The organism is Burkholderia sp. AW49-1 (assembly GCF_053427845.1).
This window is the reverse complement of sequence record NZ_JBSAXF010000006.1, coordinates 229918-332366: the sequence shown is the minus strand read 5'-3', so window position 1 is coordinate 332366 and position 102449 is coordinate 229918. Positions and strand designations below refer to the sequence as shown.

106 protein-coding genes and 6 pseudogenes (1 of these 112 running past the window's edge) are annotated in these 102449 nt (G+C 65.6%); 73 read left to right on the top strand and 39 right to left on the bottom strand.

The annotated features are described in order from the left end of the window. From ACV22W_RS13260 to ACV22W_RS13115, 30 genes and pseudogenes are all read left to right on the top strand, one after another. On the top strand, positions 1 to 351 hold a 351-nt coding region (locus tag ACV22W_RS13260), incomplete at its 5' end, for an HNH endonuclease (protein WP_448019712.1). A 166-nt stretch (positions 352 to 517) separates the two neighbouring features. After that, entirely contained in the window at positions 518 to 1003 is a 486-nt protein-coding gene (locus ACV22W_RS13255; RefSeq protein ID WP_448019711.1) for a phage terminase small subunit P27 family, read from the top strand. Between the two features lie 9 nt (positions 1004 to 1012). Beyond that, complete coding sequence (locus ACV22W_RS13250; RefSeq protein ID WP_448019709.1) at positions 1013 to 2725, top strand: terminase large subunit; 1713 nt, start codon at positions 1013 to 1015, stop codon at positions 2723 to 2725. Then, positions 2722 to 2907, top strand: coding sequence for a hypothetical protein (locus tag ACV22W_RS13245; protein ID WP_059461348.1), 186 nt, complete (start codon positions 2722 to 2724; stop codon positions 2905 to 2907). Before ACV22W_RS13250 ends, ACV22W_RS13245 begins: the two co-directional genes overlap by 4 nt. A 4-nt stretch (positions 2908 to 2911) precedes the next feature. Beyond that, a pseudogene (locus ACV22W_RS13240) lies at positions 2912 to 4171 on the top strand (phage portal protein). Next, on the top strand, positions 4168 to 5136 hold the full coding sequence (locus tag ACV22W_RS13235; protein ID WP_448019707.1) for a S49 family peptidase: 969 nt from the start codon (positions 4168 to 4170) through the stop codon (positions 5134 to 5136). Before ACV22W_RS13240 ends, ACV22W_RS13235 begins: the two are co-directional and overlap by 4 nt. 104 nt (positions 5137 to 5240) lie before the next feature. Continuing rightward, on the top strand, positions 5241 to 6548 hold the full coding sequence (locus ACV22W_RS13230; protein ID WP_448019706.1) for a phage major capsid protein: 1308 nt from the start codon (positions 5241 to 5243) through the stop codon (positions 6546 to 6548). Positions 6549 to 6607: 59 nt separating this feature from the next. Continuing rightward, positions 6608 to 6793, top strand: coding sequence for a hypothetical protein (locus ACV22W_RS13225; RefSeq protein WP_224019481.1), 186 nt, complete (start codon positions 6608 to 6610; stop codon positions 6791 to 6793). Positions 6794 to 6799: 6 nt separating this feature from the next. Then, complete coding sequence (locus ACV22W_RS13220) at positions 6800 to 7363, top strand: hypothetical protein (protein WP_448019705.1); 564 nt, start codon at positions 6800 to 6802, stop codon at positions 7361 to 7363. Then, entirely contained in the window at positions 7363 to 7698 is a 336-nt protein-coding gene (locus tag ACV22W_RS13215; RefSeq protein WP_448019704.1) for a phage head closure protein, read from the top strand. The genes ACV22W_RS13220 and ACV22W_RS13215 overlap by 1 nt, the downstream gene beginning before the upstream one ends. After that, a complete protein-coding gene (locus tag ACV22W_RS13210; protein ID WP_448019702.1) occupies positions 7688 to 8158 on the top strand; it encodes a hypothetical protein in 471 nt (156 codons plus the stop codon). The genes ACV22W_RS13215 and ACV22W_RS13210 overlap by 11 nt, the downstream gene beginning before the upstream one ends. Positions 8159 to 8165: 7 nt before the next feature. Further along, the gene (locus tag ACV22W_RS13205; protein WP_448019701.1) at positions 8166 to 8756 is read left to right on the top strand and encodes a phage tail terminator protein; all 591 of its coding nucleotides are present in this window, start codon (positions 8166 to 8168) and stop codon (positions 8754 to 8756) included. Beyond that, complete coding sequence (locus ACV22W_RS13200) at positions 8753 to 9010, top strand: DUF2635 domain-containing protein (protein ID WP_448019700.1); 258 nt, start codon at positions 8753 to 8755, stop codon at positions 9008 to 9010. The genes ACV22W_RS13205 and ACV22W_RS13200 overlap by 4 nt, the downstream gene beginning before the upstream one ends. Further along, positions 9007 to 10503 (top strand): phage tail sheath subtilisin-like domain-containing protein, encoded by a 1497-nt coding sequence (locus tag ACV22W_RS13195; RefSeq protein ID WP_448019698.1) that lies wholly within the window; start codon positions 9007 to 9009, stop codon positions 10501 to 10503. Before ACV22W_RS13200 ends, ACV22W_RS13195 begins: the two co-directional genes overlap by 4 nt. A 69-nt stretch (positions 10504 to 10572) precedes the next feature. Continuing rightward, complete coding sequence (locus ACV22W_RS13190) at positions 10573 to 10920, top strand: phage tail tube protein (protein WP_059474076.1); 348 nt, start codon at positions 10573 to 10575, stop codon at positions 10918 to 10920. After that, complete coding sequence (locus ACV22W_RS13185; RefSeq protein WP_448019697.1) at positions 10917 to 11207, top strand: phage tail assembly protein; 291 nt, start codon at positions 10917 to 10919, stop codon at positions 11205 to 11207. Before ACV22W_RS13190 ends, ACV22W_RS13185 begins: the two co-directional genes overlap by 4 nt. 133 nt (positions 11208 to 11340) lie before the next feature. Next, positions 11341 to 13278 (top strand): phage tail tape measure protein, encoded by a 1938-nt coding sequence (locus ACV22W_RS13180; RefSeq protein ID WP_448019695.1) that lies wholly within the window; start codon positions 11341 to 11343, stop codon positions 13276 to 13278. Beyond that, positions 13244 to 14524 (top strand): DNA circularization protein, encoded by a 1281-nt coding sequence (locus ACV22W_RS13175; RefSeq protein WP_448019694.1) that lies wholly within the window; start codon positions 13244 to 13246, stop codon positions 14522 to 14524. Before ACV22W_RS13180 ends, ACV22W_RS13175 begins: the two co-directional genes overlap by 35 nt. Further along, a complete protein-coding gene (locus ACV22W_RS13170) occupies positions 14525 to 15640 on the top strand; it encodes a phage baseplate assembly protein (RefSeq protein WP_448019693.1) in 1116 nt (371 codons plus the stop codon). After that, entirely contained in the window at positions 15637 to 16215 is a 579-nt protein-coding gene (locus ACV22W_RS13165; RefSeq protein ID WP_448019692.1) for a phage baseplate assembly protein V, read from the top strand. The genes ACV22W_RS13170 and ACV22W_RS13165 overlap by 4 nt, the downstream gene beginning before the upstream one ends. Continuing rightward, a complete protein-coding gene (locus tag ACV22W_RS13160; protein WP_448019691.1) occupies positions 16212 to 16640 on the top strand; it encodes a phage GP46 family protein in 429 nt (142 codons plus the stop codon). Before ACV22W_RS13165 ends, ACV22W_RS13160 begins: the two co-directional genes overlap by 4 nt. Beyond that, entirely contained in the window at positions 16612 to 17445 is an 834-nt protein-coding gene (locus ACV22W_RS13155) for a baseplate J/gp47 family protein (RefSeq protein WP_448019690.1), read from the top strand. The genes ACV22W_RS13160 and ACV22W_RS13155 overlap by 29 nt, the downstream gene beginning before the upstream one ends. Continuing rightward, positions 17399 to 17656: a hypothetical protein gene (locus ACV22W_RS13150; RefSeq protein ID WP_448019726.1), complete on the top strand. Its 258-nt coding sequence runs from the start codon at positions 17399 to 17401 to the stop codon at positions 17654 to 17656. Before ACV22W_RS13155 ends, ACV22W_RS13150 begins: the two co-directional genes overlap by 47 nt. After that, complete coding sequence (locus ACV22W_RS13145; protein WP_448019688.1) at positions 17647 to 18246, top strand: YmfQ family protein; 600 nt, start codon at positions 17647 to 17649, stop codon at positions 18244 to 18246. The genes ACV22W_RS13150 and ACV22W_RS13145 overlap by 10 nt, the downstream gene beginning before the upstream one ends. A 2-nt stretch (positions 18247 to 18248) precedes the next feature. Further along, a complete protein-coding gene (locus ACV22W_RS13140) occupies positions 18249 to 19274 on the top strand; it encodes a hypothetical protein (protein ID WP_448019687.1) in 1026 nt (341 codons plus the stop codon). A gap of 9 nt (positions 19275 to 19283) precedes the next feature. Further along, positions 19284 to 19718, top strand: coding sequence for an XkdW family protein (locus tag ACV22W_RS13135; protein WP_448019686.1), 435 nt, complete (start codon positions 19284 to 19286; stop codon positions 19716 to 19718). A gap of 103 nt (positions 19719 to 19821) precedes the next feature. Beyond that, entirely contained in the window at positions 19822 to 20106 is a 285-nt protein-coding gene (locus tag ACV22W_RS13130) for a holin (RefSeq protein WP_448019685.1), read from the top strand. 2 nt (positions 20107 to 20108) lie between these two features. Continuing rightward, a pseudogene (locus ACV22W_RS13125) lies at positions 20109 to 20533 on the top strand (glycoside hydrolase). Further along, positions 20530 to 21024 carry a DUF2514 family protein gene (locus tag ACV22W_RS13120; RefSeq protein ID WP_448019683.1) on the top strand — a complete coding sequence of 165 codons (495 nt, stop codon included), beginning with the start codon at positions 20530 to 20532 and terminating at the stop codon, positions 21022 to 21024. The pseudogene ACV22W_RS13125 and the gene ACV22W_RS13120 overlap by 4 nt, the downstream one beginning before the upstream one ends. 162 nt (positions 21025 to 21186) lie before the next feature. Then, positions 21187 to 22003: pseudogene (locus tag ACV22W_RS13115) on the top strand (IS3 family transposase); the annotation flags it as partial. 137 nt (positions 22004 to 22140) lie between these two features. Here ACV22W_RS13115 and ACV22W_RS13110 read toward each other — a convergent pair. Beyond that, entirely contained in the window at positions 22141 to 22653 is a 513-nt protein-coding gene (locus ACV22W_RS13110; RefSeq protein WP_448019682.1) for a hypothetical protein, read from the bottom strand. Further along, positions 22650 to 25139 (bottom strand): DUF6531 domain-containing protein, encoded by a 2490-nt coding sequence (locus ACV22W_RS13105; protein WP_448019681.1) that lies wholly within the window; start codon positions 25137 to 25139, stop codon positions 22650 to 22652. Before ACV22W_RS13105 ends, ACV22W_RS13110 begins: the two co-directional genes overlap by 4 nt. Positions 25140 to 25348: 209 nt before the next feature. On the opposite strand from ACV22W_RS13105, the pseudogene ACV22W_RS13100 reads away from it, so the two are divergent. After that, positions 25349 to 25625 (top strand): annotated as a pseudogene (locus ACV22W_RS13100) (transposase); the annotation flags it as partial. Between the two features lie 61 nt (positions 25626 to 25686). Beyond that, the gene (locus ACV22W_RS13095) at positions 25687 to 26103 is read left to right on the top strand and encodes a hypothetical protein (protein WP_448019679.1); all 417 of its coding nucleotides are present in this window, start codon (positions 25687 to 25689) and stop codon (positions 26101 to 26103) included. 307 nt (positions 26104 to 26410) lie between these two features. On the opposite strand, the gene ACV22W_RS13090 is transcribed toward ACV22W_RS13095, so the two are convergent. Then, a complete protein-coding gene (locus ACV22W_RS13090) occupies positions 26411 to 27196 on the bottom strand; it encodes a hypothetical protein (RefSeq protein ID WP_420483877.1) in 786 nt (261 codons plus the stop codon). 156 nt (positions 27197 to 27352) lie between these two features. On the opposite strand from ACV22W_RS13090, the pseudogene ACV22W_RS13085 reads away from it, so the two are divergent. Beyond that, positions 27353 to 27484: pseudogene (locus ACV22W_RS13085) on the top strand (PD-(D/E)XK nuclease domain-containing protein); the annotation flags it as partial. Between the two features lie 438 nt (positions 27485 to 27922). On the opposite strand, the gene ACV22W_RS13080 reads toward ACV22W_RS13085, so the two are convergent. Further along, positions 27923 to 28378 carry a hypothetical protein gene (locus ACV22W_RS13080; RefSeq protein WP_448019677.1) on the bottom strand — a complete coding sequence of 152 codons (456 nt, stop codon included), beginning with the start codon at positions 28376 to 28378 and terminating at the stop codon, positions 27923 to 27925. An 81-nt stretch (positions 28379 to 28459) separates the two neighbouring features. On the opposite strand from ACV22W_RS13080, the gene ACV22W_RS13075 reads away from it, so the two are divergent. The 3 genes from ACV22W_RS13075 (at position 28460) to ACV22W_RS13065 (ending at position 30501) form a co-directional block, all read left to right on the top strand. Continuing rightward, positions 28460 to 29140, top strand: a complete 681-nt coding sequence (locus ACV22W_RS13075; RefSeq protein ID WP_448019675.1) for an SOS response-associated peptidase family protein — start codon at positions 28460 to 28462, stop codon at positions 29138 to 29140. Between the two features lie 66 nt (positions 29141 to 29206). Beyond that, on the top strand, positions 29207 to 29659 hold the full coding sequence (locus tag ACV22W_RS13070) for a hypothetical protein (RefSeq protein ID WP_448019673.1): 453 nt from the start codon (positions 29207 to 29209) through the stop codon (positions 29657 to 29659). A 272-nt stretch (positions 29660 to 29931) separates the two neighbouring features. After that, entirely contained in the window at positions 29932 to 30501 is a 570-nt protein-coding gene (locus tag ACV22W_RS13065; RefSeq protein ID WP_448019671.1) for a GNAT family N-acetyltransferase, read from the top strand. On the opposite strand, the gene ACV22W_RS13060 is transcribed toward ACV22W_RS13065, so the two are convergent. The 4 genes from ACV22W_RS13060 to ACV22W_RS13045 form a co-directional block, all read right to left on the bottom strand. Beyond that, positions 30491 to 30853 carry a glyoxalase gene (locus tag ACV22W_RS13060; RefSeq protein WP_448019669.1) on the bottom strand — a complete coding sequence of 121 codons (363 nt, stop codon included), beginning with the start codon at positions 30851 to 30853 and terminating at the stop codon, positions 30491 to 30493. The genes ACV22W_RS13065 and ACV22W_RS13060 overlap by 11 nt on opposite strands. 284 nt (positions 30854 to 31137) lie before the next feature. Next, positions 31138 to 31971 carry a hypothetical protein gene (locus ACV22W_RS13055; RefSeq protein ID WP_448019668.1) on the bottom strand — a complete coding sequence of 278 codons (834 nt, stop codon included), beginning with the start codon at positions 31969 to 31971 and terminating at the stop codon, positions 31138 to 31140. A 52-nt stretch (positions 31972 to 32023) separates the two neighbouring features. Next, on the bottom strand, positions 32024 to 32632 hold the full coding sequence (locus ACV22W_RS13050; RefSeq protein WP_448019666.1) for an acyl-homoserine-lactone synthase: 609 nt from the start codon (positions 32630 to 32632) through the stop codon (positions 32024 to 32026). Between the two features lie 208 nt (positions 32633 to 32840). Continuing rightward, positions 32841 to 33284 carry a DUF4902 domain-containing protein gene (locus ACV22W_RS13045; RefSeq protein WP_448019664.1) on the bottom strand — a complete coding sequence of 148 codons (444 nt, stop codon included), beginning with the start codon at positions 33282 to 33284 and terminating at the stop codon, positions 32841 to 32843. 73 nt (positions 33285 to 33357) lie between these two features. On the opposite strand from ACV22W_RS13045, the gene ACV22W_RS13040 reads away from it, so the two are divergent. Then, positions 33358 to 34077 (top strand): autoinducer binding domain-containing protein, encoded by a 720-nt coding sequence (locus ACV22W_RS13040; RefSeq protein ID WP_448019663.1) that lies wholly within the window; start codon positions 33358 to 33360, stop codon positions 34075 to 34077. A 46-nt stretch (positions 34078 to 34123) separates the two neighbouring features. On the opposite strand, the gene ACV22W_RS13035 is transcribed toward ACV22W_RS13040, so the two are convergent. From ACV22W_RS13035 to ACV22W_RS13015, 5 genes are all read right to left on the bottom strand, one after another. Next, positions 34124 to 34831: an MgtC/SapB family protein gene (locus ACV22W_RS13035; RefSeq protein ID WP_059526501.1), complete on the bottom strand. Its 708-nt coding sequence runs from the start codon at positions 34829 to 34831 to the stop codon at positions 34124 to 34126. Positions 34832 to 35162: 331 nt separating this feature from the next. After that, positions 35163 to 36710: a TolC family protein gene (locus tag ACV22W_RS13030; RefSeq protein WP_448019661.1), complete on the bottom strand. Its 1548-nt coding sequence runs from the start codon at positions 36708 to 36710 to the stop codon at positions 35163 to 35165. After that, positions 36697 to 38757, bottom strand: a complete 2061-nt coding sequence (locus ACV22W_RS13025; RefSeq protein WP_448019659.1) for an FUSC family protein — start codon at positions 38755 to 38757, stop codon at positions 36697 to 36699. The genes ACV22W_RS13030 and ACV22W_RS13025 overlap by 14 nt, the downstream gene beginning before the upstream one ends. Beyond that, positions 38738 to 39787 (bottom strand): multidrug transporter subunit MdtN, encoded by a 1050-nt coding sequence (gene mdtN / locus ACV22W_RS13020; RefSeq protein WP_448019657.1) that lies wholly within the window; start codon positions 39785 to 39787, stop codon positions 38738 to 38740. Before mdtN ends, ACV22W_RS13025 begins: the two co-directional genes overlap by 20 nt. Continuing rightward, positions 39784 to 40074, bottom strand: a complete 291-nt coding sequence (locus ACV22W_RS13015; protein ID WP_059698283.1) for a hypothetical protein — start codon at positions 40072 to 40074, stop codon at positions 39784 to 39786. The genes mdtN and ACV22W_RS13015 overlap by 4 nt, the downstream gene beginning before the upstream one ends. A gap of 501 nt (positions 40075 to 40575) precedes the next feature. Between ACV22W_RS13015 and ACV22W_RS13010 the strand changes: the two genes are divergently transcribed. After that, positions 40576 to 41724, top strand: coding sequence for a metallophosphoesterase (locus ACV22W_RS13010; RefSeq protein ID WP_448019656.1), 1149 nt, complete (start codon positions 40576 to 40578; stop codon positions 41722 to 41724). Positions 41725 to 41730: 6 nt separating this feature from the next. On the opposite strand, the gene ACV22W_RS13005 is transcribed toward ACV22W_RS13010, so the two are convergent. Beyond that, positions 41731 to 42315 (bottom strand): malonic semialdehyde reductase, encoded by a 585-nt coding sequence (locus ACV22W_RS13005; protein WP_448019655.1) that lies wholly within the window; start codon positions 42313 to 42315, stop codon positions 41731 to 41733. Next, positions 42312 to 42494 (bottom strand): hypothetical protein, encoded by a 183-nt coding sequence (locus tag ACV22W_RS13000; protein ID WP_448019654.1) that lies wholly within the window; start codon positions 42492 to 42494, stop codon positions 42312 to 42314. The genes ACV22W_RS13005 and ACV22W_RS13000 overlap by 4 nt, the downstream gene beginning before the upstream one ends. Before the next feature lie 74 nt (positions 42495 to 42568). Here ACV22W_RS13000 and ACV22W_RS12995 point away from each other — a divergent pair, with 74 nt between their 5' ends. The 3 genes from ACV22W_RS12995 (at position 42569) to ACV22W_RS12985 (ending at position 45037) form a co-directional block, all read left to right on the top strand. Then, on the top strand, positions 42569 to 43162 hold the full coding sequence (locus ACV22W_RS12995) for an alpha-ketoglutarate-dependent dioxygenase AlkB family protein (protein WP_448019652.1): 594 nt from the start codon (positions 42569 to 42571) through the stop codon (positions 43160 to 43162). Between the two features lie 330 nt (positions 43163 to 43492). Beyond that, the gene (locus ACV22W_RS12990; protein ID WP_448019650.1) at positions 43493 to 43699 is read left to right on the top strand and encodes a hypothetical protein; all 207 of its coding nucleotides are present in this window, start codon (positions 43493 to 43495) and stop codon (positions 43697 to 43699) included. A 393-nt stretch (positions 43700 to 44092) separates the two neighbouring features. Further along, positions 44093 to 45037, top strand: a complete 945-nt coding sequence (locus tag ACV22W_RS12985; RefSeq protein ID WP_059526468.1) for an IclR family transcriptional regulator — start codon at positions 44093 to 44095, stop codon at positions 45035 to 45037. Between the two features lie 103 nt (positions 45038 to 45140). On the opposite strand, the gene ACV22W_RS12980 is transcribed toward ACV22W_RS12985, so the two are convergent. After that, positions 45141 to 46220, bottom strand: coding sequence for a porin (locus ACV22W_RS12980; RefSeq protein ID WP_448019648.1), 1080 nt, complete (start codon positions 46218 to 46220; stop codon positions 45141 to 45143). A gap of 449 nt (positions 46221 to 46669) precedes the next feature. Between ACV22W_RS12980 and ACV22W_RS12975 the strand changes: the two genes are divergently transcribed. From ACV22W_RS12975 to ACV22W_RS12890, 18 genes are all read left to right on the top strand, one after another. After that, positions 46670 to 46987, top strand: a complete 318-nt coding sequence (locus ACV22W_RS12975; RefSeq protein ID WP_006758060.1) for a non-heme iron oxygenase ferredoxin subunit — start codon at positions 46670 to 46672, stop codon at positions 46985 to 46987. 1 nt (position 46988) lies between these two features. Continuing rightward, positions 46989 to 47300, top strand: a complete 312-nt coding sequence (locus tag ACV22W_RS12970; protein ID WP_059526461.1) for a recombinase-like helix-turn-helix domain-containing protein — start codon at positions 46989 to 46991, stop codon at positions 47298 to 47300. A gap of 54 nt (positions 47301 to 47354) precedes the next feature. Next, positions 47355 to 48425, top strand: coding sequence for an aromatic ring-hydroxylating dioxygenase subunit alpha (locus tag ACV22W_RS12965; protein WP_448019646.1), 1071 nt, complete (start codon positions 47355 to 47357; stop codon positions 48423 to 48425). Next, entirely contained in the window at positions 48418 to 49188 is a 771-nt protein-coding gene (locus ACV22W_RS12960; RefSeq protein WP_448019645.1) for an SDR family oxidoreductase, read from the top strand. The genes ACV22W_RS12965 and ACV22W_RS12960 overlap by 8 nt, the downstream gene beginning before the upstream one ends. A 34-nt stretch (positions 49189 to 49222) precedes the next feature. Then, positions 49223 to 49750 carry a cupin domain-containing protein gene (locus ACV22W_RS12955; protein WP_059526452.1) on the top strand — a complete coding sequence of 176 codons (528 nt, stop codon included), beginning with the start codon at positions 49223 to 49225 and terminating at the stop codon, positions 49748 to 49750. Positions 49751 to 49768: 18 nt separating this feature from the next. Beyond that, entirely contained in the window at positions 49769 to 50665 is an 897-nt protein-coding gene (locus ACV22W_RS12950) for an alpha/beta fold hydrolase (protein ID WP_448019643.1), read from the top strand. Next, the gene (locus tag ACV22W_RS12945) at positions 50662 to 51519 is read left to right on the top strand and encodes an IclR family transcriptional regulator (RefSeq protein ID WP_448019641.1); all 858 of its coding nucleotides are present in this window, start codon (positions 50662 to 50664) and stop codon (positions 51517 to 51519) included. Before ACV22W_RS12950 ends, ACV22W_RS12945 begins: the two co-directional genes overlap by 4 nt. Continuing rightward, positions 51516 to 52313, top strand: coding sequence for an SDR family oxidoreductase (locus ACV22W_RS12940; RefSeq protein ID WP_448019639.1), 798 nt, complete (start codon positions 51516 to 51518; stop codon positions 52311 to 52313). Before ACV22W_RS12945 ends, ACV22W_RS12940 begins: the two co-directional genes overlap by 4 nt. After that, a complete protein-coding gene (locus tag ACV22W_RS12935; RefSeq protein WP_448019638.1) occupies positions 52306 to 53976 on the top strand; it encodes a thiamine pyrophosphate-binding protein in 1671 nt (556 codons plus the stop codon). The genes ACV22W_RS12940 and ACV22W_RS12935 overlap by 8 nt, the downstream gene beginning before the upstream one ends. Then, positions 53969 to 54796, top strand: a complete 828-nt coding sequence (locus ACV22W_RS12930) for an aspartate dehydrogenase (RefSeq protein ID WP_059526438.1) — start codon at positions 53969 to 53971, stop codon at positions 54794 to 54796. Before ACV22W_RS12935 ends, ACV22W_RS12930 begins: the two co-directional genes overlap by 8 nt. Positions 54797 to 54885: 89 nt before the next feature. Further along, complete coding sequence (locus ACV22W_RS12925) at positions 54886 to 56376, top strand: aldehyde dehydrogenase (RefSeq protein WP_124488176.1); 1491 nt, start codon at positions 54886 to 54888, stop codon at positions 56374 to 56376. A gap of 18 nt (positions 56377 to 56394) precedes the next feature. After that, positions 56395 to 57357 carry a VOC family protein gene (locus tag ACV22W_RS12920; protein ID WP_059698302.1) on the top strand — a complete coding sequence of 321 codons (963 nt, stop codon included), beginning with the start codon at positions 56395 to 56397 and terminating at the stop codon, positions 57355 to 57357. Further along, positions 57354 to 58598, top strand: a complete 1245-nt coding sequence (locus ACV22W_RS12915) for an NAD(P)/FAD-dependent oxidoreductase (RefSeq protein WP_448019635.1) — start codon at positions 57354 to 57356, stop codon at positions 58596 to 58598. Before ACV22W_RS12920 ends, ACV22W_RS12915 begins: the two co-directional genes overlap by 4 nt. Before the next feature lie 28 nt (positions 58599 to 58626). Beyond that, positions 58627 to 60027 (top strand): MFS transporter, encoded by a 1401-nt coding sequence (locus ACV22W_RS12910; RefSeq protein ID WP_448019633.1) that lies wholly within the window; start codon positions 58627 to 58629, stop codon positions 60025 to 60027. A gap of 207 nt (positions 60028 to 60234) precedes the next feature. Continuing rightward, positions 60235 to 60462, top strand: coding sequence for a DUF3079 domain-containing protein (locus ACV22W_RS12905; RefSeq protein WP_448019631.1), 228 nt, complete (start codon positions 60235 to 60237; stop codon positions 60460 to 60462). Positions 60463 to 60655: 193 nt separating this feature from the next. Continuing rightward, complete coding sequence (gene hcp / locus ACV22W_RS12900) at positions 60656 to 62323, top strand: hydroxylamine reductase (RefSeq protein WP_448019630.1); 1668 nt, start codon at positions 60656 to 60658, stop codon at positions 62321 to 62323. A gap of 13 nt (positions 62324 to 62336) precedes the next feature. Further along, positions 62337 to 63359, top strand: a complete 1023-nt coding sequence (locus tag ACV22W_RS12895; RefSeq protein WP_448019628.1) for a 2Fe-2S iron-sulfur cluster-binding protein — start codon at positions 62337 to 62339, stop codon at positions 63357 to 63359. Between the two features lie 119 nt (positions 63360 to 63478). Beyond that, positions 63479 to 63880, top strand: a complete 402-nt coding sequence (locus ACV22W_RS12890; RefSeq protein WP_448019627.1) for a PPC domain-containing DNA-binding protein — start codon at positions 63479 to 63481, stop codon at positions 63878 to 63880. A gap of 36 nt (positions 63881 to 63916) precedes the next feature. Here the strand turns inward: ACV22W_RS12890 and ACV22W_RS12885 are convergent, their stop codons facing one another. The 3 genes from ACV22W_RS12885 to ACV22W_RS12875 all read right to left on the bottom strand — a co-directional run bounded on the left by ACV22W_RS12885 (position 63917) and on the right by ACV22W_RS12875 (position 66760). Further along, positions 63917 to 65203: an NRAMP family divalent metal transporter gene (locus tag ACV22W_RS12885; RefSeq protein WP_448019626.1), complete on the bottom strand. Its 1287-nt coding sequence runs from the start codon at positions 65201 to 65203 to the stop codon at positions 63917 to 63919. 403 nt (positions 65204 to 65606) lie between these two features. Next, on the bottom strand, positions 65607 to 65855 hold the full coding sequence (locus ACV22W_RS12880) for an adhesin (protein ID WP_448019624.1): 249 nt from the start codon (positions 65853 to 65855) through the stop codon (positions 65607 to 65609). A 470-nt stretch (positions 65856 to 66325) separates the two neighbouring features. Continuing rightward, entirely contained in the window at positions 66326 to 66760 is a 435-nt protein-coding gene (locus ACV22W_RS12875) for a universal stress protein (RefSeq protein WP_448019622.1), read from the bottom strand. Positions 66761 to 67167: 407 nt separating this feature from the next. Between ACV22W_RS12875 and ACV22W_RS12870 the strand changes: the two genes are divergently transcribed. The 6 genes from ACV22W_RS12870 to ACV22W_RS12845 all read left to right on the top strand — a co-directional run bounded on the left by ACV22W_RS12870 (position 67168) and on the right by ACV22W_RS12845 (position 72043). Beyond that, complete coding sequence (locus ACV22W_RS12870; protein ID WP_448019621.1) at positions 67168 to 68652, top strand: amidase; 1485 nt, start codon at positions 67168 to 67170, stop codon at positions 68650 to 68652. Between the two features lie 246 nt (positions 68653 to 68898). Then, the gene (locus ACV22W_RS12865; protein WP_448019620.1) at positions 68899 to 69591 is read left to right on the top strand and encodes a hypothetical protein; all 693 of its coding nucleotides are present in this window, start codon (positions 68899 to 68901) and stop codon (positions 69589 to 69591) included. A 118-nt stretch (positions 69592 to 69709) separates the two neighbouring features. Beyond that, the gene (locus tag ACV22W_RS12860; protein WP_448019618.1) at positions 69710 to 70543 is read left to right on the top strand and encodes an arylamine N-acetyltransferase family protein; all 834 of its coding nucleotides are present in this window, start codon (positions 69710 to 69712) and stop codon (positions 70541 to 70543) included. A 100-nt stretch (positions 70544 to 70643) separates the two neighbouring features. Continuing rightward, the gene (locus tag ACV22W_RS12855; protein ID WP_448019616.1) at positions 70644 to 70820 is read left to right on the top strand and encodes a ribbon-helix-helix domain-containing protein; all 177 of its coding nucleotides are present in this window, start codon (positions 70644 to 70646) and stop codon (positions 70818 to 70820) included. Between the two features lies 1 nt (position 70821). After that, on the top strand, positions 70822 to 71172 hold the full coding sequence (locus tag ACV22W_RS12850; RefSeq protein WP_448019614.1) for a VOC family protein: 351 nt from the start codon (positions 70822 to 70824) through the stop codon (positions 71170 to 71172). 10 nt (positions 71173 to 71182) lie between these two features. Beyond that, positions 71183 to 72043 carry a class I SAM-dependent methyltransferase gene (locus ACV22W_RS12845; RefSeq protein ID WP_448019612.1) on the top strand — a complete coding sequence of 287 codons (861 nt, stop codon included), beginning with the start codon at positions 71183 to 71185 and terminating at the stop codon, positions 72041 to 72043. A gap of 25 nt (positions 72044 to 72068) precedes the next feature. Here the strand turns inward: ACV22W_RS12845 and ACV22W_RS12840 are convergent, their stop codons facing one another. The 5 genes from ACV22W_RS12840 to ACV22W_RS12820 form a co-directional block, all read right to left on the bottom strand. After that, positions 72069 to 76910: an NAD-glutamate dehydrogenase gene (locus ACV22W_RS12840; RefSeq protein ID WP_448019610.1), complete on the bottom strand. Its 4842-nt coding sequence runs from the start codon at positions 76908 to 76910 to the stop codon at positions 72069 to 72071. A gap of 43 nt (positions 76911 to 76953) precedes the next feature. Then, positions 76954 to 77277 (bottom strand): hypothetical protein, encoded by a 324-nt coding sequence (locus ACV22W_RS12835; RefSeq protein ID WP_448019608.1) that lies wholly within the window; start codon positions 77275 to 77277, stop codon positions 76954 to 76956. Positions 77278 to 77393: 116 nt separating this feature from the next. After that, complete coding sequence (locus ACV22W_RS12830) at positions 77394 to 77582, bottom strand: 4-oxalocrotonate tautomerase (protein WP_014898956.1); 189 nt, start codon at positions 77580 to 77582, stop codon at positions 77394 to 77396. A gap of 59 nt (positions 77583 to 77641) precedes the next feature. Further along, entirely contained in the window at positions 77642 to 78418 is a 777-nt protein-coding gene (locus ACV22W_RS12825; RefSeq protein ID WP_448019606.1) for a class II aldolase/adducin family protein, read from the bottom strand. Continuing rightward, positions 78393 to 79286, bottom strand: a complete 894-nt coding sequence (locus ACV22W_RS12820; protein ID WP_448019604.1) for an urea transporter — start codon at positions 79284 to 79286, stop codon at positions 78393 to 78395. The genes ACV22W_RS12825 and ACV22W_RS12820 overlap by 26 nt, the downstream gene beginning before the upstream one ends. 281 nt (positions 79287 to 79567) lie before the next feature. Between ACV22W_RS12820 and ACV22W_RS12815 the strand changes: the two genes are divergently transcribed. Then, positions 79568 to 80128, top strand: a complete 561-nt coding sequence (locus tag ACV22W_RS12815) for a putative glycolipid-binding domain-containing protein (RefSeq protein WP_448019603.1) — start codon at positions 79568 to 79570, stop codon at positions 80126 to 80128. Here the strand turns inward: ACV22W_RS12815 and ACV22W_RS12810 are convergent. From ACV22W_RS12810 to ACV22W_RS12790, 5 genes are all read right to left on the bottom strand, one after another. Beyond that, complete coding sequence (locus tag ACV22W_RS12810; protein WP_448019602.1) at positions 80083 to 80994, bottom strand: alpha/beta fold hydrolase; 912 nt, start codon at positions 80992 to 80994, stop codon at positions 80083 to 80085. The genes ACV22W_RS12815 and ACV22W_RS12810 overlap by 46 nt on opposite strands. A 4-nt stretch (positions 80995 to 80998) precedes the next feature. Then, positions 80999 to 81904: a metal-dependent hydrolase gene (locus ACV22W_RS12805; RefSeq protein WP_448019600.1), complete on the bottom strand. Its 906-nt coding sequence runs from the start codon at positions 81902 to 81904 to the stop codon at positions 80999 to 81001. Continuing rightward, positions 81901 to 82839 (bottom strand): SDR family NAD(P)-dependent oxidoreductase, encoded by a 939-nt coding sequence (locus ACV22W_RS12800; RefSeq protein ID WP_448019598.1) that lies wholly within the window; start codon positions 82837 to 82839, stop codon positions 81901 to 81903. The genes ACV22W_RS12805 and ACV22W_RS12800 overlap by 4 nt, the downstream gene beginning before the upstream one ends. A 21-nt stretch (positions 82840 to 82860) precedes the next feature. Further along, the gene (locus tag ACV22W_RS12795; RefSeq protein ID WP_448019597.1) at positions 82861 to 84420 is read right to left on the bottom strand and encodes a flavin-containing monooxygenase; all 1560 of its coding nucleotides are present in this window, start codon (positions 84418 to 84420) and stop codon (positions 82861 to 82863) included. A 243-nt stretch (positions 84421 to 84663) separates the two neighbouring features. Next, positions 84664 to 85338, bottom strand: a complete 675-nt coding sequence (locus tag ACV22W_RS12790) for a lysoplasmalogenase (protein WP_448019596.1) — start codon at positions 85336 to 85338, stop codon at positions 84664 to 84666. Between ACV22W_RS12790 and ACV22W_RS12785 the strand changes: the two genes are divergently transcribed. Both ACV22W_RS12785 and speB read left to right on the top strand, forming a co-directional pair. Then, a complete protein-coding gene (locus ACV22W_RS12785; protein ID WP_448019594.1) occupies positions 85328 to 85450 on the top strand; it encodes a hypothetical protein in 123 nt (40 codons plus the stop codon). The two genes, ACV22W_RS12790 and ACV22W_RS12785, sit on opposite strands and share 11 nt — an antisense overlap. Before the next feature lie 311 nt (positions 85451 to 85761). After that, positions 85762 to 86724, top strand: a complete 963-nt coding sequence (speB, locus tag ACV22W_RS12780; RefSeq protein WP_448019593.1) for an agmatinase — start codon at positions 85762 to 85764, stop codon at positions 86722 to 86724. Between the two features lie 252 nt (positions 86725 to 86976). Here speB and ACV22W_RS12775 read toward each other — a convergent pair whose 3' ends face one another. From ACV22W_RS12775 to ACV22W_RS12750, 6 genes and pseudogenes are all read right to left on the bottom strand, one after another. Continuing rightward, a complete protein-coding gene (locus ACV22W_RS12775) occupies positions 86977 to 87201 on the bottom strand; it encodes a hypothetical protein (protein WP_448019723.1) in 225 nt (74 codons plus the stop codon). 271 nt (positions 87202 to 87472) lie between these two features. Next, positions 87473 to 87676: a cold-shock protein gene (locus ACV22W_RS12770; protein WP_069749969.1), complete on the bottom strand. Its 204-nt coding sequence runs from the start codon at positions 87674 to 87676 to the stop codon at positions 87473 to 87475. A gap of 353 nt (positions 87677 to 88029) precedes the next feature. Further along, a pseudogene (locus tag ACV22W_RS12765) lies at positions 88030 to 89007 on the bottom strand (sulfonate ABC transporter substrate-binding protein); the annotation flags it as partial. A 123-nt stretch (positions 89008 to 89130) separates the two neighbouring features. Then, complete coding sequence (locus ACV22W_RS12760; protein WP_448019592.1) at positions 89131 to 89970, bottom strand: MerR family transcriptional regulator; 840 nt, start codon at positions 89968 to 89970, stop codon at positions 89131 to 89133. Positions 89971 to 89979: 9 nt separating this feature from the next. After that, positions 89980 to 90540 carry an N-acetyltransferase family protein gene (locus ACV22W_RS12755; protein WP_448019591.1) on the bottom strand — a complete coding sequence of 187 codons (561 nt, stop codon included), beginning with the start codon at positions 90538 to 90540 and terminating at the stop codon, positions 89980 to 89982. Positions 90541 to 90635: 95 nt separating this feature from the next. Next, the gene (locus ACV22W_RS12750; RefSeq protein WP_448019721.1) at positions 90636 to 91550 is read right to left on the bottom strand and encodes a LysR family transcriptional regulator; all 915 of its coding nucleotides are present in this window, start codon (positions 91548 to 91550) and stop codon (positions 90636 to 90638) included. A gap of 125 nt (positions 91551 to 91675) precedes the next feature. Here ACV22W_RS12750 and ACV22W_RS12745 point away from each other — a divergent pair, with 125 nt between their 5' ends. Further along, the gene (locus ACV22W_RS12745; RefSeq protein ID WP_448019590.1) at positions 91676 to 92674 is read left to right on the top strand and encodes a quinone oxidoreductase family protein; all 999 of its coding nucleotides are present in this window, start codon (positions 91676 to 91678) and stop codon (positions 92672 to 92674) included. 75 nt (positions 92675 to 92749) lie between these two features. Here ACV22W_RS12745 and ACV22W_RS12740 read toward each other — a convergent pair whose 3' ends face one another. Continuing rightward, positions 92750 to 94264 (bottom strand): MDR family MFS transporter, encoded by a 1515-nt coding sequence (locus tag ACV22W_RS12740; protein ID WP_448019588.1) that lies wholly within the window; start codon positions 94262 to 94264, stop codon positions 92750 to 92752. Between the two features lie 228 nt (positions 94265 to 94492). Between ACV22W_RS12740 and ACV22W_RS12735 the strand changes: the two genes are divergently transcribed. Next, positions 94493 to 96052, top strand: coding sequence for a methyl-accepting chemotaxis protein (locus ACV22W_RS12735; RefSeq protein WP_448019587.1), 1560 nt, complete (start codon positions 94493 to 94495; stop codon positions 96050 to 96052). Positions 96053 to 96108: 56 nt separating this feature from the next. Here ACV22W_RS12735 and ACV22W_RS12730 read toward each other — a convergent pair whose 3' ends face one another. Beyond that, positions 96109 to 97776 carry an ATP-binding domain-containing protein gene (locus ACV22W_RS12730; protein ID WP_448019586.1) on the bottom strand — a complete coding sequence of 556 codons (1668 nt, stop codon included), beginning with the start codon at positions 97774 to 97776 and terminating at the stop codon, positions 96109 to 96111. A gap of 120 nt (positions 97777 to 97896) precedes the next feature. Next, the gene (locus ACV22W_RS12725; protein ID WP_059464640.1) at positions 97897 to 98751 is read right to left on the bottom strand and encodes a helix-turn-helix domain-containing protein; all 855 of its coding nucleotides are present in this window, start codon (positions 98749 to 98751) and stop codon (positions 97897 to 97899) included. 532 nt (positions 98752 to 99283) lie between these two features. Between ACV22W_RS12725 and ACV22W_RS12720 the strand changes: the two genes are divergently transcribed. Continuing rightward, positions 99284 to 99493, top strand: coding sequence for a hypothetical protein (locus tag ACV22W_RS12720; protein WP_059464641.1), 210 nt, complete (start codon positions 99284 to 99286; stop codon positions 99491 to 99493). Positions 99494 to 99711: 218 nt separating this feature from the next. Here the strand turns inward: ACV22W_RS12720 and ACV22W_RS12715 are convergent, their stop codons facing one another. Further along, a complete protein-coding gene (locus ACV22W_RS12715) occupies positions 99712 to 100359 on the bottom strand; it encodes a hypothetical protein (protein ID WP_448019584.1) in 648 nt (215 codons plus the stop codon). Positions 100360 to 100598: 239 nt separating this feature from the next. On the opposite strand from ACV22W_RS12715, the gene ACV22W_RS12710 reads away from it, so the two are divergent. Both ACV22W_RS12710 and ACV22W_RS12705 read left to right on the top strand, forming a co-directional pair. Next, a complete protein-coding gene (locus ACV22W_RS12710) occupies positions 100599 to 101933 on the top strand; it encodes an NAD(P)/FAD-dependent oxidoreductase (RefSeq protein ID WP_448019582.1) in 1335 nt (444 codons plus the stop codon). A gap of 60 nt (positions 101934 to 101993) precedes the next feature. After that, on the top strand, positions 101994 to 102449 hold the 5' end (the start) of the coding sequence (locus ACV22W_RS12705) for a potassium channel family protein (protein WP_448019581.1). 639 nt of this gene lie beyond the right edge of the window; only the first 456 of its 1095 coding nucleotides appear in the window; the start codon lies at positions 101994 to 101996; the stop codon falls past the right edge of the window.

Below are 102449 nucleotides of genomic sequence, written 5' to 3'. Positions count from 1 at the left end.
GCCCGACCGATGAAGCCCTGCAAGCATCGGGGATGCGGTGCGCTTGTTGCGGATGGCAAGACGCACTGCGATCAGCATGCGCAGGAGGCTGTCAAATGGAGGCCAGATACCGTTCGCGGCAATCGCCATGCGCGGGGATACGGAAGCGCGTGGGAACGGATCAGAATGCGAATCCTGCGCCGTGACGCTGGCCTTTGTCAGCCCTGCCTGCAAGCCGAGCGAGTGACGCCGGCGACTGCTGTCGACCATGTTATCTCGAAGGCGCGAGGTGGGAGTGACCGTGACGAGAACCTGCAAGCAATCTGTCGTGACTGTCACGCTGCCAAGACGGCGCGCGAGCGCCTGCGGTGACGCGTGCACGGCCGCCTCGTAGCGAGGGCTCAGGGAGCGGCGGAGGCGGGGCGGGTCGAGGCTGACCGGGAGGGGGGGGTAAAAAAGTCTGGGAGGCATCGCCTCCGGGACCGCCCGCCTCGTCGAATCTTTACGCCCGCGAAATTAAAAATTCAGGAGTTGGCCAGTGGGAGGTATCGCGTCAGTGCCGGGGCGGGGCAGAAAACCCAAGCCGACCGCACGGAAAGTCGCTGCGAGAAATCCCGGCAAACGCGCGCTGAATAAGGACGAGCCGGATTTTGGCTTGGTCACGAACATCGAGCCGCCGGAGTGGATTGCCGGCGAGGCGCGTGACATGTGGGAGCGCGTTGTTCCGCTGCTTTGCGGGCAAAAAATCTTGCAAGTGACGGACCTGCACATTGTCGAAATCTTCTGTGCGGCCTACGGCAACTGGCGAACTGCTCAGGACGAGTTGACTCGCAACGGCCCTGTCGTCGACAGCTCACAAGGCAGTCCGATGAAGAATCCGGCCGCGACCGTTGTCAAGGAGGCCGCGGCTCAAATGGCGAGCTTCGGCGCAATGCTGGGGCTCGACCCGGCTAGTCGGCAGCGCCTGGTCGGCGCGAAGCCGAAAACACCAGATAACCCTTTCGCGAAGCTGCTCGGCAAATGATTGGAAGACATGGCGACAAATTTCCCGCGCGTAGAGCAGGGGCTCAAGTTCGCGCGAGAAGTCGTTCGTGGCAAGCGCTTCGCTTGCCGGTATGTGCAACTTGCTTGCAAGCGCCACCTTGACGACCTTGCGGCGAGCCGAAAGAAGGATTTCCGCTGGAAGTTCGATCCGGCAGCCGCTGAGCGAAAGCTCGAGTTCATTGAGCTGCTGCCGCACACGAAAGGCGAGTGGGCGTTTAAGGGGCAATTGGTAACTCTGGAGCCTTGGCAGAAGTTCGGCCTGATGGCGACCTTCGGCTGGGTCAATAGGCGCACCGGCAAGCGCCGGTTCCGCGAAAGCTACTGGGAGGTGCCGAGAAAGAACGGCAAATCGGTGATCGCCGCTGGTGTCGGTATTGGGATGTTCGTGCTTGATGACGAGTTTGGCGCGGAGGTTTATTCGGGCGCGACGTCGGAAAAGCAGGCATGGGAGGTTTTCCGCCCAGCGCAGCTGATGGTCAAGCGCTCGCCGATGCTCGTCGATTCGGCTGGAATCGAGGTCAATGCCTCGAACATGAACAAGCCGGCCGACGGTAGTCGATTCGAGCCGATCATCGGGAACCCTGGCGATGGTGCGTCGCCGTCCTGCGCGATCGTGGACGAGTATCACGAGCACGATAGCGCTGCACTGTACGAAACGATGCTGACTGGCATGGGGGCTCGTAGGCAGCCGCTGATGTTCATCATCACCACGGCCGGTGCAAACATCGAAGGCCCGTGCTTCGACAAGCGCCGACAGGTGATCGAAATGCTCGAAGGGACGGTTCCCGACGACGAGCTTTTCGGGTGGATCTGGACGATCGACGAAGGGGACGATTGGACCGATCCGTGCGTGCTAGCGAAGGCGAATCCGAATATCGGAATTTCGGTTTATCAGGAGTATCTGGAGAGCCAGCAGCAACGCGCGATCAAGTCGGCACGCTTCACGAATACGTTCAAGACGAAGCACTTGAACGTGTGGACATCGGCCAAGACAGGCTATTTCAACCTCGAAGACTGGAAGGCGTGCGAGGACCGATCACTGAAGCTGGAACAGTTCGAGGGGCAAGACAGCGTGCTCGCGCTCGATATGGCGCGCAAGCTCGACCTGAACAGCATGGCTCGGCTTTTCTGGCGCGACATCGACGGGAGGCGGCATTACTTCTGCGTTGCACCGAGATTCTGGGTGCCTGAGGACACTGTGCACAATACCGAGAACCGTCGTATGGCGGAGCGGTATCAGGCGTGGATCAATCAGGGATTTCTGCTCGAAACGGACGGCGCGGAAATTGACTATCGCGACATTCTCGAAGAGGCAAAGGACGCGAACCGGATCTGCCCGGTGCAATGCACTCCGCTGGACCCACACGGCGCGACGAACCTCTCGCATCAGCTTGAAGACGAAGGGCTGACGCCGGTCACGATCGTCCAGAACTACACGAACATGTCGGACCCGATGAAGGAGCTGGAGGCGGCCATTGCATCTGGCCGGTTTCATCATGACGGAAACCCGATCATGACGTGGTGTATCAGCAACGTCATCGGCAAGAACCTGCCGGGCAACGACGATGTGGTGCGCCCGATCAAGCAGGGAAACGACAACAAAATCGACGGCGCTGTTGCGCTGATTATGGCGATAGGTCGGGCCATGCTGGCCGACAGAGTCGATTCTGAGTCGATCTACGATCAAGGAGTGGGCGTTTGAATTCAATAGGCATTGCGGCCTGGGTGGCCGGCCTGCTCGGGTTCGCGTTGCTGGTGACGGGAGTGATGTTGATCAGTCTGCCGATCGGCCTGATTGTCGCGGGTGTCCTGCTTCTGCTGTGGGCGCTCTTGGCGGATATGGCAGCGGCTCGTGCGCAGCAAGTCAGGCAGCCGAAGGAGTAGACCAATGTTTTTCAGTAGGCAATTGCTATCCAACCCCGGTCAGACGCAGATGGGGTCCGGCGGCTGGCTGTCGGCGCTGCTCGGTAGCTCCCGATCGGACGCGGGGCAGGTCGTGACTCCGGCAAGCGCACTGGCACTGACGGTCTTGCAAAACTGCATAACGCTGCTTTCGGAGAGCATCGCGCAGTTGCCGATCGAGCTGTACGAGCGCGCTGGTGACGACCGGAAGCCGGCGACGGATCATCCTCTGTATTCGATCCTGAAGTACGAGCCAAACCCATGGCAGACGCCGTTTGAGTATCAGGAACAGTCGCAGGTTGCGGCCGGCCTGCGCGGCAACAGCTACAGCTTCATCGATCGCGATCAGGATGGGGTCATTCGCGGGCTGTATCCGCTGGATAACGAGGCTGTGACGGTCATGAAGGGCTCGGACCTCATGCCGGTCTATCGGGTCTACGGGGGCGAGCCGATGCCGAAGCGGCAGGTGCATCACGTTCGCTAGATGTCGATCAACGGCTACACGGGTTTGTCACCTGTCCTGCTGCATGCGAACGCGATTGGGCACGCGCAGGCGATCCAGCAGTATGCCGGCAAGTCGTTCATGAACGGCACCACGCTGTCGGGCGTGATTGAGCGGCCCAAGGACAGTCCAGCGCTTAAGGACCAGGCCAGCGTGGATCGAATCACGGACGGCTGGAACGCAAAATTCGGTGGGTCAGGCAACGCGAAGAAAGTCGCGTTGTTGCAGGAGGGCATGACGTTCAGACCGTTGTCGATGACAAACGTTGACGCAGCGTTGATTGATGCGCTGCGCCTCTCGGCGCTCGACATTGCTCGAATCTACAAGATCCCGGCTCACATGGTGAACGAGCTGGAGCGGGCCACGTTCAGCAACATCGAGCATCAATCGCTTCAGTTCGTCATCTATACGTTGTTGCCGTGGGTCAAGCGGCACGAACAGGCGAAGACGCGCGATCTGCTGCTGCCGTCGGAGCGTAAGCAGTACTTCATCGAGTACAACCTTTCGGGTCTTCTGCGAGGCGATCAAGCATCGCGCTATGCCGCTTATGCGGTCGGGCGTCAGTGGGGCTGGCTGTCGATCAACGACATTCGGCGGCTTGAGAATATGCCGCCGGTCAAGGGCGGCGACGTCTACCTGAGTCCGATGAACATGGTCGATGCATCCAAGCCGCAGCAGCTTCCAGTCGGCAAAACCGAGCCGACGAAAGCACAAATCGGCGAAATTGAGAGGATCCTATCGTGAGACCGCACCTCAGACTTGCAAGTCTGATTTTCAACCAGCCGCAGCTCGTCACGGACCCGATGATGTCGCTCGCGGTGCAGTGGGCGAACCAGGCGCTCAACCTGAATATCGTCAATCTGACCGTGAACGGTGTGCAGCCGAAGATCATGGAGGACGACGACTACGACAGCAGCGCGCAGATGGCCGCGGCGTCCGAGCGTCGTCGTACCCTGGTAGCAGATACAGGAATGGACATCATTCCTGTATCGGGAATCCTGGTGTCGCGCTCGGCGCACATGAATCCATGCGAGCCGATGACCAGCTACGAGGGTTTGCGTACTGCCGTGAATCAGGCGGTTGGGGATCCGGCCGTCGAACATATCGTTCTCGACATCGACAGCAACGGTGGCAGTGCGACCGGTGCGTTCGAGTTGGCTGACGACATTCGCGCTGCATCGCTGGTCAAGCCGATCACGGCGATCGTCAACTTCTCGGCCTTCTCGGGTGGCTATCTCATCGCTGCCGCGGCGTCGAAGGTGATCGTCAGCCGCACATCGGGTGTTGGGTCCATTGGCGTGATCGCCAACCATCTCGACGTCTCGCAGCGTGACGAACAGCAGGGAATCAAGGTGACGTCGGTGTTTGCCGGCGATCACAAGAACGACCTGACGCCGCATGAGCCGCTGAGCGACCAGTCGCTATCGTTCCTTACCAGCATGGTGCAAAACAGCTACAAGCAGTTTGTCGACGCGATCGCGAACTTCCGTGGCTTGAGCACGCAGGCGGTGAAGGACACGCAGGCGGGCATCTTTTTCGGGCAGCAAGGCGTCGACGCCGGGCTGGCCGACAGCATCGAGACGCCGCAGGCAGCGATCAACCGGATTGCTGCGGAAGTGCGCGCGTCGCGAGCGGAGCGCCAGAGCGTGAATGCCCGACGTAGTGTGTCGGCCCGTGCGGCGGCGATGAACATGCAATCCATGATGTAACCAGCCGCAAGAAATCGGATTTTTCACGATCAACATCAGAGCGCGTTCGCGTCTCAGTTGAGCACTGCCACCTTCGGGTGGCATTTTTTTTAGGAGAAGGGTAAGTGAACATCAACGAACTCCGCCGCGAACGCGCTGCCATCAACCAGCGTGTTCAGGCGCTGGCACAGATCGAGTTGGGCGGCACCGCCTTGTCGGTCGAGCAGCAGGCTGAATTCGAACAGCTCAGTTCGAAGTTCAACGATCTGACTGCGCAAATCGAGCGCGCAGAAGCCGCGGAGCGCATGGCCGCAGCCGCCGCAGTGCCGGTCGATCCGGCGCCGGCAGCAGTCACTGCGCCGGCTGCGGCGTCCGTGCCCGCGCAGCCGAAGGCTCCGGAAATCAAGGGCGCGAAGATGGCGCGCATGGTTCGCGCGCTCGCGGCAGCGCGCGGCGACGCGCAGCTCGCGTCGAAGATTGCAATCGAGCGCGGCTTCGGCGAGGACGTCGCCATGTCGCTGAACACCCTTTCGCCGGGTGCCGGCGGTGTCCTGGTGCCCGAGAACCTGTCGAGCGAGGTCATCGAACTGCTGCGCCCGAAGTCCGTTGTCCGGAAGCTCGGAGCTCGTACGCTGCCGCTCTCGAACGGAAACATTACCATCCCGCGCCTCAAGGGCGGCGCGATCGTCGGTTACATCGGCGCCGACACGGACATCCCGACGACTCAACAACAGTTCGACGATCTCAAACTCACGGCGAAGAAGATGGCCGCGCTGGTGCCGATCGCGAACGATCTGATCAAGTACGCCGGCGTGAATCCGAACGTCGATCAGATCGTCGTCGGCGACCTTACATCTGCGATCGGTGCACGCGAAGACAAGGCATTCATCCGCGACGATGGCACGGCGAACACCCCGAAGGGGCTGCGCTTCTGGGCGATTCCCGGCAACGTGATCACGGCGAGCGACGGCGCGACGCTGCAGAAGATCGAAACGGATCTCGGCAAAGCCATTCTCGCGCTCGAGAACGCAGACGCCAATCTGACGGAGCCGGGCTGGATCATGGCTCCGCGCACGTTTCGCTTCCTCGAAGGCTTGCGCGACGGGAATGGCAACAAGGTCTATCCGGAACTCGCCAACGGCATGCTCAAAGGGTACCCGGTCGGCAAGACGACGCAGGTGCCGATCAATCTCGGCGACGCCGGCAAGGAGTCGGAAATCTACTTCACCGACTTCGGCGACGTGTTCATCGGCGAGGAAGAAACGCTCGAAATCGACTACAGCAAGGAGGCGACCTACAAAGACGCCGACGGCAACATGATCAGCGCATTCCAGCGCGACCAGACGCTGATTCGCGTTATCGCGAAGAACGACTTCGGCCCGCGTCACGTCGAGTCGATTTCGGTGCTGGCCGGCGTGACCTGGGGCGCGTGAGCGAATCTGCAACCATGCGGGCCGCCAGATAGTGGGGGGGGCGCAATTTGGAGAAAAGCATGAAAGTGGTGAAGTTCAAGCGACATTACGCGCAGTACACGCCCGGTGACGTTGCAGGGTTCGAGGACGAGTACGCCGATCGGCTCATCGACGCAGGAATTGCACAGGCGCACGAACGCGAGCTGAAGGAGACGAAAGCGCCTGCGAAGGCTGAAGCGTCGAAGGCCGCCGCGGCCAAGGGGTAACACAAGATGGCCGCAGTTCTCGTCGAGTACCTAGGCGACGCGGAGCCGCTTACCTTCGAGGACGTCGCCTCGCAGTGCCGAATCGATGATGACGATGAGCGAGCGTTCATCGAACAAGTGGTGATTCCCGGTGCGCGTCAGGCAGCCGAGAGCAAGTCGGGCGCCGCTATCCGGAAGGCACGCTATGTCGAGCGGCTCGGATCCTTCCCAAAAGGCGAGATTCCACTGTCCGTAGGGCAGGTCTTCGCGATGGATGCGGTTGCGGTTCGTTCGATGTCCGGTGAGCGTTTGACGCTACGCGAAGCTGAATTCGAGCTAGTTCAACTCGGGCGCGAGACTATTCTTGTGCCGTTGAACGGTCATTGGCCGACAGTCGGCGCACCGACGCTCACTTATCGAGCCGGAATTGATCTCGAGCACTTTCCTTCGGTTCGCTCGTGGATGCTTCTTGCAGCGGCGTGGGCCTACGAAAACCGGGAGCTTTTCTCGTCGGGGCAATCGATCGTGGCAATGCCAAGCAGCTTTGCGGATGCCCTTCTCACTCCAATCACGGTTCCACCGAGGTTCTGATGCGCATTCCACGAATCGGAGAGCTTAATCGGCGGGTGCAGTTGCGTGAGCGCCGGGACTATCCCTATCGCGATGCCGAGCTCGAATCTGAATTTCAGCAGCAAAGGTCGCGCTGGGCGAAGATCGAGCCGGTCGGTGCGGCCGTATACAGCGGCAGCGTACAGATCGACGAAAAGATCACTCACCGGATGTACCTGAGATACGTCGATGGCGTCACGAGCGACTACGAGGTGGTGTATCGCGAGCAGGTATTTCGTGTGAAACGTGTCGGCGATCTGAACAGCGTGCGGCGCTTTACGGTGCTCGAAGTGGAGGAACTCCGACATGGTGGGTAACGCTGATATTGCGCTGCATATCGAAGGGTTTGAAGGCTTCGATCGGTTGATCGATTTCGACAAGCGCGAAGTTCGGAAAGGAATGCGCAAGGCCGGCCGCATCGTCGAGCGTCGTGCAAAGGCGCTTGTTGCGATTCGTGGCCGGTCGGCACCGGGGCGGTATCCGGCGCGCCAAACTGGACGGCTTCAGCGGTCGATCAAGACCAAGGTTTCGCGTTCGGGGTTCATGGTCAAGGTCATGCCGCAGAAGATCGCGGGCATGCGCGATTTCTATCCGGCATTCCTGTATTACGGCGCACGGCGTAAACGCGGCGTGCGCCGTGATCGCGGGTCGCGCGGCACGTCCAACTGGCGTATTGAGCCGCGCGGCAACTACATGGTCGACGCGAAGGACGACAGCGTGCGCGAGGTTCGTGCATTGCTCGTCGACGTGTACCGCCGCGCTCTTACGATCCGTTGAGGTTGCCATGAAGCTATCGCCGACGATCGCGCATGTGCGCGATTTCTGTCCGTTGTTCGAGCGTCGCGTGTCCGGTGGCATCGATTGGGCGGCATTGGAGGACAGCGCAAAGCTGGAAATGCCCGCTGCGTTCGTCGTGATGACCGGCGACGACCCGGAGCCCAACCAGTTGCAAAACGGGACGAGGCAGGACATTGCCGACGAGTTCGACGTCATCGTCGCGCTGAAGCAGGGGAACGAGCGCGGGCAGGCGGCGGCCGACGAGCTGCATGACGTACGCGCGGCGCTACTGCGCTCGCTCGTTGGCTGGACGCCCGACAAGCGATACGAACCGATCGAATACACGGGGTGCGATCTCGTATCGACCGACCGTTTTCGCGTTCTCTATCGGTTCGGTTTTTCGGCGATGTGGACCCTCGGTAGTGACGACGATCCCGAGACCTGGCACGAGGACATGCTGGATAAATTGCCTGCTTTGCAGGGCATCGACATTCACGTCGATGCCATCGACCCCATGGCAGACCCGAATCTGAAAAAGCCCGGCCCGGACGGCCGGATCGAAATGGAGCTCCGTGTTGAGCTGAAGGATGAACGATGACAAAAACGATGCGCGTGAAGCCCGCGGACGGGCGAATCGTTCGCGACCCGTCGCGCGGTGACGATCTGCCGGTCGACGGCCGCGATGTGCCGCGAAATGTTTACTGGCGCCGCTGCGTGCAGTCGGGCGATGTGGTTGAAATCGCGGAACCGGGCGATGTGGCTGCGAAGCCGGAGCCGGCCGCCGCCGAAGTTGCGGAGGCAGAGCCGGCCGGTACTGCTCAAGGCAAGGCAACCAAGGGGAGTAAGGGATGATCAGCTTCAACAATATTCCCGCGGATCTCGCGGTGCCGTTGTTCTATGCCGAAATCGACAACTCGGCGGCGGCAACGGGCGGTAGCACGCTGCGCCGTCTGATCATCGGGCAGGCGAACGACGATGCTGTTGTCGATGCGCCGGCGCTCACGTTGCTGTCGCGTACGAGCGATGCGATCGCACTGGCCGGTGAAGGGTCGATGCTCGCTGCGATGAGCGACATGTGGCGCCGCGGCGACCCGGTTGGCGAAGTGTGGGGGATCGCGGTCAAGGTCGCGGAAGGTGTGGCGGCAAAGAGCACGATCGAGCTGGTTGGCACGGCGACGGAGACCGGTCTGCTGTCGCTTTACGTCGCGGGCCGGCGCGTGCGCGTGACCGTCGCGAGCGGGGCGGTTGCGGCTGATGTCCTGCTGCAGCTCGTCGCTGCCGTGAACGGGACCGCCAACATGCCGGTGCGCGCAGCCATTGCGGGCGTCAAACTGGAACTGACGTGCAAGTGGAAGGGCGACACGAGCAATGACATCGCGGTCGAATTCAACCGCGGCGGCCTTGCTGCGAACGAGCGTTTGCCGGCGGGGCTGAATGCGACGGTGACGCCGATGACCGGCGGTGCGGGCTCGCCCGAACTGGCTGACGTCCTGGCGGTTGTGGGCGACGAGGAATTTGAATTCGTCTGCCAGCCGTGGACGGATCCGACGTCGCTGGATGCATTCGCCGAATGGATGAACGACGTATCGGGGCGCTGGGCGTGGTCGTCGATGTTGTACGGGCATGTCTACTCGGCGCGCCGCGGCACGCCGGGCCAACTGGTCGCCGCGGGCCGTGTGCGCAACGATCAGCACATGACGATCAACGGTTTCGAGCCCGATTCGCCACGCCCGTCGTGGGAGCAGGCCGCGGCGTTCGGTGCGCGGCAAGCGGTCTTCATTTCGGCCGATCCGGCACGGCCGACGCAAACCGGGCTGCTTGTCGGGATCAGCGCGGCTCGGCCGGGGAAGCGGTTCATCCTGAACGAGCGGCAGTCGTTGCTGACGAGCGGCATCGCAACGACGAACTCCGCGGATGGCTCGGTTCGAATCGAGCGCGCGGTGACGACGTACCAGCGGAACGCCTACGGGCAGTCGGACAACAGCTACCTCGATTCGGAGACGTTGCATACAACCGGGTACGTGATGCGGTTCCTGCGCCAGCGGATTACGAGCAAGTACGGTCGGCACAAGCTGGCGGTCGACGGGACCAGATTCGGGCCGGGCGCCGCGATCGTGACGCCGAAGATCATCCGCGCGGAGCTGATCGCCGCATACGACGAGCTGGAACTGGCCGGCATCGTCGAAAACGCCGACCTGTTCGCGCAATACCTGATCGTCGAGATCAACAAGACGAACCCGAACCGCATCGATGTGCTGTTCCCGCCGGACTACATCAACCAGCTGCGCATCTTCGGGCTGTTGAACCAGTTCCGGTTGCAGTACCCGGAAGCAGCGGCGGCCTGACGGCGTCGACGATAGTGCAAACCGAGCGGCCCGCCATCGTGCGGGCCGCTGTCATTTCAGGAGACCGATATGGGTCAGAAGGTCGCCGGAACCGCCTACGTGAAGGCGGATGGCGAGCAGTTTTCCGTGACGGGAGGCGTCGAGTGCCCGCTGTCGGACGTGAAGCGCGAGAGCATTTTGCCGGGCCTCTATAAAGAAGAGGATCGCGTGCCGTACGTGAAGGTCGACGCGGTGTTCGAGAAGAGCTTTCCGATCGCGAAAATCCAATCCGCGGACGACATGGTCGTGACCGTGGAATTCAAGAACGGTCGCGTGTACGTGCTGAGTGGCGCGTACGTCGTGGGCGAACCGGCGGCGACGGGCGATGACGGTAAGGCATCGCTGGAATTCAACGGTGTGAAAGGACGGTGGCAATGAAAATTCGACTCAGCAAGCCGGTCGACGCGCATGACGAGTCGTTGACTGAACTCGATCTGCGCGAACCGACGCCGGCCGATGTGCGGGCGATTAAGGCGCTGCCGTATGCGCTCGATCGCGAGGAAAACGTGCACGTACGCCCGGACATCGTCGCGCAGTACATCGCGCGCCTCGCGAGTATTCCGCCGTCGTCGGTCGATCAGATCGACTTGGTCGATTTCAACTCGATCTGCTGGACGGTCGCGGGTTTTTTCTTGACTCGGGCGTCTCAGACGCCGACGACCTGATCGGCGGCGTCTACGAGCTCGCTCATTTCTGGCGCGTCGATCCGGAGCTGGAAATGACGCGCCCGATTTCGATCATTCTCGAGCATTTTGAACAGGCGAACCGCATTAGTCGTGCGGTCCCGGAGACGTAAGCGTGGCGGACCAATTTCAACTCAAGGCGCTGATTACTGGCGTCGACAAGCTGTCACCGGCGCTGCAGGGTATTCGGAAGAATATCGCGGGCTTCCGTAAGGGGCTGAAGGCGGACGGGCTCGGCGAGATCGGTTTTAAGGACGTGGTGGCGGGCGTCGCTATCGCGGCGCCCATCATCGCGGCGACGAAGGCGGCGATCGACTTCGAATCGTCGATGGCGGACGTGAAGAAGGTTGTCAACTTCGACACACCGGAGCAGTTCAAGAAGATGACCGACGACGTGCTCGGGCTCTCGAAGCGTCTGCCGATGGCCGCGCGCGACATCGCAAAAATCACGGCGGCCGGCGGCCAGGCGGGCATCGACAAGAGCGAGCTCGCGCAGTTTTCCGAGGACGCGGTGAAGATGGGTGTCGCCTTTGACCAGACGGCCGAGGAATCCGGCGACATGATGGCGAAGTGGCGCACGGCGTTCAAGATGGGGCAGGGCGAGGTCGTCTCGCTGGCGGACAAGATTAACTATCTCGGAAACACCGGGCCGGCTAATGCCCGCCAGATTTCTTCGATCGTGACGCGCATCGGCCCGCTGGGTGCGGTGGCCGGCATGGCGAGCGGCCAGATTGCGGCGATGGGTGCGACGCTGGCCGGCGTTGGCGTGCAGGAGGAGGTCGCCGCGACCGGCATGCAGAACTTCATGCTGGCGCTGACGGCCGGCGGGAGTGCGTCGAAGAAACAGCAAGGCATCTTCAAGGCGTTGCGGATGGACGCCAAGGCGGTCGCGGCCGGCATGCAGCAGGATGCGCAGGGAACGATCGTGCGGGTACTGTCTGCGGTGAGCAAGGTTGACAAGGTCAAGCAAACCGCGGTGCTTGAGGGGTTGTTTGGTCGCGAGTCGATCAAGGCGATCGCCCCGATGCTGACGAACCTCGATTTGCTGAAAAAGAATTTCGAGAAGGTCGGCAATTCGACGCTGTATGCCGGCTCGATGCAGCAGGAATACGATGCGCGCGCGGCGACGACGGCGAACAATCTGCAGCTGATGTCGAATCGATTTACGGCGATCGGCATCGCTGTCGGCAACGTCGTATTGCCGCCGTTGAACGAATTTCTCGCTTTCATCGGCCCGATTGCCGACAGTGTCGCCGCGTTCGCGACTGCCAATCCGGAACTCGTCAAAGGGCTACTCGGTGCGGCTGCCGGTCTCATCGCATTGCGTGGCGCCGCTGCGATCGCGACTGTGGCAATGAAGGTTTTCACGATGGTGTCGAGCCTCACGCCGCTGGGGATTGCCGTGCGTGTGCTCGCGTTGGCGGCCGGGTTTCTGATCGCGAACTGGTCGAAGGTCAAACCGTTTTTCGAAAAGGTTTGGGCGGGAATCAAGGATGTGTTTTTCAGCTTCCCGCTCGTGCAGGTTATCGCGGAAAACTGGGGGCCGATTACCGAATTCATGTCGGCGCTCTGGGACGCAACGAAGATCGTGATCGGGGCCGCGTGGGAGGGCATCAAGGCGATGTTCTTCCACTTCACGCCGCTTGGCATCGTCATCAAAAACTGGGAGCCGATCGTCACGTGGTTTTCGCAGCTGTGGGACCGGGTGAAGCCCTATATCGAGCCGCTGATGAGCGGCGCCAAGTGGCTCGGTGGAAAGCTCGGTTTCGACGGCGGTAGCGCTTCAACGGGCGACGTGTTGCGCTCCGGCGCGGCGAGCTTGCGAAACTGGACGTTGGCGCAACAAACCGGAGTGTCGACGGGCACGGCGCGTCTAGCGAGCGGCGTGCTGGCGCAGCAGGGTGCGGCGAATGCACGGCTCCAGGGCGACCTGAAAATCCGGTTCGATGGCGCGCCTCCGGGGATGCGCGTCGAGCAGGCCCAGACGAATCAACCGGGCCTGTTCGTGACGCCGAGCGTTGGCTATCGGTCGCTCTCGGGCGTGCCGCAATGAGGTCATCATGAGTTGGCGAGAAAAGTTGCGGCCGGCGTCGTTCCGTGGTGTGCCGTTCAAGGTTTTCGACGACAAGACGCCGGTCGGGCGCCGCGTCGTTGTGCACGAATATCCGCGGCGGGACAGCAGTTATCCAGAGGACAACGGCAAGAAAACCCGGGAATACACGATGACGGCCTTCGTCATCGGTTCCGATTGTCTCGATCAGCGCGACAAGTTGCTCGACGCGCTCGAGCAGGAGGGAGCGGGTGAGTTGATTCATCCGTGGCTCGGCTCGCTGCGCGTGCAGGCTGGCGAGTGCGACATGACGCACGTGAAGGCGGATGGCGGGATGGTCCGCTTCACGCTGGTGTTTCACGACGCGCCGGACCTGAAGTATCCGACCGGTGCAGCAAATACAGGTAAGCAGGCACTCGGCAGCGCCGACGGGTTGCTCGATACCGCACTGAGCCGGTATCGCGATGCGGTTGCGTTGGTCGAGCTGGCACAGGTCACGGTCGATAGTCTCATGCAGCAGGGCGGATCGATTTTCGACGTGCTCTATCGATATGCGTCGCCGTTCACGGTGTTGTTCGGAAGCGTGCGGAGTTTCGTCGAAACGCTCGTCGAAATTCCGGGCTCGATCGCGGATCGATTCCGTTCAGCATCGGATCCGGCATTTGTCGCGCGCGTGGCCCCTGCCGGTTACGCGGATGCGATTTCCGGAGCGCTCGGCAAGGTGGGGGCGATCTCGATGCTTGACGAGATTCCGCCGCCGCGCGGGCGCGAGGCGAGCAAGTTGTTCGCCGCGACGGTCGACCTCGTGCAGGACGTGTTGCTGGTCGACGTCGTGCGCGACGCCGGCGCGTTACCGACGTACTCGCCGTCCACGTTGCCGGCCGGCGCGCCGGCGCTGGATGTGCAGATTGCAAATCCATTGCCCGCTGTCGATGTGCCGGTCGCGGATGATCTCCGCGACCTTGCAGAGACGGTTTCCGAATCCATGTGGCAGCAGGGAATGGCGGCGCCCCGCGAACATTTCCAGGCACTGACCACCAGCCGTGTGAAGGTCGCGCAGCATTTGGCGAAGGTTGCACGCGAAGGCGTCGGTCTGGTGACGCTAACCCCACCGGAGGCGGTGCCGGCACTCGTGCTCGCGTACCGCAAATACGGCGATGCGGCGCGCGGTGACGAGATTGTGATGCGCAACCGGGTTGCGCACCCAGGCTTCCTGCCGACCGTGCCCCTGAAGATTCTTTCTCGATAGATGGCTGACAACTCCAATATCGTCACGTTGACCGTCAACGGTCTTGATTTCGCCGGATGGACCGACGTGCGGATCTCGGCGGGCATCGAACGGCAAGCGCGCGATTTCGCACTCGCGATCACGTGGAAGTGGCCCGGCAGCGGTGATGTGCCGCGGCAGGTCAAACAGGGCGACCGATGCGAGGTGCGTATCGGGACCGATCTGGTACTGACCGGATACGTGTTCTCGACGCCGATCCGGTATGACGCCGCATCGCTTACGTGCGGTATCGGCGGCCGGTCGCTGACGGCCGATCTTGTCGACTGCGGTGCGGACAACAAGCCGTCGCAGTGGCGGGGGCAGCGCGTAGGCCGGATCGTCGAGGCGCTGGCCGCGCCGTACGGCGTGAAGGTCGTCGACGAGTCGGGGGATGCAGGAACGCTGGTCGATCACACGATCGAGCCCGGCGAAACGGTGTTCGATTCGATCGATCGGCTGTTGCAGTTGTCGCGGTTGCTGTCGACCGACGACGAGCAAGGGCGCCTGGTCATTGCCGAGCTGGGGAGCACCGGCAAGGCGTCTGACAAGCTTGAGCTCGGCGTCAATATCAAAGGCGGTGATGCGCCGCTTGATTTTTCGCAGGTGTTCTCCGAGTACGTGTGCAAGGGGCAGCGCAGCGGGACCGATGAGGCGTTCGGCGTCGCCGTCAGCGAGATCGAGGCGCGCGTGGCGGATCCTCGTATCGCGCGGCATCGAACGATGGTGATGCGTGAGGCCGGTCAGATGACGGCTGATCTTGCGCGGCAACGCGTCGAGTGGGAGAGCGAGAACCGGATCAGCAAGGCGCTGATGACGACCTACAAGGTGCAGGGTTGGCGACAGTCGAACGGCCAAATCTGGCGACACAACCAGATAGTCCGTGTCGTCGATTCGATCGTCGGCTTCGATCGCGACATGTTGATCGTGGAAATCGAATATTCGCAAAGCAACGCCGAAGGGATGCTCACGAAGCTGACGGTCGCTCCGCCGGACGGCTTTGCGGCCGAACCGTTGACGAAGAGAAAGAAGGTCAAGGGCAAGAAGAAAGGCAAGGATAACTTCGAATTTCTGTTGCCGGCCGATTGGGAGAAGCAATGAACAAACTGGGTGCGTGGCTAGTTCGCGGGGTCGTGTCGCTCGTGAATTCGGCCTCGAAGATGCAGACGTTGCAGACGCGATTGATGGCGGGCGGGGTGAAGGATGGGGTCGAGCATTTCGAGCCGTACGGGTTCACGTCGCATCCGATGGACGGCGCCGAGGCGATTGTTGGTTTTCTCGGCGGCGACTCGTCGCACGGCGTTGCATTGGTCGTGGCCGATCGCCGATTTCGGCCGCTGAATCTGAAGCCTGGGGAGGTTGCGATTTTCACCAACGAAGGTGACAGCCTGATTCTGCGCAATGGCCGTATCGCCGAGCTGACAACGGACACGTTCCGCGTAAACGCGTCCGAAAAAATCGAGCTCAATTCGCCGATCGTCGAAGCATCGGAGGAGGTTGTCGCAAAGGGACGTCTGACCGCGCAATCTGGCATGGCCGTGCGCGCGGGCGAGGGCGGTGGCGAGGCGGCGACGTTCGACGCACCCATTCGCACACCGGACGTCATCGTCGACGGCAAGAGCACGGCGCGGCACCGTCACACGGAGACCGGCGGCATTACGGAAGAAATGCAATGAGCGACGCACGAGATGCGATGTTGCGGCGCGCGGTCGAGATCAGCCTATTCACGTGGCGACGTGCGGAGCCCGGCGATCCGCTCGACGACGATGAGCGAATGGGATGGTGGGGCGATAGCTTCCCGGATGTTGCCGGCGACCGAACTGGCTCGCGTCTATGGCTGTTGCGCCGACAGGTGTTGACCGCGGAAGTGCTGCGCCGTGCCGAAGAGTACTGCCGCGAAGCCCTGCAGTGGATGGTCGACGACGAAATCGTGACAGCGGTCAGCGTGAGTGTAAGGCGAGCGGCTGGTGTTGGGCGTGCTGCAACCGACCGAGCAATCGGGGAGATTGTCCTGTCCGACGATCGCGACGGGCCGTTCACCATCAACTACGACGACATGTGGAGAATTTTCGATGACGTTTCCGTTGCCGACGCTGCCTGAGCTGATTGAGCGGGTGGGCGGCGATCTGACATCCGCCTCGGATGGAGCGCTCCGGCGCTCGGATCAGCGCGCGCTCGTACGGGTCCATTCGGGCGCCAGCCATGAAATGCATGGCTATCTCGGATGGACGGCACGGCAGATTCTGCCGGACGAGTGCGACGAGGAAATGCTGTTGCGCCACGCTCGGCTGCGGCTCGCGGTGCCGCGCAAAGACGCGGCGGCCGCGGCTGGCTTTGTATCTGCCAGCGGGGCCGAAGGGAAAACCATCGACGCGGGCGCCCTGCTACAGGCTGACGACCAGCGACGCTACGTGGTTGTCGAGACTGCGACGATTCGAGTCGGAGGCGCGAAGATGCAGGTGCGAGCCGTCGATGCGGGGGTTGCGGGCAACATTGGTGCCGGCGTGCGGCTGCGGTTTATTTCGCCAGTCGTGGGCGTATCGGACACGGTCGCGGTGCTGGATCCCGGAATTTCGGGCGGCACGGATCAGGAATCGATTGAGCGATTGCGGCAACGGGTCATTCGATCCTACCGCCTCGTGCCTGACGGGGGGAACGGAGACGATTACGTGACATGGGCGCTCGAGGTGCCCGGCGTTACGCGCGCGTGGTGCCGACCGCACTACATGGGGCTCGGTACGGTCGGCGTCTTTTTCATGCGCGACGACGATCTCAACTCCGTTCCGGATGAGCAAGCGTGTGCAACTGTGAAGGCGTATATCGAGCGGCAGCGGCCGGTGACTGCGGAGTTGTACGTACTTGCGCCAAAGCCGCGCGATCGATTTCGATATTCGGCTTTCGCCTGACGATGAGGCAACGCGCACGGCCGTCGTGGAAAACCTGTCCGATTTGCTGGAACGGGAGGGGGCGCTCGGCGTGACCGTACTTGAATCGCATCTCAGACACGCGATCAGCGGCGCGCGGGGCGAACGCGATCACAAGCTGCTGCAGCCCGTCGACGACGTCGCACTGCAGCCTAACGAGCTCCCGGTGATGGGGGCCGTGAAATGGCAGTGAAAGACGAGGCGGACTATCTGCAGATGCTGCGCGCGTTACTGCCGCCCGGTCCGGCATGGAGCGACGAGCTCGCTCCGCAGGTGCACCGCGTGCTCGCCGGCCTGGCTCCGGAATTTCTGCGCATCGATGCCCGTACGCGTGCGTTGCTCGACGAGATGGACGCCGCGTCGGTGCGCGAGCTTGTGCCGGATTGGGAGCGCGTCTGTGCGCTGCCGGACGAATGCCTTGGACCGGCGCAGTCCTTCGAAGAGCGACAGCGCGAAGTGCGCAACCGATTGCTGGGCGTTGGTGGTCAACGCATCGCGTATTTCGAATCGCTCGCACGTGAGAACGGCTATCCGGACGCCAGGATCGAGGAGCACCGCGCGCCGCGGTTTGGGCGGTCGCGATTCGGTGTTGCTCGCTTCGGTACGTGGGCGCAGCAGTACATCTGGACGATGCACATGGGGCGACGGCGCAGCGACGGTCGCCGCTGGGGCGCGACAGTTTGGGGCGAGCGGTTCGGACGCAATCCGAATAGCGGCATCGAGTGCTACATCCGACGTCATGCACCCGCGCATACGTTGGTGATTTTTGACTACGAGGTATAGGGATGGATTATCCAAAAAGCGTGCCGGGCGTCGGCCTGGTGGATGGGAAGTTCGTCGACGAGGATCCCGGCGCAGGGCAGGTCGGCTCGTTGATTCCGTCAAAGTGGGGGAACGACCTGACGGACGAAGTGCTCAACGTCCTGCGGGAGGCGGGCATCAATCCCGACGAGGCGACGACGACCCAATTACGCGATGCCGTGCTCGCGATCGCCCAGCGTTCCGTGTCTGGTTCCATCGCGAGTCAAGCGGAGGCCGAGGCGGGCAAGGACAACACGAAGCTGATGACGCCGCTGCGCGTCGCACAGGCCACGGCGAAGAAGCAGGATGCGTTGGGCTATACCCCGGTTCAACAGGGGACAGGGATCGGACAAGGTTCGAACATCGTAAAGCTCGGCTGGGCGAAGGATGGCAGTGGTGTGCTTGTCACTGTCGACAATACCGACTTTGGTGCCATCGCACTCGCTAAGCAAGTAGTCGGATATGCGACGCAGCAGTGGGTGCAGGGATACGCCGTAAACATTGCCGCCCCGCGGATGCAGGACCGACCGGTGGTTGGACGGGACGGATGGCAGGCGGATTTTGCGCTTCAGAATCGGAGGCCGGGACAAAACTCGACGACGTACTTCCGGGCGCGCGATGGCGGTGGGCTTGAGATTATTAACAACGCGTACAGCGCCGTTCCGTGGAACGTCAGCGACGGTGGTGAAACGTGGCAGTCAGGCAACCTGCATGTCGGCAACGCGGTGTTTCAGACCGATGGCAACGTGCTGTTGGCGTTCCGTAACGCATGGTTGAGCGACGTCCTGGCCGACCTCTATAACCGCGATAACGGGAAGGCCAATGCTGGCGCGCGCGTGCAGTGGGATTCAGGCCTTGCCGAATTTGACTATGTTGGTTCCGTGAGCAGCAATATTCACGGTCAAATCGATTTGCCTGCCCCGTGGGTGGTGACAGGGCTCCGCGTTGCTGCGAGTACTAGTTCGATCACGGCGATTTGGCAGCGCGGTGTTGTCTTACGTAACCAATAAGGACCTCAAATGGATTTCAGTAAGTACACGCATGATCACATGGTGCTTGCCCTGAAGCGCATGTATCCCGACCTCGTGCCGGGTAAAGACTACCGCGCAGCTCAACCGGTAGAGCGGAACGGAGGGCAAAGCGGTCCTCCGTTTATCGCGCATTGGGCGAGTGAATTGGTGCCGCAGCCCGAGGATGCGGACGTGCATGCGTACTTCGAAGCTAACGAAGAGTCGATCCGCGCAGAATATATCCGGCTCTTCCGAGACATGGCGCTGCGCGGTAGTGACGGTAAGACCGTGGTCCCTCCCGATGCCCCGGCTTCGGTCAAGGTCCAGGCCGATGCATGGACGAAGTACCGCGAAGCGCTGCGGAAGATCCCCGAGCAAACGGGATTTCCGTTTGAGATTGAGTGGCCCCAATCTCCGGACGAAGAATTTGCTCCCTCTAGTTGAGGTTGCCGGCCCAGCGTGGCCGGCAGTTTGGAATCACGGTCAAGTATGGCCGGACAGAAATCACTGCCGCCTTTTGGGCGGCTTTTTCGTTTACGGGGATTCGATGCAAGACCACGAAAAGACCATTTTGGAGCTGATCATCATGGGCGGGTTGATTGGTATCGCGAAGGTGTTGGTAGGTGGTGAACAGCTGACATTTCGCCTGGTAGCGGGCCGCGCGATGTTGGGCTCTGCAACTTCGATGGTGGCGGGAATCGCGCTGTTGCAGATTCCGGATCTGCCGCCGATCGCGCTGCTCGGTCTTGGCAGCGCGATCGGCATCATCGGGTCGCAGTACCTCGAGGTGCTGTTGCGTCGGAACGCAAAGCGACTGTTCGGGGAGAAGTGACGATGGCGCGAATCACTGTTACCGCTGCCGGCGGGCGAAATCGCGTCGCGTTTCTCGACATGATTGCCGTGAGCGAGATTGGCTCCGATCTGCTGAAGAAGTCGGACGACGGCTACAACGTCCTTGTCGGCTCGACGCCGTCGCGCCCGCTGCTGTTCTCCGGCTATGCAGCGCATCCGAACGTCCTCAACCGGCAGATCCGGGTGCCATCGACGGCTGCGGGCCGATATCAGATCCTGACGCGCTGCAGCAGCTGCGCGAACACGGCGCACTGCCGTTGATCGACGCCGGCCGGTTCCGGGAGGCGGTGGCGAAGGTGTCGAACGTATGGGCAAGTCTGCCAGGTGCCGGCTATGGCCAGCACGAAAACAGGATCGAACATTTGCAGGCCGCGTACAGAGCGGCAGGCGGGGAGGTGGTCGCATGACGTGGATCGACCCGCGCATCTGGCTGCTCGTCATTGCCGGTGTCATTGCCGGCTCGGCGTGCGGGTATCTCAAGGGGCACCGTGATGCGGACCAGTCCGCCAAGGTCGCCGATCAGGCTAAGCAGATCGATGACTTGCGGGCTGAACGTGATGAATACAGCCGCCGCCTGGTGGCACAACAGGGGATCGCAATCGATGCTGCGAAAGAACGTGATCAGGCACGTGCTGATGCTGCTGTTGCCGGCGGTGTTGCTGACGGGCTGCGCCGCCAAGTCGCCGCGCTCGTTGCCGACGCTCGACGTGCCGGCGCTGCGGCCGGACGCCCGGCAACCGGCGACGCCCTCGATCTGCTTGCCGACCTGTTCGGCCGGGCTGACGAGCACGCGGGAGAGTTGGCGAAGATCGCTGACGAGCGAGGCATCGCCGGCCAGCAGTGTGAGCGTAGTTACGACGCGTTGATCACCAACGCATCAACCAATCTGTCGCAGTAACGCGGCAATCGAGGCCGTGCGGTCTCGAGAGAAACAGGGCGACCGGGGGAATGTTGGAGCATTCGCCCGGTCGCCTTTCCACTGTGCGTGCCAGTGAATCAGCCAAGGCTGACCCTGCCTCGATTCCACGAACAGCAAGAAGTTTGATAACTTTTTGCCTGTATGGAGAAGAACATGGCAGAGCACGTGGTACCCAGACGGCAGTATACGAAGGAGTTCAAGGTCGAGGTGGTGCGGCTCGCTGAGAGCGTCGGTCAGCATGAAGCCGCTCGCAGGCTGGGCGTGCCGGTGGCGACGCTGGGGAACTGGTGCCGTGATCAGCGCGATGGCAGTGCGCAGGTCGCAGGGGCGCCGGCGTCGAGTGCACCGAGCTCAAGTCGTCGTCCGGTTAGCACCTAGAGGCCGAGAACAGCCGTCTGTGTAAGGAACTGGCCAGCGCAAAGCTGGATATCGAAATTCTTCGAAAGGCGACGGCGTACTTCGCGAAGGGGGCGCGGCGAGGTACGCCTGGATTGACGCACATCGCGACCAGTACAGCGTAAGTCGGCTTTGCCGGGTTCTGGGTGTGTCGCGCAGCGGCTATTGCCAGTGGCGCGGCAGGGAGCCAAGTCGGCGGGCACTGGCCAATGCCATGTTGGACGCTGAGGTCGCCGCCATTCATCGTGCCAGCCGCGGCAGCTATGGCCGTCCTCGAATCGTGCGGCAGTTGCGTGCTCAGGGCCGGCCGGTGAGCGCCGAGCGCGTGCGTCGCAGCCTGCAACGCTAGGGGCTACGTCCGGTCTACAAGCGCCCGTATCGGGTGACGACGGATTCGACGCATCGCTTGCCGGTGGCGCCGAATCTGTTGGATCGGCGTTTCGACGGCTGGCGGCCCAATCAAGCCTGGGTAAGCGACATCACGTTCGTGAGGACCGGCGAGGGTTGGTTATATCTGGCGGCGATCCTGGATTTGGCGAGCGCATCGCTCCTCGCCTCGTCAACTGTTGTATCCACTTCGATGGACGAACCATGAAACACCTCCTGGATTAAGGTGTTGCGACGACCGGTTGAGTCCACCCTGCATGCCCGCCAGTATTTGCGTGGAAAGTTGCCAACCAATCGCTCTCCTTTGCGTCTTTATAGCTCGATGCGGAAGCCCAGTGGCGGTTCGATAAAAAACGGATAGAAAAGCTTTGCACATTCCATAATATCCGGCGGTCCGTAAAGAACGCCAATATCCCATGACCTGTCTCCGAACATGACCCAGTCTCCCGGCAACGGCAACACGGCATATTGCTGCGAATTGACTCCAAGTGCGTCGGCTGGACTGTCTCCCGGATCTTCCCACATAAACCAGAGGAACTCATCGTCAGTATTGTGTGCTCGATGGATGAAGCCCGGGTACTTCCCAAAATGAAAATGAAAGTAACCAAACGGATCTGGCTTCAATACCAATGTTGCGAAGTCCTTCGTCCCTTTCAACGCTAGCAAGTGCCGAATCAACTCAAAGAACTTTTGAGACTGAAGGTCACTCGAATCAAAAAAAAGCAAATCAGTAAGTGGCTTGCTGCGAAGCAATTCCACCTCTTCGATCGCTCGCTGCCACAGCAGCATGAACTCGTTCCGCTCGCGTATGAAATCGATCTTCATGGTTTGGGAAGCCGTATCTTAAGTGTGTAGCCGGGTGCTCCAGCCGGATAAAAATCAGCGGTAGGCATGCCAGCGTTCGATTTATTTCGGACGACGTATCGTGCTCCATTTTTTGTAAAGATGTCCGCTTTCCCATCCTTGGATAGCGTATGCGCCCATCCATTATTGCGCAAGTTGGCCTCAAACTCGGCTCTCGGTACGTCTGTTTCGATATTCCTGGTGCTTCGACCTATCGTCTTGTTAGTATATTCCGACGTAATCCGTCCTGGCGGAATCCCGTCGACCTCCGTCTCGGCAGCGGGCTTGCACATCTGCTTGACGCGTTCCCAAGCTTGCGCTGCCTTCCTCGCACCCTGCCCGATGCCGTGTTTGAGGGCTGGATTTTTAATGAGCTTCCATACAAAAGCAATGCCTCGCGCGGCTCCACCCAAGCCTGCCGAGAAATGGCAGTCGTTGCAGACAGTCGACGCAAGGAACGAAGGGCCGCCAGAAAGTGCGCGAGCACGCAGGACGATAGCCAGCGGTCCAACCGGCGAATCGCCATAGTTGTAGTTATCGATCCATTGGTTGATCTCTTCATCGCTGATTGGAATAGCCGGTCCGTCGCTCAGGTCGGTAGCGCTACCATTCGTGGCAACGGTTCCGGTACGTGAGGTGACCCGACCGTCGGGCGAAAAACCGAATGCCACCTTGAATAGGCGTCGCACGCCGCCATTTTCCGAACTCGCGAATTCCTTGAACTTGAAAGCGCTGATTCGCCCACGCAGGTCGTACTCGATATCAAATTCACCCGACGGGTTGCGACCATGCACAACCCGGTGTGCAGCGTCGCGCATCATCATCTTCGTGTTGTACAGCGTCTTTCCGTGTTGGGTGATGCCATAGACGTTCCCGGTGTAGTCACGGATGACTCCCCACTGTCCGGTCCATTTCCCGTCCGATGTCTGTAGAACGTACGAAATCCGGTTCATCGAGTCGTACGTCATCCCGTAAGCCATCGTCGCAAGGCCATCAGCCTTCAGGGCGGCGAATCCACTGGCCCCAGTCGGATCACTGGTCGGCATCTCGCTGATGCCTGTAGCGTTTCCGGCAAAGTCGTAGACGAAAGACTGAATCAGATTCGGCGAAGCAATCATCGATGGGCGCAGGCTCGTCGCATCGGCATAGCGAATCGTGGATACTGATGTACCTGAGCGGTTCTTGATAATCGATTTGACAGGACGTCCGGCGGCGTCATAGCTGTATTCTGACGTTCCACCACTTGCGTCGGTATCCTTTACAAGTTTGCCGGATACGTCCCATGCACTGATGGCATTACCTTCGGTCGACATGCTGGCCGTAGGGCGCAGCATGCCACCAATTGACGATATGTTTATCGTGGTGGTCCGCTTGCTGCCGGCGACTACCGTGGAACCTGCGTTGTAGGTAAACTGCACATTGCGCGTTGCATCGGGGTGGCTGGCTGTGGTCGCGCGGCCTTTCTCGTCATATGTCCATGTTGCGATGCGCGTGCCGACTTCGTTGACTTCTCCGGTCAGGGCGTTCGGGAAGCGCGAATCTTCGTAAGCATACCGATACACGCTGCCATCCGGCCACGTGACGGAAATGAGATTGTTATTGGTGTCGTAGCCGTACCGGGTTACATGCCCCAGGGGATCGGTCTGGCTCGACAGGCGCCGCTGGTCGTCGTAGTCGAGGCGGAGCGTAACATCCATGCTCTCCATCGTGCCTACGGCATGCTGGCTGATTGTTGACAGCAACCCTGATGCATCGTAGGCCAGAGTGCGGGTAATCCGTGTTTTCGTCTCCTCGGAGAGCAGGACACCTCGCACCGAATACGATTCGACGGTTTCCGTCTGAAGGTCCGTTAGTGCCCAGCCAGACGCGTTCTGCGAGAGCGCCAATCCAGTAAAACCGGGCGTGCGCCACGAGCCTGCCGACCAGTTAAATGTGACAGGCTCACCATTCTCACGGTATGCCACGACCTTTGGCGCACTGCCGTCGTTCGCATTCGCTAGTTCAAGGTGACGTTGCCAGCTATGGAACCAGCCTGCCCCCATCGGGCCACCATTTTTCGCGATTCGTTTCGAGTTATACGTGCGCGTAAAGAGCATCGGCAAATCGTCACCGCTGACGAAGTCAGCCACCGTCAGCGTGACCGCACCGCTACCGGGATACACCGGGTCGGCAACCGGACAACTTAAATCGGGTTCCGGAGAATCAAGATCAGGTTTCGCGGAACTGGCACACCATGCGTCAATCGACTCGATGTCATTGAGGCATGCGTAGTCGCCCATTCCACCCGGAGCAGTGCTGACTACATCAAGACGGCATGTTGGCGTCCCCGGCGTAGCACTGGAGCGCGCATAGAGCGCCCAACAGCCGCCGTCTGCGTTTGCATCAAAGGCGGCCAAAAATAACGAAAATGCCCCCAAAATACGAACCATACAAGTCGCAAGACCATGCGACGAGCGGTTTTTTTTCATAATTTGCTCTGTTGGAATGTATTGTTATAAAACTACAGCGTTTGAAGATTGTATTCGACCAATTGATTGGTGCAATTTGACAAGTCAGAAAGTTCGATTGGCCAGTGATTTTCTCAGCGTTTGGCGGTACCGTTCACAGTCGCAAGTGGACCGGCCAGCCTTTCGTAGACATCTTCGAGCCATAATTTATGGCAACCGAGGAGGTCAGGATGAGCGGCAAGCGGTACACGGATGAGTTCAAGATCGAGGCAGTCAAACATGTAACCGAACGGGGTCATTCGGTGGTAGGGGTGGCCTAGCGTTTGGGCATCACGACCCACAGCCTTTACGCATGGAAGCTGAAGTTTGGCAGGCCCGACGTCGTGCGGCAGGCGGAGCTGGATCAGAGCGCCGAGGTTCGGCGACTGAAGGCCGAGCTCAAGCGCATGACCGAGGAACGCGACATTCTAAAAAAGCCGTCGCGTACTTTGCAAAGGGATAACGGCACTGGCGATGGGAATTAGCCGAGATTACGTGTTGAGAGCGCTACTAGCTATCGAATTATGCTATGAATAATGTTCAACAGTCCCCCGACTTCGATGTCGATAAATTCGTTTATTTGTTGTACGCCTGCTATCCGGGAAATTACGATGATTTTTCGATACCCGAGGTATGTCTAAAGCAATGCATGGGCTCACAAGGAGAGGTGTTGCCAGAGAGGTTCGATGCGATCGCCATTAAGCTTGCCTGTGGATACCACTACGGCCAACTCTCATACGGGTTTTGTGACGGGGCCGTAAATCTTCTAGCTGGACGGCTATATTCTGACGTACTGGTTGATCGCGATACTTGGCCCCATCTGTTCTGGGAGATCTATTTGGCCTTCGACGCGGGCGAATATTATCGATCGGGCGAACGTAACATAGACCCGGCTGAAAAATACACGAGGCCGCTAATTGCAGAAATCGTCTCCAATAGAACCTGAGTGGTTTGTGTGAATTAAACGTGAACGTCCGATGTTCAGGGAGCCACCGACGCTCGAACGACAGCAAGATGCTGCTGGCGACTGGCACTTCATGGTCGATCGCGGCCGGCCACCGCCCTGCAACGCGCGACCGGCGCAGATCGACCCTGAGTCGTCATTTGCGGTGCCGGTTGCCGAGGGCCGCTTTCTGCCGCGCATCGGCATCGTTCACTCGGCATCCGCAGGTGGGATCGGAAATCAGCAAATACCCCCGCTGATGCAAACCTTCGGCCTGGGGAGCCGACACAGTCCGATCAAGCGTTTGCGTTCAGCAGGGCACGCGGGCGTTCACTCCTGGGGTGGACCACGTGCACCAGCGCTGAACCTCTTGTGGCTGTGGCTGCTGCTGCGTCGCATACGGTCGGCCAGTCATCGGGTTAAAGGCGTCACCCTCTGAGGAACGTGCGGACCCCATTGCTCGAGACGCACTTAGTGCCTGGCCGACCTCGACTTGCTGCGTGATGAGATCCTTTTTCTGGGCATCCTCAACCTTTTTGGTCATGGCAACCAGCCGCGCAAACTTCGGATCGCTCGCTTCCTGCAGGGGCGGCAGCGGCGGCGCAACGGGCATGAACACCAGCGGGCCGGTGTATTTCGGTATGCCTTGTTTCGATGGTTTGCCCCAATTTGCCGCCTTACCGATTTCCCACACGGCGACGTTGATTTCGAGCGCGTGCTCATAGTTCCGATTCACATCCGCCAGCGTGGGAGTTCCAGTAGGTGCGGGAAATGGTCGTAACGCTGGCGGCAAGGTCTGCGGCCCTGTCGGGTAGACGACCCGGACCCAACCTGTCGTAGCGACGGAGTATTGAAACAGCAGGTCTTGATAGGCTTCCAGTATCTGGGCACGGCTGTGGGCCTTGGATTCGCGAACCATGGCTTGATACGCATTTAACGCCTTGGTGTAGCGCACGTTGTCGTCCCGCGTGGTGATGACGAGCTGCTGCTGCGGATCAGGTGGGGCTGGCGGCGTGGCAGCGCAGCCCGACAGCGCAATAACAGCAACCGTGAAGATGGCAACTGCTCGAACCTTCACCTGCGCATGATGCGACATAGAATGCTCCGACCAGAGGGTATAAGATTGGGCCAATATATATCGATCTATCCCATTTCAACTACGGGTAGGCGATTTTCATATAGAAGTTTCGCTAAAAATTGATAGAAAATCAACGGCCTATAAAACTCTCGATTTTTTGGATCGAGGCAAACGCTTGAGATAACGGACGAGTACGCCTTTCAGGATCTACTGTACGGTGTGCTTCAACTTGATTTTGATGATATCCGGCCACAAGGCTGGTGCCTGAACTATGAGGGAACCAACACGCCTAGCCGAAGAGTCTGATGCGCCGTGTGGGCCACCGCCCCCGGCCGAGTCTCATGTTTGCGGCTGCATGCATATGCCCCGAACATGCAATAAACCAGCCATGACGAACGAATCTGAAAAGAAGAGCGATTACGATCACCTAGGCGGACAGGCGCAGGCTTCGAACAAAGCTCAATATCACGCGACGCCTACGCGTGTCGATTGAACGCCCGCTTGCTGAGTGCAACTGCCCTTTGGATGACCGCGCAACGCATCGGCCGAGGGTCCGCTTCTGGCCGAGGCTGTGTGAAAACCCGCGCCGAACGCACCGGCCGACAAACTCGGCTCGCCAGATCGCCACGTACGGGTTTCGAAGCGGTTCGGGAGGGGTAAAGCGACACTCGAAAACCGGATAGTCTCGAGTTTTCACACAGCCTCGGCCGATAGCAGTCCACGGCGATCTGCGGCCTTGCATTGCTACATCAGCCCGGCACGTCGCATTTCATCGCGTAGCAAGAAGTAAAGCTTGCGGAAGGGGCCGAACGGACCCCCGAGGTCACCATAATCCGTGGAATCGCGATTCGCGCCTTCCCACCAGTCCATGACCTTCTGAAGTGACTTCCGGAGCGTCACAATTTCGAGGATGAGGCGTCGGATTTCCGGGTCGTGGTTGGCCCGCCAGAGTTCGCGCAGTTCGGTCTCGGTTGGCGCCACGAACTCCGGCATCACACGTGCGCAATTTCGGTACGGATCGGTCAGCGGCACGACGTTACGATCGACTTTCGTTTCCTCGATCGGACGGGCGTCCGACTCATCGAGAAACTGCCCGGTGAGGCACTGAAACTCCCCAGCGGTGACTGGGACATACGTACGACGGCGCTCCCCTGACTCGAGGTGGGTGTACTCCCACGTGTATGCCCAGCGCGGTTTCATGACGAGATGCGATGCTGTATGGATGTACAGTGTATCTCGCGGTAGGATGGGCTCGTCAAGTCTCATAAATGGGGAGCGGCGATGTGTACGAACTACCGGGCACCGCATGAGGACTTCGAGATCCGCGAACTCCATATCGAGCCATTCAGCGACCTATATCGTCGTTTCCCCTGGAAGCCAGAGATCTACCAGGACTATGACGCTCCGATCGTCGCGAATGTCGACGGGCAGCTCAAGCCGTTGATCGCTGGCTTCGGATTTTGGCCGCGGGCGCTTCAGAAGGCCAATGTAGAGAAGGCGAAGGAGCAGGGCCGGAAGCCGCCGATCATCCGCAGCACGATGAACGTGCGCGACGACAACCTCGGGAAGTCGCCGCTGTACGGTCCGGCGTGGCGCGCCGGCCGCCGCTGCCTGATTCCGGCTGACTGGATCTATGAGCCGTGCTATGAGACGGGAAAGAATGTGTGGCATCGGATCGGCCTGGCTGACTGGCGTACGATGTGCGTCGCTGGCATCTGGCGGCCGCTCCAACGTCCGGACGGCGCCGAGCATCACACGATGTCAATGATTACGGTGATTGGCGAGGGACACCCGATCTTTTCCCGAATGCACAAACCTGGCGACGAGAAGCGGGCCGTTGCGATCTTGCGGCCGGACGACTGGGAGGAATGGCTGACGACGTCGAACGTCGACGCTGCGCGCGCGATGTTGCAGTTGTACCCAGCGGATGAGATGACGACCGAGCCGGCTGCCGATCGTTAAGTTGATTTGTCCGTTCGGTCGAGGTAGCTTTGACGAGAAACGGGTTTTCCATCGGGAGGACGCTTCATGAAATTCAGAAAGTCTGAATTGGCGCAAATCCAACTGGATGAGGCGATCCGGCAGTTTCTTGATCGGAAAGACTATGTCTGTGCGTGCACACTGGCCGGCGCGGCAGAGGAGATATTCGGCGCCTTGTTGAAACGACAGGGAATAAAAACGGCTCTCGACGAGCTGGCTGATATGTGGAACGCTTCGGATCTTCCGGTGCTGGACCAGCAAGCAATTGGGCGGTCGTTGAACCACGTTCGAAACCAACTGAAGCACGCAGGGGATCCAAATTTCGACGAAATTGAAGCAACTCAAATCGATGCGATGCTGCTAATTGCGCGGGCTGCAGGAATGCACCCGAAATTCGCTGACAGTCCAACTGAGCAACTTCTGCGCTTCCGGCAATGGTGGCAAGACGGGGCCGCAGCGCTGGTGGACCAATTTCCTCGCTTGGAAGACGCTGCGAACTAGAAGCTATGTTCGTTGAGCGCTTCGTAAGGCCACGACTCGTAGCGTAAGTTTTGGCGTAGCTTTTGTATTGCGCTCACGTGTGGCGGGGCGTGATATTACTTCGAGGAAAACGAGTAATCGCGTTCGACGTGCGGGTGCCCGAGTGCGGGCGTCGTGCGCTGAATTCAAATCCTGTCGCTGGTTCTTGCGACCGTCGAAATTCCTTACCGGCGTAGGCGCCGATTGCGAGCATCCCGTGCCTCCTGCTCGTCCCGATCACGGTTGACCCGCCATTGAAGATCGAAACCGAACGTTTGACATTGCGTCGCTGGCGCCCGGACGATGCCGGTGTGCTGGCCGCGATGCATGCGGATTCCGATGTGACCGCGTGGCTCGCGCGTGGCCCGATGTCCGTCGATGAGGCGGAGGCCACCATCGTGCGCTTCGACGCGCATTTCGATGCGCACGATTTCGGTGTATGGGCGATCGAGCGTCGTGCGGATGGCGCGCTGATCGGGCTCTGCGGTTTGTCGCGCGAAGTTCGCGACGAGCACCCGATGGCGCCGTGTGTCGAGATCATGTGGCGCCAGGCCCGCTCATCGTGGGGGCATGGCCATATTGGCGAAGCGGCCGCCGCGGTATTGGCCGACGGATTCGTCCGGATCGGGCTCGGCGAGATCTTCGCGTGGACGGCCGCCGCCAACCTGCGATCGCGGCACGTGGCGCAGCGGCTTGGGATGGCGCGGCAGCCCTTGCGCGATTTCGATCATCCTGCATTGCCGCAGGGACATGCACTCCGGCAACATGTGGTGTTCGTCGCGCACGCAACGTCCGTTCGTCTCGACGGCCAAGTCAGTACGTAACGGGGCCCGGGCATACCTGCCCGCCAACGCCATTCCGCGTTCTGCAGCGCGATCCGGTAGCCGTCTGCGTCCTCGGACGTCTGTCCGGATGCATCCCAAACGGATTGAATGACGTCACGCGCATGCAGCCGTGCGCGGCGGCGCGTGCGCATGCGGCTTCCCATGCAGGGCAGTCGGGCAGATCGAAGGCGATCAGGTCTTGGGCCGTCGGCGACGTGGCGACCGGATGCGCAGGACAGTGCGCGAATTCAAAGTGATAGTCGAGTCTTTCGCATCCAGGCATCACGCCGTAGTAACCATCGCGATCGTCGAAGCGTGCGAGTACTGATAACGCGAACGCGTCGCGGTACATCCGTTGGGTTCTGGCGAGGTCGCCGAGGGTAAGCCGTCGGGGTGGGCACGCGCGTGCTGCGAGCGGATATGGGGGCGGCGATATGGCCCTCACAAATCACCCAGGCAAGAAAAAGCCCGCTGCTGGAGCGGGCTGAATCCATGTTTGGAGACATGGAGGAGACGGATGTAACTTTAAGGGAAAACCCGAGGGCTGGCAAGCCCTAGTTGTAATTGTGCAACGCAGCGCTGCCGGGCCTTCCTGACAAGGAAGGAGCGGTGCGCCATCAAGCCCTTGCCGGTGTGTCACAGTGCCCTGTCGAAAAAGCGGCATCCCTTGGCGCGGAGGCCGTCGCGTAACCGCGAAGCCGCCGGCGCATTCACGACCCGCCCGCCTGCGCGCGCGGCAAACGCGCCGAACCGCTCCTGCGCGACCGGCACCGCGTACTTGTCGCGCATTTCCGTCTCGATCCACGTGCAGGCCTCGCGCGCGCAGTCGGTCAGTGCGTGCCGCGTCGCATGTCCGTCGATGTCGTACAGGAAGCGCACACCCACCTCGTGGTCGGTGACTTGTCGCTGCAACTGCTGGAGCTGCAATTGCGGCCCGTGCCGTTGCGACAGCGCGCGCAGCTCGTCGAAGTGATATTCGAGCCAGTCGGCGAAGAACAGCGCATCGCTGTGGCAGCGCAGACGGAACGCCGCACTGCGCGACGGACGCTGCGCGCCGCCGCCGGCGACCTGCGGCTCGCCGTTCGGTGCCATGGCCGCATCGACGGGCGCGAGTGGCTGCCCGGTCTGCCGGTACGGTTCGCGGTCGCGCAACGCGTGCCACAGCAATTCATCGCCGGTGGCACCGGACGGCTGCATCGTCAGGTCGTGCCGGCCGTCGCCGACAGTGGCGACGTCGCGGATCACGAGGCGCAGCGAGCAGAGCGGCTCGTCCGCGACCAGCAGCGTCGCCGCGCGCGGCAATCCGCACACGAGCGGGGCGGCGCCGGCCGCCCGGAATACGAGCCCGTGGCGATCGAGCCGCACGAGCGGCAGCGGCCGTGGAAACGACGGGTAGGTGACTGCGATGCGGGCGCCGCCGGCACCCGTCAACCCGGGCATCATCGCGCGAAAGACCTGAGACTGGTCCACGGTGGTTCTCCTTCGTTACGATGCCGCCCGGCCGGACTGCGTGCGTTCCGGCTCAGGCGGCGATGGCCTGCCGGGCAGCCTGTCCCGGCTCAATTCCAAGTGCGGCAAACGTTTGCGGATCGATATCGATCCAGCACGCGACAACCAGACGGCCATCCACCGGTTTCGGGGGGCCTGCCCGGTGCGCGTGCACGCCGATCCGGCGGAACAGCCTCTCCATGCTCGCGAACGTCACGCCGATCAGCTGCCGCGCGCCCAGTTGCGCCGCGCATTCGACGACCGCGGCGAGCATCGGGCGGACGGCCCACTCGGCATTGCCCGGGCCGCCTTCGTCACCGGTCGCCGCGAACCGCGACAGCTCCCAGACGGCTGCCGATTGCGGCAGCGCGACGTCGTCGGCGATCAGATCGGCGAACAGCGACTTCAGCAGATACGGGCGCGTGGTCGGCAACAGGCGCGCACATCCGCACACTTCGCCGCCGGCGTTTCTCGCGAACACGTAGACGGTATCGTCGCGATCGAACTGGTCGCGCTCGAAACTTTCGTTCGCGGACGGGAGTGCCCAACCGAGCTGTTCGACGAACACGCGGCGCCGATAGCGCCCGAGATCCGCTGCAAGTTCGTGTGGCAACCGCCCTTCCTCGTGAACGAAGGTCCGCATGGTGTCCTCGGATCTGTACTTTGGTATGCACGCATTACATCGCGCGTCCCGAGGGGGGGTAACTAGTAACTCTTACAGGGTGAGGGGTGGCCGATACCATTCGACCGCTGGTATCGGTTTCTTGATCGGCGGGATTGAAATACGGGCGGCTTTTGCTTATAAAGAGCGCCAGTCTTGCGGAAAAGTCAGAGGAAAGCGCGGCCGGTTGTCACTGGAGCGTGGGACCGGCATGATAGGCGTCGTTGCGACCGAGCAGCGACGACGCAACCGCGGCCGGCCAATCGACGTGTGCGAGCCGCGCGGCGAGCACGGCGGCGGTGCGAAACATGCCGAGGTCGGCGCCGGTGGCATCGACGGCCATGATGTTGCTGCGAACATCGCCGCCTGCGATCACGAACGTGCCCGTCGCGCGCTCGAGATACCAGTCCCAGCCGACCGTCAGGTATGCGACGCCGGCACTGGCCGGGCGATGCCATTCGGTGTAGCCGGCCAGGCGCGCGTCGATGGCGCTGTCGCGCAGTTCCGCGAGCAGCGACGCATCGAGGCCGCTTGCGACGTGGTCGAGCATGAGCGCGGCCAGTGCGCTTTCGGACAGGCGCACGTAGCCGTCCGGCGACGGGCCGCGGACCGGATGCAACAAAGGTGAAGTCATGCGCGGAATGTATCAGCCCCGAACCGGTGCTGGCACCTGACAGGTATGACAGCGTAACGTTGTCGGAGAATGAATGGAACTGCGCTGGCAGGATGCCTACCAACAATTCAGCGCCGCGGAAGATGAGCAGCAGCTCTTCCAGCGGATCGCCGCTTATTCTAAACGCCTGGGCTTCGAATATTGCTGTTACGGCATTCGCGTGCCGCTGCCGGTGTCGAAGCCGGCCGTGGCGATCTTCAATACGTATCCGGACGGCTGGATGGCGCACTATCAGGCGCAGAACTACATCGAGATCGACTCGACGGTTCGCGACGGCGCGCTCAACACCAACATGATCGTCTGGCCGGACGTCGACCGGATCGATCCGTGCCCGTTGTGGCAGGACGCGCGCGACTACGGGCTGTCGGTGGGCGTCGCGCAGTCGAGCTGGGCGGCGCGCGGCGCGTTCGGGCTGTTGAGCATCGCGCGTCATGCGGACCGGCTCACGCCGGCCGAGATCAACATGCTGACGCTGCAGACCAACTGGCTCGCGAACCTGTCGCATTCGTTGATGAGCCGCTTCATGGTGCCGAAGCTGTCGCCCGAGTCGAGCGTCACGCTGACCGCGCGCGAGCGCGAGGTGCTGTGCTGGACGGCCGAAGGGAAGACAGCGTGCGAGATCGGCCAGATCCTCTGCATCTCGGAGCGCACGGTCAACTTCCACGTGAACAACATCCTCGAGAAACTCGGTGCGACCAACAAGGTCCAGGCGGTCGTCAAGGCGATCGCGGCCGGACTCATCGATACACCCTGACCCGGCGCTGGCCGCGGGGCGGTCGTGCCGCGCCGGCCGCCGCCGCTCACTCCATCATCGGCTCGGCTTCCTTCGCGGTCCAGCTCACGCTGGAAATGCTCTTCTCCATGCTCATCCGGCTCGCGATCTGCTCGAGCTTCTGCTGATCCTTCGGGTGCAGCTTCAGCGTCGCGGTCACCTTCAGGCGGTCCGGCTGCTCGGGCACGTCCTCGCTCGTCAGGCTCTGGAACGACAGCGGCTTCGCATACATCGCATTCGACAGCAGCGTGCGGATGTGCACTTCGTCGTCGGCCAGGCAGATCACGGTGATCTGGTATTCGCGCACGAGATCGGCGTTCGACACGGGGGTCGCGTTGATCGCCTGGCTGACGCCGCGCAGCACCGTGTTGGTGAGCAGCACGACGCCCGTGCCGGCCAGTGCCGGCACGAAGTGACCGGAGCCGGCCAGCACACCGACGGCGGCCGAGCACCACAGCGTCGCGGCCGTGTTGATGCCCTGGATCGAGCCCTTGTCGCGCATGATCACGCCGCCGCCGAGAAAGCCGACGCCCGACACGACGTAGGCGGCGATCTGCGTGACGCCGGCCACGCCGTTGCCGGTCAGCACGCCGAGCGTGACGAACAGGCAGGCGCCGCTCGCGACGAGCGTGATCGTGCGCAGGCCCGCCGTGCGCTGCCGCATCTGGCGTTCGAGGCCGATCGCGACGCCGCAGGCGAACGCAGTGAAAAGACGGAGTGCGAAATCGAGAGTCATGTTTGTCCTGCCGTGCCAAGTGCGCATGCCGGCCCGCGTCGCGGCGGCGTGAGGCCGAACGCGGCACGATGGCCGTCGTCGCGCGGTACTGTACCGCGCGAATGCGTCATTCAGTGTGAAACGGGGGGCGTGCGGGCTCGCGGAACGCGAGCCGCGGCAGGAGAACTGCGTCGGACAGGCGTTCAGGCGGCAAGCGGCGCACGCAACGGAGTGCTGCAACTGTCCACGATGGTTCCTGAAGGAAGAATGGGCGGCATTCTAGTGGGCTGCCCGCGCGGGCGTCAACCCGTCCGGCGGCCGGCCGCGAACGGCCGGTGCGTCGCTGCGACGGTCATTGCGACGCGCCGATCGTCCCCGTCGCGAGCGCGAGCGCGGCGGCGGCCGACAGGGCGCCGGTGTAGCTGTCGACTTCCGCATTGCGGGCCGCGAGCAACTGGCTTTGCGCGATCGTCGCATCGGTGACCGAGCCGACGCCGTTGCGGTACGCGGTCAGCGCCGCGTCGTAGCTCGTCTGCGCGGCATCGACGAGCGCCTTGGCCGCGTCGTGCGACGCGAGGCTCGTTTGCACCGCGTTCTGCGCTGCGACGACCTGGCGGACGGCTTCCTCCTTGGTCCGCGTGAGGCGCGCGGACGCGCTTTGCGCATCGTTGCGCGCCTGCATCAGCACCGCCGAGCGCAGGCCGCCGTCGTACAACGGGATCGTCACGCCGAGGAACACGCCGCCGCCGTAGCGGCTGCCGTTCAGGTTCACGGTCGGCGCCTGGTCGCCGATCGCGGGCAGCGCGGTGATCGCCGTGCCGCCGCTGGCATACGACGTCGAGGCCGACAGGAAAATTTTCGGCATGAACGCGGCTTGCGCGGCCTTGATCTTCGCGCGGTTGGCCTGCTCGAGCGCATACGCGCCCTGCAGGTCGGGGCGGCGCGCGATCGCGTCCGACACGATCGCGTCGACCGACGAAGCGAGCGCGGGCGGCAGCGGGCGCCTGGGGAGCGCAGCGATCGACGGCTTCGACAGCGGCGAGATGCCGAGCGCGGAAACCAGCGCGAGGTAGCCGTCGCTTTCCGCGCCGTTCGCCTGCACGAGCGCGAGATTCGCCTGCGCGCGATTCTGCGTCGCCTGCGCGAGTTCGACGACGGTGCCGACGCCTTGCCTGAGCCGCGCGCGCGACGCCGCGAGGATCGCGTCGGCGTTCACCAGGCCCTGCTGGGCGCTGGCCGCGCGCGAGCGGGCGGCTTCGTAGCGGTAATACGCGACGGTCACGTCGTGAATCACCTGCTGGTGCACGGCCGTGAACGCGACGTTCGATGCGACCGACGCCTGCTCGGCCGCCTCGACGCGCGCCGCGCGGCCGCCGAAATCGAACAGCAGCCATTGCAGCGACAGCGCCGAGATCGTGCCGTGTACGGTCGTGTTGCTCGACGCGTCGCCGAGGATCGTCGACGTCGAGCCGTGGCTCGTCTGGTACGCGCCCATCGCGGTCGCGGACAGGTTCGGCAGGTACGCGGCCTTCGCGATGCCGACCGCGAGCGCGGCGTTGCGCGCATCGTTCCATGCGATGCGGGTCAGCGGGTTCGTCGATTCGGCGAGATCGATCAGCTCGGGCAGCGTATACGGATGCGCGGCGTCGAGCGTGGCGGGGGGCGACACCGACGCGAGCGCGGGCCAGGCCGGCAGCGTGTAGTCGTGCGGCGCACGTTGCGCGGACGCAAGCGGCGGGGCCGGCACGATGTCGCCGGCGGCCGACGTTTGCGGCTGCCACGGGCGGTCGGGCGCCTCGGGCGCCAGATCGACCGACGACGTGGCGCAACCGGTCAGCGCGATGGCCGTCGCGAGCACGGTGGCGGCGATCGGCGCGGCCGGCGGTTCAGGGACGCGCATGAGGGGCAGGCTCCTTCGGGGTGGCTGAACGCGCGGCGTCGGCGATGTGCGCGAGCCGCGTGTCGATCAGGTCGAGCAGCGCGTCGCGTGCAGGATCAGTGGAGGTGGCGGCCGGCGCGATTGCTGCGCCTGCCGTCGACGACGGTGGCGCCGAAGCGGCGTCGGCAATCGGGTCGCCGTCGCGCAGTTCGACCACGCGTGCGAGCCGCGCGCCGATCGCCGCATCGCCCGGCGTGCGTTCGGCGAGCAGGAACAGCGGGCCTTCGAGCGCGCCGAGTTCCGCAAGTGCGCGTCGCCGGGTCGCGAGCCACGTGGCGGCGGGGCGCACCCACGACGGTTCGTAATGGATCAACCCGAGCTCCTGCGCGATCGCGCCGTGGCGCGCGAAGGCTTCAGCGGCGAGCGTGCGGCGTTCGGCCGGCTGCACGACCTGCGCGATACGGCGCCACTGGTCGAGCAGCGCCGCGAACGCGACGTCGACCTGCTTGCCGATGCTGACGGGCCAGATGCGTGTGAACACGAGATACACGACGACGTTGCCGAGCAGGATGCCGATCGTGCGATCGCGCGCGAGCGTGAGGTCGAAGCCGGGGCCCGCGCCCTGGATCACGCACAGGAAGAACGCGAACGCGACCTGGAAGCCCGCGTACGCGATGCGCGGCGAACCGAAGGCGACCCACGCGGACAGCCACGCGCCGACGAACACGAGGGCCATCAACTCGCCGATCGACGACAGCGCCGGCACGACGAACACGAGCGCGGCGGTCCCGATCAGCGCGCCGACGATGCAGCCGGCGATCCGCAGCGTGAGTTTCTCGACCGTTTCGGCCGTCGAGCCGAGCGACACCATGTAGCAGGTGATGAAGCAGGTGTGGATGCCCGCCCAGTCGAGCTGCGAATACGGCAGGTAGCAGAACATCGCCGCGACGGTCGTCTTCAGCGCGTAGCGGATGTGGTCGGGGTTGGTGCGGGCGTCCGGCAGGAAGAAGCCGCCGCGTGGCGCGGGCGGTGCGGCGGGCGCGTTCGTCGGCGAAGCGGATGCGTCGGTCGGTGCCGCGGCCGGTGTAGCCAGTGCGGTCGGCTCGGCGAAATGCGTGATGGCCGCATGCAGGTCGGTTGCGACGACGTGCGCGAGCGACGGCAGCGTATCGGCCGGCGGCAGTGCGAGCGTCACGTCGACCGGATAGCCGCCCTGTTCGAGGATGCCGGCCATCTCGTCGAGCGTCGCCGCGGCCGGTTCCGCGAATGCGGTGGGCAGCCTCGCGTCAGGTTCGCGGTCGGCGAGCGCGACTGCGACGAGCAGTGCGGTGCTCGACGCGATGGCCTGTCGTAGCGCAGGTGCATCCGCAGCTCGCGTCGATCCTTCGAGCGTCGACAGCTTGAGCCACGTGAGCAATTGCTTGTCGCCTTCGCGCAGGCTCGCGTCGAAGGCCGTGCGTGCGTCTTCGTCGCCGCGCAGCCGCCGCGCGGCGAGCCGCAGCCGTTTCGCCAGCTGCGCGAGCGCGAGCTTGCGCGGCGACGACGCGATCAGCAGGTTGACGACGATCGCGACGCCGACCGGAATCGCGACCATCAGCCATGCATAGAGCAGTGCGCGCGTCGCGGCTTCGCCGACCGGCGCGAGGCCGAGCTCGTCGAGCCCGAAGCCGACGATCATCGCGAGGATCGCGCCGACGGGGCGCAGCTTGCTCGCCGACGTGAGATAAAGCAGCCCGACCGACAGCACGGCCATGCACGCGACGCGCAGCACCGAATACTCGATGCTGAAGATCGCGACGCCGATCACGAGCGCGATCACGACCGTGACGAGCAGCAGCATCGCGACCGCGAGCACGACGCTCGTCACGCGGTCGGCGCGATTCAGGAAGAACACGACGTATGCGGAGATCGCGGCTTCCGGCGTGCCGTAGCCGCTCGTCACGAGCACGACGAGCGCGCAGATCAGCGCGACCCGCACGGCCATCGCGGCGCGCCCCGGAAACGGCGCGAGCAGTCGCAGGACTTCGCGCGGGCCGGGCGAGCGGACTTCAGCGGCAGGCCGAGCCATGCCGGACCTCGACGATCGCGCTCGCGCCGACACGCACGAGCTTGCCGTCGGGTTCGTCGAGCTTCACGCGCACCGGGAAGCGCTGCGCGACGTGCACCCAGTTCACCGAGCGCTGCACGATCGGCAGCGTGCGCGGCAGGTTGATGCGATCGCTGTCCGCGATGCCGGCGCCGATGCCGACGACCTTGCCCGTCAGCGGGCGGCTGCGGTCGATCATCGAATAGACGGTCGCGCAGTCGCCGACCGCGATGCGGTTCAACGACGTTTCGCGGAAATTGCCGACGGCGAACCATTCGCTCGCATCGATCAGCGTGAAGATCGACTGGTTCGGCGCGAGGGTTTCGCCGGCGAGCACGGTCAGGCCCGTCACGAGCCCGTCGTGCGGCGCGCGCACGACCGTATCGTCGAGCGCGTGCTGAGCGCGGGCGAGCGCGGCTTCGCGCGCATGGAGCGTGGCGATCGCGTCGGCGTCGTCGCCGATCGTCTGCGCGGACGAGCGCTGCTGTTCCTGCGCCTGCGCGAGCGACACGGCCGCGTCACGCTGCCGGACCTTCGCCTGGTCGAACTGCTGCGCGCTGACGTAGCCCTGCGCGGCGAGCGGCGCGAGCCGGTTCACGTCGCGCGTCGCGAGATCGTGATTCTGCGTCGCGCGCTTGACCTGCTCGGCGGCCACGGCCGCGTTCGAGCGCTCGCCGATCAGCGACCGGCGGCGCGTGTCGAGCGACGCGCGGGCGAGCTCGACATCGGCCTGCGCCTGCGCGACCGTCAGCCGGTACGGCACCGGATCGATCGCATACAGCAGGTCGCCTTTCGCGACGCGCTGGTTTTCGTGTACCGCGAGCTGCACGATGCTGCCGCCGACGGGCGACGCGACGTGCACGACGTCCGCGTCGATCGATGCGTCGTCGGTGGACGGGTAGGCCGTCGTGCGGTGGTACGCGTACGCGAGCGCCGCGATGCCGAGCGCGACGATCGCCAGTGCGATCACGCGGCCTTTCACGGACGGGCGAGCGATGCCGGCGGCCTTCATGCGAACGGCCCCGTGCCGGCGAGCCACACGATCACGGCGACCACGAGCCCGATCGCGGTGCAGACGGCGAGCTGGTAGGGCACGGTGGCGGCCCAGCCGGTCGCGACGAACACGCGGTGCGCGACGATCGCGCCGACGATGCCGACGATCGCGCTGACGAGCCAGAGCGGGAAATACGCGCCGAACAGGACGTACGACGGTGCGCCGCGCGACGTGCAGCCCGCGAGCGGCAGGGCTGGCACCAGGGCGGCGGCGCGCAGGGGCGCGCGCGGCGTTGTTTTTCTCATGGTGTGACGAGCTCGACGTTGGAGGTGAATGCCGGGCGCGGCGCAATGCGGTCCGTCGCCGCGACGACGATTCCGCGATACGGAGCCGATCATAAATCAGCGCGATGCGGACCGCCAGCGATGCCCGGCGTGCCTGCAGCGCGCACGGGGCCACCCGGCGCGCGCTTCGATGCGGTCGATGGCGGTTCGCGATTCTGCCAGCGCATGCGCTGGCAGGGCTGCTGACGGACTGTAAAAGATCGTCAGTCGATACCGGGCCGATTCGTTTGCCTGCCGATGAAGCGGGAATCGGCGAGCCGAATGCGGAATTGGCGCGCAACCGCGGATGAATCCGCGTTCGGGCCGCGCGGCGCGTCCGCCGTGGTCGTGACCGGTCGTGCCGGCCGGTATCTGTGTACCATCGTGCGAAGAGCGCGACGCGTGACGCGTGACGAGACCTGACGGCACGGTCCCGTCCGATGCGCGGCGCGGAAGCGGTACCGCAACGAGGATGAGCGTTCCATGCGAAGTTTCTTTGTCCGGTTCATTGCGATCGGCGTGCTGTTCCACTTGTACGTCGGGCTGCGGATCATTCCCGACGCCTTCGCGTCGCCGCTCGCGCGCACGTTCGCGGCGCTGGTGCTGGCGAGCTTCGTCGTGCTGATTCCGGTCGGCATGTTCTCGCGCCGCTTCGATGAAGGCTGGGCCGCGACGCTGGCCGGCTGGGCCGGTTCGATCGCGATGGGCTTCTTTTCGTCGCTGCTGGTGCTGACGTTCCTGCGCGAGCCGGTGCTGCTCGGCGTCGTCGCATGGCGGCATCTGGGGCATGACGGCGCCTGGAGCGGCGCGGCATCCGACACGGCGCTCGGCGTGCTGGCGGGCGCGGTGCTGATCAGCGCGATCGGATTCGTCGGCGCGCGTCGCACGGCCGCGGTCAAGCGCGTGTCGATTCCGGTCGACGGGCTGCCGGCCGCGCTCGACGGCCTGACGATCGTGCAACTGTCGGACATTCACGTCGGGCCGACGATCAAGCGGCCTTATATCGAGCGGATCGTGCGCGCGGTCAATGCGCTCGAGGCCGATCTCGTCGTCGTGACGGGCGACGTGGTCGACGGCTCGGTCAAGCGGCTGCGCGAGCACACGGCGCCGCTCGGCCGCATGCAGTCGCGGCACGGCAGCTTCCTCGTAACGGGCAACCATGAGTATTACGCCGGCGCACACGCATGGATCGACGAGTTCCGGCGGATCGGTTTGACGGTGCTGCTCAACGAGCACGTGCTGATCGAGCACGACGGTGCGCGCGCGGTGCTCGCGGGTGTCACCGATTTCACGGCGGGCGGGTTCGATCCCGCGCATCGCAGCGACCCCGAGCAGGCGCTCGCGGGCGCGCCGCGCGACGTCGCCACGAAGATCCTGCTCGCGCACCAGCCGCGCAGCGCGGAAGCGGCGAGCCGCGCCGGGTTCACCGTGCAGCTGTCCGGCCATACGCACGGCGGCCAGTTCCTGCCGTGGCCCCCGTTCGTGCGCCTGCAGCAGCCGGTGATTGGCGGACTGAACCGGTTTGGCGCGATGTGGCTCTACACCAGCCGCGGCACCGGCTACTGGGGGCCGCCGAACCGTTTCGGCGTGCCATCCGAAATCACGCTGATCCGGTTGGCATGCGGCCGCTGACGCGCTTCAGACGATGCGCGCGATATCGTCGAACTCGAAGCGCGGGCTGCGTGGGAACAGGCCCGCCGGGTCACCGTAGCCGAGGTTCACGAGGAAGTTGGTGCGGATCGCGGTGCCCGCGAAGAATTCGGCGTCGACCTTGGCGGCATCGAAGCCCGACATCGGGCCCGCGTCGAGGCCGAGCGCGCGCGCGGCGAGGATCAGGTAGGCGCCCTGCAGCGATGCGTTGCGGAACGCGGTGGCTTCGATCAGCGCGTCGTTGCCGGCGAACCAGCTGCGCGCGTCGGCGTGCGGGAACAGGCGCGGCAGGTGCTCGTGGAACGCGAAGTCCATGCCGACGATCACGGTGACGGGTGCTGCCATCGTCTTTGCAAGATTGCCTTCGGACAGCGCAGGTTTCAGGCGCGCTTTCGCTTCGGGCGACTTGACGAACACGAAGCGCGCTGGGCTCGAGTTCGCCGACGTCGGGCCGAATTTCGTCAGGTCGATCAGCCGGTGCAGCAGCGCGTCGTCGACGGGTTTGTCCTGCCATGCGTTGTGGGTGCGCGCGGTGCGGAACAGCTGGTCGAGGGCGGAATCGGAGAGCGTCATGGCGGGTCCTGGAAGAAATCGGCCGGGTCGCGCCGGCCGGCATTGCGGAAGAACGCAGCGCCCTGGGTAAGGGCGCGCTGCGACACGGCGCGATGATAGCGTGCCACGCGAAAACGCACCGGCTTCGCGATCGGCGATGCGAGCGCGCGGATGCGTGACGCGCCGGAATGACAGCGCATGGCGGCGCGCGTCGCGGTTGGCTACCATGCAGACATGGTTCTGCCCGCATCGTTCATCCCGGCCTGATTTCGACATGTCGACGCCCGATCTTTTTGCCGATACGCCCGCGCCCGACGTGGACTGGTACCCGGACTGGCTCGCGCCGACGGAGGCCGATCGCGTGCTGGCCGCGCTGGTCGACGAGGTCGCGTGGCGGCAGGACACGATTCGTACGCCACGCGGACGCATTCCGCTGCCGCGGCTCACCGCGTGGCAGGGCGAGCCCGACGCCGTCTACGTGTATTCGGGAATCCGCAACGTGCCCGCGCCGTGGACGCCGGCCGTGCTCGACCTGAAGCGTGCGGTCGAGGCGACCTGCGGCGCGCGTTTCAACAGCGTGCTGCTCAATCGTTATCGCAACGGACAGGACAGTCTCGGCTGGCATGCGGACAACGAGCCGGAACTCGGCGACGCACCCGTGATCGCGTCGGTCAGCCTTGGCGCGATGCGCGTGTTCGATCTGCGTCATCGCGCGACCGGAGTCGTGCATGCGTACCGGCTGACGCACGGCAGCCTGCTGGTGATGCGCGGCCGCACGCAGGCCGAATGGCAGCATCGCGTGCCGAAGGCGCCGGCCGTGCAGGGCGAGCGGATCAACCTGACGTTCCGGCGGGTGGTGACGGCGTAGGCGGGCGCGTAGGCGCACCGGATCGGATGGTTCGCCGCCCGGGGTCGCGACCCGTTTTTCACCTCACCGAGCCAAATGATCGTCCATGCGGCACGTTGCCGCACACCTGGTGTGCGTGCGGCGGAAATCGGCCCGTGAGGCCCGTGCCATAAGGATTTCGGGTGGATTTCATCGACCGCCGGGTTCTGATAGGCAGGTGTAAGCCCTGATGGTGCGTCGCAACATTCCTTGACTAGACTGTCGAATGGCTGAAACGCGCCGCGAACCGGCGCATCTTTTCGACATGCCCGACGCGTGGCCGATGCGACGCGCAGGGCAGGAGCACAACCCTTGACCGTACTGGACTCATCCCTCGAACCCTCGCTGCACGTCTTCGAACAAGACGGCGGATGGCAATGGGCGCTGACGGTGAAGCGGGCATCCGGCGTCGGTGTGAAAGTCGTCGCATTCAGCACGGACGGCTTCCGCGGCGAAGCCGACGCCTATGCCGCCGGCCAGCTCGCGCGCGCCGAGTATGGCGCCGCCGTGACGGCCTGATGCCGTCACGCCGGTCCCGTTCGCGGATCGGCGGGGTCTTGCGTTGTCGGTCGCTTTTCTCCTCCCTTTCCGGTTCCCCGATTCCCTCGCTTGGCCGTCGCACGTCACGCATCGCGTCGCGTGTCCGCGTGGCGCTCGCCGCGCATGCCGCCACCTCGTTCGCCGGTCGTGGATGCACCCGGCGACGTTTCGGTGGGCACTCCCGTCTATCGCTGTTATCCTTTCGATCGCATCCGGCTATATGAGGGCCCAGCGGCCCGTTCGGGCGCATCGGGCCTTCGGCTGCCCGAGCCGGATCGTGTTGATCCGCTCCGGTCGAAAATCCATAATCAAGCATTGCGGGTCGTTCGTGAACGCTTCCATTCCGTCCATGTGCAGAGGGTCAATCCACCGATGAGCGGCGCATCGAAACCGCCGGCGAAGCCGGCAAGCGCGCCGCGCGCGACAGCGGGCGACGACGTCGACCACGACGCGCCGAAGCAGGGCGCGGGCGACGACGAATCGTCGGGCGGCGCGTCGTCGTATCTGGTCCCGGGCCTCGAACGCGGGCTGCGGATCCTCGCCGAATTCTCCGCGCGCGAGCCGGTGCTCGGCGCGCCCGAGCTGTCGAAGCGCATCGGCATCCCGCGCACGACCACCTTCCGCCTGCTGCAGACGCTCGAGGCGCTCGGCTTTCTCGAGCGCGTGAACGGCGACCGCTATTTCCGGCTCGGCGTCGGCGTGCTGCGGCTCGGCTTCGAATACCTGAATTCGCTGGAACTGACCGATCTCGGCACGCCCGTGCTCGAACGGCTGCGCGACGCGACGGGCCTGTCGACGCACCTGCTGATCCGCGATCAGCGCGATGTCGTGTTCGTCGCGAAGGCGCAGAGCAACACGTCGATGTTCGGTTCGGTGAAGGTGCACGTCGGCACGCGGCTGCCCGCGCACGCGACCGTGCACGGCCATGTGCTGATGGGCGACCTCACGCGCGACGCGTTGCGCCAGCTGTATCCGGAAAAACGGCTCGAACAGTTCACCGAGCGCACGCCTGGCACGGTCGACGAGCTGTACGAGCGCGTGCGTCACTACGCGCGGCTCGGCTATGCGGTCAGCGAGGCCGCGTTCGAGAGCGGCATCTCGGCCGTGACCGCGCCCGTGCGCGACCATTCGGGCGCGATCGTCGCGGCGATCACCGCGACGGTGCCGCGATCGGAGATCGGCGAGGCCGGCGAGAAGGAGCGGCTCGTCGAAGCGGTGTGCGGTGCGGCGGTCGACCTGTCGCAGCGCCTGAACTACCGGCCGCTCGAAAGCGATCCGACGTTCGCGCACGCGCGTCATCGGGTCGCGATGTTCTGATCCGTGGCGCGAGCACGCGTTATCCATCCAACGCCAATGAAAAAGAGCAGCCCGCGGGCTGCTCTTTTCGTTTCCGGCCCCGGGCGCGTGCGCCCGTCGCCGCTCAGAACGAATGGTGGATGCCGGTCAGCACGATCACCTGGTTCGCGGTGCTCGACGCGCCGGCCGTGAAGAACGCGGCCTTCGCGCCGCCCGAACCGTGCTCGTATAGCACGTTCGCGTACAACTGCGTGCGCTTGGATAACGAATAGATATCGCCGAGCTCGACCTGCGTCCAGCGGCGGCCGGCCAGCGTCGTGGTCGCCGCGCCACCCGCGATCGTGTTGAACGCGCTGCTGCGGTAGTTCACACCCGCGTCGTAGCTCTGGAACGTGTCGGAAAACCCGTTCGACTGCATCTTCGTGCGCGTGTAGAGGCCGTGCACGAGGAAGTCGCCGAACTGGTACGACGCGCCCGCGCCGATGTTCTCGACCTTGTTCGCGATATAGCCGTTCGCGGTGTTCTGCCCCTGGAACGATGTGATGCCCGTCTGGCCGATCAGGATCGAGCGGTCGTGCTCGTTCGAATACACGGCCGACGCCTTGAACGGCCCGTTCGCATAGTTCAGCGCGACACCGACCGACTTGCCGGTCGAGAAATTCGTCGTGTTGCCGAACGCCATCATCGCCGCGGCCGAGAAGCCGGCGAAGCTCGGCGAACGGTACTTGACCGCGTTGTTGTACGGCACGTTGCCGGTCGCGGCGAGCCCGTCGATGTTGCCGGGGTGGAACGCGTACCAGCTCATCGCGAGATACGCTGTGCTGAGCGGATCGAGGTAGTCGAACGTCAGCGGCGTCTGCCGGCCGAGCGTCAGCGTGCCGTAGCGGTCGGAGCTGAGGCCGACGAACGCCGCGCGGTTCCAGATCGTGTTCGCGGTCGCGAACTGGCCGTTGTTCGTATAGAAGCCGTTTTCCAGCTGGAAGATCGCCGACAGGCCGCCGCCGAGGTCTTCCTTGCCTTTCAGGCCCCAACGGTCGGGCTGCGTGTTGCCCTGGATCATTGCCCACTTCGCATGGCCGCCGACGTTGTTCACATAGGCGACGCCGGCATCCATGCTGCCGTAAAGCACCACGCTGCTCTGTGCCCAGGCGCCCGACACCGCACCCATTCCGATGATTGCTGCTGCTACCGCGTGCTTGACCATTTGATCTCCTGACTCTCCAAACCTGATGAGGAACGTACCGTGGCGGCGGGCACGAGGACGGCCGGCCGTCGCACGCTTTCTTCACCACTGGTGGGCATTTTTATGTTCCATATAAGGAACAACGTGCCTCTGATGGAATGGAGTATAGAGGCGTCCCGCAAAGTATCAAAAATAAATTTATCGGGCCGGATGGGCTCGAAGACGATCCGCAACAGCAGGTCGAGAATCCTGGAAATCGGGCTTAAACCCCTGCAATAAAACAAAAAATCACAATTGACGCGAGTGACGGGCCCGACCGTCGACCGGTCGGTCGGTGTTTTCCCTAGGACATGCAGCTTTTTGTTTTACTCGTGGAAGGTCGCTCCTATAATCACCATCCATAAACTGCTGTTCCGGATATGGAACAAATCCGGAGCGAACCGAGAGTCGATCAGAAGGAAGGGTGTGAGATGTCTGAACAATGGGTTTGCGCCGGGCACGCCGGCGCGCTGTCGGAAGACACGCCGATCGAGTTCAAGCGGACCGACGGCGTCGAAATCGGGATCTACCGCGTCGGCGACGAGGTGTATGCGCTCGAGAACGTGTGTCCGCATGCATACGCGCTGCTGACGCAGGGGTTCGTCGACGAAGGCACGGTCGAATGTCCGCTGCACGAGGCCGTGTTCGACATCAAGACGGGCGAATGCCTGAAGGGCCCGGGCGGCCGCGCGCTGAAGCAGTACGCGGTGCGGCTGGCCGGCGAGGAAATCCAGATCAAGGTGGAATGACATGAAAGAAGCGACCGTCAACTTCAATCCCTTCCTGAAGCCGTGGGTGGCGCCGCAGCCGAACAACGTCGCCGGCAAGGGGCAGATCGAGATCCCGGGCCAGGTCGAGAACCGCGTCTGGCAGAACCGCAAGGCCGAGCCGACCCAATATGAAAACGACCTCGGCGATGCGCTCGAACGCGTGTTCGAGAGCGGCGCGACCGAGCTGGACGATGTCGTCGCGGGCCTGAACCGCATCGGCTTCCGCGCGCCGGACGGCACGGCGTGGACGCCCGAGCGCTTCCGCGCCGAAATGGCCTCGCTGGCGGAATGAGCGCACGCGACGCGTGACCGCCGACCCGACGACAACCGCATCCGGAGCACACTGATGACGTCCCCCGCACAACACGAAACACAACACGACCCGGTCCGCGACTATCTCGATCGCGGCATCAAGAACTACTGGTATCCCGTTGCCCCGAGCTGGCAGGTGTCGAACGCGCCCGTCGGCCTCACGCGCCTGTCCGAGCAGATCGTGCTGTGGCGCGATCACGAGGGCAAGGTTCACGCGCTGGAAGATCGCTGCCCGCACCGCGGCGCGCGCCTGTCGCTCGGCTGGAACCTCGGCGGCAACATCGCCTGCTGGTATCACGGCATCGAAGTCGACGGCGGCGGCACCGTCAATCGCGTGCCGGCGGTCGCGAACTGTCCGCTCGAAGGCACGAAGTGCGTGAAGTCGTATCCGGTCGAGGAGAAGGCCGGCGCGATCTTCCTGTGGTTCGGCGACGAGGCGCATGGCGAGCCGGCGCCGCTGAACCTGCCGGAAGAACTGGTCGCCGAGGAATACGGCCACTTCCTGTGCGTGTCGAACTGGAAGTGCAATTACCAGTACGCGATCGACAACGTGATGGACCCGATGCACGGCGCGTATCTCCACGCGACGTCGCACTCGATGGCCGAAGGCGACAAGCAGGCCGACATGCGCGTGCGCAAGACGGAAACGGGCCTGATGTTCGAGAAGATCGGCCAGCGCGACGTGAACTTCGACTGGGTCGAGCTCGGTGAAACGGGCTGCCTGTGGATGCGTCTCGCGATTCCGTACAAGCAGAAGTTCGGCCCGGGCGGCAACTTCGGGATCATCGGCTTCGCGACGCCGGTCGACGGCGACAACTGCCAGGTCTACTTCTGGCGCACCCGCAAGGTCAGCGGCTGGCAGCGCGACGTGTGGCGCTTCATGTACCGCAACCGCCTCGAGGGCCTGCATTGGGACGTGCTCGAGCAGGACCGCTACGTCCTCGAGAGCCTCGCGCCGCACGCGCGCGATCACGAATACCTGTATCAGCACGACGTCGGCATCACGCGCGTGCGCCGGATGCTGCGCCAGCGCGCGCAGGAACACCTGTCCGCGCTCGACGCGCACCGTGCGGCGCAGGCCGCATCGGAGCCCGCGAATGGCTGAGTTCGCACCGGTGGTGTCGCTGCCGGGGCGCCGCGTGCTCGTCACGGGCGGCGCGCGCGGTCTGGGCGCGGCATTCGTGAAGGCGCTGGTCGCCGCGGGCGCGCAGATCGCGTTCGGCGACGTGCTCGTCGAAGAGGGCCGTGCGCTGGCCGCGCAACTCACGCAAGCCGGCCACACCGCGCATTTCTTCGCGCTCGACCTGGCCGATCCGGCGAGCGTCGACGCATTCGTCGCGCAGGGTGCGGCGGCGCTCGGCGGCATCGATGCGCTGATCAACAACGCGGCGATCACAAACTCGGGCGGCAAGCTGTCGACGGAACTCGACGTGTCGACCTGGGATGCCGTGATGAACGTGAACGTGCGCGGCGTGTGGCTCGTCAGCAATGCGGCGCTGCCGCACCTCGCGCAGTCGGGGCGCGGCGCGATCGTGAACCTCGCATCGGACACGGCGCTCTGGGGCGCGCCGAAGCTGCTCGCGTACGTCGCCAGCAAGGGCGCCGTGATCGCGATGACGCATGCGCAGGCACGCGAGTTCGGCGCGCACGGTGTGACGGTCAACGCGATCGCGCCGGGGCTCACCGAAGTCGAGGCGACGGCCTACGTGCCGGCCGAACGGCACGCGTTCTACATGCAGGGCCGCGCGCTGACGCGCGCGCAGGTGCCCGACGACGTGACGGGCCCCGTGCTGTTTCTGCTGTCGGACGGCGCGCGCTTCGTGACGGGTCAACTGCTGCCGGTGAACGGCGGCTTCGTAATGAATTGAATTGAAGTTTTCACTCTGAATGAAGGAGAGGACGATGGCGGACGCAGATCTCGAACGCAAGTCGTGGGACCAGCCGGACGGCGCAAGCTTCGGCGACTGGATGGAAGGGCGTGTCGCGCGCTACGCGACGCGGCGCTACGACTGGGACGCGCTGAAGTTCCAGGCCGACTACGACCCGAAGTATCGCCGTGCGCAGATGCGCTACGTCGGCACGGGCGGCACGGGCGTCGCGAAGGACGTCAACACGGTGCCGGCCGGCAACTTCACGTTTTCGACGATGGTCATTCCAGCCGGCAACATCGGCCCGAGCCACATCCACATCGACGTCGAGGAAATCTTCTTCGTGCTGCGCGGCAAGATGAAGGTGATCTGCGAGCGCGACGGCGAGACCTGGGAAGCGATCCTCGGCGAGCGCGACCTGATCTCGGTGCCGCCGGGCGTGTATCGCACGGAAATCAACATCGGCGAGGAAGACGCGCTGATGTGCGTGATGCTCGGTTCGCCGAAGCCCATCACGCCGACGTATCCGCCGGATTCGCCGCTCGCGAAGATCAAGCGCTGAGACGGGGCGGAGCAAGCAATGAGTGTCATCGACAAACGTGAACGCGACCGCACCGCGGCGTTCGCCGCGCTGCTCGGGCAGTTTCCCGAACGGCGCTGCGCGGCCGGCGCGGCGGGCACGATCGGTTATCGCGAGGCCGGCGCGCAGCATGCGGGCCACGCGCTGCCCGTCGTGCTGCTGCACGGGATCGGCTCGGGCGCCGCATCGTGGGTGCGCCAGCTCGACGCGCTCGGCGCGTCGCGGCGCGTGCTCGCGTGGGATGCGCCCGGCTACGGCGTGTCGACGCCCGTGCACGGCGCGTCGCCGGCGGCCACCGATTACGCGGCGTCGCTGAACGCGTGGCTCGAGGCACTCGGCATCGAACGCTGCGTGCTGGTCGGGCATTCGCTCGGCGCGATCGTCGCGGGCGGGTTGGCCCGCGTGATGCCCGCGCGGATCGCCGGCCTGCTGCTGATCTCGCCCGCGGGCGGTTACGGCAGCGCGCCCGCCGAGACGCGCGACACGCGCCGCGATGCACGCCTTGCCATGCTCGAGGAACTCGGCCCGGCCGGGCTCGCCGAGCAGCGCAGCGGCAACATGCTGTCGGGTTTCGCGAGCGAGGATGCGCGTGCGTGGGTGCGCTGGAACATGGCGCGCATCGTGCCGGCCGGCTATGCGCAGGCCACGCATCTGCTCGCGAACGCCGATCTCGCGTCCGATCTCGCCGGCTTTCGCGGCCGCACCGCGGTGGCGGTCGGCGCGAACGACGCGATCACGCCGCCTGCCGCGTGCGAGCGCATCGCAGCCGCCGCGCACGTCGGGTTGCAGGTGATTCCGCAGGCCGGTCATGCGGGTTACGTGGAAGCACCGGCGGTTTATTCGTCGCTGATCGACACGTTCTGCCGTCAATGCGATCGCCAACGGGGGCTGGAATGAGCGAACCGTTGCAACAACAGGATGCGGACGCCGCGAAGTCCGAGGCCAACTACGTGGTGCCGGGCCTCGAACGCGGTTTGCGAATCCTCGCCGAATTCTCGCCGCGTGAGCCGGTGCTCGGCGCGCCGGAGTTGTCCAAGCGGCTCGGTATTCCACGCACGACGGTGTTCCGTCTGCTGCAGACGCTCGAATCGCTCGGCTTTCTCGAGCGCGCGGACAAGGATCGCAACTACAAGCTCGGCATCGCCGTGTTGCGGCTCGGCTTCGAATACCTGAGCTCGCTCGAGCTGACCGATCTCGGCCTGCCGGTGATCGAAAGCCTGCGCGACGCGACCGGCTTCACGACGCACATCGTGATCCGTGACGGCCGCGACGTGGTGTTCGTCGCGAAGGCGCAGAGCCAGTCGCCGGTGTTCAGCTCGATTCGCGTGAACGTCGGCACGCGGCTACCCGCGCATGCGACGACCCACGGTCACGTGCTGATGGGCGACCTGTCGCTTCAGGAACTGCGCGCGCTGTATCCGGAAAGCACGCTGAACCGGATGACGAGCGCGACGCCGGAGACGGTCGATGCGCTGTACGAAGTGATCCGCGAGGATGCGCTGCGCGGCTACGGCGTCAGCAATTCGTCGTTCGAACGCGGCATTTCGGTGGTCACGGCGCCGGTGCGCAACGACACGCAGAAGATCGTCGCGTGCATCACGGTGACGGTGCCCCGGCCGGAGATCGACGCGGCGCTGATCGCCGACGGCCTGATCGACAAGGTGCAGCGCGCAGCGGCAGAACTGTCGCGGCGGCTCAATTACCGCTCGGATGACGAGCACACGTTTATGAAGGCTTTAGGACTCCGATGATTGAGATCGATCTGACGGGGCAGGTGGCGGTGGTGACGGGCGGCTCGTCCGGCATCGGCCTCGCGACTGCCGAGCGGTTCCTGCAGGCCGGCGCGTCGGTCGCGATTTGCGGCCGTGACGGCGAACGCCTCGCGCGCGCGCAAGCGCTGCTCGACGAGAAATATCCGGGCGCGCAACTGCTCGCCGTGCGCTGCAACGTGCTCGACGAAGCCGATGTGGCCGCGTTCGCGCAGGCCGTGTCCGACCGCTTCGGCCGCGCCGACATGCTGGTCAACAACGCTGGCCAGGGCCGCGTGTCGACCTTCGCCGACACCACCGACGACGCATGGCGCGAAGAACTCGAACTGAAGTACTTCAGCATCATCCGCCCGACCCGCGCGTTCCTGCCGCTGCTGCGCGACGCGCAAGCGCCGACGATCACCTGCGTGAACTCGCTGCTCGCGCTGCAGCCCGAGCCGCACATGGTTGCAACGTCGTCGGCGCGCGCGGGCGTGCTGAGTCTCGTGAAGTCGCTCGCGACCGAACTCGCGCCGCAGCGCGTCCGCGTGAACTCGATCCTGATCGGCATCGTCGAGTCGGGGCAGTGGCGCCGCCGCTACGAAGCGCAAGCGCAGGCCGGCGAAAGCTGGGAGGACTGGACGGGCGCGCTTGCCCGCAAGAAGAACATTCCGCTGAACCGCTTCGGCAAGCCTGACGAGGCAGCCTGGGCACTTTTTTATCTCGCAACGCATCTGTCGTCCTACACGACGGGCAGCCATATCGACGTTTCTGGAGGCTTTGCACGCCATGTCTAAAAAAACCACGGTTGGCGAGCTGATTGCCGCCTTTCTCGAGCAGTGCGACGTCAAAACCGCATTCGGTGTCATCTCGATCCACAACATGCCGATCCTCGACGCGATCAACTCGCGCGGCAACATCCGGTATGTCGGCGCGCGCGGTGAAGCAGGCGCGGTGAACATGGCCGACGGTCTGGCTCGCGTGTCGGGTGGTCTCGGCGTCGCGTTCACGAGCACGGGCACGGCGGCGGGCAACGCGGCCGGCGCGATGGTCGAGGCGCTGACGGCCGGCACGGCGCTGCTGCACATCACGGGGCAGATCGAGACGCCGTATCTGGATCAGGATCTGGCCTACATCCACGAAGCGCCGGACCAGCTCACGATGCTCGACGCGATTTCGAAGGCCGCGTTCCGCGTGCGCACGGTCGAGACCGTGCTGCCGACGATCCGCGAAGCGGTGCGCATCGCGCAGACCGCGCCGACGGGCCCCGTGTCGGTCGAGATTCCGATCGACATCCAGGCCGCCGAAATCGAATGGCCGGAAGACCTCGCACCCGCGCACGTCGCGGTGCGCGAGCACGACGAAGCGCGCGTCGCGAAGCTCGCCGACGCGCTGGCGGCCAAGCGTCGTCCGCTGTTGTGGATCGGCGGCGGCGCGCGGCACGCCCGTGCGGAAGTCGAACGCCTGGTGAAGCTCGGCTTCGGCGTCGTGACGAGCGTGCAGGGCCGCGGCGTGCTGCCGGAAGATCATCCGGCGACGCTCGGCGCGTTCAACGTGCATGCGTGCGTCGAAGCGTTTTACAAGACCTGCGACGCGCTCGTCGTGGTCGGCTCGCGCCTGCGCGGCAACGAGACGCTGAAATACAAGCTCGCGCTGCCGCAGCCGCTGTTCCGCATCGACGCCGACGCGCTCGCCGACAACCGCGGCTATCGCAACGAGCTGTTCGTGCACGGCGATTCGAAGCGCGTGCTGGCCGAGCTGGCCGATCGCCTCGAAGGCCGCCTGTCCGTCGATCCGCGGTTCGCGGCCGATCTCGCGGCGGCGCGCGAGCAGGCCGTCGCCAGCGTGTCGGAAGGCCTCGGGCCCTACAAGAAGCTGGTCGATACGTTGCAGGGCGCGGTGGGCCGCGACTACAACTGGGTGCGCGACGTGACGATCTCGAACAGCACGTGGGGCAACCGCCTGCTGAAGATCTTCGAACCGCGCTCGGGCGTGCATGCGCTCGGCGGCGGCATCGGCCAGGGCATCCAGATGGGCATCGGCGCGGCGCTGGCCGGCGCGGCGGCGAAGACGGTCTGCCTGGTCGGCGACGGCGGCCTGATGGTCAACGTCGGCGAGCTCGTGACGGCCGTGCAGGAAAACGCGAACGTGATGATCGTGCTGATGAACGACCAGTGCTACGGCGTGATCCGCAACATCCAGGACGCGCACTACGGTGGCCGCCGCTGCTTCGTGCAGCTGCACCAGCCGGATTTCGCGCAGTTCTGCGCAAGTTTCGGCCTCACGCACTACCGGATCTCGTCGCTCGACCAGGCCGAAGCGATCGTGCGCGAAGGCATCGCGAAGGAAGGGCCGGTGATGGTCGAGGTCGACATGCTGTCGGTCGGCTCGTTCGCATCGGCATTCGCGGGCCCGCCGGTGAAGAAGGAAGAAACGCCGTCGGAGCGGCAGTATGCGTAACGGCCACGCCCGCGGGCATGCGCCCGTCGACATCGCGATGATCGGCTTCGGCGCGATCGGTGCGGCGGTGTATCGCGCGGTCGAGCATGACGCCTCGTTGCGCGTCGCGCACGTGATCGTGCCCGAGCACCAGCGCGACGCGGTGCAGCGCGAGCTCGGCGGCGCGGTGGAGGTCGTGTCGTCGGTCGACGCATTGGCCCGCCGCCCCGAATTCGCGCTCGAGTGCGCGGGTCACAGCGCGCTCGTCGATCACGTCGTACCGTTGCTGAAGGCCGGCACCGATTGCGCGGTGGCATCGATCGGCGCGCTGTCCGACCTCGCGCTGCTCGACGTGCTGTCGCGGGCCGCCGACGAAGGCGACGCGACGCTGACGCTGCTGTCCGGCGCGATCGGTGGAATCGACGCGCTGGCGTCGGCGAAGCAGGGCGGCCTCGACGAAGTGCTGTACGTCGGCCGCAAGCCGCCTCTCGGCTGGCTCGGCACACCCGCCGAGGCGTTGTGCGACTTGCGCGCGATGACCGAAGAGAAGGTCATCTTCGAAGGCACCGCACGCGACGCCGCACGGCTGTATCCGAAGAACGCGAACGTCGCGGCGACGGTCGCGCTCGCGGGCCTCGGCCTCGACGCGACGCGCGTGCGCCTGATCGCCGATCCGGCCGTCGCGCGCAACGTGCACCGCATCACCGCACGCGGCGCGTTCGGCGAGATGTCGCTCGAAATGAGCGGCAAGCCGTTGCCCGACAACCCGAAGACGTCCGCGTTGACCGCGTACAGCGCGATCCGCGCGCTGCGCAATCGCGCGGCCCGCTGCGTGATCTGAGCGGGCGACGCAGCCATTCGGGCCATTGAACGGCCGCCGGCGCCACGGCGCGGGCGGCTGCGCAGAGACAGATTTGTGGGACTTGTGACATGACTCCATTCGATACGAGCCTCGTACCCAACGGCGACATCCTGATCGGCGGCGAGTGGCGGCGCGGTCGCGGCGCGCCTTACGCGAGCATCTATCCGGCCGACCAGTCGCTGAACATGGAAGTATCGACGGCGAACGCGGAAGACGCGGCCGACGCCGTCGTGGCCGCCGACGCCGCGTGGCGACGCGCCGACTGGGCGGGCCTCAAGCCGCACCAGCGCGCGCTGGTGCTGTACCGCATCGCCGACCTGATCATGCAGCGTCACGAGGCGCTCGCGAACCTGCAGCGCCGCGACAACGGCAAGCCGATCGGCGAGACGCGCGTGCTGGTGGCGAGCGCGGCCAACACGTTCCGTTATTTCGCGGCGTGCCTGGAAACGCTCGACGAAGAACTCACGCCGTCGCGCGGCGACTACCTGACGATGAGCGTGCACGAGCCGATCGGCGTGATCGCGGCGATCACGCCTTGGAACTCGCCGATCGCATCCGACGCGCAGAAGCTCGCGCCGGCGCTCGCCGGCGGCAACGCAGTGGTGCTCAAGCCGGCCGAAGTCACTCCGCTCGTCTCACTCGCGCTGGCGCGCATCTGCGAGGAGGCCGGCGTGCCGAAGGGCGTGCTGAGCGTGCTGCCCGGCAAGGGCTCGGTGATCGGCGACGTGCTCGTGCGCCATCCGCTCGTGAAGAAGGTGTCGTTTACCGGCGGCACCGAAGTGGGTCGCGGCATCGCGCGCATCGCGGCGGAAAAGCTGATGCCCGTGTCGCTGGAGCTCGGCGGCAAGTCGCCGACGATCGTGTGCGACGACGCGGATCTCGATCACGCGGTCAACGGCGTGCTGTACGGCATCTTCAGTTCGTCGGGCGAGGCGTGCATCGCGGGTTCGCGGCTGTTCGTGCAGCGCTCGGTGTACGACGAATTCATGAAGCGGCTGGTGGCCGGCGCGCGCAAGCTGCGCGTGGGCGACCCGACGCGGCCCGACACGCAGATGGGCCCGCTGATCACCGCGAAGCATCGCGAATCGGTGGAGCGCTACGTCGCGCTCGGGCTGGAGGAAGGCGGCCGTCTGCTGTGCGGCGGCGAGCGGCCGTCGGGCGACGGGCGTGAGGACGGCTTCTTCTACCAGCCGACGATTCTCGAAGGCTTGCCGAACAGCGCGCGCATCTGCCAGGAGGAAATCTTCGGACCGGTGCTGGTCGCGATGCCGTTCGACGACGAAGCGTCGCTGATCGCGCAGGCGAACGACAGTGTGTTCGGCCTTGCCGCCGGCATCTGGACGCGCGACTACAAGCGCGCATGGCGCATCGCGCGCGCGCTCGAGACGGGCACCGTCTGGATCAACACGTACAAGCTGTTTTCGATCTCCACGCCGTTCTCGGGCTGGAAGGAGAGCGGGATGGGCCGCGAGAAGGGCCGTCTCGGCATCCGCGAGTACATGCAGCAGAAGAGCCTCTACTGGGGCTTGAACGACGCGCCGCTGCCGTGGGCGAACTGAGCGAAGGGGAATGACGCAATGAGCATCTTGGGTATCGAGCAGATCACGTACGGTGTCGACGACCTCGCGACGTGCCGGCGCTTTTTCGCCGACTGGGGGCTGAAGGAAGTCGCGCACGACGACACGCGCGCACGCTTCGAAACGCTGAACGGCTGCACCGTGCTGGTCGTCAAGGCCGACGATCCGTCGCTGCCGCCCGCGTTCGAGGCGGGTCCGACGCTGCGCGAAGTCACGTGGGGCGTCGCGACGCAGCAGGAAGTCGACGCGTTGCGCGCGAAGCTGGCCGGCCAGCCCGGCTATTACGCGCAGGACGATGCGGTCGGGTGCATCGACCCGAACGGCATGGCGATCCGCATCGAGGTGACGCGCAAGCGCGCGCTCGACATCACCGGCTCGCCGTCGAACGTGTGGGGCCGGACGGCGCGGGTCGACCAGCCGAGCCCGATCTATGCGCGCGCCGAGCCGGTCGAGGTCGGCCACGTCGTGTTCTTCACGAACTGCCTCGACGCGCAGGAAAAGTTCTATCACGAGCTGCTCGGCTTCGAGACGTCGGATCGCTATCCGGGCCGCGGCGCGTTCATGCGCTGCGCGCCGCACGGCGGCCACCACGACCTGTTCCTGCTCGCGTTGCCGAACGGAAAGCGCGGCCTGAACCACGTCGCGTTCACCGTGCGCGATATCCACGAAGTGTTCGGCGGCGGCATGCACATCGACCGCTGCGGCTGGGAAACGCAACTCGGCCCGGGGCGTCATCCGGTGTCGTCCGCGTACTTCTGGTACTTCCAGAATCCGGCCGGCGCATTGATCGAGTACTACGCGGACGAGGACGTGCTGACGCCCGAATGGCAGCCGCGCGAATTCGAGCCGGGCCCGACCGTGTTCGCCGAATGGGCCGTCGACGGCGGCCTCGACGGCAACACGCGCCGGCAGAAGAACGCGAAGGCACCGGAAGGCAAGTTCATGACGGAGCGCAAATCATGACCGAAGCGAATACGCGGGAGCAGCCCGCGCCGGGGACGGTCGTCGTGGTCGGCGGCGGCCAGGCCGCCGGCTGGGTGCTGAAGACGCTGCGCGCGGAAGGATTCGCGGGTCGCCTCGTGATGATCGCCGACGAGCCGCACCTTCCGTACGAGCGCCCGCCGCTGTCGAAAGCCGTGCTGGCGGGCGATGCCGACATCGAAACGGTGCGCGTCGTGCGCCCGGACGAATTCGACGCGCTGAACGTCGAGGCGTGGCAGCCGGAACGCGCAGTGTCGATCGACCGTGCGCGCCGCGTGGTGAAGACTGAAGGCGGCCTCGAGATCGAATACGACCGTCTCGTGATCGCGACCGGCGGCACGTCGCGTCGCTTGCCTGATGCAATCGTCAGGACGCCGAACCTGCACTACCTGCGCACGCTCGACGAAGCGGCCGCGCTCGGCGAGAAGCTGCGTGCGAGCCGGCGCGTGCTCGTGATCGGCGGTGGCTGGATCGGCCTCGAAGTCGCCGCGACCGCACGCAAGCTCGGCGTCGAAGCGGTCGTCGTCGAAGGCGCGCCGCGTCTGTGCGGGCGTTCGGTGCCGCAGATCGTGTCGGACTTCCTGCTCGACCTGCATCGCGCGAATGGTGTCGACGTGCGCCTCGGCGCGGCGCTCGCATCACTCGACGCGCAACCGGACGACGCGTCGAAGGTGCGCGCGACGCTCGCCGACGGCACGACGATCGACGCGGATTTCGCGGTGGCCGGCATCGGCCTCGCGCTGAACGCGACGCTGGCGAGCGACGCGGGCCTGGCGATCGACGACGGCATCGTCGTCGACGAATTCGGCGCGACCAGCGACCCGGCGATCTTCGCGTGCGGTGACGTGGCGAACCATCACAACGGCTGGCTGAAGCGGCGCGTGCGACTCGAATCGTGGGCGAACGCGCAGAACCAGGCGATCGCGGCCGCGAAGGCCGTGCTCGGCGTGCGCGTGCCGTACGCGGAGATTCCGTGGTTCTGGTCCGATCAGTACGACGTGAACCTGCAGATCCTTGGCGATCTGCCGGCCGATGCGCAGCTCGTCGTGCGCGGCGATATCGCCGCGCGACGCGCGACGCTGTTTTTCGTAGGCGATGGGCATGTGAGAGGTGTCATCGCCATCAACAACGCACGCGAGCTCAAGCTCGCACGCAAGTGGATGAACCAGGGCCGGGCAGTGGATACGGAAGCCCTGGCGGACACGACCAAAGCGCTTGCCTGACCGGCGAACGATCCAGGAGACACCCCGCATGAGCACTTTCGACAACGTCGTGGCCGGCAGGGCCACGATGGAAGCTGCCGCCTCCACGCCCGGCGCGATCATCGCGCGGCTCGAGCGGCTTCCGGCCAACGCGATGCAGATTCGCGCACGCGTGCTGATCGGCACCGCCACGTTCTTCGACGGCTTCGACGTGATCACGATCGCGGCGACGCTGCCGCTGCTGATTCACAAGTGGGGGCTGTCGCCGACGCAGATCGGCATGCTGATCGCGTCCGGTGCGATCGGCCAGTTGATCGGTGCGTTCCTGTTTCCCGCGCTCGCCGAAAAGCATGGCCGTGTGAAGGCGATCGCGTGGAGTTCCGCCGTGATCGGCATCACGAGCATCGCGTGCGGTTTCGCGCCGACGTTCGAGGTGTTCGTACTGCTGCGGATTTTACAGGGGCTCGGTCTCGGCGGCGAACTGCCGGTCGCGGCCACGTACATCAACGAAATCACGCGTGCGCACGGCCGCGGCCGCTTCGTGCTGTTGTATGAAATCGTGTTTCCGATCGGTTTGCTGGTGTCGATGGCACTGGGCGCATGGCTCGTGCCGCGGTTCGGCTGGGAGATCATGTACTTCGTCGGCGGGCTGCCGTTGATCCTCGCGCTGGTGCTCACGCATCTCGTGCCGGAATCGCCGCGCTGGCTCGCTTCGCGCGGGCGCCTTTCCGAAGCCGGGCGCGCGGTCGGTGTGTTCGAATCCTCGGTGCGCGGCGAACTGCCTCCGGTCACGCAGGTGGCCGCGTACGACGAGATGGTCCGCCAGCACCCGAAGCGCCGGATGAGCGACCTGTTCAGCGCCGCGTATCGCAAGCGCACACTCGCCGTGGCGACGTTGTGGGCGACCTGCGGGTTCATTCAGTACGGGCTGTCCACGTGGCTGCCGACGATCTACAAGAACTTCTATCACGCCCCGCTGCAGCTCGCGCTGAATCTCGCGGTGATCGGCTCGGTGATGGGCGTGCTCGGTTCGCTCGCGTCCGCATTGCTGGTCGACAAGCTCGGCCGCAAGCCGGTGATCGTGTGGTCGTTCGTGCTGTGCGCGGCGTCGCTGGCGTTCGCGGGCTTCTATCACGCTGCGTCGGTGTATGTCGTCGCGACCTTCTGCTCGCTGTCGCTGGGGCTGATGGCATCCGGCTTCATCACCGCGTACGTCTATACGCCGGAGCAGTATCCGACGAGCATCCGTGCATCGGGCTGCGGGCTCGGCAGCGCGTGGCTGAAGATCGCGTCGTTCGCGGCGCCGATGATCGTGCCGCACGCGATCATCGGCGGCAACCTCGCGCCGGCGTTCTATCTGATCGGCATCGTGCCGCTGATCGCGGCCGTGACCGTTCATTTCGTCGGCATCGAAACGAAGGGGAAAGTGCTCGAAGCGCTGGAAGCGTAAGCGCGGCCGGCCGCAACGGCTGACGTGGAAAGCCCGGACATTGTCCGGGCTTTCTTGCTTTCCGGCGCTCACGTTTTGCCCGCTCGCGAGCGAGCGGCGCGGGTCGTGCGGGTCGTGCGGTGCGAACGAATGTCGCATCGGCATCGTTTCCCGGCGGACTTAGAGTCGAACGGTAGCGAACGCAACGATACCGGGAGGACGACAACGATGGCCAGGAAATTTCCGCTGCATCCCGTGCATCCGGAGCGGATCTGCTGGGGATGCGACAACTACTGCTCGACGCATGCGATGCGTTGCGGCAACGGCTCCAGCCGGACTCAGCACCCTTGCGAACTGCTCGGCGAAGACTGGTATCGATACGGCGACTGGGGCATCGATTGCCCGGACGACGAAAACGACAAGGCAACTACGTCGCCGGCGGGCGGGCAGTCATAGCGACAAGTTGTCCCACCGCATGCGCGCGCTTCCTTGATCTGCGTCACGGTAGCCGACGGTGCGCCGAAACATCATGAAAAAGATGCATAAAACACGCATCTTGAAGCGGGCGAGACGCCCGGCGGCCTGGAACACGCTTCCCGCCGTCGTTCGCGCCGACCCGCGCCCCCCATGATCGAGAAAGGAGAGCACCGTGTTTTGCTATCAATGCGAACAGACCGACCGGACCGGCGCACGGCCCGGCTGCGCATCGGCGAAGGGCAACTGCGGCAAGGACGAGACGACGGCCGATCTGCAGGACCTGCTGGTTCATGCGGTGAAGGGCATCGCGCAGTACGCCGCGATCGCGCGCACGATGGGCGAGCCCGACCGTGAGGCCGACCGCTTCGTGCTGTACGCGATGTTCACCACGCTGACCAACGTGAACTTCCATGCGGCGCGCTTCGTCGCACTGCTGCGCGAAGCGGCGCAGACACGCGATCGCGTGAAGGCCGCGTGCGAAGCGCACGCACGGGCCGCGGGCACGGCCGTGCCGGTGCTGACGGGGCCCGCCGCGTGGCAGCCGGCGGATGATCTGGCCGGCTTGCTGAAGCAGGCGACGCGCGTCGGCATCGCTGCGGGCCTAGACACGGTGGGTGCCGATATCATCGGGCTGCGTGCGCTGGTGCTGTACGGGCTGAAGGGCGTGTGCGCGTATGCGCATCATGCGAAGGTCCTCGGCTACGAACGCGACGACGTTTACGCGGGCGTCGAAGCGGCGCTCGCGTTTCTCGCGAGCGACCCCGACGACGTCAACGCGTTGCTCGCGCAGGCGCTCGAGCTCGGCCGGCTGAACCTGACGGTGATGGAACTGCTCGACAACGCGAACACCGGCCGCTTCGGTGCGCAACAGCCGACCGCCGTGCGCGTGTCGCCGGTGGCCGGCAAGGCGATCCTCGTGTCAGGCCACGATCTCGGCGATCTGCATGCGTTGCTCGAACAGACGGCGGGCACCGGCATCCAGGTCTATACGCACGGCGAAGTGCTGCCGGCTCACGCGTATCCGACGCTGAAGGCATTCCCGCATCTGGCGGGCAACTACGGCGGCGCGTGGCAGGATCAGCAGAGCGATTTCGCGCATTTCCCCGGGCCGATCCTGATGACGTCCAACTGCATCATCGAGCCATTGCCGCAATACCGGCAGCGGATCTTCACGACCGGGCCGGTCGGCTGGCCCGGCGTGCGCCATCTCGAGCATCACGATTTCTCGATGCTGATTCGTGCCGCTCAGGCACTGCCCGGGTTCCCGGCCACCGCGCCGGAGGAGACGATCACGGTCGGGTTTGGCCGGCATGCGGTGCTGGGCGTCGCGGACAAGGTGATCGACGCGGTGAAGGCAGGGCAGATCCGCCACTTCTTCCTGATCGGCGGCTGCGACGGCGCGGCGCCGGGCCGCAACTACTACACCGAGTTCGCGGAACAGGCACCCGACGACACGGTCGTGATGACCCTCGGCTGCAACAAGTACCGGTTCAACCGGCACGCGTTCGGCGATATCGGCGGCATTCCGCGGCTGCTCGACGTCGGGCAGTGCAACGACAGCTATTCCGCGATCCGGATCGCGACCGCGCTCGCCGATGCGTTCGAATGTGGCGTGAACGACCTGCCGCTGTCGCTCGTGATCTCGTGGTTCGAACAGAAGGCGGCCGCGGTGCTGCTGACGCTGCTCGCGCTCGGCATCCGCAACATCCGGCTCGGGCCGTCGCTGCCGGCGTTCATCACGCCCGGCGTGCTCGCGGTACTGGTCGATCAGTTCGGAATCCAGCCGATCGGCGAGGCGGGCACGGATCTGGCCGCGGCGCTCGCGCGCAAGGCAGCATGAACGGGATCGTCCGATGAGCTACCGGATCGAGATCACGACGCGCGACGGTGCGCCGTTCGGCTTCGACTGCGAGCCCGGCCAGGATCTGCTCGCGGCGGCGGCGGAGGCAGACATCACGCTGCCGTCGCAATGCCGGCGCGGCAGCTGCGGCGCCTGCCAGGCGACCGTCGTCGACGGCCCGTACGAGATGCGGGACCACAGCGCCGACGCATTGCCGGCCGGCCGGCCCGGCGCGGTGTTGCTGTGCAGGACGACGCCACGCGGCGATCTGCGGGTCGCCGTGCCGTACGACGGCTCCAAGGTGCTGCTGAAGCCGGTGCCCGTGCGTACCGCGCGGATCGCGGCGCTCGATACCATCGCGCGGGACACGCTGCGCGTCGAGCTGCAGATCGAGCCCGACGACGCGTTCGGCGCAGCCGCGGAGTTCGAAGCCGGCCAGTTCGCGGAACTGGAGGTGCCGGGTAGCGGTTTGCGCCGGCCATATTCGCTCGCGAATACGAGCAACTGGGACGGCCGCCTGGAATTCCTGATCCGGCTGCGGCCGGGCGGCTCGTTCTCGACTTATCTGCGCGAGCGCGCGCGGCACGGTGACCCGCTGACCGTGCGCGTGCCGATGGGCGGATTCGGCCTGTTCGCGGACAGCCTGCGGCCGCCCTGGTTCGTCGCGGGCGGCACGGGGCTGGCGCCGGTCCTGTCGATGCTGAGGCGCATGGCCGAGTATCAGGAGATCGGCGACGCGCGTCTGTTCTTCGGCGTCAATGAGGAAAGCGAACTGTTCATGCTCGACGAGCTGGAGAGATTGCAGGCCGAGTTGCCGCAACTGCGGGTCGACTTGTGCGTATGGCGGCCGGGGACGGAATGGGCCGGGTTCCGCGGGACGCCGGTCGATGCGTTGCGCGCGGCGCTCGCTCAGGCCGAAATGCTGCCGGATGTGTACGTATGCGGGCCGCCGCCGCTCGTCGAGCGCGCACGGGAAGTTGCCGTTGCGGCCGGCGTGCCGGATGCGCAATTCGCGAGCGAGCGATTCACCGTGTGAAGCGCGTGCCGCGCGTCGCGGTGACGCGGGCGCGGTGCCCATCCGACGAGCGGCTTGCCGGATGGCGCGGTCGAACGTACTCTTTGTCGATACCCCGGCACACCAGCAGGTTATCCACCATGCAAGCCCATCCTCTGCGTCTTTCCCCCGGTGACGATCTGCGCGCGTCGATCGAGCAGGCGTTGCGTCGGCTCGACGCACACGCGGCATTCGTGATCCAGGGGATCGGCAGCCTGAATGTCGCGCAGCTTCGCTTTGCCGGCGTCGACGCGCCGACCGAACTGCGCGGCGACCTCGAGATCCTGACGCTGGCCGGTTCAGTCTCGCCGGACGGCGCGCATCTTCATATGTCGGTGTCCGACGCGAACGGCCGCGTATCGGGCGGACATGTCGCGAGCGGCTGCGTGGTGCGGACGACCGCCGAGATCCTGCTCGTGCTGTTGCCCGCACATCGTTTCTCCCGTGAACCCGATGCAGGGACCGGGTTCAACGAGCTGGTGATTCGTCTGGAGTCCGGTTGATCGTGCGCACGGTCCGGCGCACGTGACCGATGCGGCTTACCCCGGCACGAACACCCCCATCGCCGCGATCGCCATCGCGAGCGTCGCGGCCCAGCCGCCCCACGCCAGCGCGCCCGTCACGGCAAACTTGCCCATGATGCGTCGGCTGCCGGCCATCAGCATCATCACGACCATGATCGGAACGGCGGTCACGCCGTTGATGACCGCACTCCAGTAGAGCGCGCGGATCGGGTCGAAATGCATGAACGTGATCGCGACGCCGCCGACGATCGCCAAGGCGATCACCGCATAGAATTCGGGCGCGACGCCGAGCCGCAGCGCGAGGCTGTTGCGCCAGCGAAAGCTGCCCGCGGCCGCATAGGCGGCCGAGCCGGCGAGCACCGGCAACGCCAGCAGGCCGGTGCCGACGATCCCGAGCGCAAACAGGATGTACGCGAAGTGCCCGGCAATGGGCTCGAGCGCGCGCGCGGCGTCGGCGGACGTCTTCACTTCGATGTGGTGCATGTTGAGCGTGGCCGCTGCCGTCAGCGTGATGAAGAACGCAATGACGTTCGATACGCCCATGCCGACCCAGGTATCGAAGCTGATTCGCCGCAACTGCGCGGGTGCCTGATGCGGTGCGCGCCGCAATGCGTGCTGGCTCGGCTCCGCATGCAACTCCTCGACTTCCTGCGACGCCTGCCAGAAAAACAGATATGGGCTGATCGTGGTGCCGAGCACCGCGATGACCGTGGTCAGATAGGGGGCGGTGAACTGGATATGCGGCCGCACGATCGCGCGGCCGACGTCGCCCCAATGGACGGGCACGATGAGCGCCACCGCGACATACGCGAGCAGGACCAGCGCGATCCATTTGAGCAGACGCGCATAGCGGTCGTACGGCACGAAAATCTGCAGCACGACCGACACGCCGCCCAGGCAGACGACATAGAGTTCCTGAGGGCCATGCAGCAGAAGATTGACCGCCGCGCCCATGGCCGACAAGTCAGCCGCGATGTTGATCACGTTCGCGATCAACAGCAATGCCACGGCGCCGTAGAGCAGCCATGGCGGATAGTGCGCGCGCATGTTCGACGCGAGGCCCTTGCCCGTCACGCGGCCGATGCGCGCGCTGACCAGCTGGATCGCCGTCATCAGCGGATAGGTCAGCAACAATGACCAGAGCAGTTCGAGTCCGAACTGCGCGCCCGCCTGCGAATATGTTCCGATGCCTGACGGATCGTCGTCGGCGGCACCGGTGACGAGGCCCGGCCCGAGGCGCCGGAGCCACGTTGCCGCGCGCGGACGAGGCTGCGCGGTACCGAGGGACTCATTGTCGTTCATGTCGGCGGCACGTTAGGAGGAGCAATCGAGCCGCAATCGGCGTGCCCGGCCGGGCGATGCGTTTCGAATGCCGAACGCGGCGCCGCAGAAAACCGGCCGGGCCGTTCTTGGAAGCGGGGAGGCGGGGGAATACGGACTGCGCGCGTGAACGCGTGCGGCCGGACTGCGGCGCAGGGACGCGGCAGGGGTAATGAGCGCTGGCGTCAACGCCTTGGCGTGCTCGGCGTGCCGCATCGTCCGCTCGACGGTTGCATCGAGCGACGGATTGACCGCATATCGGCGGCTATCGGCGGCCCGTCAGCGCCGGCGGTGGGAATTCAAAAGACCGAAAGCACTGGGCGTGGTCGTCGCCGGGTCGGGGGCCCGGCATGAGCGCAACCGGCCGGGGCGCGCCCGTTCGGCGTCAGCGAGCCGCCGTCGCAACATCCCGATTGCCGCGACCGGTCACCAGGCAGCCGGACATGAACGCCTCGCTCTGGCTGCTGGCGGCCGCGTTGCCGAAGCCGCGGCTGAGCGCGTCGTATTTCACCTGCTGGGCGCCCTGCGAGCACGCCATCGGGCTGGCGTCGCGGCCTTGCGCGTGCAGCAGTGCCCGATCGCCGATCAGATAGGCCAGCAGCGCGAAAAAGGCGATGTGCACCACTCGTCTCATGATTCGTCTCCTTGTTACCCAAGCGTAACGCGGACACGTTTCGGGAAGCACTTGGGGCTTCCCCCGGTAAACGTCTGCGGAAATGGCGGCAGGCCGCGGCGCTCGCATCCCGTTTTTTTCCCACGCGAACGAGAAAAGGAGCGGTGGCCGGCCGCACCGGCGCGCGATTGACGCGAGTTTGACGAATGTCAGGGTAGGGGCAGGGCGAGACGGTCGCGCCGGCAGTCAAAGCGATAGCATGAATGCATGTTTCAACGGAGCGCGGAGCGCGGCAAGCGATGGGCGCAGCGGCTCCGAACGCAGCTGGTACGTGCCGAACATCGTTATCGAAATAGTGAGGAATCCAAATGCTTAACGTCTCTTCCGTCCTGATCAGTCTCGCGCCGATGTGGGCCATTCTGCTGATTGCATCTTCCGCCGCGGCCTATCTTGTGTTCTGGCGCAAGGTCATCAAGTAAGCGCCGCACCGTTCATCGCACTGCCGTCACCGGCACATTCGAGATCCGCACGAGCCGGTCCATCACGCTGCGACGGAACATCGACAGCATCGCGTGAAACGGATCCTGCCGCGGCGCGACGACGACGATTTCGTCGCAGCCGGTCTCGGCCGCGACGGCCGCGATCGTGTCGGCCACCGGCCCGACCTTCTTCACGATGCTGTACTGGACACCCGCTTCCCGCAACACCCGCTCCGCCATCGCCAGATCGTCGCACGCGAACCTGTCCTCGATCGACTGTAGCCGCGACAGCGGGTGAAACGCCTCGAGGCGCGTCGCCTCGAGCGGCGCCTGCACGTTGATCAGCACGATCTCGGATGCACAGCGTTCGTGATACAGGAAGGTGGCGTGGCGGACGGCCTGCAGCGAGCGGGGTGAATGTCCGACCGGAACCAGCAGTTTGAGCATGGAAAATGCCCCGTAGTCGAGATGTTCCCAGCGTAGTGCGCCGCCGGATCGCGCGACCTAAAGAGATCGGGCGGCCGCGTAAAAATGTCGTCAACGTCCGTCGCCTCGTGTTGCGCCTATTAGAAATATAAGAAATTTAGGTTTATGCGCATAAACGTTTACACCAATCGGCCGGTCGTCAGCCCGACGCTGGCAGTCGAGCGGCACCCCCCGCCGATTTAGTCGAATCCTCAATGAATCGCGGCGGAAAATATCGGAGGTCGAGCATCCGGCGTCGCGTAGAGTAGAGCATCGACCGCGGCGCGGCCTCTTCCCCGTGACATCCCGGCGTCTTGCCGGCCTTTCGGGACGGGCCGCCGGCGCCACCATGCGGCCCGCCATTCCATCCCGGTTCCAGGAGACCTCGCATGCCGCACGGCGCCCCGCAGCTTCTCGCTCCCGCTTCCATCACCGTCGACCCGATCGTTCGTCTGTCGGCCGGCGAGCTCGCGTCGGCGATCCACGGCAAGGCGGTTTCGTGCGTCGAGACGATGCGTGCCTATCTCGATCACATCGAGCGCGTGAACGACGCGGTGAACGCGCTGGTCTCGCTGCGCGACCGCGCCGTGCTGCTCGCCGAAGCCGCGGAAAAGGACGCCGCGCTGGCCCGCGGCGAGTATCACGGCTGGCTGCACGGGATGCCGCAGGCGCCGAAGGATCTCGCGATGACCAAAGGGCTGCGGACGACCTACGGCTCGCCGATCTTCCGCGATAACGTGCCGCAGGCCGACTCGGTCGGCGTCGGTCGATTGCGTGCGGCGGGCGCGATCTTCATCGGCAAGACCAACACGCCGGAATTCGGCCTCGGCTCGCATACGTTCAACGAAATCCACGGCGCGACACGCAATCCGTACGACCTGACGAAGAGCGCCGGCGGCAGCAGCGGCGGCACGGCGGCGGCGCTTGCCGCGCGCATGCTGCCCGTCGCGGACGGCAGCGACTTCGGCGGCTCGCTGCGCAATCCGGCCGCGTTCTGCAACATCTACGGGTTCCGGCCGTCGCAGGGCCGCGTGCCGCGCTGGCCGGGCGTCGACGTGTTCATGCAGCAGCTCGGCATCGAAGGGCCGATGGGCCGCACGGTCGGCGACGTCGCGCAGCTGCTCGCGATTCAGGCCGGCTACGACCCGAACGATCCGCTGTCGCTCGCGGAGGATCCGGCCGTGTTTGCGAAGCCCCTCGACAAGGACCTGAGCGGCGAGCGCATCGCGTGGGTCGGCGACTGGAACGGTTATCTCGCGACCGAGCCGGGCGTGCTCGCGCAGTGCGAAAAGGGCCTCGCGACGCTGCGCGAGATCGGCTGCGACGTCGATGCGGCGCTGCCGGCGTTCGCACCGGAACGCATCTGGCGTTTGTGGCTCACGCATCGGCATCTGTTGTCCGGTGGCGGGCTGCTTGCGCACTATCGCGATCCGTCACGGCGCGCGCTGCTGAAGCCCGAGGCGATCTTCGAGGTCGAAGGGCTGCTCGCGATGCAGGGTGCCGAGGTATTCGACGCGAGCGTCGAGCGCACCGCGTGGCACCAGGCGGTGCTGAACTTCTTCGACCGCTACGACTTCATCGCGGCACCGACCGCGCAGGTGTTCCCGTTCGACGTCGAGCAGCGCTGGCCGAAGGAAATCGCGGGCCGCGAGATGGACACTTACCACCGCTGGATGGAAACGGTCGTGCCGTGGACGCTGGCCGGCTGCCCCGTGATCAGCGTGCCGGTCGGCTTCAACGACGCGGGCCTGCCGATGGGGATGCAACTGATCGGCCGGCCGCGAGCGGACCTCGCGGTGCTGCAGCTCGCGCGCGGCTACGAGCAGGCGGCCGACTGGGTCGACCAGCGTCTGCCGGCGTGGATGGCGGCGTGATGCGTGCCGCGGCGTCGATCGCGGATTCCCGAAACAAGCGCTATTGATGCGGAAAAGGAACGAATCCGGACGCGTGCCCGGCATCGCGCGGCAAACGCCGACGAATGCGCGCGGCGAGTCGGGACGGCCGCGGAATTGCAAGCGGCCGCGGCGCGCGATTTCGTTTCGATGTGTTTCAGTCGTTGCGGCGGCGCGCGACGCGCTTCGACAATATCGGCCTCAATCATTCGGGCACGAGGCAAACAGATGAAGCATATTCGCGTGACGGGCAAGCAGCTGGCATCGGCGGGCATCGCACTCGGCATCTTGCTGGGCGCCAACGGCGCCGCGCATGCGCAGCTCGACCTGCAATCGATCGGCTCGGCGCTGGTCGGCGGCGGGCAGCAACAGGCCGCACCCGCGCAGGGCGGCGTCGCGCAGCTCATGCAGGCATACGTCGGCGCGAATCAGCAGGTGCTGGCCGGCCAGTCGTCGCTCGCGTCGGCGATGGGGCTTACCGGCGCGGCCGGGCAGGCGCAGCAGGCCGCCAGCCTGCTCGGTGGCGGCAACGCGTTGACGCCGGCCGCGCTGTCGCAGATGGGCGGCGCGCAGCAGTCGGTGTCGCAGGCGCTCGGCCAGGCGTTCGCGAGCGGCGGCGCGACGCACGGCCCGATCGACAAGCAGGCGTTCAGCAACGGCCTCGCATCGCTCGGCCAGGGCCTCACGCAGTATTCGCAACTGCAGTCGGGGCTCGGCAATCTCGGTTCGACCAGCGCCGCATCGCTGCTGCAGTCTGGCCTGAATCCGCAGAACATGCAGGCCGCGTCGTATATCGCGCAAAGCGCGCCGGGCCAGTTGCAGTCGCTCGCGTCGACGCTCAGCCAGGCCGTGCAGTTCGCGACGAGCCAGGGCATTTCGGTGCCGGCGGTCGCGTCGTCCGCGCTGAAGCTGCTGCCGTAACGTTGCCGCGAACCGCGCCGCGGTGCCGGCGGCGCGCGCGGATCCGGGATGGCCCTGCACAACATGGGGATATCGCGCGATGCTATCGTTGCGTGTTCCCCGTTCCCGGTGCCGGTTCATGACTGACTCGTTCGACCTCCCGCGCTATTTCGCCCGCATCGGCTACGACGGCCCGGCCGAGCCGACGCTCGACGTGCTGCGCCGGCTGCATTTGCTGCACCCGCAGGCGATTCCGTTCGAAAACCTCAATCCGCTGACCGGCGCGCGTGTCGCGCTCGACCTGCCCGCGATCGTCGACAAGGTGGTCGGGCGCCGCCGCGGCGGCTACTGCTTCGAACTCAACAAGCTCTTCTACACCGCGCTCACGACGATCGGTTTTCGCGTGACGCCGCTGATCGCGCGCGTGCGCTGGATGCGGCCGCCCGAGATCGTCACCGCGCAGACGCACATGCTGCTGCGCATCGATCTCGACGGCGCGGGGTGGCTCGCGGACATCGGCTTCGGCAGCGCGACGCTGACCGCGCCGCTGCGCTTCGTGCCGGGTGAGCGGCAGATGACGCCGCACGGCGCGTTTCGTGTCGTCGGCGCGCCGGTCGACGGCGAGTTCGACATGCAGTTCGAGATCCCCGACGGCTGGCAGACGACTTACCGCTTCTCGCTGAAACCGGCCGAGTGGATCGATTACGACGCCGCGAACTGGTTCACGTCGACCTATCCCGAATCGATTTTCGTGAACGACCTGATTGCCTGCCGCGTGCTGCCAGACGGCCGCGCGGCGCTGTTCAACACCGTGCTGACGCTGCGCGACGCGGCGGGCGCGGGGCGCACCGTCACCTTCGACGACGCGGCCGCGTGGGGCGCGTGCCTGCGCGACACGATCGGCATCGATACGACCGGCTTCGATCTCGATGCGCTGTTCGCGCGGGTGGCGGCGCGGGCGAACTCGATATAAACACGTTGGAGCGGCGGCGTGGGCGGGCGCCGATGTCCGCCGCGCCGCCGGTTCCGGTTTCCTGATTGACATTTGCTAGGTTGCTAGCATACTAGTTCGCATGACCGACGAAGAAGTGAAGCAATTCAACGTGTATCTGCCGCTGAGCCTGATCCGGCAGGTCAAGCATCGCGCCATCGAAACGGAGCAGTCGCTGTCCGCGCTGGTGGCCGACGCATTGCGCGCGTATCTGGCGGCTCCGCAGTCGGGGGCCGGCCCGTCCACCACGGAGGAGTGACATGTCATCCGAGCGAATCGAAGCCGTGTACCTGACGACGCACAACTGGGGCAAGTCCGCGAAGTTCTTCCAGGCGCTGGGCTTCACGCTGGAATTCGAAACCGATCACAACTCGGGCCGGCTGAGAAATGGCGACGGCCCGTTTCTGTTCATCGCCGAAGTGCCGGCCGGCGAGACGCCGGACATGCAGGTCGTGCTGAAGGTGCCCGACGAGCAGGCGGTCCGGCCGCAGCCGATCGTCGACGTGGTCACGCCGTTCGAGGATACGCACTGGGGCACGCGCGACATGACCGTGCGTGATCCCGACGGCCGCGTCTGGCGCCTTCAGGCACCGGGCAAGCCGAGCGCATGAGGCTGCGGCAATGACCGACCTCCATCATGACGCCCCCGACAGCACCGCCGCACGCGTCGCGCTGTGGCGCGCGCTGCACGTCGAACTCGATGCGCCGCCACACGTGCTCGCCGACGAAGTCGGCCTGCGCCTGCTCGCGCCCGCGCCCGGCTGGCAGCAGCGCGGCGACATGGATCCACGGTTCACGCGGCCGTTTCGCGCATCGATCGTCGCGCGGGCGCGCTTCATCGAGGATCTCGTCATCGAGCAGGCCGCGCGGGGCGTGAGCCAGTACGTGATCCTCGGCGCGGGCCTCGACAGCTTCGTGCAGCGGCGGCCCGGGATGGCGTCGCGCCTGACTGTCTTCGAGGTGGATCCGCCCGCGCCGCAGGCGTGGAAGCGTCGCCGGCTGACCGAGCTCGGCTTCGGCGTGCCGGACTGGTTGCGGTTCGTGCCAGTCGATTTCGAGGCGAAGCAATCTTGGCGCGACGGGCTCGTGCGCGCGGGCTTCGATCCGGGCAAGCCGGCCGTCGTCGTGTCCACCGGCGTCAGCATGTACCTGACGCGCGACGCGAATGCGGCGGCGTTGCGCGAAGTCGCGTCGCTCGCGCCGGGTTCGACGTTCGCGATGACGTTCCTGCTGCCGCTTGAGCTTGCCGATCCGGACGTGCGTCCGGGGCTCGAAATGGCCGCGAAAGGCGCGCGCGCGAGCGGCACGCCGTTCATCAGCTTCTTCATGCCGGCGGAGATCCGCATGCTCGCGACGGAGGCCGGCTTCGCGCGGGCCGAGCACGTGTCGGCCGCGGAGCTTGCACGTCGCTACTTCGCCGATCGCACAGACGGCCTGCGCCCGCCGGACAACGCGGAAGAGTTGCTCGTCGCGACGGTGTGATCCCGGCGCGACCCGGGGTCACCCGTCACGCGCGTTCGAGCACGGCCATCTCGCGCACGACCACCAGCAGCACCGCGAGGCTCGCGCCGCCCGAAGCGCGCAGGTCGGCGAGCAGGTGCTCGTAGCGCTGCAGCGCGGCTTCGCGGCGCTCGCGCCACGAATGGACGATCGTCTCGGGCGCGGTCGAGTCGGCCGATTCCGCGAGCGCGCTGGTGGCGAGCGTGCGCTTGAGCCGCGCGACTTCCGCGAGCGCGGCCGCGCGCGCCAGCATGTCCCAGTGCGTCGGGGTCGGCAGCGTGGCCGCGCGTTCGCCGATCCACCCGTAGTTCAGCAGCGTGCCGAGCGAGAAGTAGACGCCCGCGACCAGTTCGAGGCTGCGATCGCAGGTCGCAGCCACTTCGGCGATGTCGAGCAGCGCGGCGGAGATGTCGCCGCTCGCGACGCGCACCGCGAGCGCGCTGTCGACGCCGGCATCGACCAGCACGCGCTGCCGCTCGGACAGCGCTTCCAGATCGTCGGCCGGCAGCAGCGACGGCAATTGCGGCGCGATGCGCTGCACCGCGTCGCGGCAGCGCGCGATCAGTCCGGCGATGCCGCCGTCGGCCACCGCGCCCGACTGCAGCTGCCGCAGGAACCACAACGCCGCGCGTTCCAGCAGCCGCGCGACGTCGACGAACATGCGCGCCTGCACGTCGTCGGCGACGCGGTTGTCGAGTGCGTCGATGTCGCGCCATACCGCATCGAGATCGAACACGTCGCGCGCCATGAGGCAGGCGCGCACGATGTCGCCCGGCTTCGCGTCGGTTTCTTCCATCAGCCGGTGCACGAACGCGCAGCCGACCCGATTGACGAGCGCGTTGGTCAGGTGCGTCGCGAGGATCTCGCGGCGCAGCGGGTGGCGATGCATCGGTTCGCTGAAGCGCTGCTGCAGCGGCTTCGGGAAATAGTCGACGAGCATCGCGGCGACGAGCGGATCCTCGGGCACGTCGGATTCGAGCAGCGCGTCGTACAGCCACATCTTGCTGTAGGCGAGGAGCACCGCGCGCTCCGGCGACGTGAGGCCCTGCTTCGCGGCCTGCCGCTCGGCGATCTCGTCGTCGGTCGGCAGGAACTCGATCACGCGGTTCAGGCGGCCCGCGCGTTCGAGCCAGCGCATCAGGCGCGCCTCGGCGTCGAGCAGCTCGACGCCGTAGCGGCCCGCGATCGACAGCGCCTGCGTCTGGTAGTAGTTGTCGCGCAGCACGAGCAGCCCGACTTCATCGGTCATTTCCGCAAGCAGGGCATTGCGCTGCTTCTCGGTCATCTCGCCGTCGGCGACGACGAGCCCGAGCAGGATCTTGATGTTGACTTCGTGATCCGAACAATCGACGCCGGCCGAGTTGTCGATCGCATCGGTGTTGATGCGGCCGCCGCGCTGCGCGAACTCGATGCGGCCGAACTGCGTGCAGCCGAGGTTGCCGCCTTCGCCGACGACCTTGCAGCGCAGGTCCGCACCGTTTACGCGTACCGCGTCGTTCGCGCGATCGCCGACCTGCTGGTGGGTTTCGCGCGCGGCCTTCACGTAGGTGCCGATGCCGCCGTTGTACAGCAGGTCGACCGGCGCCTGCAGGATCGCGCGGATCAGCTCGGTCGGCGGCAGTGCGTGCGCATCGATGCCGAGCGCGGCCTGCACGGCTGGCGACAGCGGGATCGTCTTCGCGGTGCGCGGATAGACGCCGCCGCCCGCCGAGATCACGGACGTGTCGTAGTCGGCCCAGCTCGAGCGTTCGAGCGCGAACATCCGCTGGCGCTCCGCGAAGCTCGTCGCCGGGTCGGGGTTCGGGTCGAGGAACACGTGCCGGTGATCGAACGCCGCGACGAGCCGAATATGTGGCGACAGCAGCATTCCGTTGCCGAACACGTCGCCCGACATGTCGCCGACACCGACCACGGTGAAGTCGGTCGTTTGCGTGTCGACGCCCATCTCGCGGAAGTGCCGCTTCACCGATTCCCAGGCGCCGCGCGCAGTGATCGCCATCTTCTTGTGGTCGTAGCCGACCGAGCCGCCGGACGCGAATGCATCGTCGAGCCAGAAGCCGTATTCGTGCGAGATCGCGTTCGCGTAGTCGGAGAACGTGGCCGTGCCCTTGTCGGCCGCGACGACGAGATACGGATCGTCGGGGTCGTGCCGCACCACGTCGGGCGGCGGCACGATTGCGTTGCCGGCGAGATTGTCGGTCAGGTCGAGCAGGCCGCGCAGGAACGTCTGGTAGCACGCGATGCCCTCGCGCATCCACGCTTCGCGATCGCTCGACGGCGGCGGGTTCTTCACGACGAAGCCGCCTTTCGAGCCGACCGGCACGATCACGACGTTCTTCACCATCTGCGCCTTCATCAGCCCGAGCACCTCGGTGCGGAAGTCCTCGCGACGGTCGGACCAGCGCAGCCCGCCGCGCGCGACGCGCCCGCCGCGCAGGTGCACGCCCTCGACGCGCGGCGAGTACACCCAGATCTCGAACATCGGCTTCGGTTCGGGCAGGCCGGGCACCTTCGCGGGATTGAACTTGAACGACAGATACGGCTTCGATTCGCCGTTCGCGTCGTGCAGGAAATAGTTGGTGCGCACGGTCGCGTTGATCACGCCGAGGAACTGGCGCAGGATCCGGTCCTCGTCGAGGTTGGGGACCTGGTCGAGCGCCGTCTCGATCGCCTTCAGCACGCGTTCGACCTGCACGTCGCGCGTGCCGCCGGTGGCCGGGTCGAAGCGCAGCAGGAACAGCTCGACGAGCTGCCGTGCGATCGCCGGGTTGCCGGTCAGCGCGCGCTCGATGTACGCGTCGCTGAAGGTCGAGCCGACCTGCCGCAGGTATTTCGCATACGCGCGCAGGATCGTGACCTCGCGTGCGCTCAGGTGCGCGCGCAACACGAGACGGTTGAAATCGTCGTTCTCGATCCGGCCGCTCCAGATGCGGTCGAACGCGTCCTCGAACAGGCCCTTCACGCGCTCGATGTCGAATTCGGTATCGTCCGCGAGTTCAAGGCCGAAGTCGTGCACCCATGCGGGCGCGGCATCCTGCGTCTGAATCCGGTACGGCCGCTCCTCGTCGACGCGCACGCCGAGATGCTCGAGCATCGGCAGGCTGCGCGACAGCGCGATCGGGTCGCCCGCGCGATACACCTTGAAGCGGAACGCGCGCGCCTCGGCCTCGATCGGGCGATACAGGTTCATCGCGAGCTGGCCCGACTCCTTCACGCGCTCGATCAGTTCGATGTCGCGCACAGCCGTGCGCGCCGGGTAGTCGTCGCGATAGCCGGCCGGGAACGAGTCCGCATAGCGCTGCAGGAGGCGGTTGCCTTGTTCTTCTCCGAAGGCGTCGAGCAGCGCGTCGGCGAGATCGTCCTGCCAGCGGCGCGTGACCTGCACGAGCCGCGTTTCGAGCTCGCGCGTGTCGACGTCGGGCATCGTGCCCGGTTCCGCATGGACGACGAAATGAATTCGCGCGATCGCCGATTCCGACAGCAGCGGCGTGAACTCGACGTTCACGCCGTTGTACGCGTCGACGAGCAGCTTCGCGATGCGGCGGCGCAGGTCGGTGTTGTACTTGTCGCGCGGCACGAACGCGAGGCACGACACGAAGCGGTCGAAGCGGTCGCGCCGCACGAACAGGCGCGTGCGCTGGTGTTCCTGCAGGCGCAGGATGCCGAGCGCGATGTCGTAGAGCTGGTCTTCGTCGGCCTGGAACAGTTCGTCGCGAGGATAGGTTTCGAGCACCGTCACCAGCGACTTGCCGAGATGTCCCTTCGGCAGGAACCCCGCACGCTTCACGATGTTCGCGCATTTGCGGCGCACGATCGGAATATCGGTGTACGAACCGAAATATGCTGTCGACGTATACAGCCCGATGAAGCGGCGTTCGCCGGTCACCTTGCCGTCCGCGCCGACCAGTTTGACGCCGACATAGTCGAGATAGCCGGGGCGATGCACGGTCGCGCGCGAGTTCGCCTTGGTCACGAAGATTGGCCAGGGGCCGGTGATGATTTCGGCGGCGGCGGGCGGCAGCGGCGTCAGGTCGGGCGTGCCGGGTGCGCGCAGCGATTCGCGCAGCAGGCCGAAGCCGGAGCCTTCGACGCCGCGCAGGCCGAAGCCCGCGCCGTCCGACACGAGCGCGTAGTCGCGCTGGCCGAGGAACGTGAAGTGATCGGCGGCCATCCATTCGAGGAACGCGCGCGCCTCGATGTCTTCCGCGGTGGATTCGCGGGCCTTCATGTCCTTGATCGTCGCGCGCGCGATGTCGACGATCTTCGGCCAGTCCTCGACCGACGCGCGCACGTCGCCGAGCACGCGCGCGATGTCGCCGCGCAGCGTGTCGAGCAGCGCGGCGTCGCCGCAACGGTCGACTTCGAAGTGAATGAACGATGCGAGCTGCGACTGGCCGTCGCCGGGCGTTGCGCCACCGGCGTCGACGCGCTCGATCCCGCCGTTGCCGCCGCGCCAGATGCGGAACACCGGATGCAGCGCGGAATGCAGCGCGAGCCCGAGGCGATTGACGGCCATCGTCACCGAGTCGACCAGGAACGGCATGTCGTCGTTGACGATCTCGATCACCGTGTGGTCCGAGTGCCAGCCGTGCTGTTCGAGGATCGGGTTGTAGACGCGCAGCCGCTCGCTGCCGGGCACGAATTTCTGGGCGGTCTGCCAGTGCGCCATCGCGGCACCGTAGAGGTCGGCGATGCTGCGATTCTGCAGATCATCGGCGTCGACGAAATCGTAGTAATGACGCAGGAACGGTTCGACGATCCGGAACGTGGCTTCGGGCAGGCGCCCGCGCGCGAATTCGACGACATCGGAGAGCAGGTGTGCGACGACTTCCTCGTTCTTCGCTTCCATGGCGGTCTCCCGGGTGGCCATTGGCTGCTGCGTGTGTTCGGCATTATGCGCCGATTGATGTGCCGGTTGCGTGACGAAGCGATGTGCGGCCGCACAACGCGGAGCAGGGAGGGGCGGCCGCATGCGACGCCGGTAGCGGGCGTCCGTGGCCGGGAGCCGGCGGCCTCACCTCGCGGCGACGCGCGTTGAGCGGACTCATGAAGTCGAGCAGCATCGTGGTCGGCAGCGGCGACACGAGTTCGCGGCAGGCGACGAATTCGTGTCGCGGGCGGGTTTCGTCGACCTGCCGAAGCGATCGATCCAGTTGCGCACCGATCGAAAGAAACACGTCGTTCAGTGAGGCGGCAATACGCAGCGCGTCGATCACGCGGTTGCCCTGGCACGCCGCGTCGCGCGGCGCGTGCGTCCGGATGTCGCCACAAGGTCACCACAATTCGAACGCACGTCGCCAGGCAGCTTCCACCGGCGCCGAACTTGCCGGTATCAGCGCTCGTCGCTCCACAGCTTGCCGGCCGTCGCCCAGTTTTCCTTCTTCACGTCGGCGAGGATGATGTCGACCGAGCCCGGGTCGCAACCGAGCGTCTCGCACGTGACGCGCGTGATCGCTTCGACGAACGCGCGCTTCTGCTCGACCGTGCGGCCTTCGAACAACTGGATATTGAAAGTCGGCATGACTGAACGCTCCGATGGTTGGGGGTGAACGATTCGTCGGGAGAGTGGCGAAGGTGCCGTCAGTCGCGATACGACGGATCGATCCGGTCGAGGCGGCGCAGCAGCGCCGGCCATTCCAGTTCGCCCTCGATCGCGCCGCCGTCGCGCAACTGCTCGGCCGTGCGGTCAGCGACGGCCGGCTCGGGCAGCACGAGCGGCCCGCCGCCTGCCTGCGCGCGTATCTGGATGTCGCAGGCCTTGATCAGCGTATCCATCAACACATACGCCTCGGCAACGGTCCGGCCGACCGTCAGCGTGCCGTGGTTGCGCAACAGCATCGCGGATTTCGCGCCGAGGCTGGCGCTCAGTCGCGCGCCTTCGGCCGGCGAGAACGCGAGCGCCTCGTAGTCGTGATACCCGAGATCGCCGTGAAACCGCATTGCGTGCTGCGACGCGGGCAGCAGCCCGTCGCGCTGGATCGACACGGCGATGCCTGCCGTATCGTGCAGGTGCATCACGCAGACGGCGTCCGGCCGCGCGGTATGCACGGCCGCGTGGAGCGCGAAGCCGGTCACGTTGACCGCGTGCTCACCGTCGCCGATCCGGTTGCCGGACAGGTCGATCTTCACGAGATTCGATGCGCGGACCTCGTCGAACGTGAGGCCGAACGGGTTGATCAGGAAATGCCCGGGCTCGCCGGGCACCATCGCGGACAGATGCGTGTAGATCAGGTCGTCCCAGCCGTTCAGCGCGACGAGGCGATACGCGGCGGCGAGATCGACGCGCAGCCGGTGCTCGGCGTCCGAGATCGGGCCGCCGGGCTTCACGGTGTCAGGACGGTGTGCGAATGACGACATCGGGTTCTCCGAGGGTGAAGCGGCGCGAGACGAGCACCGTGATCCACGACGCGAGCGCGAACGGGGCCGTGAACGCGGGGAGGCCCGCGTGCGTCGCGAGCCACTGGAGCATAGCGGCGAGTGCGGCGGCCGCGAAAGCCGCGTGCGGGCCGCGCGACATCAGCGCGAGCGCGGCGAGCGCACCGTTGAAGCCGAGCAGGCCATCGGCGAACGATGCGCCGTTCGCGCCGGACGCGACCAGCAGCACGGTCGACACGATCGCGCCGCCGAGCGCGAAGGCGGCCGCGCGGCGCGACGCGACGGCGATCCCGGCGACGATCAGCATGCCGGCCCACGGGCCTTGCGCGAAGGTGGTCTGTGCGATGCCCGAAAGCAGCGCATCGGCGATGGAAGGCAGCGTAAGGGGGGCACCTGCCGTCGCGTCGGTCGCATGCTGCGGCGCGACAAACGGTAGCCACAGCGCGGTGATGACAAGGCACGGGCTCGAATACGCGCACTGGCGCCAGCGGGCGAGCGGCGCGCGCATCGCGCGCTGCACGAGTGCCGCGCCGATCGAGACCGCCGGCACCAGCGCGATGGCGGCAAGCGACGACGGGGCGAACAGCACGGCGATCAGCGCGGCGAGCGCGCCGTTGAAGCCGTGAAGCCCCTGTTCGACGTCGCGGCGCTCGGTGCCCGTGAGCACGGCGGTCATGCTGGCGGCGGCCGAGCCGACCAGCGCCGCGGACGCAAGCCGCAAGTCGGTCAGCGCCAGCGCGGCGAGCAGCAGCGCGCCGGTGACTGCATTCGCCTGCAGGACGATCTGCCCGATGCCGCGCAGCAGGGTGCGCAGGTCGATCGACGGCGAGGCAGGGTGGGCGGTAGGCATGGCGGCGGTGGAGCAGGACGAGCCGCGAGCATAGGACACAATTCCGTGCACCGGAATAGGGAATTCTGGATAGTCAGGATTTGTGGCGGATGCCCTGAAATGGGGAATGGCGATGTCTGGGGCACTGCCACATTGGCCTTTTAGGGCGAATTGCGATTTCAGTAGTGAATTTGGGCAATGGCCGGTTCGGTTCGTTTGCCCGAGTGCGCGTCAGGGTTCATGTATTCGACAGGGGAATCGTGCGACGATCCCCTGCATCGGACCAACCGGGAGGCGAAGGAATGCGCGAGGTGCGTTGGGCGTCGCTCGAGGGCGACGGGGTCGAACATCTGACGTTCGACCGGAGTGGCGGCGGCATCGTCGTCGAAAGCGCGGTGGTCGGCCAGCGGTACGGCCGCGCATACGGGCTCGCGTATCGTGTCGAGTGCGATCCGCACTGGCGCGTGACATACGCGGTGCTCAAGGTGATGGGCGGCGGCACGCTGGAACTGCACGGCGACGGCGCCGGGCACTGGCGCGACGGGTCAGGCCGGGCGCTGCCGGAACTGGACGGCTGCGTCGACATCGACATCGCGGCGACGCCGTTCACGAATTCGCTGCCGATCGGCCGCCTTGGTCTTGCGCGCGGCGAGCGGCAGCCGATCGACGTCGCATACGTCTCGACGCCGGACCTGAAGGTGACGCCGGTCAAGCAGGCGTATACGTGCATCGAGCCTGGCCGGCGCTACCGCTACGAAGGCATTTTCCGGAACTTCACGGCGGAAATGGACATCGACGCCGATGGGCTCGTGATCGATTACGAAACGCTGTTCAAGCGCCTGCCGGCGCTGACGGGGCGTTGAATGGTGGCGTTCGTTACCGCCGGCCTTTCATGTGCCGCCGCGAACCGGTCGATCCGCGCCGCGATCAACTCCGGATTGCGCATGACGATCCAGTGCGCGCCGTCGATTTCCTCGCGCACGTGGTCGCCGAGCCAGCGATCGAGATCGACCGACATTTCGGGCGTCACGTAGCGGTCGCGCACCGGCACGAGGATCTGCACCGGCGCCTGCGCATACCGCTCGCGCGGCTTTCTCGCCCGCGCGAGGAAATTCGCGCGGTAAAGCTGCAACCCGTTCAGCGCGTTCTTCAACTGCGCCGGGTCGCGCTCCGGCCGCACGCGCTCGGTCAGCTGCAGCCAGCGCGGCCACAGCGCGGCGCCGCCGAGGCGCCACACCAGCGACGGCACGACCGGCAGGTGGAAGAACGCGATGTACCACGACTTCAGGCTTTGCCGGAGCCGCATCTTCGCGCGGAACACGTGGTCGAGGCATGGGCCGGAGATCGACGTGTACGACGCGATCCGGCCGCGGAACGCGGGATCGGTCACGGCCTCCCAGCACTGGATCGACCCCCAGTCGTGACCGACCAGATGGAACGGCCGGTCGCCGCAGGTCGCGTCGGCCACCGCCTTCAGGTCTTCCGCGAGCCGCGCGAGCGTGTAGTCCGCGCGGCGGCGCGGCGCATCGGAAGCGCCGGCGCCCCGCACGTCGTACGCGATCACGCGATAGCGCTTCGCGAGCCGCGCGCGGACCGATGCCCATACGGCCGCCGAATCGGGATAACCGTGCACGAGGATCAGCGGCGGCGCGCGCCGCGGTCCGCTGACGTAGACGGCGAGTTTCACGTCGCCGGAGCGGACGGTCAGCATCTCGTGTGCGCGCGCCATGACGTCATGCCTGCGGAACCGGATGCAGCGGCACGCGGCGCGGGGCGGCCTGTGCGGCATGGCGCGCGTTGGTCGCGTCGATGTTCGCGAGCAGCGTGTCGAGCCCCTGCAGGTACTGATGGTTGTCGTGATCCCATGGATGGAAGCCCGGGCGGAAGTAGTCGAGCCATTCGCGCGCGATGCTCGGGAACACGCCGTGCCTCGGGCTGTACAGGTACTTCACGAGGCGCCACATGCCGCCGAACCTGCCGTGTTCGCGACGGTGCGCGCGCATCAGGCGAACGTGGAAGTCGAACACGATCGTCCAGAACAATACCGTCGTCGTGAGCATCGTGCCCGTGCGCAGCAGGTAGCTGCCGAGGCCGGGTTTCATCACGGCGTTCCATACATCGTACGACACCGCCTTGTGCTCGGTTTCCTCCATCGCGTGCCACATCCACATCTGCTGATAGCCTTCGACCGATCCGTCGATCCGGTGTTCGTGGCCCGACAGCAGCTGGTTCGCGAGGATCGCCGTGTAGTGCTCGAGCGCGATCGTGATCGCGAGCTGCATCGAATGCGGCAGCGTCTTCTTGAAGAAGCCGAGGATCGTCCACAGCCGCTTGTCGAGCTTGTGCGCGGGCAGGCCGGACGACTGCAGCAGGTCGTTGTACTCGATGTGCTCGCGCGTGTGCATCGCTTCCTGCCCGATGAAGCCGAGCACCTGCTTCTTCAGCTCCGGATCCTCGATGCGGTCGCGGTAATTGCGCACCGAATCCATGAAGAAGCGCTCGCCGGCCGGGAACAGCAGCGACAGCGCGTTCATGAAGTGCGTGACGGGCACGCCCTGGACGTGCCAGTCCTTCGCGCGTTCGGGCGGCAGCGCGAAACGGATGTCGCGCCGCACCGGCATCATGTTCGGGGTCGTCATGATTGTTCTCCTCCCTGATTGCCTGCATTGTTGTAGGTGGCGTGAAGCGGTGCGGCCGCCGGTGCGCCGTAGCGGGCAGCCGCGCGGCGGGCCTTCGCGGCCTCGCGGCGCGTCGCGAGCACGACGAGCGCCTGGTACGCGGCCGGCAGGGTGCGCGCCATCCAGTCCGCGGCCTTCGCGTCGCGGCCGATCAGCACGCGGCGCTTGTTCTTGCGCACGCCGGCGAGGATCGTGCGCGCGGCGTCGTCGGCGGTCGTGATGAAGAACTTCTCGAAGCTGTCCTTGCCTTGCTGCTCGCTCTCGACGATGAAGCCGACCATGTTCTTCGCGACGCGGCTCGATTGCGCGATGTTGGTGCGGATGCCGCCCGGATGCACGCAGGTGGCCGACACGCCGCACTTCATCATGTCGAGTTCCTGCCGCAGCGATTCGGTGAAGCCGCGCACCGCGAACTTGGTCGCGTTGTAGCCGCTCATCCCCGGCTGCGCGAAGATTCCGAAGATGCTCGACGTGTTGATCACGTGACCGTCTCCCGATGCCTTCAGGTGCGGCAGGAACGCCTTCGTGCCATGCACGACGCCCCAGAAGTTGATGTTCACGATCCACTCGAGATCGCCGTATTCCATTCCTTCGATCGTGCTCGACAGCGCGACGCCCGCGTTGTTGAAGATGAGGTTGACCTTGCCGTGTTCCTGCGCGGTGTCGTCGGCCCACGCGAACATCGCGTCGCGGTCGCCGACGTCGAGCACGCGCGTCGACACGCGCACGTTAGGCGCGATCGCGCGGACGATCCGTTCGGTTTCGGCGAGGCCGACGCCGTTCTTGTCGGCGAGCGACACGTGGCAGCCGGCCTGCGCGAGCTGCACGGCGAGCGAGCGGCCCATGCCCGAGCCCGCGCCCGTGATCGCGGCGACCTTGTTGGCGAAATCTCTCATGTCGGTGGCTCCTTGTCTGACTCAGGCCGCTTCGGCGGAAGCGGAAGCGGCGGGCGCGACGGCGGGCCGCGCGCTCGCGTCGTGGTGCGGCGCGCGATACGCGTGGTAATCGGCGATCGAGAAGTGCGCGGTCGCCTGGCGGAAGCGCCAGGTGAAGCCCGGCCACAGCGTCGTGTTCTTGCCGGTGCGCGGATCGAGGTACCAGCTCTTGCAGCCGCCCGTCGACCAGATCGCCTTCTTCAGCTTGCCCTGCAGGTCGCTGTTGAACTGCGCCTCGACGAGCGGGCGCACCTCGATCGCATCCGCGCGTTCGCGGCGCATCGCGTTCAGCGCGCCGAGGATGTATTCGATCTGCGACTCGATCATGAACACCATCGAGTTGTGGCCGAGGCCGGTATTCGGGCCGACGATCATGAAGAAGTTCGGATAGCCCGGCAGCGTCGTGCCGAGATACGCGTGCGCGCCGTCGCGCCAGGCGTCGACGATGTCGAGGCCGCCGCGGCCGACGATCGCGCCGCGCGGAAACGGATCGGCAACCTGGAAGCCCGTGCCGTAGATCAGGCAGTCGACTTCGTGACGCTTGCCGTCGGTCGTCACGACCGCGTCGGCTTCGATATGGTCGATGCCGGTCGTGATCACGTCGACGTTCTTGCGCGACAGCGCCGGGTAGTAGTCGTTCGAGATCAGCACGCGCTTGCAGCCGAGCGTGTAGTTCGGCGTGACGGTCTTGCGCAGTTCCGGATCGGGAATCTGCTTGCGGATATGGCGCAGCGCGAGCTTCTGCACGTTCTTCATCAGCGACGGATGGATCGCGAAGCCGAGCACGCGCGATTCGAGCATCCAGTAGATGCTGCTGCGCACCGCCTTCTGCGTGAACGGCAGCGTGCGGAACAGCCATTTCTCGAAGCCGGTCAGGTTGCGGTCGGGCTTCGGCATGATCCACGGCGGCGTGCGCTGGAACAGCGCGAGTTCCTTCACGCGCGGTGCGATCTGCGGCACGAACTGAATCGCGCTCGCACCGGTGCCGATCACCGCGACGCGCTTGCCTTCGAGCGCGTAGTCGTGATCCCACTGCTGCGAATGGAACGCGCGCCCCTTGAAGTTCTCGACACCGGGAATCGCCGGCAGCGCGGCGCGCGACAGCCCGCCCATCCCCGACACCAGCACGCGTGCCGACAGCCGCTTGCCGTTCGCGAACGTGAGGCGCCAGCGTTGCGCGGCCTCGTCGTATTCGGCGCGCTGCAGCTCGTGGTTCAGGCGCAGGTGCGGGCCGACGCCGAAGCGCTGCACGCAGTCTTCCAGGTAGGCGCGGATCTCGGGCTGCGGCGCGAACATGCGCGTCCAGCGCGGGTTCGGCGCGAACGAGAACGAATAGACGTGCGATTGCACGTCGCAGGCACACCCGGGGTAATGGTTGTCGCGCCACGTGCCGCCGACCGACGCGGCCTTCTCGAGCACGACGAAGTCGGTTACGCCTGTCTGCCGCAGGCGAATGGCCATCCCGAGACCGGCGAAGCCGGTGCCGATGATGGCGATGTCGGTGGTTTCGTCCGGGCCGAAAGGCAACGTGCGAGCATTCATCCGGGTGTCTCCGATTTGGCTCATTTTAGAATGTTACATTGTTTGATGTAACGATAGTGGATGAACCCGGAGACCGCAAGAGACTAGAAGCGGCGCTCTAAGGGCCGGAAACCGCGTGGGAAAAGGCTCAGCGGGGTTTGGAACGGAGCGATTTCCGCATTGCGGAATGTACGGAAACGGCCGTCGGCAGGGCGGGAGAGGCGGGAGACGAGGCCGTCGACGCACGGCGACCTGTTTGAAACGCTATCGGGGACGGATCGAACGGGCGGCCGTCTCATGGAAAACCCCGGCGACGATCGTGACCTGCGCGAGCGCATAGAGGCCCCAGATCAGGTAGTCGATGCCGGGAAAGCCGCCGAGGAAGCGCCCGACGCCGATCAGCGTGTCGGAGCCCACGAAGACCAGGCTGCCGACGGCGACCAGCGGGCCGTGCGTGCGGGCCGCGAGCGCGAAGCTCGCCATCGCGCACAGCACGAGCATATAGACGGCGACCGGCGCGAGCAGCTCGCCCAGGTGCGGAAGAAATGCCGCGTAGAACGCCGGCGCGGCGATCCACAGCCCGATCAGCGCGAGGATGCGCCAGCCGTGCGGCCGCGCGCGCCAGTGCACGAAGATCGCGCAATAACACAGATGCGTGAGCAGGAACGCGCCGAGGCCGAGGACGAACGACAGCGGCCAGTCGGGCAGTGCGAGCAGCACATCGCCGAACACGGCCGTGGCGAGCGCCGCGCACAGCCACGCACGTTCGCGCGGTGCCGCGCAGGTGCTGCCCGCTGCCAGCAGCAGGATGCCCATCGCGGCTTTCGCGACGGCCTGGCCGGGATAGGGCGCGGCGGCGAGCGACAGGCCGTACAGCAGCGCGGCGGCGACCGCGAGCGGCCAGAGCCGGCGATAGGTGGCGGGAAGCGTGGCGATCAAGGCGGGTGTCTCCGGATTGTTGTTGTCCGCGGTGGACGGCGCGCCGTCGTGGGCGCGGCTGCCGGCCATTATCCGGAAGAACGGGCAGGTAAAAACCGGCGAATCCTTCTAGGCGCGGCACGGTGGCGGTGCGTCGGTGCAGCGATGCCGGCCCGGGCCATGCGGCGCCGGTGCACCTGCCGCCGTGCCGGTCGTTCCGATGCGTTCGCTCCGGTCGAACGATGACAACGCCGGGATTTCGGCTTGCTATCATCGCCGCGTATCGACGTTGTTCTGCCCGGCCGCGCTTCAGGGTTCGCAGGCCGGCGCGACGGCCGCGCCCGGCGAGGGCGTGCCGCCGCGTTTTCAATGAATCCGTGCCGGGTCCCACCAGCGCACCCGATGCAGTGGCTGGGCCCGGTCCTCATGACCAACAGGTTCGACATGACCGAACTGCTCCACGGCGACGGCGCGATCCGTCGCACGACGCCATACGGCTCCTCGATCGAAAACACCTATGCGGGCGTACTGTCGTTCATGCGCCGCAACTATTCGCGCGTGCTCGACGGCGTCGACGTCGCGATTTCCGGCGTGCCGCTCGACCTCGCGACGACCTATCGCTCGGGGGCGCGGCTCGGGCCGGCCGCGATCCGCGCGGCGAGCGTGCAGCTCGCGGAACTCAATCCATATCCGTGGGGCTTCAATCCGTTCGACGATCTTGCGGCCGTCGATTACGGCGATTGCTGGTTCGATGCGCACAATCCGCTGTCGATCAAGCCGGCGATCGTCGAGCATGCGCGCACGATCCTGCGCTCGGGCGCGAAGATGTTGACGCTCGGCGGCGATCACTACATCACGTATCCGCTACTGGTCGCGCACGCGGAGCGCTACGGCAAGCCGTTGTCGTTGATCCACTTCGATGCGCACTGCGATACGTGGGCCGACGACGAGCCGGACAGCCTCAATCACGGCACGATGTTCTACAAGGCGGTGAAGGAAGGGCTGATCGATCCGGCGACGTCGGTGCAGGTCGGCATCCGCACGTGGAACGACGATTTCCTCGGGATCGAGCGGCTCGATGCCGCATGGGTGCATGAGCATGGTCCGCGCGCCGCGGTGGAGCGGATCGTCGACATCGTCGGCGCGCGGCCCGCGTATCTGACATTCGATATCGACTGTCTCGATCCGGCGTTCGCGCCCGGCACCGGGACGCCGGTCGCAGGCGGGTTGTCGTCCGCGCAGGCGCTCGCGATCGTACGCGCGCTCGGTGCGGTGAATCTGATCGGCGCGGATGTCGTCGAGGTTGCGCCTGCTTACGATCACGCGGACATCACCGCAATCACCGCTGCGCATGTGGCGTGCGATTTGCTGTGCCTGTGGCGGCAGAAGAAGGTGGCGGGGCGTTGAGGCGGGGCAGGCCGGTGGGCACGGCGACGTAATGCAGAAGGCCGGCGAGCCGCCGGCCTTCTTTCATGTGTTGCGCGTAACGGCGGCGGATCGATGGCGGTGGGTGGAATGCTTGTCGCGCATTTCCCGTGGATGGCGCTTCCCGACCCGGCGCGGCCTACCTGACCACAGTGATCGCGGAGGATGGGATTGCGCTGAAGGGATCGTGCTCGAGTCCGACTGCGCTGCCCTCCGATTTGCATGGTGTTGCCATTAACCCCGCGTGTCGACCCAGTTGCGTGCCCAGCGTGCCGAGTGTTGCAGCGCCTGTTTTTCGCTCGGGAAGTAATCGAGTGAATAGAACTGGTAGCGGCCTTCGCCGTACGAACTATCCGTGCGTTCGAGCAGCAGGTTGGATGAAAAGCTACCGTCGGGCAAGCGATGCGCCGAGGGCTGGACGGCATAGCCGTTGTACTGTTGAATTCGTTTGTGTTGCATTTTAATTTTAATGATGTTCGAGTGCGCGCGTGCCGTGCGAAATGTGCACAGATTCAAAGCCATTGCGAGCTGAATCTAAAGCGATCGGAAAGCGCAAAAATGGCGTTGCTGCCGGAGGGGAGAGTGAAGTGCAACGAGGCATGTGGCGCGTGGCAGGCATGCTGAACAAACAGATTCAGCCAAGAGCGGTCGCGCCAACTTTAGGAGACAACGCTCCGTGAGGGTGTCGCTGCGACCCGGCATCCGTCGCGGGAGGCCGGGCCCTTCAAACTTACAGCGGCGTGATGTTGGCCGCTTGCAGACCCTTCGGGCCTTGCTTCGTTTCGAAGCTCACTTTCTGATTTTCAGCGAGCGTCTTGAAGCCGTCGGTCCGGATTTCGGAGAAGTGAGCGAAAAGGTCGTCGCCGCCCTTGTCCGGTGTAATGAAGCCAAAGCCTTTGCTGTCGTTGAACCACTTGACGATACCGGTATCCATGATAATTCCTTGAGAAAACAATACGAAGATTAGCTCTGTTGAAGAGCGCTTGAAGCGTCAAGGAGGGAGAGGACAACGAATACCGCTGGGGGAGCGAGAAATTGATGAACAGCAATCGGACTTCTTGGACTTCGACGTACACACTAACCTCCGGCGATTTTGGAGTCAATGGTTATCTTGTAACTGTGTTACTTGGCAGTCCGTTTGAGGCCAGGAAGGCTGGCCCGACGCATAGCCGACGCGGAGAGAAACACTCCGACCCTGGTTGTAGCCTAATGCATCCCTTCCGATGTGCGTTTCCTGGAGTAGATGGCCCCCGTCGGCCTGTTCCAAATGTGCAGCGCGTCGCGTGACTTCGCCGCCAGCGCCGTTGCCACGCGCTTGTCCGTCCACGCGTTATCCGCGACGCTCAGCTTCTGCGGAATCAGCTTCGCGGCGTGGAACGCATCGGCCACACCCTGCTGCACCGCGACGATCTTCTCGTCGACCGGCACCGCACCGAACGGCACGCGCTTGATCCACGTTTCCACGAGTGGCAGCGGCAGCCCGACCTTCGGCGCGATCAGCGCGGCGGTTTCAGCCGGGTGCCCGTTGACCCACAGCCCCGTCTCACGCGTCTGCTTCAGGATCGCGCCGACCACGTCGGCATGTTGCTCGGCAAAATCACGCGTTGCCTCGTAGAAGTTGTTCGCGGGCGTGAGGCCCGTGTAGTCGGACAGCGTGCGGATCTTCAGCGAATTCTGGGCGGCCGCGTAGTACGGGTCCCACACGGCCCACGCGTCGACGCTGCCGCTCTCGAACGCGGCGCGCGCGTCGGCGGGCGGCAGGTACACGGGGCTGATTTCGTCGTAGCGCACGCCGGCCTTCTTCAGCGCTTCGAGCAGCAGGTAGTTCGCGCTCGAGCCTTTCTGCAGCGCGACCTTCTTTCCGCGCAGGTCGGCGAGCGAGCGCACCGGCGAATCGGCTTTCACGAACACGGCTTCGTTGTGCGGCGCCGGCGGTTCCGCGCCGACGTACACGAAGCGCACGCCGGCCGCCTGCGCGAACACCGGCGGCGGCGCGCCCGTATAGCCGAAGTCGATGCTGTTCGCATTCAGCGCTTCGAGCAGTTGCGGGCCGGCGGGAAATTCGAACCACTGGACGTTGTAGCCGAGCGGCTTGAGGCGCGCTTCGAGCGACCCCTGCGCCTTGATGACCGACAGCAGGCCGGCCTTCTGGTAACCGATGCGCACGACCTTGTCGGCGCCGCCCTGCGCGAACGCCGATGTGGCTGCGACGGCGACGAGCGCCGTCGCAGCGGCGCGGGTGATCCAGCGGGTGAAACGAATCATCGAACGGACTCCATGCGAAACGTCTTCGGGGAGCGGCGCGTGCCGCTCGGTTGGAAGAATCGTCGCATGGGCGGTCGGGCCCGCAAACGAAGCATTGCCGATATGAATATGACGCCGGCGGTCCTATGCTTTGTCGCCGCCGCCTTGCGGATCCGGCGTGCCGGCCTGGCGCGCGGCTTCGTCGCTGAGCTTCTTGTCGAGGATCGTCGCGACGCGGCCGCCGAGATAGGCGCTTGCCGCGGTCTCGAGCGCGCGGTTCGTCTCGCCTTCGACGAACACGGCCGCGAGCGGGCGCAGGCGCCAGATCGCGTCGACGAGCGCGGGCACGTCGGTGACCGGCGGCAGCGTGCCGGCGTCGTAGCGATCGAGCCGCTTCACGACGAGATCGACGAGCAGCCGCGCGATCGCGTCGAAATGCGGCCGCGCGAGGCTGATCACGTCGAGCAGCTCGCGCGGCGGGATGCCTTCCTTCGTCATCGCGGCGGCTGCTTCGAGCAGCGCGGGGCTTTTCGCGACGAACGACAGGCCGCGCCGTTCGAGCAGCCCGAGTTCGGTCACGCGCGACAGTTGCGACGCCGTCTGCGGGCCGAACATCTGCGCGAGTTGCGCGAGCGAATAGGTCTTCGGCAGTTCGTGCGACCAGCGGCCGCCGATCGCGTTTTCCAGGCCGAGGATCGAGCGCAGGTCGTGCCCCTCGTCGATCGCCATGATCAGGTCCTGGATGTTCGACAGCGTGTAGCCGCGCGCGAGCAGGTGGTTGATCAGCTTCAGGCGGGCGACGTGCGTGTCGTCGTAGATGCCGACGCGCCCGCGCTTCTCGGGCGGCGCGAGCAGTCCGCGATCCTGGTATGCACGGACGTTGCGCACGGTCGTGTCGGACACGCGCGCGAGTTCGTCGACCGTGTACTCGTTGCGGGAATCCGGTGCGGCCTCGTCTGGCATGGTTGGAGTCTGTTTTGGCATGCGGCCATTCTAGCGCGACGCGACGGGCTCGGGAGGGGCAGGAAGGGCGCGTGCGCCGTCGCCGAGCGCACGCTGCATCAGCGCGGTATCGATCCAGCGGCCGTGCTTGAAACCGACCGCCTTCAGCACGCCCGCCGGCTCGAAACCGAACGCGCGATGCAGCGACGTCGAGCCGCCGGTGCCGCCGTCGGCGATCACCGCGATCATCTGCCGCCACGGTCCGGCCTCGCACCGCGCGATCAGCGCCGCGAGCAGCGCGCGGCCGATGCCGCGGCCGCGCTGCGCGTCGTCGATGTAGATCGAATCCTCGATCGTGTGGCGATACGCGCTGCGTGTGCGATACGGCGTCGCATACGCGTAGCCGGCGATGCGCCCGTCGCATTCCGCGACGAGATAGGGCAGCCCGTGACGCAACACCGCGTCGCGGCGCGCGCGCAGTTCGTCGACGTCGGGCGGCGTCTCCTCGAACGACGCGACGCTGTGGCGCACATGGTGTGCGTAGATCGCGTGAATGGCGGCGAGATCGGCATCGGTCGCGTCGCGGACGACGCAGGCGGGGGCGGCGGGCATGGTGGCGGAGCGGGCGAACGAAACCGTTACTATGCCCGCCGCGAGGCGGCGCCGTAAAGGCATGGGTCGCGTCGCGCGGTCGCGAGAAGCCGAGCCTACAGATGGCCGTCCGCGTCGCGAACCGCGTCGGCGATTGCGTCCGCGACGCGTTGCACGCGCGGCGAGCGCCGTACGTCCGGGTGGACGACGAGCCAGATCTCGCGCTCGACATCGCAACGGGGCGCGGACGTCAACTCGACGAGCGCGGCGGCGGTCGACAGCGACGGATCGGCCAAAGCCGGCGTGCCCGCGTCCGCCTCCGTCGCCGACGTGTCGACGAGAAAGCGCGGCAGCAACGCGACGCCCGCGCCGGCCACGCACGCACGATGCAGCGCGGCGAGGTCGTTGGCGATGAACGCGAAGCGGCGCCCGGCCGCGAAGCGCTCGAGCCATTGCTGCTGCGGCATTTGCGCGAGTGCATCGTCGTAGCCGAGGAATGCCCAGGTGTCGGGCGGCGCGGCGGCCCAGTCGGGCGACGCGCAGAGCGCGAAGCGCATCGTGCCGAGCCGGCGCGCGGCCAGCCCCGGCTCGCTCGGCCGCGACAGGCGCACCGCGAGGTCGGCTTCGCGCGCGTACAGATTGGCCGCGTGCATCTCACCCATCAGGTCGATCCGCAGCGCGGGCCATGCGCGCTGCGCGCGGGCGAGCCGCGGCGCGAGAAAGTGGCTCGCGAATACCGGCGACGCCGACACGCGCACGACACCGTCGAGCGACGCCGCCCCCTGCGCGGCGCGTGCGAACGCATGCACGTCGGCTTCGACGCGCGCGGCATGCTCGGCGAGGTGCAGGCCTTCGTCGGTCGGCGGCCAGCCGCGCGGCAGCCGGTCGAACAGCCGGATGCCGAGCGCGGACTCCAGCGCATCGATGCGCCGGGCGACCGTCGAGTGCTGCACCTGCAGCGCCCGCGCAGCGGCCGACAGGCTGCCGCCGCGCATCACCGCCAGGAAATGGCGGAGGTCGTCCCAGCTCATCGGCGGCGCGGGCGCCGGCGTCGGATCGGTCGATTTGTGCACGATAGATGGGCGAGAAACGGGAATTCCGATCGATTATGCACGATGGGATGATCGTGTCACATCATTCGATTGCGAGGAACGTCATGATTCAAACTGCCACCGCCACCCGGATCGGGCTCGACCGCTACGGCGACGCCGGCGTGCTGCGGCGCTTCGATGCGCCCGTCGCGCCGCCCGGCTCAGGCGAAGTGCGGATTCGCCAGACCGCGGTCGGCGTGAATTTCGTCGACATCTATTTCAGGACCGGCGCGCATCCGTTGCCGGCACTGCCGGACGCGCTCGGCGTCGAGGCGGTCGGCGTGGTCGATGCGGTCGGGCCCGGCGTGACGGGGCTGGCCCCGGGCCAGCGCGTCGCGTATGCGGGGCTGCCGACCGGCAGCTATGCGAGCCTGCGCACGCTGCCTGCCGAGCGCGTGGTGCCGGTGCCCGACGGCGTGAGCGACGACGCGGTCGCGGCCGGGCTGCTGAAAGGCATTACCGTCTACATGCTGCTGCACCGTGTGCGCCACGTGGGGGCTGGCGACACCGTCCTCGTGCACGCGGCGGCAGGCGGCGTCGGGTTGCTGGCGACGCAGTGCGCGCGCGCGCTCGGCGCGCGGGTGATCGGCACGGTCGGCTCGGCCGCGAAGGCGGCACTGGTGCGCGCGCAAGGGGCGGAAGTGGTGGTCGACTATCGAGAGGAGGATTTCGTCGCGGCGGCCCGTGCGTTCGGCGGCGGCGCGGGCGTCGACTATGCGATCGACGGGATCGGCGGCGACGTGCTGACGCGTACGCTCGGCGCGGTTCGGCCGTTCGGGATGGTCGCGAGCATCGGGCAGGTTGCCGCGATCGGCGCCCGGCAGACGATCGACCTCGACGAACTCGGCCCGGCCCGCTCGATTGCGCTGGCGCGGCCGAGCGTGCTGGGTTTCATCGCGCGTGACGTGGCGGGGTATCGCGAGGCGGCGCACGCGACGCTCGAACGGCTCGCGGACGGGATGCACGTGGAGATCGGCGCGCGGCTGCCGCTCGAGCAGGCGGCCGACGCGCACCGCTTGCTGGAATCGCGACAGACGACGGGCGGGGTGGTGCTGGTGCCGTGACGGCGGACCGCGCGTCCGTGAACGGTCGTCTCGCGAGCAGGCGGCGGTGCCACGGTGCCGCTGCGTGCCCGCCGATCAGTGATGCTCGCGCAGCGGCGTCCTCTCGACGAACCACGCGAGCACGAAGGCGATTGCGATCACGCCCGCGGCCGAGAGATACACCACGTGCAACGACCCGGCGAACGCATGCAGGTACGCATCGCGCACCGCATCCGGCAACTGGTGGACGGCCGCCGGGCCGAGCGCGGGCGGCAGCTCCGTGCCGGCCGGCAGCGCCTGCGTGATCCGCGACTGCAGCCCGTGCGAGAACAGCGCGCCGAACGCGGCGACGCCGAGCGAGCCGCCGATCGAGCGGAACAACGTCGCGCCCGACGTCGCGACTCCCATGTGCCGGAATTCGACCGTGTTCTGCACCGCGAGCGTGAGCACCGGCATCACCATGCCGAGCCCGACCCCGAGCAGCGCCATGTACGCGTACATCGTGTGCAGCGGCGTGTCGAGCGACAGCGTCGAGAGCAGCGCCATCGCGATGCCGCCGATCAGCGTCCCCGCGATCGGGAACGGCCGATACGTGCCGAGCCGCGAGATCAGCCGGCCGCTCGCGACCGACATCGCGAGCATCCCGCCCATCATCGGCAGCAGCTGCATCCCGGCCTGCGACGGCGTCGAGCCCTTCACGACCTGCAGATAGAGCGGAATGAACGTGACCGAACCGAACAGCGCGATGCCGACGACGAAGCCGATCAGGCTCATCAGCACGAAGGTGCGCTGGCGGAACAGTTCGAGCGGCATGATCGGCTCCGCCGCGAGCCGTTCCTCGTAGATGAAGCCGCCGACCGCGACGATGCCGAGCACCAGCGTCATCCACAGCTGCGGCGACGACCACGGCAGCAGCGAGCCGCCTTCGCTCGTGAAAAGGATCACGCAGGTAAGGGCCGTCGCGAGGAACGCGGCGCCCATGTAGTCGATCCGGTGCTTCACATGCGCGGTGTGCGGCCGGAACGCGATGCCGATCACCGCGAGCGCGACGAAGCCGAGCGGCAGATTGATCGTGAAGATCCAGCGCCACGACAGATGTTCGACCAGGAAGCCGCCGAGCAGCGGCCCGACGATCGTCGCGAGGCCGTACACGCCGCCGAACATCCCCTGATAGCGCGCCCGGCGGTCGGGCGGCACGAGGTCGCCGATCGCGGCCATCGTGACGACCATCAACCCGCCGCCGCCGAGCCCTTGCAGCGCGCGCAGCACGATCAGCTGCGTCATGTCCTGCGCCATGCCGCACAGCGCGGAACCGGCGAGAAACAGCACGATCGCTGCCTGCAGCACGATCTTGCGGCCGTACAGGTCGCCGAGCTTGCCGTACAGCGGCAGCACGACCGTCGACGACAGCAGGTACGCGGTGACGACCCATGACAACTGGTCGAGGCCGCCGAGCTCGCCGACGATGGTCGGCAGCGCGGTCGACACGATCGTCTGGTCGAGCGCGGACAGCAGCATGACGAGCAGCAGCGCGGCCACGATCAGCCCGGTCGGCGCGTCGCGGCGGGCCGCTTCGGCGGCCGGTGGGGCAAGGAGGGTATCGGTTCTCATCGAGATATCTGCCATGGCAGGGAATTGATCGGAATATAGAGGTAAGTCATTGCCTGGTCAATTTCTGCCGAGCCTTGATTTGTTGCATCGGTAACAGAAGATTGCCGACCGGAAAATTGATCGCGATCAGCCCGACAAAGGGCCGGGCTCAAGTTTTTTGCAGGCAAACCGTAATCCAGAGTGCCGCGGACCGATTGCCGCGGCACTCTTTACCGCTCACGTCCCGTCATGAACCTGAACGCCCTGTTTTCCCGCTTCTCGATCCGTACGCGGATTTTTTCCACGCTCGGCCTCGTCGCCGCGCTGCTCGTCGTATCGGGCCTGATCGGCCTGACCGGCATGCAGAGCTCGAACCGTGCGCTCGACGAGGCCTATACGCGCCAGCTGGCCGCGAAGACCGCGCTGTCCGCCGCGAGCCTGAACCTGACGATCGTGCGCACAACGCTCGACCGCGCGCTGCTGCATCCCGAGGCGCCGGAAGTGGCCGATCTCGTCAACAAGGCCGAGAACTATCTCGCGAAGGCCGATGCCGCGTGGCGCACCTACGCGACGATGCCGCACGACGGCGATGAAGGCCCGCTCGCGACGCGGCTCGACACCGCGCGCCAGGCGCTGATCGGACAAGCATTGAAGCCGATGATCGACGCGATCCGCGCGGGCCATCGCGACGATGCCGACCGGCTGCTGATGACGGTCGCGCCGCCGCTGTCGGTCGCGCTGACGCAGGCGACCGATGCCCTCGACGCGTACCAGGCCGCGCGCGGCAAGGACGTCTACGACACCGCGCAGACCTATTACGGCTGGATGCGCGCGGGCGCGATCGCCGGCATTGCGTTCGGTCTCGCCGCGTGCCTCGGCTGCGCGATCGGCCTGCATTTCGCGATCACGCAACCGGTGAACCGTCTGCTGTCGCATTTCCGCCGCCTGTCGGACGGCGACCTGACGTCGGAAGTGCGCTGGTCGTCGCGCGACGAGATGGCCGAGCTGGTCAAGGGCGTGACGGGCATGCAGCGCAGCCTCGCCGATACGGTGCGTCAGGTCACCCAGGGCTCCGAAGCGATTTCGACCGCGACGCACCAGATCGCTGCCGGCAACACCGACCTGTCGCAGCGCACCGAGGAGCAGGCGTCAGCGCTGCAGGAGACGGCCGCGAGCATGGAGCAGCTGACGGCGACCGTGAAGCAGAACGCCGATCACGCGGTCGAGGCGCAGGTGTGCGCGGACAATGCGAGCGAGATCGCGACGCGCGGCGCGACGGTCGTCGGCGAAGTGATCGGCACGATGAACGAGATCGACCAGAGTTCGCAGAAGGTGGCCGACATCATCGGCACGATCGAGGGTATCGCGTTCCAGACCAACATCCTTGCGCTGAACGCGGCGGTCGAAGCCGCGCGTGCGGGCGAGCAGGGCCGCGGCTTCGCCGTGGTCGCGGGCGAGGTGCGCACGCTCGCGCAGCGCTCGGCGTCGGCCGCGAAGGAGATCCGCACGCTGATCGGCGAGTCGGTCGAGCGTGTCGCGACGGGGTCGCGGCTGGTCGGCGTGGCCGGCGCGACGATGCAGGACATCCAGCAGGCGATCGGTCGCGTGACGGGCATCATGACCGAGATCGCGGCCGCGTCGAACGAGCAGCGCGACGGGATCGAGCAGGTGAACCGCGCGGTGTCGCAGATGGACCAGGTGTCGCAGCAGAACGCGGCGCTGGTCGAGCAGGCGGCGGCGGCCGCTGCTTCGCTCGAGGAGCAGGCCGACGGGCTGCGCCGGGCGGTGGGGGCGTTTCGCGTCGCGTGACGCGCGGCGGGCGGGGCGTCAGTTTCCCGCGCGCCCGCCGCCCGCTGACCGCCGCGTCAGCCGCCCGTGAGCTGCGCGGCCGAGCGCGCCGACGCGACGAGCAGCAGCTTCATCGTCGCGCGTGTCGCGCCGACGAACAGCTTGCGGGCCGCGCGCGCATCGAACGTGTCGAAGTCGATCTCGGTGAGGATCACGCACGGTGCGGACTGCCCCTTGAAGCGATAGATCGAATCGAGCAGCACGTCGCCTTCGCGATATTCAGGGTTGCCGAACAGGTCGTACTTGCCCGTGAAGCGCTTGACCCGATGCGGGCCGAGCTGGTCGAGCCGCGCGAGCACGGAGCTTTCGCGGCCGCGATACGACAGCACCGCGATGTCCTGCTTGCGGAAGCCGAGCGACAGCGCGTGCGTGATCGCGCGCTTGGTCGCGTCGATGCATGCGTCGGCGAGCGCGTCGCCCGCAGCGCCGTTTTCCCCGTATGACGACACCGCCGGATCGGAACCATCGAACGGGCTGCCCGAGCGCAGTTCGGCCGCGAGCGGCTCGATGCGGCCGACCACGTCGCGCACGAATTCGAGCAGGTCGCGCGGGCTGCGGTAGTTCGTCAGCGCCTTCAGCGTGACCCAGCCCGGCAGCGCGACGGGTTCGCGCAGATAAAGGTTCTGCAGCGGGTCTTCCAGCCACCACCATGCGCCGTTCGGTGCCAGCAGGCGCTCCAGGGCCGCCGCCCACGGTGCGTGGAAATCCTGTCCCTCGTCGACGATCAGTACATCGAAGCGCCAGCGTTCCGGCACCGGCGCTTCCGCGAAGCGCGCCTCGAGCCGCTCGAACGCGCCGGGCGCGTCGAAGTCGGGCGTATAGCCGCCGTCGCGGGCCACCCAGTCGCACAGCTGATGGTAGTTCGCGATGTTCGCGCCGGGCGGCGCGATGCGCGCGATGTAGTCGGCGAGCGGCCGGTTGAAGCACACATAAAGCACGCGCTTGCCGGCCGCGACTGCGTCGCGCATCACCTGCACGGCGAGCTGCGTCTTGCCCGACCCGGCGGTGCCCGTCACGCGCAAGCGGAACGGCGTGAACTCGAGCTGGCGCGCCCATGCGGCGAGCCCGCCCGACAGCCGCGTGACGAGCGTGCCGGCCTGCCCGACGAGCGCGCTCGTGTCGGGCGTGAGCGCCAGCTCGTCCGCGAGGAAATGATGCAGCTTCGCAGCGTTCGGCAACGGTTCGTCGTGCTCGGGCAGGATCTGCAGGATCGCCTGCGCGAGCTGCGCCTTGCGCGATGCGTCGACGATGCGGTCGGCCGCGACGCCGGCGATCGCGGTCTCGCGGATCGAGTAGTCGGGGCAGTACAGCAACGCCTCGACGCCGTAGACACCGGCGCCGAGCGCGGCGGTCAGCCGCCGGTGCAGCGTCTCCTGCGTGCGCGCGAGCTGGATCGGGACGTTGCGCTCCTTCTGCAGGTAGACCTTCACGAGCCCCTTCGGCGTCTCGCGCAGAAAGCCGGCTTTCTGCTCGATCAGCAGTACGCGGCCGGCCGGGCTCACGACGACGAACGCCGCTTCGCCGAACACCGAGAAGCCCTGGTCGGCACGCGTCCAGTGCACGCCGTGATAGACGGTGTAGCTGTCCGGCAGCGCGTGTTCGAGGGCGGCAAGCGTCTCGCGCTCGCGTTCGGCCGCACCGGTGGCGGCGAGGCTTTTCCAGTCGTCGGGAATGAGGCGGGCCATGAAGTCGGGCGGCGCAGGCCGGTCGTGAACAGGGTCCGGCTATTGTACTGAGGAACCTGTTCACGGCCGCCGCGCCGCGCGGGCGCCGGCCATGCGAAAGAGGAGGCGTGCGTGCGGGAATTACCCGCGTGCGAGCCGCTTCGCGAGATCGGCGCTGAGGATCGCCATGCGCGCGGGTTTTTCGTAGCAGACGACGTCGAATGCGCGGATCACTTCGCTGATGTCCGCTTCGCTCGCGCGGCCCGTGAGCAGGTCGCCCGTCAGCACGAAGATCGGCGCGCCCGGATTGTCGGACGTGCGCACCGCCTTGATCGCGGTGGCGGCCGTGCTGTCGTCGAACAGCCATTCGGTGACGACCGCGTCGAACGCCTGGCCTTGCAGCGCGTCGACGAATGGCGCGAGACCGTCGAATGCGGCGGTTGCGAAACCCTGCCGCTCGAGATAGCGGCACAGCTCGGTCGCGCTGACGCGATCGGGATCGATCACCGCGACGACGAGCTTGTCGCTCTCCGCACGGCGCGGATAGATCTCGATCTTGTGCACGTCGTAGGCGTTCTGGTACAGCACGCCCGTATGGCGCAGCACGCGCCAGCGGCCGTTCTGTTCGTACGCGACGAACTCGGGGCGTGCGCCGGCTTCGAGCGGCGCGCCGATCCAGGCGGTGCACGGAATTTCGGCGACACCGGCATACAGGACGGCTTCCTGCGAATAGGCGCCGACCATGCCGGGGTCGAGTGTCTGCGCGCCGAACAGTTGAGCGGCGGGCTCGCCGTACGCTTCGGCGACTTTCTTGATCTGCGCGAGCGTCCAGGGGCTGCTGCCGCGCAGTTTGCGGTGACCCTGCGAAAAGCTCAGGTCGAGGATGCGGCACAGCTCGGTGGTTTGCTGGCGCTTGCCGATGCCGTTGCGAGTCATCAACTCGCGCACGCGCTCGGCAACCGCGAGGGAATCCGTGGTGATTGCTTCAGTGGTCATGCTACGGGAACGGATCGTGACGTTCAGAACGACGCCTTGCGGCAGTCTCGGCGGACAGTCTTGACGACGTCCAGGGGGCGAGCCGACCGGCCACGCGCGGAAAAGATAACTTTACCGCAAAACGACTGTTATTCCATGTCGCGAAAGGTGCGTTTCTGTGAAAGGTGTGTCACGACGTTACGCGCGACCCTGCGGCGTGTGCCGCGCGCCGCTGGCCCGTTCGCAACCTTCAGGCGCGGATCGCGAGGGGCCGGGACACGATTCCTCGCCTGGCGGTACGTAATTGCGTCGCGCTGCAGACGAAATGCACCAGAGCAGGGCGCATGCGTGACCGGACTGCGGCATCGCGTCACCCTGACGGCGACAAATTTTTACAGGACGCCGTGCGTGCGGCTCGACGGAGCCGCATCTTATACGCGGATCGTTTGACGGTTTACTCTAAAAAAACGATGCTGCCCCGTTTCAGCAGCCGGCGTGAATGCGGCGCGGGCGCATGCTACGATTCCTCCGTCTCAAAATAGTGTTTGAAGCAATGCAGAAGAAATTTGTGATGCGCGGGTACGAGATGAACTGCGAACCGCGCGTGACGGAGGACGGCAAGTACGCCGCCCAGGTCGAGGTCACGAAGCTGGGTTTCAGCCGCGAGGCGGCATTCCGCAAGCTGGGCGAATTCGATACGGAAGCGGATGCCGTCGCCTATGCGAAGAAATTCTCCGAGGAGTGGCTGAGCCGCTACGCGTAGCGCATCGTTCGCCCGCGCAGGACGGGCACGCTCATTCAGGGCGAAAAGCACGTCGGATGTTCCGAATGCTCGGCGTGGGTGGCATTGGCAAAGCACCGCAAGATCGTCGGCTCCACGGCCGCCAGCGTTCGATCTGTTGAGAAGTGCGAACCGATACGTCGACGCACGCGCCGGCGCGGCTCTCGGCTCTCGCTCAATGGCGGCCGGATGCAATCGACCTACGCCGGCATGTACGTGAACGGTTCGCCGTCCTCGCGCTCGACCGACACCAGCCGCTTGAGTTGATCGAGCGCGAACAACTGCTTTCCTTCCGCCGCCGCTTCGGCTATCGCGGCATCGACGAGTTTCCTCGCGCGCGCGAGGATCACGGATCGCTGGCGCGCGATCTCGAGCACCATCCGCTGCTCGATGTTCTGGCGGGTCGATTGCTTGTCGCTCAGGTGACGCCAGCGATCGCGAAGCTCCGCCCAGGTGACCCGCTGAAATTCCGGAATCGCGTGGGGGAGCGTGCCGGCTTCCGCGGGCTCCGGCCGTGCACGCAATGCACAGCGCAGCGCTTCGCGGGCGCGCCACTCATCCGAAAACGGCGCATACACGTCGCGCGTGCGGCCGATCGGATTCGCGCGTGCGATCTCCTTGTCGAGCAGATAGCCGAGCCGCCGCAGCGCGGAGCCATGCGCGAGCATGGCCGGATCGAGCACGCGGATCCGGCGCGACGCATCCGCGACGTGCGCTTTCAGTTCCCACAGCGTCAGGCGAAGGTGCTGCACTTCGAGTATCAGGCGTTGTACGTCTGCGTAGGTGCACTTCGTCCACCATTCGGTGAGGTCGTTCAGCTTCGGAGGATCGAATGGAGGGAGGATCATTTTTACTGCGGCAATACTGTATGGATGTACAGTTTATCGCGCGGTAACATAGCGCCGTCAAGGCGAAAAAATGGGGACGGCCGATGAGCAAAAACGACCGGCGGCAGGGCCGATGCCGGACCGTTCATCGAGCGTCCTGCACATTCGCCGGCCTTGTCCGGGACCCGACCGCCTGATCCGGTGCACGCCATCGCGAACGTCGATGGATGCGCCCGACGTATCGACGCCAACAGAGAACAATGACGACAACCTATCCGCTGCATGACGCATTGACGCATGCCGACACGGCGTTTCCGGCCGAAGCCGACATCGTGATCGCCGGCGCCGGCATCATGGGCTGCGCGGCCGCCTATTACCTCGGCCTGCGCGGCCTGAAGGCCGTCGTGCTCGACAAGTCGCGCATCGCCGGCCAGCAATCGACGCGTGCCTGGGGCTTCGTGCGGCAGCAGGGCCGCGAGTCCGCTGAAGTGCCGCTGATGATGGCCGGCATGCGGATCTGGGAAGGGCTCGAGCAGGCGCTCGGCTTCGATCTCGAATGGCGCCAGGGCGGTTGCCTCTATATGGCCGACAACGAAGACGACTGGGCATCGTTCCAGGCGTGGCTCGCCGTCGCACGCGAACACGGCCTCGACACGCGCACGCTGACACGCGCGGAAATCGACGCGCGCGTGACGGGCCTGTCGGCGCAAGCGCGCACGCTCGGCGGCCTGTATACGGCGACCGACGGGCAGGCCGAGCCGCGCCGTGTGGCCGCCGCATTCGCGGCGCGCGCGACCGAAGCCGGCGCGCGTTTCTTCGAAGGCTGCGGCGTGACTGCGATCGAGATGGCCGGCGGCGCGGTCGTCGGCGTCGTGACCGAGCGCGGCACGATCCGCACGCGGCGCGTGATCTGCGCGGCCGGCGCGACCAGCTTCCGGCTGCTCGACGGCGTGGGCATCCGGCTGCCGCAGCAGGCCGTGCGCGGCACCTGCATGCGCACCAACGTGCTGCCCGACGTGTCCGCATCGACTATCTGGGGGCACGGCCTCGGCATTCGGCAACGCAGGAACGGCACGATCAATCTCGCCGACGACATGCAGGTCGACGTCGACCTGACGCTCGGCCATCTGCGCGGTTTGAGCCTGTTCTGGCCGGAGTTCTGGTCTCAGCGCGAGAAGTTCCGGCTGCATCTGAATGCGGCGGCGTGGCGCGATGCCTGCGCGCGCATCGGCGGTGGCGGCGGCCCGATCGAGCCGCGCGATCCGCAGCCGCAGCCGAATCGCGCACATGCGCCGCGCGCGCTCGCGAAGCTGAAGGCGATCTTTCCCGCGCTGAAGGACGCGCAGATCGTCGAGGCATGGGCCGGTCTGATCGACGTGCTGCCCGACGGGATTCCGGTGATCGACGCGCCCGGCACGCCGTCCGGGCTCGCGATCGCGACCGGCTTCTGCGGGCACGGCTTCGCGATGGGGCCGATCGTCGGGCGGCTGCTGGCCGAATGGGTCGATACGGGCGCGCCGTCGCTCGACCTGTCGGCGTTCCGTGCACGGCGTTTCGCCGACGGGACGATGGTCCGGCCGCGCAGCATGCTGTAGCGGACGTGCCTGCGTGTTCCCGTCGTAGAATCGAGCCCGCAATCTTCAGGAGATTCCCCGTTGGCAACACCCTCCGACAAGCGCCGCCCGTTGCGCGCACGCCTGCGTCGTGCCCGCGACCCATGGCGGGCGCCGCGTGCGCGCACGCTGTTCACGCGTCCGGCGACCTCGCCGCGGCGCACGCTGCTGTTCCGTCTCGGCGCGGTCCTGGTGCTGTGCGTGCTGGCGTTTCTCGTGCTGTATCTCGATCGCGACGGCCTGCGCGATTCGACCAAGAGCACGCCGATGAACGTTGCGGACCTCGTGTACTTCACGATGGTCACGGTCGCGACGGTCGGCTACGGCGACATCGTGCCGGTCACCGCGCGCGCACGTCTGATCGATGCATTCTTCATCGTGCCGATCCGCATCGGCATCTGGTTCATCTTCCTGGGCACGGCATATCAGTTCGTGATCCAGCGCGTCATCGAGGAATTCCGCATGAAACGCCTGCAGAAGCAACTGTCCGATCACATC

Excerpts from the sequence above, each read along its gene's own strand:
- ACV22W_RS13250 (WP_448019709.1), top strand. The coding sequence starts at position 1,013 with ATGGCGACAAATTTCCCGCGCGTAGAGCAGGGGCTCAAGTTCGCGCGA.
- ACV22W_RS13225 (WP_224019481.1), top strand. The coding sequence starts at position 6,608 with ATGAAAGTGGTGAAGTTCAAGCGACATTACGCGCAGTACACGCCCGGT.
- ACV22W_RS13220 (WP_448019705.1), top strand. The coding sequence starts at position 6,800 with ATGGCCGCAGTTCTCGTCGAGTACCTAGGCGACGCGGAGCCGCTTACC.
- ACV22W_RS13215 (WP_448019704.1), top strand. The coding sequence starts at position 7,363 with ATGCGCATTCCACGAATCGGAGAGCTTAATCGGCGGGTGCAGTTGCGT.
- ACV22W_RS13210 (WP_448019702.1), top strand. The coding sequence starts at position 7,688 with ATGGTGGGTAACGCTGATATTGCGCTGCATATCGAAGGGTTTGAAGGC.
- ACV22W_RS13205 (WP_448019701.1), top strand. The coding sequence starts at position 8,166 with ATGAAGCTATCGCCGACGATCGCGCATGTGCGCGATTTCTGTCCGTTG.
- ACV22W_RS13200 (WP_448019700.1), top strand. The coding sequence starts at position 8,753 with ATGACAAAAACGATGCGCGTGAAGCCCGCGGACGGGCGAATCGTTCGC.
- ACV22W_RS13195 (WP_448019698.1), top strand. The coding sequence starts at position 9,007 with ATGATCAGCTTCAACAATATTCCCGCGGATCTCGCGGTGCCGTTGTTC.
- ACV22W_RS13190 (WP_059474076.1), top strand. The coding sequence starts at position 10,573 with ATGGGTCAGAAGGTCGCCGGAACCGCCTACGTGAAGGCGGATGGCGAG.
- ACV22W_RS13185 (WP_448019697.1), top strand. The coding sequence starts at position 10,917 with ATGAAAATTCGACTCAGCAAGCCGGTCGACGCGCATGACGAGTCGTTG.
- ACV22W_RS13170 (WP_448019693.1), top strand. The coding sequence starts at position 14,525 with ATGGCTGACAACTCCAATATCGTCACGTTGACCGTCAACGGTCTTGAT.
- ACV22W_RS13165 (WP_448019692.1), top strand. The coding sequence starts at position 15,637 with ATGAACAAACTGGGTGCGTGGCTAGTTCGCGGGGTCGTGTCGCTCGTG.
- ACV22W_RS13160 (WP_448019691.1), top strand. The coding sequence starts at position 16,212 with ATGAGCGACGCACGAGATGCGATGTTGCGGCGCGCGGTCGAGATCAGC.
- ACV22W_RS13155 (WP_448019690.1), top strand. The coding sequence starts at position 16,612 with ATGACGTTTCCGTTGCCGACGCTGCCTGAGCTGATTGAGCGGGTGGGC.
- ACV22W_RS13145 (WP_448019688.1), top strand. The coding sequence starts at position 17,647 with ATGGCAGTGAAAGACGAGGCGGACTATCTGCAGATGCTGCGCGCGTTA.
- ACV22W_RS13140 (WP_448019687.1), top strand. The coding sequence starts at position 18,249 with ATGGATTATCCAAAAAGCGTGCCGGGCGTCGGCCTGGTGGATGGGAAG.
- ACV22W_RS13135 (WP_448019686.1), top strand. The coding sequence starts at position 19,284 with ATGGATTTCAGTAAGTACACGCATGATCACATGGTGCTTGCCCTGAAG.
- ACV22W_RS13130 (WP_448019685.1), top strand. The coding sequence starts at position 19,822 with ATGCAAGACCACGAAAAGACCATTTTGGAGCTGATCATCATGGGCGGG.
- ACV22W_RS13120 (WP_448019683.1), top strand. The coding sequence starts at position 20,530 with ATGACGTGGATCGACCCGCGCATCTGGCTGCTCGTCATTGCCGGTGTC.
- ACV22W_RS13110 (WP_448019682.1), bottom strand. The coding sequence starts at position 22,653 with ATGAAGATCGATTTCATACGCGAGCGGAACGAGTTCATGCTGCTGTGG.
- ACV22W_RS13105 (WP_448019681.1), bottom strand. The coding sequence starts at position 25,139 with ATGAAAAAAAACCGCTCGTCGCATGGTCTTGCGACTTGTATGGTTCGT.
- ACV22W_RS13095 (WP_448019679.1), top strand. The coding sequence starts at position 25,687 with ATGAATAATGTTCAACAGTCCCCCGACTTCGATGTCGATAAATTCGTT.
- ACV22W_RS13090 (WP_420483877.1), bottom strand. The coding sequence starts at position 27,196 with ATGTCGCATCATGCGCAGGTGAAGGTTCGAGCAGTTGCCATCTTCACG.
- ACV22W_RS13080 (WP_448019677.1), bottom strand. The coding sequence starts at position 28,378 with ATGAAACCGCGCTGGGCATACACGTGGGAGTACACCCACCTCGAGTCA.
- ACV22W_RS13075 (WP_448019675.1), top strand. The coding sequence starts at position 28,460 with ATGTGTACGAACTACCGGGCACCGCATGAGGACTTCGAGATCCGCGAA.
- ACV22W_RS13070 (WP_448019673.1), top strand. The coding sequence starts at position 29,207 with ATGAAATTCAGAAAGTCTGAATTGGCGCAAATCCAACTGGATGAGGCG.
- ACV22W_RS13060 (WP_448019669.1), bottom strand. The coding sequence starts at position 30,853 with ATGTACCGCGACGCGTTCGCGTTATCAGTACTCGCACGCTTCGACGAT.
- ACV22W_RS13050 (WP_448019666.1), bottom strand. The coding sequence starts at position 32,632 with ATGCGGACCTTCGTTCACGAGGAAGGGCGGTTGCCACACGAACTTGCA.
- ACV22W_RS13045 (WP_448019664.1), bottom strand. The coding sequence starts at position 33,284 with ATGACTTCACCTTTGTTGCATCCGGTCCGCGGCCCGTCGCCGGACGGC.
- ACV22W_RS13040 (WP_448019663.1), top strand. The coding sequence starts at position 33,358 with ATGGAACTGCGCTGGCAGGATGCCTACCAACAATTCAGCGCCGCGGAA.
- ACV22W_RS13035 (WP_059526501.1), bottom strand. The coding sequence starts at position 34,831 with ATGACTCTCGATTTCGCACTCCGTCTTTTCACTGCGTTCGCCTGCGGC.
- ACV22W_RS13030 (WP_448019661.1), bottom strand. The coding sequence starts at position 36,710 with ATGCGCGTCCCTGAACCGCCGGCCGCGCCGATCGCCGCCACCGTGCTC.
- ACV22W_RS13025 (WP_448019659.1), bottom strand. The coding sequence starts at position 38,757 with ATGGCTCGGCCTGCCGCTGAAGTCCGCTCGCCCGGCCCGCGCGAAGTC.
- mdtN (WP_448019657.1), bottom strand. The coding sequence starts at position 39,787 with ATGAAGGCCGCCGGCATCGCTCGCCCGTCCGTGAAAGGCCGCGTGATC.
- ACV22W_RS13015 (WP_059698283.1), bottom strand. The coding sequence starts at position 40,074 with ATGAGAAAAACAACGCCGCGCGCGCCCCTGCGCGCCGCCGCCCTGGTG.
- ACV22W_RS13010 (WP_448019656.1), top strand. The coding sequence starts at position 40,576 with ATGCGAAGTTTCTTTGTCCGGTTCATTGCGATCGGCGTGCTGTTCCAC.
- ACV22W_RS13005 (WP_448019655.1), bottom strand. The coding sequence starts at position 42,315 with ATGACGCTCTCCGATTCCGCCCTCGACCAGCTGTTCCGCACCGCGCGC.
- ACV22W_RS13000 (WP_448019654.1), bottom strand. The coding sequence starts at position 42,494 with ATGCGCTGTCATTCCGGCGCGTCACGCATCCGCGCGCTCGCATCGCCG.
- ACV22W_RS12995 (WP_448019652.1), top strand. The coding sequence starts at position 42,569 with ATGTCGACGCCCGATCTTTTTGCCGATACGCCCGCGCCCGACGTGGAC.
- ACV22W_RS12985 (WP_059526468.1), top strand. The coding sequence starts at position 44,093 with ATGAGCGGCGCATCGAAACCGCCGGCGAAGCCGGCAAGCGCGCCGCGC.
- ACV22W_RS12980 (WP_448019648.1), bottom strand. The coding sequence starts at position 46,220 with ATGGTCAAGCACGCGGTAGCAGCAGCAATCATCGGAATGGGTGCGGTG.
- ACV22W_RS12975 (WP_006758060.1), top strand. The coding sequence starts at position 46,670 with ATGTCTGAACAATGGGTTTGCGCCGGGCACGCCGGCGCGCTGTCGGAA.
- ACV22W_RS12970 (WP_059526461.1), top strand. The coding sequence starts at position 46,989 with ATGAAAGAAGCGACCGTCAACTTCAATCCCTTCCTGAAGCCGTGGGTG.
- ACV22W_RS12965 (WP_448019646.1), top strand. The coding sequence starts at position 47,355 with ATGACGTCCCCCGCACAACACGAAACACAACACGACCCGGTCCGCGAC.
- ACV22W_RS12960 (WP_448019645.1), top strand. The coding sequence starts at position 48,418 with ATGGCTGAGTTCGCACCGGTGGTGTCGCTGCCGGGGCGCCGCGTGCTC.
- ACV22W_RS12955 (WP_059526452.1), top strand. The coding sequence starts at position 49,223 with ATGGCGGACGCAGATCTCGAACGCAAGTCGTGGGACCAGCCGGACGGC.
- ACV22W_RS12950 (WP_448019643.1), top strand. The coding sequence starts at position 49,769 with ATGAGTGTCATCGACAAACGTGAACGCGACCGCACCGCGGCGTTCGCC.
- ACV22W_RS12945 (WP_448019641.1), top strand. The coding sequence starts at position 50,662 with ATGAGCGAACCGTTGCAACAACAGGATGCGGACGCCGCGAAGTCCGAG.
- ACV22W_RS12940 (WP_448019639.1), top strand. The coding sequence starts at position 51,516 with ATGATTGAGATCGATCTGACGGGGCAGGTGGCGGTGGTGACGGGCGGC.
- ACV22W_RS12935 (WP_448019638.1), top strand. The coding sequence starts at position 52,306 with ATGTCTAAAAAAACCACGGTTGGCGAGCTGATTGCCGCCTTTCTCGAG.
- ACV22W_RS12930 (WP_059526438.1), top strand. The coding sequence starts at position 53,969 with ATGCGTAACGGCCACGCCCGCGGGCATGCGCCCGTCGACATCGCGATG.
- ACV22W_RS12925 (WP_124488176.1), top strand. The coding sequence starts at position 54,886 with ATGACTCCATTCGATACGAGCCTCGTACCCAACGGCGACATCCTGATC.
- ACV22W_RS12920 (WP_059698302.1), top strand. The coding sequence starts at position 56,395 with ATGAGCATCTTGGGTATCGAGCAGATCACGTACGGTGTCGACGACCTC.
- ACV22W_RS12915 (WP_448019635.1), top strand. The coding sequence starts at position 57,354 with ATGACCGAAGCGAATACGCGGGAGCAGCCCGCGCCGGGGACGGTCGTC.
- ACV22W_RS12910 (WP_448019633.1), top strand. The coding sequence starts at position 58,627 with ATGAGCACTTTCGACAACGTCGTGGCCGGCAGGGCCACGATGGAAGCT.
- ACV22W_RS12905 (WP_448019631.1), top strand. The coding sequence starts at position 60,235 with ATGGCCAGGAAATTTCCGCTGCATCCCGTGCATCCGGAGCGGATCTGC.
- ACV22W_RS12895 (WP_448019628.1), top strand. The coding sequence starts at position 62,337 with ATGAGCTACCGGATCGAGATCACGACGCGCGACGGTGCGCCGTTCGGC.
- ACV22W_RS12890 (WP_448019627.1), top strand. The coding sequence starts at position 63,479 with ATGCAAGCCCATCCTCTGCGTCTTTCCCCCGGTGACGATCTGCGCGCG.
- ACV22W_RS12885 (WP_448019626.1), bottom strand. The coding sequence starts at position 65,203 with ATGAACGACAATGAGTCCCTCGGTACCGCGCAGCCTCGTCCGCGCGCG.
- ACV22W_RS12880 (WP_448019624.1), bottom strand. The coding sequence starts at position 65,855 with ATGAGACGAGTGGTGCACATCGCCTTTTTCGCGCTGCTGGCCTATCTG.
- ACV22W_RS12875 (WP_448019622.1), bottom strand. The coding sequence starts at position 66,760 with ATGCTCAAACTGCTGGTTCCGGTCGGACATTCACCCCGCTCGCTGCAG.
- ACV22W_RS12870 (WP_448019621.1), top strand. The coding sequence starts at position 67,168 with ATGCCGCACGGCGCCCCGCAGCTTCTCGCTCCCGCTTCCATCACCGTC.
- ACV22W_RS12865 (WP_448019620.1), top strand. The coding sequence starts at position 68,899 with ATGAAGCATATTCGCGTGACGGGCAAGCAGCTGGCATCGGCGGGCATC.
- ACV22W_RS12860 (WP_448019618.1), top strand. The coding sequence starts at position 69,710 with ATGACTGACTCGTTCGACCTCCCGCGCTATTTCGCCCGCATCGGCTAC.
- ACV22W_RS12855 (WP_448019616.1), top strand. The coding sequence starts at position 70,644 with ATGACCGACGAAGAAGTGAAGCAATTCAACGTGTATCTGCCGCTGAGC.
- ACV22W_RS12850 (WP_448019614.1), top strand. The coding sequence starts at position 70,822 with ATGTCATCCGAGCGAATCGAAGCCGTGTACCTGACGACGCACAACTGG.
- ACV22W_RS12845 (WP_448019612.1), top strand. The coding sequence starts at position 71,183 with ATGACCGACCTCCATCATGACGCCCCCGACAGCACCGCCGCACGCGTC.
- ACV22W_RS12840 (WP_448019610.1), bottom strand. The coding sequence starts at position 76,910 with ATGGAAGCGAAGAACGAGGAAGTCGTCGCACACCTGCTCTCCGATGTC.
- ACV22W_RS12830 (WP_014898956.1), bottom strand. The coding sequence starts at position 77,582 with ATGCCGACTTTCAATATCCAGTTGTTCGAAGGCCGCACGGTCGAGCAG.
- ACV22W_RS12825 (WP_448019606.1), bottom strand. The coding sequence starts at position 78,418 with ATGTCGTCATTCGCACACCGTCCTGACACCGTGAAGCCCGGCGGCCCG.
- ACV22W_RS12820 (WP_448019604.1), bottom strand. The coding sequence starts at position 79,286 with ATGCCTACCGCCCACCCTGCCTCGCCGTCGATCGACCTGCGCACCCTG.
- ACV22W_RS12815 (WP_448019603.1), top strand. The coding sequence starts at position 79,568 with ATGCGCGAGGTGCGTTGGGCGTCGCTCGAGGGCGACGGGGTCGAACAT.
- ACV22W_RS12810 (WP_448019602.1), bottom strand. The coding sequence starts at position 80,994 with ATGGCGCGCGCACACGAGATGCTGACCGTCCGCTCCGGCGACGTGAAA.
- ACV22W_RS12805 (WP_448019600.1), bottom strand. The coding sequence starts at position 81,904 with ATGACGACCCCGAACATGATGCCGGTGCGGCGCGACATCCGTTTCGCG.
- ACV22W_RS12800 (WP_448019598.1), bottom strand. The coding sequence starts at position 82,839 with ATGAGAGATTTCGCCAACAAGGTCGCCGCGATCACGGGCGCGGGCTCG.
- ACV22W_RS12795 (WP_448019597.1), bottom strand. The coding sequence starts at position 84,420 with ATGAATGCTCGCACGTTGCCTTTCGGCCCGGACGAAACCACCGACATC.
- speB (WP_448019593.1), top strand. The coding sequence starts at position 85,762 with ATGACCGAACTGCTCCACGGCGACGGCGCGATCCGTCGCACGACGCCA.
- ACV22W_RS12775 (WP_448019723.1), bottom strand. The coding sequence starts at position 87,201 with ATGCAACACAAACGAATTCAACAGTACAACGGCTATGCCGTCCAGCCC.
- ACV22W_RS12770 (WP_069749969.1), bottom strand. The coding sequence starts at position 87,676 with ATGGATACCGGTATCGTCAAGTGGTTCAACGACAGCAAAGGCTTTGGC.
- ACV22W_RS12760 (WP_448019592.1), bottom strand. The coding sequence starts at position 89,970 with ATGCCAAAACAGACTCCAACCATGCCAGACGAGGCCGCACCGGATTCC.
- ACV22W_RS12755 (WP_448019591.1), bottom strand. The coding sequence starts at position 90,540 with ATGCCCGCCGCCCCCGCCTGCGTCGTCCGCGACGCGACCGATGCCGAT.
- ACV22W_RS12750 (WP_448019721.1), bottom strand. The coding sequence starts at position 91,550 with ATGAGCTGGGACGACCTCCGCCATTTCCTGGCGGTGATGCGCGGCGGC.
- ACV22W_RS12745 (WP_448019590.1), top strand. The coding sequence starts at position 91,676 with ATGATTCAAACTGCCACCGCCACCCGGATCGGGCTCGACCGCTACGGC.
- ACV22W_RS12740 (WP_448019588.1), bottom strand. The coding sequence starts at position 94,264 with ATGAGAACCGATACCCTCCTTGCCCCACCGGCCGCCGAAGCGGCCCGC.
- ACV22W_RS12735 (WP_448019587.1), top strand. The coding sequence starts at position 94,493 with ATGAACCTGAACGCCCTGTTTTCCCGCTTCTCGATCCGTACGCGGATT.
- ACV22W_RS12730 (WP_448019586.1), bottom strand. The coding sequence starts at position 97,776 with ATGGCCCGCCTCATTCCCGACGACTGGAAAAGCCTCGCCGCCACCGGT.
- ACV22W_RS12725 (WP_059464640.1), bottom strand. The coding sequence starts at position 98,751 with ATGACCACTGAAGCAATCACCACGGATTCCCTCGCGGTTGCCGAGCGC.
- ACV22W_RS12720 (WP_059464641.1), top strand. The coding sequence starts at position 99,284 with ATGCAGAAGAAATTTGTGATGCGCGGGTACGAGATGAACTGCGAACCG.
- ACV22W_RS12715 (WP_448019584.1), bottom strand. The coding sequence starts at position 100,359 with ATGATCCTCCCTCCATTCGATCCTCCGAAGCTGAACGACCTCACCGAA.
- ACV22W_RS12710 (WP_448019582.1), top strand. The coding sequence starts at position 100,599 with ATGACGACAACCTATCCGCTGCATGACGCATTGACGCATGCCGACACG.